96 protein-coding genes and 1 tRNA gene (2 of these 97 only partly in view) are annotated in these 115343 nt (G+C 36.2%); 47 read left to right on the forward strand and 50 right to left on the reverse strand.

The window, feature by feature from the left end:
* The 3 genes from OLM58_RS08425 to OLM58_RS08435 all read left to right on the forward strand — a co-directional run.
* On the forward strand, window positions 1–1446 hold the 3' portion of the coding sequence (locus OLM58_RS08425; RefSeq protein ID WP_264531928.1) for a TonB-dependent receptor. Its footprint begins 1194 nt before the window's first position; the window shows 1446 of its 2640 coding nt (coding positions 1195–2640); its start codon lies off the left edge, out of view; it ends in the stop codon at window positions 1444–1446.
* Window positions 1447–1593: 147 nt separating this feature from the next.
* Window positions 1594–2814, forward strand: a complete 1221-nt coding sequence (locus OLM58_RS08430; protein ID WP_264531929.1) for an MFS transporter — start codon at window positions 1594–1596, stop codon at window positions 2812–2814.
* Complete coding sequence (locus tag OLM58_RS08435; RefSeq protein WP_264531930.1) at window positions 2804–4669, forward strand: alpha,alpha-trehalase; 1866 nt, start codon at window positions 2804–2806, stop codon at window positions 4667–4669. Before OLM58_RS08430 ends, OLM58_RS08435 begins: the two co-directional genes overlap by 11 nt.
* Window positions 4670–4879: 210 nt before the next feature.
* On the opposite strand, the gene OLM58_RS08440 is transcribed toward OLM58_RS08435, so the two are convergent.
* Entirely contained in the window at window positions 4880–5854 is a 975-nt protein-coding gene (locus tag OLM58_RS08440; RefSeq protein ID WP_264532433.1) for a polyprenyl synthetase family protein, read from the reverse strand.
* Window positions 5855–6230: 376 nt separating this feature from the next.
* Here OLM58_RS08440 and OLM58_RS08445 point away from each other — a divergent pair, with 376 nt between their 5' ends.
* From OLM58_RS08445 to OLM58_RS08465, 5 genes are all read left to right on the forward strand, one after another.
* Entirely contained in the window at window positions 6231–6752 is a 522-nt protein-coding gene (locus OLM58_RS08445; protein ID WP_264531931.1) for a YceI family protein, read from the forward strand.
* Between the two features lie 108 nt (window positions 6753–6860).
* Window positions 6861–7460 (forward strand): TetR/AcrR family transcriptional regulator, encoded by a 600-nt coding sequence (locus tag OLM58_RS08450; RefSeq protein ID WP_264531932.1) that lies wholly within the window; start codon window positions 6861–6863, stop codon window positions 7458–7460.
* 62 nt (window positions 7461–7522) lie between these two features.
* Window positions 7523–8857: a TolC family protein gene (locus OLM58_RS08455; protein ID WP_017494631.1), complete on the forward strand. Its 1335-nt coding sequence runs from the start codon at window positions 7523–7525 to the stop codon at window positions 8855–8857.
* An 11-nt stretch (window positions 8858–8868) separates the two neighbouring features.
* Entirely contained in the window at window positions 8869–9936 is a 1068-nt protein-coding gene (locus OLM58_RS08460) for an efflux RND transporter periplasmic adaptor subunit (protein WP_017494632.1), read from the forward strand.
* 92 nt (window positions 9937–10028) lie between these two features.
* Window positions 10029–13205 (forward strand): efflux RND transporter permease subunit, encoded by a 3177-nt coding sequence (locus OLM58_RS08465; protein WP_264531933.1) that lies wholly within the window; start codon window positions 10029–10031, stop codon window positions 13203–13205.
* Window positions 13206–13326: 121 nt separating this feature from the next.
* Here the strand turns inward: OLM58_RS08465 and OLM58_RS08470 are convergent, their stop codons facing one another.
* Window positions 13327–14163 carry a hypothetical protein gene (locus OLM58_RS08470; protein WP_264531934.1) on the reverse strand — a complete coding sequence of 279 codons (837 nt, stop codon included), beginning with the start codon at window positions 14161–14163 and terminating at the stop codon, window positions 13327–13329.
* A gap of 198 nt (window positions 14164–14361) precedes the next feature.
* Between OLM58_RS08470 and OLM58_RS08475 the strand changes: the two genes are divergently transcribed.
* Complete coding sequence (locus OLM58_RS08475) at window positions 14362–15330, forward strand: C1 family peptidase (RefSeq protein WP_264531935.1); 969 nt, start codon at window positions 14362–14364, stop codon at window positions 15328–15330.
* An 89-nt stretch (window positions 15331–15419) separates the two neighbouring features.
* Here the strand turns inward: OLM58_RS08475 and OLM58_RS08480 are convergent, their stop codons facing one another.
* From OLM58_RS08480 to OLM58_RS08505, 6 genes are all read right to left on the reverse strand, one after another.
* Window positions 15420–20408 (reverse strand): T9SS type A sorting domain-containing protein, encoded by a 4989-nt coding sequence (locus OLM58_RS08480; protein WP_264531936.1) that lies wholly within the window; start codon window positions 20406–20408, stop codon window positions 15420–15422.
* Window positions 20409–20489: 81 nt separating this feature from the next.
* Complete coding sequence (locus tag OLM58_RS08485; protein ID WP_264531937.1) at window positions 20490–20927, reverse strand: retropepsin-like aspartic protease; 438 nt, start codon at window positions 20925–20927, stop codon at window positions 20490–20492.
* Window positions 20879–23536: a CHAT domain-containing protein gene (locus OLM58_RS08490; protein WP_264531938.1), complete on the reverse strand. Its 2658-nt coding sequence runs from the start codon at window positions 23534–23536 to the stop codon at window positions 20879–20881. Before OLM58_RS08490 ends, OLM58_RS08485 begins: the two co-directional genes overlap by 49 nt.
* Window positions 23537–23684: 148 nt before the next feature.
* Window positions 23685–25637: a PKD domain-containing protein gene (locus OLM58_RS08495; RefSeq protein WP_264531939.1), complete on the reverse strand. Its 1953-nt coding sequence runs from the start codon at window positions 25635–25637 to the stop codon at window positions 23685–23687.
* 180 nt (window positions 25638–25817) lie between these two features.
* Entirely contained in the window at window positions 25818–26801 is a 984-nt protein-coding gene (locus tag OLM58_RS08500; protein ID WP_264531940.1) for a hypothetical protein, read from the reverse strand.
* A 121-nt stretch (window positions 26802–26922) separates the two neighbouring features.
* Window positions 26923–27222, reverse strand: coding sequence for a hypothetical protein (locus tag OLM58_RS08505; protein WP_264531941.1), 300 nt, complete (start codon window positions 27220–27222; stop codon window positions 26923–26925).
* A gap of 148 nt (window positions 27223–27370) precedes the next feature.
* Here OLM58_RS08505 and OLM58_RS08510 point away from each other — a divergent pair, with 148 nt between their 5' ends.
* The 6 genes from OLM58_RS08510 to OLM58_RS08535 all read left to right on the forward strand — a co-directional run bounded on the left by OLM58_RS08510 (window position 27371) and on the right by OLM58_RS08535 (window position 33738).
* Window positions 27371–27955 (forward strand): RNA polymerase sigma factor, encoded by a 585-nt coding sequence (locus OLM58_RS08510; protein WP_264531942.1) that lies wholly within the window; start codon window positions 27371–27373, stop codon window positions 27953–27955.
* 2 nt (window positions 27956–27957) lie between these two features.
* Window positions 27958–28683, forward strand: a complete 726-nt coding sequence (locus tag OLM58_RS08515) for a tetratricopeptide repeat protein (RefSeq protein ID WP_264531943.1) — start codon at window positions 27958–27960, stop codon at window positions 28681–28683.
* 211 nt (window positions 28684–28894) lie between these two features.
* Entirely contained in the window at window positions 28895–30541 is a 1647-nt protein-coding gene (locus OLM58_RS08520) for a S41 family peptidase (protein WP_264531944.1), read from the forward strand.
* A gap of 195 nt (window positions 30542–30736) precedes the next feature.
* The gene (locus OLM58_RS08525; protein WP_264531945.1) at window positions 30737–31516 is read left to right on the forward strand and encodes a TatD family hydrolase; all 780 of its coding nucleotides are present in this window, start codon (window positions 30737–30739) and stop codon (window positions 31514–31516) included.
* Between the two features lie 64 nt (window positions 31517–31580).
* Window positions 31581–32717, forward strand: a complete 1137-nt coding sequence (locus tag OLM58_RS08530) for a 1-acyl-sn-glycerol-3-phosphate acyltransferase (protein ID WP_264531946.1) — start codon at window positions 31581–31583, stop codon at window positions 32715–32717.
* Entirely contained in the window at window positions 32707–33738 is a 1032-nt protein-coding gene (locus OLM58_RS08535; RefSeq protein WP_264531947.1) for an asparaginase, read from the forward strand. Before OLM58_RS08530 ends, OLM58_RS08535 begins: the two co-directional genes overlap by 11 nt.
* A 76-nt stretch (window positions 33739–33814) precedes the next feature.
* On the opposite strand, the gene OLM58_RS08540 is transcribed toward OLM58_RS08535, so the two are convergent.
* Window positions 33815–35047, reverse strand: coding sequence for an MFS transporter (locus OLM58_RS08540; protein WP_264531948.1), 1233 nt, complete (start codon window positions 35045–35047; stop codon window positions 33815–33817).
* A gap of 91 nt (window positions 35048–35138) precedes the next feature.
* On the opposite strand from OLM58_RS08540, the gene OLM58_RS08545 reads away from it, so the two are divergent.
* From OLM58_RS08545 to OLM58_RS08580, 8 genes are all read left to right on the forward strand, one after another.
* A complete protein-coding gene (locus OLM58_RS08545; protein WP_264531949.1) occupies window positions 35139–36008 on the forward strand; it encodes a LysR substrate-binding domain-containing protein in 870 nt (289 codons plus the stop codon).
* 60 nt (window positions 36009–36068) lie between these two features.
* Window positions 36069–36155, forward strand: a tRNA-Ser gene (locus tag OLM58_RS08550).
* Between the two features lie 141 nt (window positions 36156–36296).
* Window positions 36297–36659 (forward strand): S-adenosylmethionine decarboxylase family protein, encoded by a 363-nt coding sequence (locus OLM58_RS08555; protein ID WP_264531950.1) that lies wholly within the window; start codon window positions 36297–36299, stop codon window positions 36657–36659.
* Window positions 36660–36662: 3 nt separating this feature from the next.
* The gene (locus OLM58_RS08560) at window positions 36663–37895 is read left to right on the forward strand and encodes a DUF4178 domain-containing protein (RefSeq protein WP_264531951.1); all 1233 of its coding nucleotides are present in this window, start codon (window positions 36663–36665) and stop codon (window positions 37893–37895) included.
* A gap of 195 nt (window positions 37896–38090) precedes the next feature.
* A complete protein-coding gene (locus OLM58_RS08565; protein WP_264531952.1) occupies window positions 38091–38306 on the forward strand; it encodes a DUF350 domain-containing protein in 216 nt (71 codons plus the stop codon).
* Window positions 38299–39819, forward strand: a complete 1521-nt coding sequence (locus OLM58_RS08570; protein WP_264531953.1) for a polyamine aminopropyltransferase — start codon at window positions 38299–38301, stop codon at window positions 39817–39819. Before OLM58_RS08565 ends, OLM58_RS08570 begins: the two co-directional genes overlap by 8 nt.
* Window positions 39794–41422, forward strand: coding sequence for an NAD(P)/FAD-dependent oxidoreductase (locus OLM58_RS08575; RefSeq protein ID WP_264531954.1), 1629 nt, complete (start codon window positions 39794–39796; stop codon window positions 41420–41422). Before OLM58_RS08570 ends, OLM58_RS08575 begins: the two co-directional genes overlap by 26 nt.
* The gene (locus OLM58_RS08580; RefSeq protein ID WP_264531955.1) at window positions 41400–42422 is read left to right on the forward strand and encodes a hypothetical protein; all 1023 of its coding nucleotides are present in this window, start codon (window positions 41400–41402) and stop codon (window positions 42420–42422) included. The genes OLM58_RS08575 and OLM58_RS08580 overlap by 23 nt, the downstream gene beginning before the upstream one ends.
* Window positions 42423–42500: 78 nt before the next feature.
* Here the strand turns inward: OLM58_RS08580 and OLM58_RS08585 are convergent, their stop codons facing one another.
* The 6 genes from OLM58_RS08585 to OLM58_RS08610 all read right to left on the reverse strand — a co-directional run bounded on the left by OLM58_RS08585 (window position 42501) and on the right by OLM58_RS08610 (window position 47935).
* A complete protein-coding gene (locus OLM58_RS08585) occupies window positions 42501–43019 on the reverse strand; it encodes a GNAT family N-acetyltransferase (protein ID WP_264531956.1) in 519 nt (172 codons plus the stop codon).
* 80 nt (window positions 43020–43099) lie between these two features.
* The gene (locus OLM58_RS08590; protein WP_264531957.1) at window positions 43100–44059 is read right to left on the reverse strand and encodes a nitrilase family protein; all 960 of its coding nucleotides are present in this window, start codon (window positions 44057–44059) and stop codon (window positions 43100–43102) included.
* Between the two features lie 69 nt (window positions 44060–44128).
* Window positions 44129–44956, reverse strand: a complete 828-nt coding sequence (locus OLM58_RS08595) for a helix-turn-helix domain-containing protein (RefSeq protein WP_264531958.1) — start codon at window positions 44954–44956, stop codon at window positions 44129–44131.
* A gap of 131 nt (window positions 44957–45087) precedes the next feature.
* Entirely contained in the window at window positions 45088–45819 is a 732-nt protein-coding gene (locus OLM58_RS08600; RefSeq protein WP_264531959.1) for an SGNH/GDSL hydrolase family protein, read from the reverse strand.
* A 67-nt stretch (window positions 45820–45886) separates the two neighbouring features.
* Window positions 45887–46669, reverse strand: coding sequence for a DUF3050 domain-containing protein (locus tag OLM58_RS08605; protein ID WP_070906072.1), 783 nt, complete (start codon window positions 46667–46669; stop codon window positions 45887–45889).
* A gap of 87 nt (window positions 46670–46756) precedes the next feature.
* Complete coding sequence (locus OLM58_RS08610) at window positions 46757–47935, reverse strand: acyl-CoA dehydrogenase family protein (protein ID WP_070906071.1); 1179 nt, start codon at window positions 47933–47935, stop codon at window positions 46757–46759.
* A gap of 1647 nt (window positions 47936–49582) precedes the next feature.
* On the opposite strand from OLM58_RS08610, the gene OLM58_RS22125 reads away from it, so the two are divergent.
* A complete protein-coding gene (locus OLM58_RS22125; protein WP_369769999.1) occupies window positions 49583–49840 on the forward strand; it encodes a helix-turn-helix domain-containing protein in 258 nt (85 codons plus the stop codon).
* A 19-nt stretch (window positions 49841–49859) separates the two neighbouring features.
* Here the strand turns inward: OLM58_RS22125 and OLM58_RS08620 are convergent, their stop codons facing one another.
* From OLM58_RS08620 to OLM58_RS08635, 4 genes are all read right to left on the reverse strand, one after another.
* The gene (locus tag OLM58_RS08620) at window positions 49860–49994 is read right to left on the reverse strand and encodes an rSAM-modified peptide (protein ID WP_264531961.1); all 135 of its coding nucleotides are present in this window, start codon (window positions 49992–49994) and stop codon (window positions 49860–49862) included.
* Between the two features lie 160 nt (window positions 49995–50154).
* Window positions 50155–50310 carry a TIGR04149 family rSAM-modified RiPP gene (locus tag OLM58_RS08625; RefSeq protein ID WP_264531962.1) on the reverse strand — a complete coding sequence of 52 codons (156 nt, stop codon included), beginning with the start codon at window positions 50308–50310 and terminating at the stop codon, window positions 50155–50157.
* A 20-nt stretch (window positions 50311–50330) separates the two neighbouring features.
* Window positions 50331–50486: a TIGR04149 family rSAM-modified RiPP gene (locus OLM58_RS08630; protein ID WP_264531963.1), complete on the reverse strand. Its 156-nt coding sequence runs from the start codon at window positions 50484–50486 to the stop codon at window positions 50331–50333.
* A gap of 27 nt (window positions 50487–50513) precedes the next feature.
* Window positions 50514–50651, reverse strand: coding sequence for an rSAM-modified peptide (locus OLM58_RS08635; protein WP_264531964.1), 138 nt, complete (start codon window positions 50649–50651; stop codon window positions 50514–50516).
* Between the two features lie 260 nt (window positions 50652–50911).
* On the opposite strand from OLM58_RS08635, the gene OLM58_RS08640 reads away from it, so the two are divergent.
* From OLM58_RS08640 to OLM58_RS08655, 4 genes are all read left to right on the forward strand, one after another.
* Window positions 50912–52474, forward strand: a complete 1563-nt coding sequence (locus OLM58_RS08640) for a vitamin K epoxide reductase family protein (RefSeq protein WP_264531965.1) — start codon at window positions 50912–50914, stop codon at window positions 52472–52474.
* An 85-nt stretch (window positions 52475–52559) separates the two neighbouring features.
* On the forward strand, window positions 52560–52757 hold the full coding sequence (locus tag OLM58_RS08645; protein WP_264531966.1) for a hypothetical protein: 198 nt from the start codon (window positions 52560–52562) through the stop codon (window positions 52755–52757).
* A 675-nt stretch (window positions 52758–53432) separates the two neighbouring features.
* Window positions 53433–55625 carry a peptidase domain-containing ABC transporter gene (locus OLM58_RS08650; protein WP_264531967.1) on the forward strand — a complete coding sequence of 731 codons (2193 nt, stop codon included), beginning with the start codon at window positions 53433–53435 and terminating at the stop codon, window positions 55623–55625.
* A 3-nt stretch (window positions 55626–55628) separates the two neighbouring features.
* Window positions 55629–56921, forward strand: a complete 1293-nt coding sequence (locus OLM58_RS08655; RefSeq protein ID WP_264531968.1) for an HlyD family secretion protein — start codon at window positions 55629–55631, stop codon at window positions 56919–56921.
* Here OLM58_RS08655 and OLM58_RS08660 read toward each other — a convergent pair.
* The 3 genes from OLM58_RS08660 to OLM58_RS08670 all read right to left on the reverse strand — a co-directional run bounded on the left by OLM58_RS08660 (window position 56918) and on the right by OLM58_RS08670 (window position 58855).
* Window positions 56918–57625, reverse strand: coding sequence for a tRNA1(Val) (adenine(37)-N6)-methyltransferase (locus tag OLM58_RS08660; protein WP_264531969.1), 708 nt, complete (start codon window positions 57623–57625; stop codon window positions 56918–56920). The genes OLM58_RS08655 and OLM58_RS08660 overlap by 4 nt on opposite strands.
* A gap of 123 nt (window positions 57626–57748) precedes the next feature.
* Window positions 57749–58273 carry a ribosome maturation factor RimM gene (rimM, locus tag OLM58_RS08665; protein ID WP_264531970.1) on the reverse strand — a complete coding sequence of 175 codons (525 nt, stop codon included), beginning with the start codon at window positions 58271–58273 and terminating at the stop codon, window positions 57749–57751.
* A gap of 15 nt (window positions 58274–58288) precedes the next feature.
* The gene (locus OLM58_RS08670; RefSeq protein ID WP_017494669.1) at window positions 58289–58855 is read right to left on the reverse strand and encodes a 30S ribosomal protein S16; all 567 of its coding nucleotides are present in this window, start codon (window positions 58853–58855) and stop codon (window positions 58289–58291) included.
* A gap of 197 nt (window positions 58856–59052) precedes the next feature.
* Here OLM58_RS08670 and OLM58_RS08675 point away from each other — a divergent pair, with 197 nt between their 5' ends.
* Window positions 59053–59535: a membrane lipoprotein lipid attachment site-containing protein gene (locus OLM58_RS08675; protein WP_264531971.1), complete on the forward strand. Its 483-nt coding sequence runs from the start codon at window positions 59053–59055 to the stop codon at window positions 59533–59535.
* 134 nt (window positions 59536–59669) lie between these two features.
* Window positions 59670–60020 carry an RNA recognition motif domain-containing protein gene (locus OLM58_RS08680; protein ID WP_017494671.1) on the forward strand — a complete coding sequence of 117 codons (351 nt, stop codon included), beginning with the start codon at window positions 59670–59672 and terminating at the stop codon, window positions 60018–60020.
* Between the two features lie 109 nt (window positions 60021–60129).
* Here OLM58_RS08680 and leuB read toward each other — a convergent pair whose 3' ends face one another.
* The 4 genes from leuB to leuC all read right to left on the reverse strand — a co-directional run bounded on the left by leuB (window position 60130) and on the right by leuC (window position 65103).
* A complete protein-coding gene (gene leuB / locus OLM58_RS08685; RefSeq protein WP_264531972.1) occupies window positions 60130–61191 on the reverse strand; it encodes a 3-isopropylmalate dehydrogenase in 1062 nt (353 codons plus the stop codon).
* Window positions 61192–61309: 118 nt separating this feature from the next.
* The gene (locus OLM58_RS08690) at window positions 61310–62830 is read right to left on the reverse strand and encodes an alpha-isopropylmalate synthase regulatory domain-containing protein (RefSeq protein WP_264531973.1); all 1521 of its coding nucleotides are present in this window, start codon (window positions 62828–62830) and stop codon (window positions 61310–61312) included.
* A 122-nt stretch (window positions 62831–62952) separates the two neighbouring features.
* Window positions 62953–63549 carry a 3-isopropylmalate dehydratase small subunit gene (gene leuD, locus OLM58_RS08695; protein WP_264531974.1) on the reverse strand — a complete coding sequence of 199 codons (597 nt, stop codon included), beginning with the start codon at window positions 63547–63549 and terminating at the stop codon, window positions 62953–62955.
* 159 nt (window positions 63550–63708) lie between these two features.
* On the reverse strand, window positions 63709–65103 hold the full coding sequence (gene leuC, locus OLM58_RS08700; RefSeq protein ID WP_264531975.1) for a 3-isopropylmalate dehydratase large subunit: 1395 nt from the start codon (window positions 65101–65103) through the stop codon (window positions 63709–63711).
* Between the two features lie 604 nt (window positions 65104–65707).
* Here leuC and OLM58_RS08705 point away from each other — a divergent pair.
* Window positions 65708–66127 (forward strand): YkgB family protein, encoded by a 420-nt coding sequence (locus tag OLM58_RS08705; protein WP_264531976.1) that lies wholly within the window; start codon window positions 65708–65710, stop codon window positions 66125–66127.
* Window positions 66128–66246: 119 nt separating this feature from the next.
* On the opposite strand, the gene OLM58_RS08710 is transcribed toward OLM58_RS08705, so the two are convergent.
* Window positions 66247–67623, reverse strand: coding sequence for a PKD domain-containing protein (locus OLM58_RS08710; RefSeq protein WP_264531977.1), 1377 nt, complete (start codon window positions 67621–67623; stop codon window positions 66247–66249).
* A 237-nt stretch (window positions 67624–67860) separates the two neighbouring features.
* Here OLM58_RS08710 and dnaE point away from each other — a divergent pair, with 237 nt between their 5' ends.
* Window positions 67861–72390, forward strand: a complete 4530-nt coding sequence (gene dnaE / locus OLM58_RS08715) for a DNA polymerase III subunit alpha (RefSeq protein ID WP_264531978.1) — start codon at window positions 67861–67863, stop codon at window positions 72388–72390.
* Window positions 72391–72567: 177 nt separating this feature from the next.
* Entirely contained in the window at window positions 72568–73536 is a 969-nt protein-coding gene (locus OLM58_RS08720; protein ID WP_264531979.1) for an outer membrane beta-barrel protein, read from the forward strand.
* Between the two features lie 257 nt (window positions 73537–73793).
* Here OLM58_RS08720 and OLM58_RS08725 read toward each other — a convergent pair whose 3' ends face one another.
* The 4 genes from OLM58_RS08725 to OLM58_RS08740 all read right to left on the reverse strand — a co-directional run bounded on the left by OLM58_RS08725 (window position 73794) and on the right by OLM58_RS08740 (window position 80447).
* Window positions 73794–74786, reverse strand: a complete 993-nt coding sequence (locus tag OLM58_RS08725) for a Gfo/Idh/MocA family protein (protein WP_264531980.1) — start codon at window positions 74784–74786, stop codon at window positions 73794–73796.
* Window positions 74787–75475: 689 nt separating this feature from the next.
* A complete protein-coding gene (locus tag OLM58_RS08730) occupies window positions 75476–77584 on the reverse strand; it encodes a prolyl oligopeptidase family serine peptidase (protein WP_264531981.1) in 2109 nt (702 codons plus the stop codon).
* 143 nt (window positions 77585–77727) lie between these two features.
* Complete coding sequence (locus OLM58_RS08735) at window positions 77728–79935, reverse strand: TonB-dependent receptor (protein ID WP_264531982.1); 2208 nt, start codon at window positions 79933–79935, stop codon at window positions 77728–77730.
* A 158-nt stretch (window positions 79936–80093) separates the two neighbouring features.
* Window positions 80094–80447, reverse strand: coding sequence for a hypothetical protein (locus OLM58_RS08740; protein ID WP_264531983.1), 354 nt, complete (start codon window positions 80445–80447; stop codon window positions 80094–80096).
* Window positions 80448–80638: 191 nt separating this feature from the next.
* Between OLM58_RS08740 and OLM58_RS08745 the strand changes: the two genes are divergently transcribed.
* On the forward strand, window positions 80639–81382 hold the full coding sequence (locus tag OLM58_RS08745; RefSeq protein ID WP_319802365.1) for a porin family protein: 744 nt from the start codon (window positions 80639–80641) through the stop codon (window positions 81380–81382).
* Here the strand turns inward: OLM58_RS08745 and OLM58_RS08750 are convergent.
* Window positions 81377–81982 carry a hypothetical protein gene (locus OLM58_RS08750; protein WP_264531984.1) on the reverse strand — a complete coding sequence of 202 codons (606 nt, stop codon included), beginning with the start codon at window positions 81980–81982 and terminating at the stop codon, window positions 81377–81379. The genes OLM58_RS08745 and OLM58_RS08750 overlap by 6 nt on opposite strands.
* Window positions 81983–82185: 203 nt before the next feature.
* Here OLM58_RS08750 and OLM58_RS08755 point away from each other — a divergent pair, with 203 nt between their 5' ends.
* The 5 genes from OLM58_RS08755 to OLM58_RS08775 all read left to right on the forward strand — a co-directional run bounded on the left by OLM58_RS08755 (window position 82186) and on the right by OLM58_RS08775 (window position 87492).
* A complete protein-coding gene (locus tag OLM58_RS08755) occupies window positions 82186–84657 on the forward strand; it encodes a bifunctional UDP-N-acetylmuramoyl-tripeptide:D-alanyl-D-alanine ligase/alanine racemase (RefSeq protein ID WP_264531985.1) in 2472 nt (823 codons plus the stop codon).
* 69 nt (window positions 84658–84726) lie between these two features.
* Window positions 84727–85143: a large conductance mechanosensitive channel protein MscL gene (gene mscL / locus OLM58_RS08760; RefSeq protein WP_264531986.1), complete on the forward strand. Its 417-nt coding sequence runs from the start codon at window positions 84727–84729 to the stop codon at window positions 85141–85143.
* Window positions 85144–85309: 166 nt separating this feature from the next.
* Window positions 85310–86299 (forward strand): aspartate-semialdehyde dehydrogenase, encoded by a 990-nt coding sequence (locus OLM58_RS08765; protein WP_017494688.1) that lies wholly within the window; start codon window positions 85310–85312, stop codon window positions 86297–86299.
* A 116-nt stretch (window positions 86300–86415) separates the two neighbouring features.
* Window positions 86416–86919 carry an SMI1/KNR4 family protein gene (locus OLM58_RS08770; RefSeq protein ID WP_264531987.1) on the forward strand — a complete coding sequence of 168 codons (504 nt, stop codon included), beginning with the start codon at window positions 86416–86418 and terminating at the stop codon, window positions 86917–86919.
* A gap of 24 nt (window positions 86920–86943) precedes the next feature.
* Entirely contained in the window at window positions 86944–87492 is a 549-nt protein-coding gene (locus tag OLM58_RS08775) for a CbrC family protein (RefSeq protein ID WP_264531988.1), read from the forward strand.
* Between the two features lie 70 nt (window positions 87493–87562).
* Here OLM58_RS08775 and OLM58_RS08780 read toward each other — a convergent pair whose 3' ends face one another.
* The 4 genes from OLM58_RS08780 to OLM58_RS08795 form a co-directional block, all read right to left on the reverse strand.
* Complete coding sequence (locus OLM58_RS08780) at window positions 87563–87880, reverse strand: 2Fe-2S iron-sulfur cluster-binding protein (protein ID WP_012023404.1); 318 nt, start codon at window positions 87878–87880, stop codon at window positions 87563–87565.
* Window positions 87881–87940: 60 nt separating this feature from the next.
* A complete protein-coding gene (locus OLM58_RS08785; protein WP_264531989.1) occupies window positions 87941–88423 on the reverse strand; it encodes a hypothetical protein in 483 nt (160 codons plus the stop codon).
* A 217-nt stretch (window positions 88424–88640) separates the two neighbouring features.
* Window positions 88641–88880, reverse strand: coding sequence for a NifU family protein (locus OLM58_RS08790; protein WP_017494691.1), 240 nt, complete (start codon window positions 88878–88880; stop codon window positions 88641–88643).
* Window positions 88881–88977: 97 nt separating this feature from the next.
* Window positions 88978–90108 carry an Mrp/NBP35 family ATP-binding protein gene (locus tag OLM58_RS08795; RefSeq protein ID WP_264531990.1) on the reverse strand — a complete coding sequence of 377 codons (1131 nt, stop codon included), beginning with the start codon at window positions 90106–90108 and terminating at the stop codon, window positions 88978–88980.
* Window positions 90109–90526: 418 nt separating this feature from the next.
* Between OLM58_RS08795 and OLM58_RS08800 the strand changes: the two genes are divergently transcribed.
* On the forward strand, window positions 90527–92146 hold the full coding sequence (locus OLM58_RS08800; RefSeq protein ID WP_264531991.1) for a L,D-transpeptidase family protein: 1620 nt from the start codon (window positions 90527–90529) through the stop codon (window positions 92144–92146).
* Window positions 92147–92314: 168 nt separating this feature from the next.
* On the opposite strand, the gene OLM58_RS08805 is transcribed toward OLM58_RS08800, so the two are convergent.
* From OLM58_RS08805 to OLM58_RS08830, 6 genes are all read right to left on the reverse strand, one after another.
* Window positions 92315–94744, reverse strand: a complete 2430-nt coding sequence (locus tag OLM58_RS08805) for an ABC transporter permease (protein ID WP_264531992.1) — start codon at window positions 94742–94744, stop codon at window positions 92315–92317.
* A 147-nt stretch (window positions 94745–94891) separates the two neighbouring features.
* Window positions 94892–95599: an ABC transporter ATP-binding protein gene (locus OLM58_RS08810; protein WP_264531993.1), complete on the reverse strand. Its 708-nt coding sequence runs from the start codon at window positions 95597–95599 to the stop codon at window positions 94892–94894.
* Window positions 95600–95709: 110 nt separating this feature from the next.
* Entirely contained in the window at window positions 95710–98139 is a 2430-nt protein-coding gene (locus OLM58_RS08815) for an ABC transporter permease (protein WP_264531994.1), read from the reverse strand.
* Window positions 98140–98142: 3 nt separating this feature from the next.
* Window positions 98143–98265 carry a hypothetical protein gene (locus OLM58_RS08820; protein WP_264531995.1) on the reverse strand — a complete coding sequence of 41 codons (123 nt, stop codon included), beginning with the start codon at window positions 98263–98265 and terminating at the stop codon, window positions 98143–98145.
* A gap of 8 nt (window positions 98266–98273) precedes the next feature.
* Window positions 98274–98981, reverse strand: coding sequence for an ABC transporter ATP-binding protein (locus tag OLM58_RS08825; RefSeq protein ID WP_264531996.1), 708 nt, complete (start codon window positions 98979–98981; stop codon window positions 98274–98276).
* Between the two features lie 146 nt (window positions 98982–99127).
* Complete coding sequence (locus OLM58_RS08830) at window positions 99128–100372, reverse strand: efflux RND transporter periplasmic adaptor subunit (protein WP_264531997.1); 1245 nt, start codon at window positions 100370–100372, stop codon at window positions 99128–99130.
* Window positions 100373–100529: 157 nt separating this feature from the next.
* On the opposite strand from OLM58_RS08830, the gene OLM58_RS08835 reads away from it, so the two are divergent.
* Both OLM58_RS08835 and OLM58_RS08840 read left to right on the forward strand, forming a co-directional pair.
* Window positions 100530–101876, forward strand: coding sequence for a sigma-54-dependent transcriptional regulator (locus tag OLM58_RS08835; RefSeq protein ID WP_264531998.1), 1347 nt, complete (start codon window positions 100530–100532; stop codon window positions 101874–101876).
* A gap of 82 nt (window positions 101877–101958) precedes the next feature.
* A complete protein-coding gene (locus OLM58_RS08840; protein ID WP_264531999.1) occupies window positions 101959–103284 on the forward strand; it encodes a sensor histidine kinase in 1326 nt (441 codons plus the stop codon).
* A 124-nt stretch (window positions 103285–103408) separates the two neighbouring features.
* Here OLM58_RS08840 and OLM58_RS08845 read toward each other — a convergent pair whose 3' ends face one another.
* The 3 genes from OLM58_RS08845 to trmB all read right to left on the reverse strand — a co-directional run bounded on the left by OLM58_RS08845 (window position 103409) and on the right by trmB (window position 105276).
* Window positions 103409–103735: an MGMT family protein gene (locus OLM58_RS08845; RefSeq protein ID WP_264532000.1), complete on the reverse strand. Its 327-nt coding sequence runs from the start codon at window positions 103733–103735 to the stop codon at window positions 103409–103411.
* Window positions 103736–103919: 184 nt separating this feature from the next.
* The gene (locus tag OLM58_RS08850) at window positions 103920–104555 is read right to left on the reverse strand and encodes a LysE family transporter (RefSeq protein WP_070906045.1); all 636 of its coding nucleotides are present in this window, start codon (window positions 104553–104555) and stop codon (window positions 103920–103922) included.
* 43 nt (window positions 104556–104598) lie between these two features.
* Entirely contained in the window at window positions 104599–105276 is a 678-nt protein-coding gene (gene trmB, locus OLM58_RS08855) for a tRNA (guanosine(46)-N7)-methyltransferase TrmB (protein ID WP_026109789.1), read from the reverse strand.
* 40 nt (window positions 105277–105316) lie between these two features.
* Here trmB and OLM58_RS08860 point away from each other — a divergent pair, with 40 nt between their 5' ends.
* Window positions 105317–105469: a hypothetical protein gene (locus OLM58_RS08860; protein ID WP_264532001.1), complete on the forward strand. Its 153-nt coding sequence runs from the start codon at window positions 105317–105319 to the stop codon at window positions 105467–105469.
* 187 nt (window positions 105470–105656) lie between these two features.
* Here OLM58_RS08860 and OLM58_RS08865 read toward each other — a convergent pair whose 3' ends face one another.
* Window positions 105657–107039, reverse strand: coding sequence for an ammonium transporter (locus OLM58_RS08865; protein ID WP_264532002.1), 1383 nt, complete (start codon window positions 107037–107039; stop codon window positions 105657–105659).
* Window positions 107040–107300: 261 nt separating this feature from the next.
* Window positions 107301–107792 (reverse strand): nuclear transport factor 2 family protein, encoded by a 492-nt coding sequence (locus OLM58_RS08870; RefSeq protein ID WP_264532003.1) that lies wholly within the window; start codon window positions 107790–107792, stop codon window positions 107301–107303.
* A gap of 311 nt (window positions 107793–108103) precedes the next feature.
* Between OLM58_RS08870 and OLM58_RS08875 the strand changes: the two genes are divergently transcribed.
* The gene (locus tag OLM58_RS08875) at window positions 108104–108769 is read left to right on the forward strand and encodes a hypothetical protein (protein ID WP_264532004.1); all 666 of its coding nucleotides are present in this window, start codon (window positions 108104–108106) and stop codon (window positions 108767–108769) included.
* A gap of 226 nt (window positions 108770–108995) precedes the next feature.
* On the opposite strand, the gene wrbA is transcribed toward OLM58_RS08875, so the two are convergent.
* Window positions 108996–110156 (reverse strand): NAD(P)H:quinone oxidoreductase, encoded by a 1161-nt coding sequence (gene wrbA / locus OLM58_RS08880; RefSeq protein WP_264532005.1) that lies wholly within the window; start codon window positions 110154–110156, stop codon window positions 108996–108998.
* A 387-nt stretch (window positions 110157–110543) separates the two neighbouring features.
* On the opposite strand from wrbA, the gene OLM58_RS08885 reads away from it, so the two are divergent.
* Window positions 110544–111200 (forward strand): oxidoreductase, encoded by a 657-nt coding sequence (locus OLM58_RS08885; protein ID WP_264532006.1) that lies wholly within the window; start codon window positions 110544–110546, stop codon window positions 111198–111200.
* Window positions 111201–111254: 54 nt separating this feature from the next.
* Here OLM58_RS08885 and OLM58_RS08890 read toward each other — a convergent pair whose 3' ends face one another.
* Complete coding sequence (locus OLM58_RS08890) at window positions 111255–111569, reverse strand: HPF/RaiA family ribosome-associated protein (protein WP_070906039.1); 315 nt, start codon at window positions 111567–111569, stop codon at window positions 111255–111257.
* Between the two features lie 298 nt (window positions 111570–111867).
* Window positions 111868–114330, reverse strand: a complete 2463-nt coding sequence (locus OLM58_RS08895; protein WP_264532007.1) for an AsmA-like C-terminal region-containing protein — start codon at window positions 114328–114330, stop codon at window positions 111868–111870.
* A gap of 244 nt (window positions 114331–114574) precedes the next feature.
* Here OLM58_RS08895 and trxA point away from each other — a divergent pair, with 244 nt between their 5' ends.
* Together trxA and OLM58_RS08905 are read left to right on the forward strand one after the other, a co-directional pair.
* Window positions 114575–114892 (forward strand): thioredoxin, encoded by a 318-nt coding sequence (gene trxA, locus OLM58_RS08900; protein WP_012023423.1) that lies wholly within the window; start codon window positions 114575–114577, stop codon window positions 114890–114892.
* Window positions 114893–115197: 305 nt separating this feature from the next.
* A protein-coding gene (locus OLM58_RS08905) for a M1 family metallopeptidase (RefSeq protein WP_264532008.1) crosses the window boundary here: on the forward strand, window positions 115198–115343 show its beginning. 2431 nt of this gene lie beyond the right edge of the window; 146 of the gene's 2577 nt are visible here — the first part of the coding sequence; its start codon is at window positions 115198–115200; the stop codon falls past the right edge of the window.

Here is a 115343-nt window from a genome sequence, read left to right on the forward strand (position 1 = left end):
AAGAAGATATCTGAGAAAGTGACGTTCAAGAATGCCTTTAAGCAAACCAATATCAATTTGAATTACAATGCTATTTTTCCAAATGGCGGTCCATGGACACAAGATGCTTATGCAACAGGAGTTCAGAATACAACGGCTAGTAACCTGACTTATTCTTATGTGGATAATGGAGCAACACTTGATCCGAATGCCTTAATTATGAGAGCAGATCTTTGGCACATCGAAAAAAAGATGAACAATTTTGCGAACAATTTCTCTTTTGCGTTTGATTTAGATCCTGTAAAACTGACTGCAGGTTACTATTATTCCAACTGGAAATCGAATCAATACTGGAACTGGAATTCGTATTTAGTGGGAGTTTCAGACAATCCGAGGCTCTTGAATGTAAAAGACAATACATCAGGCGTAAATCATACCTGGAATGGGATTGAAAGAATTACATGGCTGGAAAGAGATGCGCAAACTAAAGGAGTTTTGAATGATGTTTATGCTGATGCCGAAATTAAAGCGACAGACAAGCTGACTTTCAATGCTGGTTTACGATATAACAAAGACAAATATTCAGGGTACCGAGACAATGCGAGATTTTTTGCAGAGAATTTGGGAGTTTTAAACAATAATACGGCGGATGATAAGGTAACAACGGTGAAAGGAAATCCGTATACGTATTGGAGATATGATGTGAGTGAATGGTCGTATACCGCTGCCGGAAACTACAAATTCAATGACAATATGGCTTCGTATGTACGTTACAGCCACGGTTTCAGATCGCCTATTGAAGAGTCTTTTTATGATAATGCAGCCGATTTGAGCAAGCTGGAAAACACCGAAGTAAATCAGTTTGAGTTGGGGTATAAATATTCTAATTCTTTCTTCAATATAAATGCCAACCTGTTTCATATGAATTTGAAAAATGTTGCTTTTACTGATATTTTATCAGATGGATCTTCTGAGAATAAATTCGCCGACGTAAACAATATTGGTCTTGAAGTAGAAACCAATGCCAGATACAAAATGGTAAAAATGAACTTTACGTTCACCGTTCAAAAACCGGAGTACGATAATTTTACGGGTACCAACGCTGACGGATCTACTTTTAATTTTAACGGAAACACAGCTAGGAGAATACCTAAGTTTTTCTGTAACTTAAGACCGGAAGTTGATATTACAAAAGATATTACAGCTTATGTGCAGTTCTCTTATTATGATAAAAAATTCACGAATCAGGACAATAAACAAGTTTTGCCGGCTTATAAAGAAGTAGGGGCAGGATTAAATTATACCTATCATAATCTTCGTTTTGCGGTTGATGCTTCAAACTTGTTCAATGAAATTGGTTTAACTGAAGGTGACCCAAGACAGACTACTTCTGCAGCAAGTGATGTTTTTATGGCAAGACCAATTTTAGGACGCGCCTTTAGATTTTCGGTAGCGATTAATTTTTAAGAGATGTAAGATGTGAAATGTGAAATGTAAGATGTGAGGTGTAGAGTATGTTCGAAACTTGAAACTTGAAACTTGAAACCTGAAACCTGAAACTTGAAACCGGAAACTTGAAACATTTCGCCAACTAAAAGACAAACCAATAAGTACATGAAAAATATAGGAATCAAAATTTCACTTTACCTCAATTATTTTGTCTTCGCTATTCTATTGAATAGCGTGGGCATTGTGATTTTGAAATCGCAGAAAAATTATGGAGTAGATGAAGTTCAGGCGAGTATTTTAGAAGCGTTTAAGGACATGCCTATTGCGATTGTTTCCTTTTTTATAGCCTCTTTTTTACCCAGAATCGGATATCGAAAATCCATGCTGATTGGTTTGGGGTTAGTTACTCTGGCTTGTATTTCTATGTATTTTGGGAATTCATTCGACAATGCTAAAATTCTCTTTGCAACCGTTGGAGTGTCATTTGCTTTGATTAAAGTTTCGGTTTATTCCTTAATAGGTACCGTGACCGAAACCAAAAAAGAGCACAATGCTTTGATGAGCAGTATTGAAGGTTTTTTTATGGTTGGAATCGCACTGGCTTATTTTCTGTTTCCGGCTTTTAATAAGGAAGAAGATCCCAATTCGTGGCTAAATGTGTATTGGTTTCTGGCCGGATTGTCGTTGCTGTCGTTTCTGTTTTTGTTATTTGTGAAGTTCGAAGAAACTGAAGTTACAGCAGGAGCAGATCTCAGAGACGATTTCATGCAAATGTTCCGTTTAATGGCAAAGTTGTTAACGGTTATTTTTGTCATCAGTGTCTTTTTGTTTGTAATGATTGAACAGGGAATTCTTTCCTGGCTGCCTACATTCAATACCAAAGTGCTGCATTTGCCTGAAAATATAAGTATTATGATGGCTAGTATTTTGGCCATTTCACTGGCAGCCGGAAGGATGATTGCCGGAATTGTAACTAAAAAAGTGGGCTGGCTCTGGGTGTTGAGTTTCTGTATTCTTTCAGCCATGCTGATTGTGGTTTTTGTACTTCCAAAAACCGTCGGATTAGAAGTGAAAAGTATCAATGCTTTGGCAGATATACCTTTAATTGGTTTCGCATTTCCTTTAATCGGACTGTTTATTGCGCCTATTTATCCGTTGTTAAATTCCATTGTATTAAGTGCGCTGCCTAAAAACCTTCAAAGTTCAATGACGGGATTAATCGTGATTTTCTCGGCTCTTGGCGGAACATTAGGCTCCAGAATAACAGGCTGGCTGTTTAAAAATGAAGGACCGGAAAAGGCATTTTATTTTACTTTGATTCCAATGTCTTTATTATTAGTATCCTTTTTTATTCTTAAAAAAATAACTGCAAAAGATGAAATTTAAACTACATATATCCCAAACTATCGAAAAACTATTGGCTCAGGAAGATACTGACGGTGATAAAAAAATAACGATTGATGATCATGGTCCGAAGCGATTTTTGCTGAACGGTGAAGAGGGAAATTCAATCCTTATTGAAGGAACCTATCAGCTTTCAAACTTATTGCAGGAATTGGCTTTGGCTAAAAAAGAAAATATTGAATTTGCCGAAATCAGTCTGGATCAAATCATTGAAGATCCTGTAAAAAGAATCTCCGGAAAAATAAAAAACCTGTACTGGAAAGGGCTAACACGTACGATCGATGCCAATGGGGTGAAAAAAATACTGGAAGACAATAAAATAGAAAATGCTATTTCGTATTTGTACGTGCCTTTTGGAGATGAAATCGTTTTTGATTATTTCAAAAAACTGGAAGCTGTAACACCAAAGTTAAAAGTGGTACAAATGCCGAAACATATTTCACCGGAGTATGTATTGTCGCTCAATCAAAAACCGGGTATACTGGCTTTGGCGCTTCAAATTAAAAACAATGAAATTTCGGGAGTTCCTTTTGTAGTTCCCGGTGGGAGGTTTAATGAAATGTACGGCTGGGACAGTTATTTTATTGCTAAAGGACTTTTGATAGATGATAAAATAGAGTTGGCTCTGGGAATTGCAGAGAATTTTAAATACCAGATTGATCATTACGGAAAAATACTAAATGCCAACCGGAGTTATTATTTAACCCGTACGCAGCCTCCGCTTTATACGTCCTTGATCAGAGATGTTTTGGAAAAATCGAATCCGGATATTTTCTGGATTGAAAGACATTTAAAAACGGCCATTAAAGAATATCTGACGGTTTGGATGGAGGAAGGCAAAAGACTAACCGCTAATGGGTTGAATCGGTACAAAGCTGAAGGAATCGGACTTCCGTTTGAAGTGGAAGAGGGGCATTTTGATGATATTCTGGAGCAATACGCACCAAAATACAATTTGTCTACCCGCGAATTCGAAAAAAAATATCTGGAAAGGGAAGTGGTCGATGCTGAACTGGATAAGTATTTTATTCACGACCGAAGCATGCGCGAAAGCGGTCATGACACGACCAACAGACTGGTTGGAATTTGTGCCAATTTGAATACCGTTGCGATCAACAGTCTGCTTTACAAATATGAAACGGATATTGCGTTTTTGATTAGGAAGTATTTTAAAAACGAATTTCAATATTTTGAGGACCAGTCTTTTTCAACCGAATATTGGCTTGCGAAAGCAGCTTCGAGAAAAGAAAAAATCAATCAATTGTGCTGGAATTCAGAATACGGATGTTATCTGGATTATAATTTTGTAAATGAGGAGCAGCATTTTTTTGAGGCTGCAACTACTTTTTACCCGCTTTGGGCCAAAATAAGCACGCCCGAACAAGCAGATATTCTGGTAAAAAAGACCCTTCCAAAATTTAAAATGAAAGGTGGAATTGCTGGAAGTACCAAAGAATCCATTGCAGCTATAGACGAAAACGCGCCTGTGCGTCAATGGGATTATCCGTTTGGATGGGCACCGCATCAAATGCTTTTGTGGGAAGGTTTGCTGAATTATAATTTTAATGAAGAAGCACAGGAAATGGTATACCGCTGGCTTTGGCTGATTACCAGAAATGCAGTGGATTATAACGGAACCATTCCGGAAAAGTTTGATTTATCGATCAGTTCGCATAAAATCTTTGCAGAATATGGAAACGTCGGAACCGAATTTGACTTTATCCCCGAAGAAGGTTTTGGATGGATGAATGCTTCGTACCAGTATGGTTTAACCATTTTGGAAGAAGATTTAAAACAAAAATTATCGGAGTTGGTTGATCCGGATGTACTTTTTTAGTTAAAAGGGGGCTTCGACTTCGCTCAGCCGGACACAATAATTTAAATGATAACGTTGTGTCCGGCTGAGCGAAGTCTATTATCAAGCCGAGATTCGAATGTCAGGCTGCGCTAAGTCAAATGTCCGGCTGAGTGAAGTCGACTGTCAGGCTGCGCGAAGTCAAATCTCAGGCTGAGCGAAGTCAATTGTCAGGCTGAGCGAAGTCGAAGCCTAGACCTTTCTCCCCATTAAGTTCTCCCCGAAAGTACGCAGTATGTTTTTCTTTTCAGCGTTAAGATCCATTTTATCCAGCGTTTCAAAAGCTCTAAAAGTATACATTTCTATAGCATCCTGCGTTGCTTTTGAAGCACCGGATTCATTAAAAATGGCTTTTGCAGTAGCTATTTTAGTTGTATTTTCTTCTAATTGTAAGCTGAATAATTGCTCTAATTCTGAAGCTTTTTCAGGTGAAGAAAATTCTCTTGCTTTGAGGTATAAATACGTTTTTTTGTTTTCGATAATGTCTCCTCCAACTTGTTTTCCGAAAGTTTCCGGATCTCCAAAAGCGTCCAGATAATCATCCTGAAGCTGGAAAGCAAGCCCTAAATTCAATCCGAAATCATAGATTAAATCACCTTCTTTTTCAGATGTTTTGGCTACGATGGCTCCCATTTTCATGGCAGCAGCAACCAGAACAGCCGTTTTATATTCGATCATTTTTAGGTATTCCGGAATCGTAACATCATTTCTTTGCTCAAAGTCAACATCCCATTGTTGCCCTTCACAAACTTCAAGAGCCGTTTTGCTGAATAGTTTTGCTAAGTTCCTGAAAACAATCGGTTCGTATTGTTCAAAATACTGATACGCCAGAATAAGCATTGCATCACCGGACAAAATTCCGGTGTTGAGGTCCCATTTTTCATGAACAGTTTCCTGCCCTCTTCTCAAAGGCGCATCATCCATAATATCGTCATGTACAAGCGAGAAATTATGAAAAACTTCCACAGCCATTGCAGCCGGAAGTGCTGTTGTATAAGGAGTATTAAAAACTTCTGCAGCCATCAAAGTAAGTACGGGACGAATTCGTTTTCCGCCGAGGCCCAGAATGTATTCAATAGGTGCGTAAAGATTTTTGGGTTCTTTTTGTATGCTTTGGTTTTTTAAATAATGAATAAAAAAATCCTGGTACTGACTAATATCGTGCATAAAATGAAATTCTGATTTGCGAGGCCCAAAGATACGATTCATTATGAATTATTGCGTTTTTAAAATTTTAAAAGATGGTGGAGGAATTAGATAATGGTGGTAATTTGATAATTTGATAGTGGGTTTTGGGTGTAAGTGCGGGAGGTTTCAACTTCGTTCAGCCTGACATTCACGTCATGATTGTGTTTGTTAGCCTGAGCGGAGTCGAAGGCGGTTTGGGGCTTGTTTTAAAATTATTTTCAAAAAAAACTTGGAAACTTTTTTGGTATTCAGAGTTTCCTGTCTATATTTGCACCGTTGAACAGGAAACTTGAAACACTAAAATAGTTTCCTTGTGGAATTGAGAAATTTATAACCTCAGTAAAAACAGTAATTTATGAAAACAACATGGACCTTAGATTCTAGCCAATCAGATGTTTTGATCAAAATGAGACATTCGATTATTGCTTACATGGGAGGAACTACAAATAAATTTGGTGGTTATGTGAATATTGAAGACAATGAAGTAGAGGATGCATCGGTTGAGTTTTCGCTTGACATTAACAACAAGATTGATAATTTTCAACAAATTGATACTTATTTACAACTTCAGGATTTGTTTGATGTAAACGAACATCCGATTATTAGTTTTAAATCGACTTCGTTTCAAAAAATAAACAACAATATTAATTTTTTCAAAGGTGATTTAACGATTAAAGATGTTACCAAAGTAGTGGAACTTGATGCCGAGTTTATAGGGGTTAATACGTACAATGGTGAGAAGAAAGTTGCTTTTGAAATCAAAGGAGATATTAAGCGTCAGGATTTTGGTTTAGATTACAATTCGTTCAGTCATAATGGAGGTTTGGCTTTAGGGAAAGACATTAAGCTTATTGCAAATTTAGAGTTTAGCATATAAATCTTACAGAATGAAGTAAATTAATGTAAAATTATTACAAATATTACGGAAACTATTTTCGTGAATTTAGTTTCCTCAGTATATTTGTAATACAATTTGAAAATTAAAATGAAAGAGAAAATCATATCAAAAGCAAGCGAGTTGTTTTTAAAACTTGGTTTTAAAAGTGTTACAATGGATGACATAGCAGGAGAAATGTGTATTTCGAAAAAAACGATCTACAAATATTTCTGTAATAAAGAAGTCCTGATTGAAGAAAGTACATCATTGGTTCATAAACAGGTACACGAAATAATTGACACTATTGTAGCGAAAAATTACAATTCTATTCATGAAAATTTTGAAATCAGAGAAATGTTCAGAGACATGTTTAAAAACAACATCGATACTTCGCCCATTTATCAGCTGAAAAAGCATTATCCGGATATTTATCAAAATATATTGAGCCAGGAGATTGATTTGTGCAGCCACTGGTTCAGAAAGAATATTGAGAAAGGGATTCGTGAGGGGCTTTATCGTGAAGACCTGAATGTAGACGTTTATGTGAAATTTTATTATACACTAATTTTTCACATCAACGAAACTACCGTTTCGGAAAGCGAAGCACAAAAAATAGAACTGGAGGCACTGGAATATCATACCAGAGCTATGGCGACAGAAAAAGGAATAGTGGAATTAGAAAAGCAACTTAAGAAAATCAGAGTATAATCATCAATCAATAATAAGTATGATTTTTTAAATCATCAACACAAACAAATATCTAACAGCATATGAAACGAATAGTTCTCATTTTTTTGTGTACAATTGGTCTGTCAGCCAGTGCACAAGTCACACGTTTAACCTTAAAAGACGCGCTTACTTATGCGCTTCAAAATAAAGCCGATGCTAAAAAGGCGAAACTTCAGGTTGAAAACAGTGAATACAAAATACAGGAAATACGCTCAAGAGCTTTGCCTCAAATTTCGGCAAATGGAAATTTAACACACAATCCGATCATTCAGACAACTGTAATTGATGGTGCAGGATTTGGTGCACCGGGAACTACGATTCAGGCAGCATTTGGTCAGAAATGGGTTTCAACTGCCGGAGTTTCTTTAACACAGGCCATTTTTGATCAGTCCGTTTTTACCGGATTAAGAGCGGCAAGATCTACTCGTGAGTTCTATCAGATAAACAATCAGTTGACAGAAGAACAAGTAATTGAAAGAGTTGCTAATAATTACTACTCTGTTTACGTACAAAAAGAAAGACTGACGTTGTTAGACAGTAATTATGTTAATACGACTAAAGTTCGTGATATCGTAAAAGGACAGTTTGACAATGGTCTGGCTAAAAAGATTGACTTAGATCGTATCATCGTAAAAATGTCAAACATTGATACAGAACGTCAACAAATTAAGAATCAGATTACCCTGGAGGAAAATGCTTTGAAGTTTTATATGGGAATGCCAATAGAAACTCAAATTGATATGCCAAAAGAAGAATTTGAAGTGGTTCCTGCTGCCTTAACGGAACAGCCAAATACGGCAAACAGAACAGAGTATTTGCTTTTGAAAAAACAACAAGAACTTTTAGTATTCAATAAAAAAGCAGTTGAAGCAGGATATTATCCAACACTTTCTCTGACTGCTGGGTATAACTACATCGGACAGGGGCCTCAAATGCCTTGGTTTGCAAAACCTTCTCAGGGAGTTTATTGGTCTGATTTCTCCGCAATTGCCTTAAACCTTCACGTACCAATCTTTACCGGATTCGGAACTCGTGCAAAAGTAAGACAGGCAGATGTTGAGTTAAGATCACTAGAGGAAGATATCAAGGATACCAAACTTTCGCTTGATCTGGACTATAAAAATGCAATGGCACAAATCGATAACAACCTTGTTACGATCACCAATCAAAAAGAAAATATGCGCTTAGCGACAGAAATCTTAAGCAATACAAAAAACAATTACCTTCAGGGATTGGCCTCTTTAACAGACTTGTTAGATGCAGAAAATGCCTCTCTGGAAGCACAAAATAATTATACCAGAGCCATTTTAAATTATAAAATTGCCGAAGTAGCATTAATCAAATCAAAAGGCGAACTTAAAACTCTTATTAAATAACTAGAAGTACAATGAAGAAAACTATTATAACAATCGTAATCATAATCGCATCTCTGGGCGTGATTGGATATATCTTAAATAAAAATAAGAAAGAGAACAAAGAGAAAACAGATATTGTTGCAGAAAAAAATGCTGCAGTTTCCGTAAAAGTATCTCCGGTTAAAACAGAAGAAGTTTCACTTGATTTCGTAGCAAACGGAAACTTCCAACCAACCCAGCAATTGACATTTTCTGCTGAGAAATCAGGAAAAGTAATCAGTGTTCTGGCTAAAGAAGGAGACTACGTAAGAGTTGGTCAAACTTTATTAACAATGAGAGGAGATGTTATTAATGTTGATGCTCAGACTGCAGAAGCGGCTTATCAAAATGCAAAATCAGATTACATGAGATATGAGAATGCTTATAAAACCGGAGGGGTTACTAAGCAGCAGGTAGACCAGGCAAAACTGGCTTTAACCAATGCACAGTCGCATTTGACACAAGCAAAAATTAATGTTGGTGATACCAGAGTAAAAGCTCCAATTAGCGGTTTTATCAATAAAAAATATATCGAGCCGGGATCTATCTTAACCGGAATGCCTGCAACAGCTTTGTTTGATATTGTAAACGTTTCTAAATTAAAATTAGTAGTTACCGTAAACGAAAATCAGGTAGCAAGTTTAAAAACAGGAGATCACATTAACGTAACAGCAAGTGTTTATCCGGATAAAAACTTCTCTGGAAAAATTACTTTCATTGCTGCAAAAGCGGATGAATCTTTGAACTTCCCGGTTGAAATCGAAATTACAAATAACGTAAACAACGACCTGAAAGCAGGTATGTACGGAACGGCAAACTTTGCATCGAAACAACAAAAACAAAACCTTATGGTTGTACCTAGAAATGCATTCGTAGGAAGTGTGAGCAGTAACCAAATTTTCGTAGTAGAAAAAGGTATTGCAAAATTAAGAAAAGTAACTGCCGGAAGAATTTTGGGTGATAAAGTAGAAATCATCAACGGATTAACTGATGGAGAAACTGTAATTGTAACGGGTCAAATCAACCTGCAAGACGGTAACACAGTAGAAATTATTAAATAATTGTACCGCTTTAAGCCTTACGCCGTAAGCTTTAAGCCTTTAATAAGAGCCTAAAGCCTATAGCGTATAGCCTACAGCCTAAAATAACATATATGAAATTAGCCGAAATATCCATCACACGTCCGTCGTTGGTAATTGTACTCTTTACAATTCTAACATTAGGTGGACTGTTCAGCTACAGCCAGTTAGGTTATGAGCTGATCCCGAAATTTGAACAAAACGTTATTACTATTTCTACCATATACCCGGGAGCTTCTCCAAGTGAGGTAGAAAACACAGTAACCAAGAAAATTGAAGATGCGATCGCATCTTTAGAGAATGTTAAGAAAATTGACTCGAAATCGTATGAGAGTTTATCTATCGTTTCGATTACATTAACATCTGAAGCAAAAGTCGATTTCTCTCTGAATGATGCACAGCGAAAAATAAACGCGATTATTAGTGATTTACCGGAAGACGTAAAAACACCGGCACTAACCAAATTCTCGCTAAGTGATTTACCAATCATGACGCTTGGTGCCAACGGAAAAATGGATGAAGCAGAATTTTATGACTTAATTGACAAAAAAATTGCTCCTATCTTATCCCGTGTACAAGGTGTGGCTCAGGTAAATATTATTGGTGGTTCAGAGCGTGAAATTCAGGTAAACCTTGATGCCTTAAAAATGCAAGGATATGGATTATCTGTTCCACAGGTACAACAAAACATTTTGACTTCGAATCTGGATTTCCCAACAGGGAACATCCAGACTCGTGATCAGAAAATATTAATTCGTTTAGCAGGTAAATACAAAAGTGTTGAAGAATTAAGAAACCTGGTAGTTTCTTCTCAAAACGGAATTCAGGTTCGTTTAAAAGATATTGCCGATGTACAGGATACTCAAAAGATCGCTGAAAAAATATCACGTGTAGATCAGAAAAGTGCGATCGTTTTGCAAATTGTAAAGCAATCAGATGCAAATGCGGTTGCGGTAAGTGAGCATTTATTAAAGACAATTGCGACTCTTGAAAAAGATTATAAAGTAAACCAGTTAAAACTGGAAGTAGCAAAGGATAGTACCGTTTTTACTTTAGAGGCGGCAGACTCTGTAGTACACGATTTATTAATTGCGGTAGTTCTGGTAGCTTTCGTAATGTTGTTCTTCCTTCATAGTATCAGAAACTCGCTGATCGTAATGGTGTCGATTCCGGCCTCTTTGATTGCTACTTTTATCGGTATTTATTTAATGGGATATACCCTGAACTTAATGAGTTTATTAGGATTATCTCTTGTAGTTGGTATTCTGGTGGATGATGCGATTGTGGTACTGGAGAACATCTACAGACACATGGAAATGGGTAAAAGCCGAATTCGTGCTTCGTATGACGGAACAGCAGAAATTGGTGGAACTGTAACTTCGATTACTTTGGTAATTGTGGTGGTATTCCTTCCAATTGCGATGAGCTCTGGATTAGTTTCTAATATTATTACACAATTCTGTGTGACGGTAATTATTTCAACGATGTTGTCGCTTTTAGCTTCTTTTACCATCATTCCTTGGTTGTCTTCTCGTTATGGTAAATTAGAGCATATTGAAGGAAAGAATTTATTTGGAAGAATTATTCTTGGTTTCGAAAGTTATTTAACACGTTTTACGGACTGGGTTTCTCATTTATTAACCTGGTGTCTGGATCATTATATTAAAACATTTGCAGTAGTAATTGTATTGTTCTTTGCTTCAACAATTGGTTTAATGGCAGGAGGTTTCATCGGAGGAGAGTTCTTTGCTTCTTCTGATAGTGGGGAGTTCTTAGTTCAAATCGAAATGCCGAAAGACGCTTCGTTAGAGCAAACCAACTTCATGACCCAGAAAGCAGAAGCGTATTTGAAAGCACAGGAATATGTGCACAGTCAGATTACAACGGTAGGACAAACCAGTGAGGGTTTTGGAGCATCGCAGGCAACAGCTTACAAAGCGGAGATCGACGTAAAAATGATCGAACAAAAAGACCGTACGGATGATGCTAACGTTTACGCAGCAAAAATCAAACGAAAGTTAGAAAAAGTATTAGTTGGTGCTAAAGTAAAAACCGTTCCGGTAGGTATCTTAGGAACAGCCGAAGATGCTACATTAGGATTGATCGTAACAGGTCCGTCAACAGAAAGTGCTATGGCATTTGCTAAATTGGCAGAAGCAGAATTACGTACGATTCCGGGAACAACAGAGATCAAATTAACGGTTGAGGACGGAAATCCGGAGATCAATGTTAAAGTAGATCGTGATAAAATGGCGGCGTTAGGGTTAACACTTCAAACCGTTGGTTTAACCATGCAGACTGCTTTTAGTGGAAATACAGACGGTAAATACAGAGCTGGTGAATACGAATACGATATCAACATCAGATACAATGCATTCGACAGAAAAAGTATTACTGACGTTAGCAACCTGATTTTTATTAATGCAGCAGGTCAACAAATTAAATTGTCTCAATTTGCAGACATTACAGAAGGTTCAGGACCTAGCCAGTTAGAGCGAAGAGATAAATCGGCTTCGGTAACGGTAAAAGGACAAAACGTTGGGGTACCATCAGGAACAATTGTTCAGCAATGGCAAGTGAAATTAGACAAACTTAAAAAACCAGCCGGTGTAAACTACATCTGGGGTGGTGACCAGGAGAACCAATCAGAAGGATTTGGTACTTTAGGGATCGCTTTATTGGCCGCTATTATCTTGGTTTACCTGGTAATGGTTGGACTTTATGACAGTTTCGTTCACCCGTTTGTCGTATTGTTTGCTATCCCGCTTTCGTTTATCGGTGCGATGTTAGCCCTGGCTTTGACCAACAATTCATTGAATATCTTTACGATTTTGGGGATCATCATGTTGATCGGTCTGGTGTGTAAGAATGCGATCATGTTGGTCGATTACACCAACCAGAGAAGAGCGGCAGGGGAGTCCATTCGTACAGCATTAATTCAGGCCAACCACGCTCGTTTACGTCCAATTTTGATGACAACTATTGCGATGGTATTCGGTATGTTCCCAATTGCATTAGCATCAGGAGCAGGAGCTGAGTGGAAAAACGGTTTGGCATGGGTAATTATCGGAGGATTAATTTCGTCTTTATTCCTTACCTTAATTGTGGTTCCGGTTATCTATAATATCATGGAGAAAATCATTCATAAATTCTCTAAAGGAGAAAAAATCAACTACGAAGCTGAAATGTTCGCTGATTATACGCCAACAGAATTAAGCGAAGATGGTTTTAATCCTAAACATACCCATTAATAGTTTTGATTTTTAATAGCGAAATTCTATAGCCCGAACTTGGAATTTCAATGAAAGATCCCAAATTCCTTTACTAAAATTGGAATTTGGGATTTTTTGTTTTTTTAAGTCCGAATATTTATTAAATAAGAACTTTTTTGATGTGCTGGTTTTCTATAGCCGAGTGTATTTTTGTAGACAATTCGTTATAGTCGGGGTTGTAGTTGTCCCATATTTTCCAGACATCGTCTTTTCTTTTGATGAAATAAGTTTGTCTGTTTACTTTATTCAGTACAATCGTAGTAACGTCATTTTCGTTTTTCCACTCCAGATTCCAAAACTCCTTTACCGTAAGAATAGCGATATTTTCTTCGATACTTGAAATCTTAAAATCATAAAGTTCAAAATTAGACCGGTTATCTTCACAGTTTAAATGATATTTTAAAGTCGAATAATTCTCAAAAAGATCCTTTATCCTTTTTGCAAAAGGTCCTTCTTTGAACACAAAATCGCATAATCCATCCATACTAACGACAGGTAATTTTTGTAAAGAATTAAATTCTTCCTGACAATAATCACTAATCAGTTTTTCAAAAAAGGCACCCGATTCCATTTTATTTTCAGACTCTAAAGTTTTTACAGCGTCTGTCGCTTCATCATTCAGAAAATGGTTTAAAGAAGGATAGCCAATAAAAATGGCCAGTTTGTCCAGACTCTTTAAAAACCGCAAATCAGACTTTTTGGTCTTAGAAGAGTCATTGGTGAAAATCCTTTGCAAGGTCATGCTCGAGATAGAACATCCAAGTTCATTTCTTTTGGAGCCCTGCATAAATTCCGATTTCTCTAAAACATCAGAGATGATTTCCGAAAGGATGATGTAGTGCGCTCTTTTCCATTCTGTAACACCGGAGAGCGTACTGTTTTGTAGGATTGGATGCGATTGTATGCCTTTTATTAATTTTTCTATAATGATTTCCATAGGTGAATTTTTTAATAATTGACGTTCGTTTTGACGATAATTAAATACAATTCCTGTTAATTAAATCCTGATTATAGATTTGTGTGTAAGATAAGTTATTGTTGTGATCTTTTTAGTGTTAATGTTCTGCTAAAATTAATAATAAATTCGTTAAATAATTTAACAAATTAAAAATTAACAACAAAACCCAAAAGAATTATGAAAAACCCATTTACCAAATTCCCGATTAAAAAACTGGCACTTGTACTGCTTGCCTTGCTTGCCTTGTACTCTTGTGAAAAAGGAAATGACCAGCCTGAAGCCGTTGCTCAGGACAAATTAATGGACGGTAATGTCGATCTTTTAGACAAAGGAAGATACGGACTTGCTCAGATGCCGGATGCTTATCTAAAAAGTATTGAGTTTTTAACACCGGTTGATTATCGTGCGAGAATTGCTGAGTTACGACCAGACTTAGTGACAAGCACCCAAAAAATGTCTTTGACTGCTAAAGTTGCGGCCGCAAAAAACTTACCGACTCCACCGGTTGGAGATCAGGGAAGCGAAGGTTCCTGCGTAGGCTGGGGAGTGGGTTATGCGGCACACAGTATTGCCAGATATCTTAATAATTCAGTACACCAGAGTAATTGGAGCGGGGCTTCAAGAAGTGCTGCCTATATTTACAATCAGATAAAACTGGGGAATTGCGGAGCAGGTTCTTATCCGAATGATGCCATGAATCTGATCAAAAATCAGGGGGAATGTTCAGAGGCTCAAATGCCTTACATTGCAGGTGGCTGTTTTACACAACCATCAGCACAGCAAAAAACATGGGCTGCTGGCAGAAAAACGGGAGGTTGGTTTAATGTGAATCCAAGAAGTACAGCTGATATCAAGTACTATCTGAATCAAAATTATGCCGTTGCAGTGTGTTTCGATGTCAATCAGAGTTTTTATGATATTCGTAATAACAACCATGTTTGGTCCAGTCTTTACGGCAGCAGACAAGGAGGTCACTGTGTTTGTATCATAGGATATGACGATGCTACCGGACTTTTTAAAGTACAAAATTCCTGGGGAGCAGGTTGGGGACGCAGCGGTTTCTTTTATGTAACGTACAACAATATTGCTAATGGTGCTTTCAATTGGGCAGGATGTATTATTCCAAATCCGGGAGCAAATTCTTAGTCATACAATTAACTCAATTAAAAAAGGAGACGGTCTAAAATCAGACAGTCTCCTTTTGTTTTATTGAAAGTTATGAGCTTTTAGTGGCTTTATTTCTTCACTATTTTAACAGTTTTGATTTGTCCTTCAGCTTTTACTTTAAGGAAATAAAATCCTGCCGCTACATTCGATAAATCAATTTCAGATTGCGTATGGTTTATTCTCTTACTTAAAATAGTCTTTCCGGAAACCGATAGTAATTCAATCTCATCAATAGCCGAACTGTTCTGTATGGATAAGTTGTGCTGAACAGGATTTGGATAAAATCTGAAATCCGGTAGCGCAAAATCAGATGTTGAAAGCGATCCGTTTACTTTTGCTGTAACGGCAAGACGTTCTGTACTTTCGATTCCGTCTATGGTTTGAGTGGCATAATACGTAACTCCGTCAACTAAAACAGTGGTCAATGGCAAAGTAGTTTCAGAAGTTTTACTCGTTTTACCTGTTGAAAGACCTTTAGTGCTGTACCATTTTATGTTCTGACCTTCGATAACAAGATCTCCTAAAGTCTGGCCTGATTTAAAATCGACTGTTAATGTATTTTTACCGCCTATTAAAGGTGCAGGGGGATCTATTGTAATATGAATTAATGCAATACATCCCATAGCGTCTCTTGCAGCTACCTGATACATCCCATAGTTGAAAACTGTAAAAGTATTGCCTGACTGAAAAGTATTTAAATCTAATGAATATTGATACGGAGCAGTGCCACCGGTTGCTGTAACAGTTATATTTTTATTGTAAACAGTTGCTGAAACAGCTACAGGAATTGGCGCTTGCAACACTAAACTGGTTGTTTCTGTACAATTATTAGTATCTCTTACAGTTATGGTGTAAACACCGGCATTTAAATTCGCGAAGGTATTACTTGCCTGATAAGGACTTCCATTTATGGAATAAGTATACGGAGCCTGTCCTCCTATAGCATTTGCCATGATTACTCCGTTTGAAACGCAGGATACTGAGGAAATAACTACTGCAGTAAGATGTACTGGATTTGGAGCTACAATCGTTGTCACAAAAGTATATAGGGCATTGTTCAAATCACGCACTTTTATGCTATAGCTGCCCGGAGAAACCATAAAAGTATTGGAATGATTATAAGTTACACCATTATCCATTGAATATTGATAAAAAGGGGTACCTCCCGATGCCGTTACGGTTATTGTTCCCATTGGATTATTACAATCTGGCTGAACAATAGCAGCTGTTGCTAAAAGCGGACTAGGGGCCAGAATCGTTAGTTGTGTTTGTATTGAAGAACAGCCTCTGGCATCTTTAACAATCACACTATAGGTTCCGGGAGCCAGATTATAAAAGCTATTTGCGCTCTGTGCCGGAACTATAATTGTGTTATTGCTGTTCAAAAGGGTGTAAGTGTAAGGAGCTGTTCCTCTGGTCGCATTTACGATTAGAGCTCCGTCGTTACTGGTTGCAGTTGTTGCATTTGTAATGATTAATGTACTTTCAGGAGTAGTACGGGGGGCTATAGTAGCGATTACGACTGCGATACAGCCATTGCTGTCTTTGGCTTTTAAGGTATAGGTTCCGGGAGCTAAAGTGAAGGTATTCGCTGCTGAAAATGTGTTAGATTCATTAAAAGAATAGGTGTAAGGCGGTTGTCCTCCGATTGCTGTAATGGTTGCTATATCAAAATCGTTACAATTTTGAGCCTGATTAATGGCTACAGTTGCCACGAAAGAAACCGGTGTTTCTATAGTAAATACTGTACTGAAGCTGCAGCCGTTTGCATCTCTGACTTCCAGAATATAATTTCCTGGATTTATACCCGTATAGAAAGAACTAGATTGAAAAGGAAGACCGTTTAAGGAATATTGATATGGAACTGTACCGCCAACGGCATTAATAACTACATCACTTACAGGGGAAGAGCAATTTGTAATAGGGGTATGAGCGACTGTCGCTGTTAAAGGAATAGGCTGTTCTAAAATGATACTATTGGTAATTACAGTACAATTTAGAGCATCTTTTACCAAAACAGAATAAGTCCCTGCAATTAAATTGGTAAAAACACGATTGGAAGTATAGGTAACTCCATTGTCTATCGAATATTGATAAGATCCGTTACCTCCTGAAACGATAACATCTATAGTGCCATTACTAAGGCAGTCTATCGTTTTGGTGATGAAAGCTGTCGCAGTTAAAGGGTTTGGAGGACTTATAACAGCAGTTATGGCAGCTGTAGTAGTTTGAGAATCTCTAACTTTTATCAGGTAATTTCCTGCGGTAAGATTACTAAAAACATTTGAGGAAGTATAACTATTTCCGTTGTCTATGGAATACTCATAAGGAGCTGTTCCTCCGGTTGCAGTAACAATAATTCTTCCGTTAGAAGTATTACAGTCCATAGGAAAAACAGTAAAGCTTACAGACAATGCAACGGAGTCAGAGATTGTATTTCCGGTTTTTAGTATAGAGCACTCGTTACTGTCTTTAACCTGCACACTGTACATTCCTGCAGGTAAATTATCAAAAACATTCGAAACTTGATAATTTCTTATGGTTGCTCCCGTGTAATGATCCTGAAGGGTATAGAGATAAGGAGGTGTTCCGCCAGTTGTATTGGTCGTAATAGTTTTATCATTCACAACTACAGTTGCGTTAAGGATCGTCGGTTCCGGAACGGCTATGTTTATATTAGAGGTACAGTTGTTTTTATCGGTTACCCGTATGATATAGTTTCCTGCAGGAAGGTTGTTAAAAGTTTGTTCTGTTGTAGTGCCGGTAACGACATCATTATTTATAGAATAAACATAAGGTCCCTGACCATCGGTAACCGTTGTTCTTATCGAACCGTTATTGGCACCATTACAGCTTACGGCAGTCATTAATGTTACGTTGAGTGCTATTTGTTTTACAGTTATAGCAACCACAAACGTTTTGGTTGTATTTTCACTATCCTTAACCGTAATAGTGTAATTTCCGGGAGCCAGATTAGGAAACACATTAGAGCTGACCGCGGTTCCGTTATTTATCGAATAACTATAAGGTTGAATTCCTCCGGTGGCCGTAACAGTTATTTTCCCCAAAGTACCGCATGTCGCAGGTATAACTTCAGCGGTAGCAGCAAGAGGTGGTGACGGAATAACAGTTACGCCTCCCCGCATATAACCGCAGCCATAAGCATCTGTAACCTGTGCGGTATAAACACCAAGCGGTAATTTGGTGAAAACCCCATTGTCTTTAGGGCCTGCAATTACAACTCCTAAATTGTTTTGTAAAGAATACAAATAAGGAGCAGTTCCTCCTTTTGCATTAACAATGATACCCTGATCGTTTATCGCAAATGCTGTTGCAGATAATTCCTCTGTTGGTTCTGAAAGATAAATTGAGGTTAATGCCGTACAGTCATTGGCATCTTGTACAGTAATGTTATAAGCTCCGGTACGCAGATTCGTAAAAGTGGGAGCGGGACGGAATGTAACTCCATCGATGGCATACCTATAAGGAGCTTTTCCACCAGCTGCAGTTACAGTTACAGAACCAGTGTTGTCCCCTTTACAATATACATTTGAAAAAGTAGTTACGCTAACGGAAGGATTACTTCCAGGAGAAATTTCGACAATTAGCTGAACTTCGGCGTTTTCGGTGTCGCGTACTTTTACTGTATAAACTCCTGCTGTCAGTCCGCTAAAAGTATTCGAAGTAACAAACGTATTTCCATTGTCCACCGAATACTTGTAAGGCGCTTTACCTCCCGTTGCAACCACTGTTATTGTTCCGGTCGCACTAAAACAGGTTATTGGCAATACATTTGCGATCGCAGTTAATGCGGCAGTTTTTTTAAGAATAGAAATATTGGTTTGCGATGCAATACAATTAGTGGCATCGTTCACCAGGACACCATAAGTTCCTGATTTCAAACCTTGGAAAACATTAGATGCTTGTTGAGTTCTAATAGGATTATTTGCATTATCGGTTAGGGTATACGTATAAGGTTTAAGCGCTCCATTGGCCGTTACAGTTATAGTACCGTCATTATCATCGTTGGTTGTAGCATCTGTTTTTGTTGTTGTTATGGAAAGAGGTACAAGTTCGGCTATCGTGACATTAGCATATCGTACCACATTTTGGACATCCTTTACTTCAAATACATAATCTCCTGCAGCAAGGTTCGAAAAAACATTTATAGGTTGATATGGACCTTTATTGACTGCGTAAACGTACGGAGCACTTCCTCCGGCTGCAAAAACACTAACTCTAGCCTTCTCAATACAGTCAATAGGTTTTAATATCTGAGTTCCTACAGCCAGTGGATAATAAACATTCACCGATTCTGATGCTACACAACCCTGAGCATCTTTTACCCTAAAAGTGTATGATCCGACAGGCATATTTGAAAAAACATAGCTCGTTTGATAATTGATTCCGTCCGAAGAATATTGATAAGGAGATGTTCCTCCTGAGGCACTAACCACTACCGTTTGATTTTCAGTAAATAGTTTTACTGTCAAAGCAGAAGGTTCGGTTATCTGAAAAGTCTGAAGCATCGATTGACAGCCTATGGCATCTTTTACAGCAATGGTATGCGTCCCAGCTGACAAGTTCCTAAAAGTACCTATGGGATTACCAATATAAACAGTAAAAGGTCCTCCATCCAGACTATAAGCATAAGGTGTTTTGCCTCCCGACGGAGCTACAGTTAAAATACCATTATTTTGTCCTTTACAGCTTACAGGTGTTGTAAGAGGTATAAAATTGATCTGATCGTATATTTTTAGATTGAAATAGTTTGTTGTAACCGTTCCTTTATTGTCTATTCTGGCATAAATAGTCGTAGACGGTGCCGTACTATTGAAGGAGGTCGGCTGTGCAATTGCATTTGTATTAGTCGCAGCATCCTGAGCACTAAGATGATAACTAAGCGTAGTTTTTACCGGATTTAAGTTAACAAGTAAAGCAGATTGATTGAGCGTTAAGTTAAACCGGGTATCCCCGTAACAATGCTCCATATCACTGACCTGAGCGTAAAAATAATTGGAAAACAGTAAAATAAAAAAAAGTAGAGTTTTTTTCATACGTATCGGTTTGTTAAAATAGGCAAACAAATATATACAAAAAAACGGACTAAAAAATCCGGTATTTGAGTTTATAATCTATTATTTTAAGTACAGATAGTGATTGTAATAATCGATAATTGCCTTTCCTTCAAGCAGAACGTCGGCACCGATAATACCATGAACCGGTTTTGCTTTGTAAGACTCCAGAGCCTCATTGACATGGGAGAGATCAAAAATAACCAGACTAAAATCGTGGTTTTTCCAACTTCCAAGCTGCAGGCGATTGTGCTTTGAAATTTGGGTTAACATTCCCGTTCCTCCGGCACCCGAAGCTTTGGTTTTAGACTTTTTTGCCGTCAGATCAAAACGTTCAATACTTTCAAATCCAACGCAGGAATTAGAAGCCCCGGTATCTAAAATAAAATTTCCCGAAACACCGTTGATTTTTGCCTTAATCGATAAATGCTGCGTTTTAGTAACCTTGAATTTTATTTTTCTGTATTTCTCTTTTTTGAGAACCTCGTGAAGATTTTCCATTTTCGATTATGATTGAAAACCAAAAATAAACCAATTACCCCCAATAAACTAATGATATAAAAGATATAATTTGTCGATTGTTTCTCTGTTTGGATAGCACCATAGTACACAAAAGAACTCCAGTAATAAGGAGATTTTTTAGCATTCGAAATGGACTTGTCCTGTAAAAAAGCACGTTTTGCATTTGTATTGGCCTCCGTATAGGATTGCCCTTTTTTGATGTTTTCATAAAAATCGGTCATAAAAACAGAGGTCGTATAATCATTGACCTTCCATAGCGAAAACAATAAATTCTGGGCCCCTGCAAATTGAAATCCTCTGGCCACACTCATGGCACCTTCGCCTTTGTACAATTTACCGATTCCGGTTTCGCAGGCACTCAAAACTACTAAATCAGGATTGACGTTCAGATTGTATAATTCAGAATATAAAATTTCCTGATCGTAAAATTTAATACTCGCAGGAGTTTCAATATCACCTGAAGAAGCGTGAGTGCTCAAATGTAAAATCGAATAATGGTTTGCATCATTCTTGAAATTAGAGAAAGTAGCTTCTGAATTTTCTAAAAATTTTCCCTTAAAATTACTTCTGATGGCCTCTAGTTCCTTTTTAGAATAACGCAATTCGAAAGAAGTATTTTCGAAAACCGGAAAAACACCCAAAATAGTATTTTCTGAATTTGAAACCGGGTTAGGGTTAAGATACAGGCTTGCTGAAGTAGCATAAGTAATCCTGAAATCATTCAGTAAATAATGCATCTTGGCAAAATTGGTGGTTTTTGAGTCCTTTGTAATCAAAGCCTCAAAAGGTAAGAAGTTTAAAATGCCATCGGGAACAATGATGAGGTTTTGGTAAATAGTATTTCGCGGCATTTGCAATAAATCATATACTTTGTTACCATAGTAGCCGTATCCCGAAATATCGTTTGTAATAGCCGCTGAGGCATTAAAATAGTTTATAAATTTTACAATATTCAGCATGGCTGTATGTGCCGTGTAGAGACGATTGAGACTGATTCGGTTGTTCTGCAAGGTGAAATAATACAAATTTTCAGCTCCCACAAAGTAGTACACCATAACCGCTTTGTCTTTTTCCAATTTCGAAAATAAGGTTTTTAGATCGCTGATTTCAGGAAGTAAATCCGGGCTTTTAGATTGAATTTGCTTTAGGGAGAGCATAATTTCGTTCTGTTTTTTGATTGCTCTGTTGATGTTTGCAATAGTGGCCAGACTGCCCTTTTGCTGTTCTTTTACAATAACATTGTTTAAATTTTGAAGCTGCTGTAAAAGTGATTTCTCCTCTGTTGTTGCCTTTTTGATATTCGATTGATAACTTTTTAAAACCCCGGATTTTGTTTTTTCGGCCAATTGAAAAGCCTTTTCCAGATATTCCGTTTTGTTTTCCTTTTGAAACAAACGATCATAAATCAAAAGGCATTTTTCGGTACGATTTCGGGAACGAATCTGGTTGATTATCCTGGAGTTTTCGTAAAGAGTAGTATTCATTAATACCTCTTCGATATGAAGTGAAAGTTCGTAAGATTCCAATGCTTTTTTAAGCCGATTTTGATTCAGGAAAAGCTGAGCCTGTAAATCGAGTGCATCAATTAAAACCGTTTCGGCATACAATTGATTTTGATTTGGCAGAAGATCCTGTGGCGCATAATTTGCGATTAAAAGTTTAAAAACGGCTTTAAGCTGTTTTGTGCTTTCAGCATATTTTCCTTCATCAAAAAGTAACAAGGCTTTCTCATAATACAGCTTTGCTATTTTTCGGGTTTGTATATGAGGTGTTTGCAGTAGAAGCTTTTCTGCTTTCGCTAAATAAGAATTGGATGCTTCAAATTGCTGTCTTTGCCGATTTAGCATCGCCAGATTCCGGTAAGAATTAGACAAAGTCTCGGATTGATTCTTCTCGCTTTTCAGATAATTTACAGACGATTCAAAAGTGTTTTCAATTTTTTGATACGTCTCAGGACGCATTAAATCTCCAGTGGAACTTAGCAGGTAATTGTTGCCCAGATTATTTAGTGCGATTCCTTTCTGAGTATTAGACAGTTTCTCCGTTTTCAGGATTTGTTCCAATAAATCAATAGCCAGGTTGAATTTACCTGAACTCTGATAGACATTGGATAAATTTAGAATTGCAGCAAATTTTTGCTTTTGAGCATCCGGATAATTAGGAGTAGTGTTGACAATAAAGAAATACTGCTTTATGGTATTTTCCGCACTGTCGTAGTCGCCCAAAACGGTATATAAATTGCCTAAGGGTTTCAGGCAGTATTCGATAATATCGTAATCAACAAGTTTGTTTTTCTGATAAATTCGCCAGGCTTTTTCATAACTCGCAATGGCCTTTTCAGTTTTCCCAAATTGATTTTCATAATACGCTTTATTGCAGTTTAAAACTACAATCGCCAGTAATTCGTCTTTGGTTTTTGACTTGGGATTTTTCCAGAAAACAGATTCTGTATTAGTGAGATCTTGTAGCGTTTTGGCTGAAGGATGGGCGATAAAAGAGTCAATTGCGGTATATATTTGATCTTCCTGATTCTGTCCAAACAGAAAAAGAGTTGAGAAGAAAAATATATAGCAGTGTCGTTTTATCATAAATTTTTTGTCTCACAAAGATTCACAAAGTTTCCACATAGATTCGCAAAGATTTACAGAGAGTTTGTTTTAAACTAAGAGCAAGAAACACTAAAAAATCTTCGTGTGTCTCTGTGAAAATTCTCCGTGCATCTCCGTGGTATAACTTCTAAAACCTCCAAATCCCATAAAACTGAAAATAGTTGAAATTCTGCTCAAAATTAATCACATAACGCGCCCCAAAACTCGGTCCGATTCTGGCAAAACCAACAGTTAAATCAAACAAAACTCCCGTTTTTAAATTCCCAAAACCGTTCTTTACCGAATTGGACTGCGTTCGGGTACTGATTAGAAACTGATCTGTCCCACCTTCAAAGTTTTCAATTTTTTGGATTTGATTTTGTTCTGATGAGATATCAAAATTGGCCTGAATTCCGGCTCCGACTCCTATATAATTGTTAAGGTTATAGCGAATCAGGACCGGGATTTCCCAGTTTACATTTTTGTTTTCGGTTGTCGTGGTGGTACGTTGCAGTTGCTTCACGCCATTGGCACCTGCCACAGTCTGATCAATCACTGTTAGACCGCTTTCGTATTTGTTCAGAGCATTAATCCATTCTGCCTGCCAGTAAAAACGATACGATTTAAAAGGCGAAATAGTGGCACCCACAAAATAACTCGTTGATTTTTCCAGATCAGGATACAAATTATAACCGGCTTTCGCTCCAATTGAAATTCCGGGAAGGAATCGGGTTGTGGCGTAGTTGGTAATGATGGGCTCGTTTTTATCAAAAATAATAGCAGTTCGGCTTCGGGTTTTTACTTTATGAAAGTCCTCACCAAACTTCATTGAATACTTTACAAAACCCTTTATACTGTCTTTTTCGTGTACATTTTTTTGTTCGCTTCCAGGTAAGTAAATGTTTTTGAAGGTAAAAAAGATTTGATTCTTTTTGATAATGGTATCCAGACAGCTTGTCGTTGGAATTTCATCTTTTGGACAGATGGGACATTTGGGGTACATGTCTTCAATCTGGAAGGTTTTCTTGTCGAACATATCCGGAATATCAGTTTCAAGTCTAATCATTCGGGCAGGGCCTTCACCGTTGTTCTGAAAACGTGTTTTAAAATTTACTCTTTTAAAACGAACCAGTCTGTAATTCATAAAACGCCCGTTGGATCCCATTTTGTTAGGATCGTGAGACGTTACGATTTCCATTTCCAGATTCTTGATTTTGTGGTTTTTATAACTTCGGTTCGGAACAAAAATACCGCGCATGGTAACCGTTGCACTAGTATCTTTGATCATTTCGGGAGTCGTTTTAAAAGTATAAAAAACATTTCGCGTTTCATTAGGATTGGCATCGTCAAATTCTAAAACCGAAACATTATGATAGGTTTTATGGGCGTCGAGTAAGGAAGCGTCCAGGTCTTCTTCGCTGGTTGTATTTCTGTATTTTTTGGCTTTAAAAGTGTTTTCAGCCGAAGCAACATAGTTTTTAGAATCGTCCAGATCGTCCACAGAGGCAACGGTTTTTTCCTTCACTTCACGCTCACTGGCGTGGGTTCTGTAATCAACCAGTTCGAAATTATTATTCTTAAATTGCTTCTCGTTATAAAACAAATACAGTTTTCCGCTGGAGACATAATTCTCCAGATTCTGATAACTCACTACGACTACCATTTCCTGTTCCGGAATCGGGTCACAGTTTTTTAAAATAGCAAATCCGTTTTGATCGGCTATAGAAGCAATGTCTTTATAATTGGTGTCAGTAAGGTCATTTACGGCTACTTTTTTCGGGCGTGTTGCCGGAGGTTTTCCATTGTCGTAATTGTTGGTTACGGCAAGTCTGGTGGTGTAGGTTCCTTTGTTTTTGTAGACATGTTTTGGTTCGGCTTCCTTGCTGTAATGTCCGTCACCGAGTTCCCACAAATAAGAATAACTGGGTTTTGGAGCACCGGCAATGGGAATTAAAGGAGGCGTTTCGGGTTTATAAGTAACCGCATTTCCGTTCTGAATGAAAACAATATTGGCCCTTCGGGTTATGGTGTCTTTTACCTTCGTTTGTCCCATTGCAAGAATAGAAAATAGCATCAATAAAATAGACGATAGTGGTTTCATAACTAGAGGTTTTTAGCCCTGATGGGAGCGGCATCCTTTTGTCACGGGGTTCGGGACAAAAGATACAGCGGACAGCAGGATTAGCTTCTGAAAAGTATCAGAATTGATTTGAAAACTGGATTAAATGTAAAAAAAAGTGATGAGCAAATCATCACTTTTTCTTAAAAAGTATTTTGTAACTTACTGAATAGCATTGATTGCGGCTACCAATTGTGCTTCAGATCCCACTGTTGTTTCCCCCAGTGTAAAGGTGTACACATCATTTGCTGCAACAGTTACTGCTTTAATTGCATATCGCCATTGACCATTGTCTTCGGTTACAAAAATCACATGACATTTTAAGCCAATTGGAATTTGTCCGTAGTGCTCGCTAAACAATCCGGCAGGAGTATAAGTATCTAATTTTGCAAGCGCATTAGTGCCTTCACCATCATAAGACAAATAAACTGCGCTATTGTTATTATCGTAACCGTCAGGAGCATCAACCAAAAGAGTAGTTTTAGGTCTTGGGTCACTGTAAAAACGGTCAACGTTTGTCCATCCAAAATTGCCAAAAGTCACAAAGTAATTGGTTCCTTCGCCCTGAACGCCACCTTTACCACCGGTTCCGTCAGCATTTGGTTTAGGCTGTTCCCATGCAAGTTCTCCTTTTTCATCAATTGCACCAATCCATAAAGTCATGGCATTGTCGACACCATCTGTTAAAGCGGCAGGAACAATTAAATTCATAGAACAGGAACTTTTAAGTTCAACGCCACCCTGAGTAGCTCTGATGAAAAATTCTCCACCGGAAATCAATAAGTTTTTCTTTCCGTCAGGCATAACCCCCATAGTAGGTTTGTTGGTAACCAACATAGTTCCTTTGTCAAAAAGTTCGATGTACTCAATTGCAACTGCCCCCGTTACCGCAACCCCATTTTTGGTAAGACAATCCCCGTTGATGCTTAATTTTACTCCTTTAGCCGAAGTTAAAGTTATCACACCGGTTCCGGCAGTAATGGTAAAGTTTTGTGTAGCTGATTTTACCCCTTTGCTGCTGATGCTTTTAAAAGCAGTAGCCGAGGGTGGAAAAATAAGAGTATCGTCGCTGTCGCTATTGTCGCAGCTTAGAAAACTCATTGCCAGTAAAAATAAAAGTCCGATTTTTTTAAAATGTGTGTTCATGATTTCTAGTTTTTATAAATCTGTCCTGATGATCAGGTGGTTTTCAGATTTCGGTTGTTAATTATATTGGTATATCAATTTGGGTTTGATATTGTTACCCCTGTTTTTGTTTTTTCTGAATTTATTCTGAAAGACATTTGTCTTCAAATAAATTGCCGTCTTCATCTACAGCAACAAGAATGCTTGTCTTTCGTGAAAGCGTTATTGCAAAATAGATCCATACTGTAATCCAGAGCCCGAATGTGATACAGGTCAGAAAGAGGTGCAACGGATGGTTGATTGCTTTTGGTTTTTTGGATAAAACCACATACGGGAGCTTTTCATTATGCTCCACAACCACAAATCCATTTCGTGTTTTGGCAGAAATCATCTGATGAAATTGATCCAAACTCTTTTGGTTTACAAATTGATAGGTTTCCATTTTCCTGATTTTTGATAGTTTTTAGATTCTTCTCTGAGACTGTTTTAGGAGCTCTTTACTATTACATCAACTTGATTTGTTAATTGTTACCCTATGACATGAAATTTATTTCTAATTGTTTTTTAAATTAGCTACAAAATGATTCTTTATGGTTAAGAATAAAATTCATCCCGATCAAATGTATATTGATGGCATTGCTGCAAATAACTCTGCAGTCATTCAGAGCATTTACAAGAAATTCGTTCCCAAAGTAGTGATGTTCGTTATGAACAATTCCGGAGATAAGGAACATGCTCAGGATGTGGTCCAGGAAGTCATGATTTTACTTTTTAATCAGGCCAAAGCGAAGACACTGCAATTGACTTGTCCTTTTGATGCTTACTTTTTTTTATTGTGCAAAAGGAAATGGCTTAACGAACTTAAAAAAACATCCAATAAAGGGGTAACAATTAATGAGGATGCAGTATCTATGAATGAATCTGCACTGGAATTAATTGGTCAGACCGAAGAATTTGATGAAAAACAGCAGCTCTTTGATGCCATGTTTCAGAAATTGGGAGACAAATGTCAGGAGTTGTTAAAACTAAGTTTCACCACCAAAACGATGGAAGAGGTTGCAGCGAAACTCAACGTGACTTATGGGTATGTTCGTAAGAAAAAATCGTTGTGCGTACGGCAATTGACACAATGGATTCAGGAAGCCGGGAATTTTAAATCGTTAAAAAATAATTAGTCATGAACGAAGAGCGTTACATATTATTCGATCAATATCTTCAGGGAGAAATGACTGTTGAGGAAAAAAATAGTTTTGAGAAACAATTGTCTGAGGATCATGAACTGGCTTCAGCCTTTGAAACTTTCAAAGAAGTGCAGTTGCAGCTCAAAAGTAAATTTGAACAGGAAGGAGAGCGAGAAGCTTTTACGGCAAATCTGACAGAGATTTCAGAAAAACATTTTAATGCCAACAAGCCTAAAGTGGTCCAAATGCGACCTTGGTATTTCGCAGCTGCGGCATCGATTGTTATTTTATTCGGACTGTTCTTTTTTGATTACAATCAGAATCCTGATTTTGAAGATTTTAATCATCCCGAAACCGCTTCTTTTGTCGAACGTGGGGATGCGGATGAAACTTTAAAACAAGCAGAAAAAGCATTCAACGAAAAGAATTATGAACTGGCAATTCCGTTTTTTGAGGAAATTTTAAAAGAGAATAAAACACCTGAAATACAATATTTTTATGGAGTTTCTTTACTGGAAGAAAGTGATTATAAAGAAGCAGAAGCAGTGTTTAATGAACTAAAATCAGGTACTTCAGCTTACAAAGAAAAAGCCAAATGGAATCTGGCACTGTCCAAATTAAAACAGAAAGATTACAATGCCTGCAGAGAAATCCTGCAGACCATTTCTCAGGATTATGAGGATTACGATGATGTTCAGGAGTTGCTGGACGAGTTGGATTAATTGCTTGCTAAAGCCGAAAATCGTTAAAGGTTTTATATTTATTCAAACCCGACAGGTTTTTAAAACCAGTCGGGTTTGTTTGGTAAATTTTAGTATTAGAAAAAAGGTTTTTATGTAAAGCCGTAAACGAATCCGGATTTTTAGTTTTACATTCGGCTGATTTTTTTACAAGAATTTACCAAAAACAATTTCAACCTAACCAGTTATTTACATGAACAAAATTACTTTAGTTTTTCTTATTGTATGCACTCAAACGATCTTTGGCTATGCCAAAATTACAGAAACCGAAAAACTTGCTGCGACCTGCAAAGTTTGGGGATTCTTAAAATATTATCATCCAAAAATTGGCAGTGGACAAGTGAATTGGGACAGTCAGCTTTTAGAAAAATTACCATTAATAGAAAAAGCGCAAACCAAAGAAGAGTTTTCTTTAATTCTCGAAAATTGGATTAATGATTTAGGAGAAGTTAAAATGGTTGCGCCAATTGTAATCCCAAAAGAGGTTGAATTCTTCGATAAAAATTTTGACTTAAGCTGGTTTAATAGTAAGCTGTTTTCTAAAAAACTTTCCAAAAAATTGAAGTTTATCGAAAATAACAGATTTCAAAGCAATGAGGAATTTGATTATAGTTTTGATAGTTTTAAGTATCTGAAAAACTATTTCGATCTGGATTATACCAATAAAAGTTCTCGAATACTAATGTTGTTTGCCTATTGGAATGTGATAGAATATTATTTTCCGTATAAATATGTAATGGATCAAAAGTGGGATCTGAGTTTAGAACAGGTATTGCCACTTGTGCTTGAGGCTAAAAAGGGAAATGAATTTTACATAGCACTTAAAAAACTGACAGCCAGGCTCAATGATAGTCATGTCGAAACAACAACGTACGGACCGGAAGTTGCCGGGAAAAGACCGGTTTACTTTCCTGCAACGGGTAGAATAATCGAAGAAAAGCTGGTTGTTACAGAGATATTAGGGGATAGTCTGGCTCAGGCAGACAATATAAAAATCGGAGATGTAATTACAAAAATAAAGGGTAAAACGATAAAAGAGCTAATTCAGGAGAATCAGGACTTAATCAGTGCTTCCAACGAGGCTAAGTTTTTAGATAAAGTTACGTTGCCTATTTTGAAAAGTTACGACGAAAATGTTGAGGTAGAATTTTTAAAAGACGGCAAGTACGAAACAAAATCAATGATTTGGTTTAATTACCATGATTCTCATCGAAATGAATTTAAAAAGGGAGCTATTAAAAAGAAGGAGAAATTTAAACTTTTAGACAATAATATTGGTTATGTAGATATGGGGGTCATAAAGAATAGACATATTCCGGATATGATTGAAGCTCTGAAATCTACACAGGCAATTGTTTTTGATATGCGAAATTATCCCAATGAAACGTATGAATTAATCGCCAATTTTTTGAATCCTACGGAAAAAAAATTCTGCGATTACACCATGCCCTATTTAAATTATCCGGGACGTTATACATGGAAAGAAGGGATAAAGTGCGGATTTGAAAACAAAGATAATTATAAAGGGAAAGTTGTAGTGTTGCTTAATGAGCAATCTATGAGTCAATCTGAATGGACAGCAATGTGTTTTCAAGCCGCAGGGAATACCACCATAATCGGAAGCCAGACCGCAGGGACAGACGGGAATGTATTTGAGCTTGAATTTAAAGGATTTCATACCCGATATACCGGAATTGGAGTTTATTATACGGATCGACGTGAAACCCAGAGAATTGGGATTGTTCCGGACATTGAAATCAAACCAACCATAAAAGGAATTCAGGAAGGTAAAGACGAAGTTCTGGATCGCGCTTTACTGTTTGTTAAAACAGGGAAATAACAAATTATTTCGTACTGATTCAAACCCAACAGGTTTTTAAAAACCTGTTGGGTTTACTTTTAGAAAAAATCCGTTTTTATCCGCGTTTTCGCGAAGTGAATCCGTAAAAATCCGCGTGCCATTTTTTCTCATTTCATTCAAATTGGGAAAGTTTTTAATATTATCGTAATTTTGGGCCATTAAAAATTACAACAATTGAATTTGAAACCCATAATTACCGATACACATACACATTTATATTCTGAAGAATTTGATCAGGACCGCGACGAGATGATGCAAAGAGCGATAAATGCCGGAGTAACCCGTTTTTTTATTCCTGCAATTGATGCCGCTGCCACACCGTCGATGTACGATCTGGAGCAAAATTATCCCGATTATGTATACTTGATGATGGGGTTGCATCCGACCTATGTGAAAGACAATTACGAAGAAGAATTAAAACATGTAGAAACGGAACTGGCCAAACGAAAGTTCTACGCTGTGGGGGAAATCGGAATCGATTTGTATTGGGATAAAACGCATCTCAAAGAGCAGCAAATTGCTTTTAAAAGACAAATTCAACTGGCAAAACAATACAAATTACCTATTGTGATTCATTGTCGTGAGGCTTTTGACGAAATCTTTGAAGTACTGGAAGAGGAAAAATCAGCTGATTTATTTGGAATTTTCCATTGCTTTTCTGGGACATACGAGCAGGCACTTCAGGCGCTGTCTTACAATATGAAGCTGGGAATTGGTGGAGTGGTAACTTTCAAGAACGGAAAAATCGATCAGTTTCTAAATCAAATAGATTTGAAACATATCGTTCTGGAAACCGATTCTCCTTATTTAGCACCAATTCCGTATCGCGGAAAGCGAAATGAAAGCAGTTATCTGGTAAATGTTATCGCCAAATTAGCTGATATATACGACGTCTCTGAGGAAGAAATTGCAGAACGAAGCACTCAGAATTCTAAAGACGTTTTTGGGATTTAACCCGTACCTTACAATAGTTTAATTTTTTTTTTGTTCTTTTGCCCACTTAATACCAATATAAATAATGCAGAGATTTGATGCCATTCGACCGTTTTATGATTCTGAAATAAATGAAGCACTTCATGATGTGGTCAATCATCCGATGATGAAAACCATGATGAACTTTACTTTTCCGGAAGTAGCAGATGAGGTTTGGAAAGAGCAACTAAAAAAGACACATTCTATTCGTGATTTTCAATGCAATTTTATTTATAACACCATACAAAAAGTTTTAGAGAAAAGTTCTGAAGGTCTTACTACTTCAGGATTTGAAAAACTGGAAAAAAACACCTCCTATTTATTTATCTCTAATCACAGAGATATATTATTAGATACCACTTTATTAAATGTTTGTCTTTTTGAGCATGGATTAGTGATGACAGCATCTGCTATTGGAGACAATCTGGTTAAAAAAGCATTCTTAAGTACTTTGGCAAAATTAAACAGAAACTTTTTGGTTCTGAGAGGTTTATCGCCAAGAGAAATGCTGCAGAGTTCTAAATTATTGTCAGAATATATAGGGCAATTATTGCTTCGTGAGAATCGTTCGGTTTGGATTGCACAAAGAGAAGGCCGTACCAAAGACGGAAACGATGAAACCAATCCGGGAGTTTTAAAAATGATCGGAATGGGATCTGATGAGCCTAATCTAATGGATTATTTTAAGAAATTAAAAATTGTTCCCGTGTCCATTTCATACGAATACGATCCAACAGATGTTCTGAAGATGCCACAGTTAATGGCAGAAGCCAATAATGAGGTTTATGTTAAAGACAAAAACGAAGATTTCATGAATATCTTGAGTGGTATCATGGGAACTAAAAAAAGAATACACATTTCGGTAGGAGATGTTTTAGATACAGAAATCGATCAGATTGTAGCCGAAAATGACAATGTCAACAAACAAGTACAGGCTTTGGCTCAGGTTATTGACGATTCGGTTTTGAAAAATTATCAATTATGGCCAACTAATTTTATTGCTTACGATATTTTAAACGAGACCAATAGGTTTGCGCACTTGTACAAAGAAAGCGAAAAATCGTTGTTCGAGCGTCGTTTAGAAATGCGTATCGGAAGTGATAACCCAGTAACAAGACAAGGATTTCTGGCCATGTACGCTAATCCGGTTGTTAATAAATTAAAATATCAGGATGTCATCTAAACCAAAAATACTACTAATCTATACCGGTGGAACTATCGGTATGAGTAAAGATTTTGAGACAGGCGCGCTCAAAGCGTTCAACTTTGGTAAATTATTACAAAAGATACCTGAAATCAAACAATTAGATTGCGATATTGAAACGGTTTCATTTGAAGAGCCGATTGATTCCTCGAATATGAATCCTCAAGAGTGGACGAAAATTGCCACTATTATCGAAGAAAATTATATTGCTTACGACGGGTTTGTGGTGTTGCACGGATCGGATACCATGTCGTATTCTGCTTCGGCATTGAGTTTTATGTTAGAGAATTTGGCAAAACCGGTAGTATTTACAGGTTCCCAGCTTCCGATAGGAGACTTGCGTACCGATGCTAAAGAAAACCTGATTACAGCTATTCAGATTGCTTCACTTCAGGAAAACGGAAAACCGGTAATCACTGAGGTTTGTTTGTATTTTGAATATAAACTGTACCGCGGTAACCGAACTTCAAAAGTAAATGCAGAACATTTCAGAGCATTTACAGCACCAAATTACCCGGAATTAGTAGAGTCAGGAGTTCATTTAAAGTTGAACACACATTTATTTCTTCCTGTAAAGACAGCTGCGAAACTAATCGTTCATAAAGAAATGGACAATCATGTTGCAATCATCAAAATGTTCCCTGGAATGAGTGAAGTGGTTTTAGCTTCAATTCTGGCTATTAAAGATCTAAAAGGAATCGTTTTGGAAACCTACGGTTCTGGTAATGCACCAACAGAAGACTGGTTTTTGGATTTGATTGAGAAAGCAATTCAGTCCGGATTACACATTGTTAACGTGACCCAATGTTCAGGCGGAAGCGTCAATATGGGGCAATACGAAACCAGTACCGCTTTAAAATCGCTTGGAGTTATCTCCGGAAAAGACATTACCACGGAAGCAGCCATTACAAAACTAATGTACCTGCTGGGGCAAAATATTCCTCAAACTGAATTTAAAGCAATTTTCGAAACAGCTTTACGCGGGGAGATTTCGCTATAAAATAAAATTCCAAATTCCAATCGTTTGCTGATTATATCTTCATTTTGGAATTTGGAATTTCTAAAATTGGAGCTTATCAATTTTTATAACGAACCTCACAAGTTCCAAACTCTTCTTCAGAACTCTGTTTTTTGTAGTACACATAAACAATTACAGAAAGGATACAAATAATACCCTGAATGGCGACAGTTTCTCGGGTTCCGATAATGTGTGAAACATATCCGATTATCAAACTTCCCACAGGAATCATTCCCTGATACGCCATCAGATAGTAACTAATACTTCTCGAACGCAGGTGCACAGGACTTTGTGTCTGAACGTAAATGTTTATAGACGAGGTTTGTGCCATCATTCCCAGACCGCTCAGAGCCATACAAATAAGCGCCACAGTCAGACTATTGGAATAGGCCAGTATGATTATGCTAAAACCTAATAATAAGCTCGCAGCGATCATTATTTTGCCCATATTGTCTGCTTTTTTAAGATTAGCCAGATAAATAGCGGACAGTATCGAACCAATTCCGGCAGCACTTTCAAACCAACTGAAAGTCTGCGCATTTCCGCTAAAAATATCCTTGGCAAAAACAGGCATTAAAGTATTGAACGAAATCACAAACAAGCTGCTGCACATTAACATCAGAAGCATTTTGGCCATCTCGCTTTCTTTTTTAATATAATCCAGACCTTCAAGAAAGTCGTCTACCATTTTCATTTTTTCGGTGGCTTTAATATGCGGGGTGATTTTCATCATCAATAAAGAAATCAGAACCGGAATATAGCTTAAGAAGTTTCCAATAAAACAAATGTCCTCACCATAATTGTGCAGAATAATTCCGGCTAAGGCAGGTCCGGCAATTCGGGCGAAATTATTCAGTGTAGAGTTTAAGGCCACTGCATTGGGTAGGTCCTCTTTATTGTCAACAATATCAATCATCATCGTTTGTCGGCAAGTCATGTCAAAAGAATTGATGATTCCCTGAATTAAACTTAAGGCCAGAATAAAGTTGATGTTGTATATTTTCAGATAAATTAACAGTGCCAAAGCTCCGGCCTGAAGCATCGCCAAAGATTGCAATAGAATCATAGTGCGGTGTCTGTCGTAACGGCCAATAATACTTCCGGCCAGGGGAGCCAGAAACAAGGACGGGATCATGCTTAAAAATGTCGCTAATCCCAGTAAGAAAACCGAACCCGTAACGCTGTAAATCATCCAGCTTACAGCTGTTTTTTGAAGCCAGGTTCCAATTACAGAAACAGATTGTCCGTAAAAGAACAACTTGAAATTTTTTGATTTTAACGCTTTAAACATGATGCCTGATATTTTTTTACAAAGTTCGGAATTATGATTTCATTAGAAAAATTAATAATTTTACTTATAATAAGTATTTAAACTTATCGATATGGAAATTTATCAATTGGAATATTTTATAAAAACCGCTGAGGTACTTCATTTTACCAAAGCGGCCGAGTTGTGTTTTGTAACACAATCGGGCTTATCACAGCAAATAAAAAAACTCGAAGAAGAACTCGAGATGCCTTTATTTAAACGGATTGGAAAAAAAGTACAGCTTACTGAAGCCGGTGCTGTTTTCCTGATTCACGCCAAAAAAGTTATCGAAAATGTAGAAAACGGAAAACAGGCTATTGAAGATTTAAACGAGATGATTGGCGGTGAACTGCGAATTGGCGTAACCTATATCTTCGGACTTTTAATTTTGCCGGTTATCAATACGTTCGCAAAACAGTATCCCAATCTGAAAATTGTCGTCGAATACGGCACGACAGAAGCTTTAGAACAAAAATTATTGACGAACGAATTGGACCTAGTTTTGGTGATTTCGTCACATGAAATAAATATTCCCGTTGAGAAAGTTCCTTTGTTTACTTCGCAAATGGTATTGGTGGTTTCAAAAACACATTCTTTGGCAGCTTTAGATAAAATCGCTTTCAAGAAAATAGAGGAAATTCCGCTTGTTTTGCCCGGAAAAGGGTCGAATTCGAGAGAATTTGTGGAAGAGCTATTTGCTAAAAACAAAATGAGACCCAAGATTTCCATCGAATTAAACTCGATTCATGCCTTACTGCAAATGGTTCAGGACAGTGACTGGGCCACCATAGTGGCAGAGAAAGCCCTAAAAGGCTGGGGCGACCTGAAAGCCATTCAGATTACGGGAGTTCCCACAAAAAGAGAATCGTTTATGCTGACCCTTGGAGGCTACCAAAAAAAGGCTGTAAAACTGTTTATGGAAGAATTTAGAAAAAGTATGTAAACTAATATCCGATTTTGTTTTTCTAAGTCATTTTTTTTTATGTTATTTGCAGACCAATTTAGAGAGGTGTCCGAGTGGTTGAAGGAGCTAGCCTGGAAAGCTAGTATATGGGTAACTGTATCGAGGGTTCGAATCCCTTCCTCTCTGCAAAATTAAGAAAGCCGCAATTTCATATAAAAATGAAGTTGCGGCTTTCTCCTTAGAAAGGATATATCGGAGTGTTTTTTAGATTATTTTATTAAAGAAATTATTATATATTTGGCCTTTTTTGTTCCCTAAAAAACTAGAATGGATTTACCTCCTTACTCACCAGGATTGCATAAACTGGTTACTTTACATGTCGATGAAACTCAGAAACTAACCAATAGTCAGGGCTTTGTTGATGTGACCAATATGATTTTAGAAAAGTATGTTTTGGAGAAGGTAGGTGTAATTGTGCATAATTTTGATAACAATAGTTTCACCATTTCATTCTGCTTAAAAGAATCTCATATCTGTATACACACTTGGCCGGAATACCATCAGTTAACGTTGGATGTTTATTTGTGTAATTATCTGCAGGATAATTCAAAGAAAGTTAGAGATGTTATGGCTGATTATATTAGCTATTTTGAAGGAAAAATTATTAAAGATTTTGAAATCAACCGATAGGATATGAAAATTGCTTGTTACGATTGTAATACAGAAACTGAATTAAGAGTTGGTTTTGAGGTTGTGAATTTTGTATGTCCCAATTGTCAGAGTTTGTATACTCGTGATAGTGAAGGGATGTTTCGCAGAAGATCTAAGTATAAAACCACACTCAATGATTTCCCATTGGCGATTGGTGATGTTGGCTTTTTAAAAGGAAGCGAATACAAAGTCACTGGGATCCTGGTTAAAAAAGTTCATCCTGATTACAGATGGACCGAGTTTATATTGGAGAATCACGAAAACGAGTGTATTTATCTTTCGGTTTCTAACGGACATTGGATTCTACTAACTGAAATGGAAGAGGTTTTTGATGTAAAAAAGCATCCTTTGATTCTGGAGCACAATAACAAAGACTATAATATTTTCGAATATTCAGATGCTGCAATTATAAACGCTCAGGGGTTTTTCGATTTCGAATTGCCTCAGAATAAAAACATACATTTAGTAGAGTACATAAGACCGCCGTATATGATTTCTGTGGAAAGAATGAATGGTGTTGAAACTGCTTTTTACGGAGAATATATTAAAAAAGGAGAAATAAAAAAGGCTTTTAAGAAGATTACTTTACCGTATCAGTCTGGTGTAAATATGGTGCAGCCATCCCGGTTTGACCTTAATAATACAGCAATTATTTTTTGCTGTATTGCTGCATTGCTGATAGCAACCAACTGGTTTATCTATAAGGATCAATTTAAACAAAAGGTGTTTTCCAAAACCATAAAATTTACTGAATTTAATAATAAAGAAATCACGAGTGATGCTTTTATTCTAAACGGCGGTTCGGCACCGCTGAGTATTACAGTTGCTACAGATGTTGATAATTCTTGGGCGAATCTTAATGTCGCTTTAGTAAATGAAGTGACCAATGATGAAATTTATGCCAATAAAGACATAGAATTTTATCACGGCTATTCTGATGGAGAATCATGGACAGAAGGAGACAATATGGAGAAGTTCAATATTTGTGGTGTTAAAGCAGGAAGATATCATCTCTTGATAACCCCAATGAAAGCACCGGAAGATGTCAATAATAGTGAAATGCGTGTAAATGTAGTTTGGAACGAACCATCAAACAGAAATGTCTGGATGGTCGTTATAGCTATGATTTTCATTTACTTAATAATATGGTTTTTTACGTATAATTTTGAAAAAGAGAGATGGGCTGATAGTTCTTATTCTCGTTACGATGAATAAATAGTCATGAAAAAAATTTCGGATTTTATCTTTAATAATGCCGCTTCATTAGCAATAGGATTTTTTTGCTTTGGAGTTTATCTTTATTTTGCAATTGCGGGAAACCGAATTTGCGATTGCGAAACCACAGAAAATTACAAGTCAACGGGAAGCCGGACTTCTTATAACCGTTTTTATCACAAATAATATTTTACTATGGATTTAATACATCTTCAACCAGTAGTTAATTCAGTTATTTTTTCTTTTTTAGGAATTATCATTTTATTGGCAGCTTATCTAATTATCGAAAAACTTACACCGGAAAATACCTGGAAAGAGGTAGGGGAGAAAAATAATGTTGCCGTTGCGATTGTTTTGGCCGCATTCATCATCGGGATTTCGATGATCATTAGTGCAGCGATTCATGGGTAAAAAGTTTCTTAGGTTTGAATTTCTTTTGCTGTTTGCCGTATTTATTATTGCGACCTGCGGGCTTATCTATGAGCTAGTTGCAGGAACGTTAGCAAGTTATTTATTAGGCGATTCTGTAAAACAATTTTCATTTATTATTGGAGTGTACCTATTTTCGATGGGTATTGGCTCCTTTTTTTCAAAGTTTTTCCACAAAAATCTGCTCAATACATTTGTCGAAATCGAGATTTTGGTGGGTTTGATAGGAGGCCTGAGTTCGGTAGTTTTATTTCTATTGTTCGAAAGTGTTGAATCCTTTCAATTCATATTGTACCTGTTCGTTTTTGTAACGGGCTTTTTGGTCGGATTAGAGATTCCGCTTTTAATGAATATTTTAAAAGACAAAGTCGAATTTAAGGACTTGGTTTCTAATGTATTTACGTTTGATTATATTGGGGCCCTGCTGGCTTCGATACTTTTTCCTTTGGTTTTAGTTCCAAAACTAGGAATAATGGGAACCTCACTTTTCTTTGGAATGATCAATGTAAGCATAGCCATTGTGTTGTGTTTTTTGCTTACCAAAGAACTAAAAAAGCCTTATTTCTTAAAAGTAAAAGCTATTTTTTCATTTATCGTTTTACTTACGGTTTTTATTTTTTCGGATGCAATTTTATCTTATTCAGAAGGAAAACTATATGGCGAAAATATAATTTATACCAATACAACACCTTATCAGCGAATTGTTTTAACGCACAACAAAAGCGATTACAGATTGTATTTAAACAACAATCTTCAGTTTAGTTCTGCAGATGAATACCGGTATCATGAAGCCTTAGTTCATCCGGCAATGTCAATGGCAAAAGCGGTAAAAAATGTTCTGGTTTTAGGAGGAGGTGATGGATTGGCAGTTCGGGAAATCCTGAAATACAAAGAGGTTCAAAAAGTAACTTTAGTCGATCTGGACGAAGGGATGACCAGACTTTTTAAAACTAATAAAGTATTGACGAAATTCAATCAAAATTCACTAAACAATCCGAAAGTTACAGTTATAAATACGGATGCTTATATCTGGGCAAAAAGTTGTCAGGAGAAGTTTGACGTTGCGATTATAGATTTCCCCGATCCGTCAAATTATAGCTTAGGAAAGTTATATTCTTTGAATTTTTATCAAACTATCAAAGGAATTTTAAAACCTAATGCGGCAGTTGTCATTCAGACGACTTCACCCTATTTTGCGCCTAAGTCATTTTGGTGTATTAATAAAACAGTAATGCAGGTTTTTCCTCAGGTCGATGCTTATCATGCCTATGTTCCTTCGTTTGGAGAATGGGGATATACCATTGCAATCAATGGTTTTGGATCCGGTTTTAACGAAGTGAATAGAAAAAGTCCCGGATTGAAATTCTACAATTACCAGTTTGACAGATTTAATTATTTTACCAACGATATGATTTCAAATGAAATAGAAATTAATCGTTTGGATAACCAGATTTTAGTACGCTATTTTGATGAAGAATGGGGAAAATTGCAATAAAGGAAGGCGGAATTTCGTAAAAGGAATCACAGCATCTTTGCTCTTAATTCCTTTTATACAGTTTTGTTCTGATAAAATAGCAGTCCTGATGATTCGGTTATCAGGAACAAATCATCTTTTAGGACATCGCTTGTGGATAAAAGATTTTCCGAAACCGAAAGAACAAATAAAAATACCTTATTTGATTATTGGTGGCGGAATATCAGGTTTGAGTGCCGCACGACAGTTTCATAAAAAGGGAGTCTCTGATTTTTTATTGATTGAAATGGCAGATCATTTAGGAGGAAACTCTTCAAATGGTCAAAATAAATATTCTAAGTACCCTCTGGGAGCACATTATTTGCCGCTTCCAAATTTTGAAGATAAAGAACTTCTTGGTTTTCTTGAAGAAGAAAAGATTATTTTGAGTTATGATAAAAAAGGACTTCCGGTTTTTGATGAATTGCAGCTGACTTTTGCGCCGGATGAAAGGTTGTTTTATAAAAACAATTGGCAGGAAGGAGTTGTTCCAAAGGAAGGAAATTCAGAAGAAGAACATAAAGAATTTCAACGATTTTTCAGAGAAATGGACGCTTTTAGAAGCGCAAAAGGAGAAGATCAAAAATACTTATTTGATATTCCAATACATCTTTCTTCTAAAGATCAAGAAACAAGAGCATTGGATAAAATTACTATGCAGCAATGGTTTGAGAAGAATAATTTTAAATCAAAACCCCTGTTTAATTATATTGATTATTGCTGTAAAGATGATTTTGGATTAGGAATTACTTTTGTCTCAGCTTGGGCGGGAATTCATTATTTTGCAGGACGAAAACAAGATGCAGCTGCAGAAAAATCCGATAGCGTTTTAACCTGGCCGGAAGGAAATGCCAGATTAGCACATCATCTTAAAAAATACACAGCGCAAAAAACACTCAAAAATCATTTGGTTTATGAGGTGAAAATCGAAAAAGACAAGGTTGTTGTTCAGGCATTTGATGATGTTAATAAGTCTTCGATAGAAATAATAGCGGATAGCGTTATCATGGCAACGCCGCAATTTGTAAATCAATACCTCATTAAAGATCGTAAACAATTTACAAAACAGTTTCACTACACACCATGGCTTTTGGCGACTTTAGTGGTAAACAATTTGGCTGATAATTTAAGTTTTCCTCTTTCGTGGGATAATGTGATTTATGAGGCAAAAGGTCTCGGTTACGTTTATGCACAGCACCAAACACTAAATCAGATTCAGGACAAAAAAGTAATTACGTATTATTACAGTTTCTCATCTGCAGATCTAAAGAAAACACGTAAAGAAATTTATAAAAAAGACAAAGAATATTGGAAACAGGTCGTTTTTAATGACTTGAAAATTGCCCATCCGGATATTGAAAATGATACTGAAGAAATGGAAATTTTCTTATTAGGGCATGGAATGATTTCGCCGGTGCCTGATTTTATTTTTGGAGAAGCAAAGAATAAAGCTTCACAAAGTATTGAAAATCAAATCTACTTTGCTCATTCTGATTTGTCGGGGATTTCAATTTTTGAAGAAGCTTTTCACCAAGGAATTAATGCCGTAAATAAACTTTTAGATGGAACAGCCCTGGATTCATAAAGCAAAAACAGATTCATTGTTAATCATTGGACCGTCATTTTTTGTGCTGGCCGTTGTTTTGGTTTTTCAGGATTATATCACTTCAATTGAAGATAATTATTCGTTTTATACCTGGCTTTTTCTAATTGTATTTATTGACGTGGCACATGTTTATGCAACTTTATTTAAAACCTATTTTGTAAAAGAAGAATTTCTGAAAGACAAGAAGAGATTGATTCTTTTACCTGTTATTTGCTTCGTTACAGGAATGGTTTTATTTTCTTTTGGGAGTTTGATTTTTTGGTCTTTTTTGGCCTATATAGCTGTTTTTCATTTTATTCGACAGCAATATGGGTTTATGCGATTATATGCTCGTAATGAAGTCAAAACAAAGACCTCCGTCTGGATTGATAATCTGGCAATTTATGCTTCTACGATTTACCCAATGCTGTTTTGGTTTTTTTCACCCGAAAGAAAATTTAATTGGTTTGTTGAAAATGAATTCTTTCGATTTGAAAGCGAAGTGATTTTAGAAATTTTGTTTTGGGCTTATATTGCCATTCTGTCTCTTTACGTTATTCGCACGATAATCGTTTCGGTCAAAACTAAATTCTTTAACATCCCTAAAAACAGCATTATTTTGGGAACTGTACTTTCATGGTATTTTGGGATTGTTTACTTCAATGACGACCTTATTTTTACGCTGTTAAATGTAGTTTCACACGGAATTCCTTATATGGCTCTGGTTTACTTTAAAGAAATTGATGGAAAGGGGGGAAAAGAAATAGGTGTTCTGACTTATTTAAAGAGATACAATGGCGTTTTAATTTACATTGGGATATTAGTAGTAATTGCTTTTTCAGAAGAGTTTCTTTGGGAGTTTTTTGTTTGGAATGAAAATATTGCAGTAAGCACCAACTTCGATTTCTCAGGATGGCAATTTCTATTAGTGCCGCTTCTGAGTGTACCTCAATTTACACATTACATTTTAGATGGTTTTATCTGGAAGACTAAAAAATAAATTAAATCTGAATATCAAATAAATTAAAAAACGGCTTGTGAATAAAGTTTCACAAGCCGTTTTTGAATATAAGTCTATCTATATTGTGTGTTGCAGCTTAATCTCAAACAAACTAAAAGAGCCTTCTTTATAATGTTCCGGTAATTCGCTTGTCCATTCGATGGAGCTAATGCCTTTGTAGTCGAAACCACAACTAGTATAATATTTATTTATCCTTTCGTTACCGCTATGTGTATCAAGCCTGATGTATGATTTGTTATTCTCGCGAGCATATATTTTTGCCCATTCGATGATTTTTTTAACATACGACTGTCCTCTGAATTTCGGGTTCGTAGCAATGCGATGAAGATAAATGGCAGGGTCTGCACTGGCTTCTTTCCAGATAATCAAATCGTTAAATGTAAGCACAAAGGTACAGGCAATCTCGTCTCCTTCTTTGATGATGAAATGGCGATTTTCGGCAATTTCATTTTCTATAAGTGTTCTCTCAAAGCCTCTCCAGCTTTTATTATTGACCGTTTTTTGATAGGAGGTAGCGGCATTGTAAAGATCAAAAACGGCATCGATATCTTCGTTTGTAGTTTTAAAAAATTCCATTATTGGGTGGTATACTGTAGATTAATGAATTCCTCAAAGGTAAATCTTTAAGAAGCGTAAAGTCCCATGAAACATCAGTTTTAACTTTTTTCAGGAGTATTCAGCCACACCACATTTTGTTCGGATTGATGCTCCTGACCAATAATATCGCGATATAATTCTGGTCTCCTTGCTTTTATGTAACGGTTTCCGCCAGCCTGAATGCACTTTTCAGGAGTTAATAGTGCAGTTACAAAAGAGTCTTCAAAAGAGCTGCATTCGGAAAGAATATCGCCAAAAGGATCAATAATCATCGAACAGCCATTTTTCAGTTGATCATCGTCCATTCCAATTGGGTTCGAGAATACGGCATAAATAGCATTGTCATAGGCTCTTGCAGGAAGCCATTTCATGAGCCAGTCCCTGCCCTTCATTCCTTCAAATTCCAGTCGGAGAGAAGTAGGATCAGACTCACGATTTTCCCATAGCTGTGGAGCAACAAATCCGGCACCCGGTCGGGTAGAAGGGGTACACATCGTAACGTGAGGCATAAAAATAATCTGGGCACCTAAAAGAGTGGTAGCGCGAACATTCTCAATAATATTGTTGTCGTAACAAATTAGAATACCACATTTCCATCCTTTAATCTCAAAGATACAGTATTGGTCGCCCGGACTAAGGTGCGGATTGATAAACGGATGAAGTTTTCGGTATTTGGCGACCAAACCATTTTTGTCTACACACACATAAGCTTTAAATAAGTTATCGTCTTCGTCTTTCTCAAAGAGCCCCGCCAGAATCACGATATTGTGGTTTCGGGCAATTTCCGTTAATTTCAGAATACTTTCTCCACTCGGAATTAATTCTGCCAGGTTCAGCATTTGTTCTTTTGACAGATGTCGGGCAAAAGTATAGCCTGTTACAGAACACTCGTGAAAGGAGATAACATCGCAGCCCTGACTTGCTGCCTGTTGTGAAAGTTTTTCAATTACGGATAAGTTATAGCTTTTGTCGCCACTTTTGTTCTCGAACTGAGCCGTGGCTATTTTTAAATTTTTCATAATGCTTACTATTGATTAGAGACAAAGGTAGCATTGGTACTATTTTGAAAATTGTACAAAACCGACATTCTAAAGCAGAATAGGCGGAACAGTTTTGATGAGATTATTGGCTAATTTCCCGGTATTGTTTAAGTATTCTTTTGGAGTGATTCCGGTGTGTTTTTTGAATTCCTTTATCAGATGAGATTGATCCGAAAAACCGGCATTGTAGCTGATGTTTGTGAGATTTGTATCGACAGACTTATCTTTTAATAGTTTTAAGAAATAATGCAGCTTGATAATATTTCCAAATTTCTTCGGATTTAATCCGATGCACTCTTTGAACTTTCTTTCCAGATGACGTTCCGTATAACCTGTAAATTTAGCCAGTTGGTTTACATTAAAACTCCCTTTATGTACAGTAATAAAACGAAGCGAACTTTCAATAATTAATTGGTAAGAAGCTGTTTTGTCGGAAATATAAGTGCCGAAAAAATGATTGAGAAGATCAACTTTCTTTGAGATCGTATAATTTTCGCATAGCTGCTCCTGAAGAATTAAACCGTCTCTGTTAAAAATAGTATCAATAGAAACAATAGAGTCGAGAAATTCATAAGCCGGAATGCCCAACAATTGATGAATCCCGTTAGGCTGAAAAACAACAATTATAAGAGTGATTTCCTGGTTGGAATAAATGTCTTTAAATCCCGTAAGTTGCCCATACAAAAAAGAATCCGGTAAGAAGCTCTGAACTTCTTGATGGTTTAGATCAGAGGTAAGGTTGCCTTTTAAAGAAAACACAATACCGGTATTACCATCCGAAAACAGACGAAGCTTTTGTTCGGATACTTCTTTGGTATCTAAAAAAAGATAATGTTTAATGTAAGGTGCTAATTCTACTGATGGTGAAATCTGCATTGCTTAAAAGATTATGGACTGCAGTCAATTGTTGTTACTTCTTCAAAAGTCAATTGTATGAGATCATTTTGATTTGTGAAGAATAACTTTTGATAAAATTAAGGATATTTTTCCAATTAAGATTTTAAATGTTAGTTCTGTAAAGCTACTCTCACCACTGGTAAAATACGTTCTGTAAATAAAGTATAAGCTTTTGCAGAAGGATGTAAGCCATCTGCGGCCACCAAATCAGGATTGTCAAGACCTTTGCGGGAAATATCGGTTATCGAAACAAAAACAACATCATTGAGTTTGCAGTAGCTTTCAGCAAAGGAATTGTATTGATTGATTTCGCCTGAAATTCTTTCACCTTCTCCCTCCATTTGTATTTTGCCAAAAGGAGTATAAGCATAATCCGGAATCGAGATAACAATTACCCTTTTTTTATTCCCTTTTGCTAAAACAATTGCCTTGTTTACGAGCTCCGGAAACTCTTTCTCATAGATCGAAAAGCTTTTTCCCTGATACTGATTGTTTACCCCGATAAGAAGTGTGACTAAATCATAGTTAGGATCCGGATTTTGGGTGTTTATTGCCGAAATTAAATTAGTGGTAGTCCATCCGGTGGTCGCAATAATCTTTAAAGAAAAGCTGGCTTGCGGGTAAATTGCCGTTAAACTCGATTTTAACTGTTCAGGAAATCCGCACGTTTCGCATACGCTTTGTCCGATGGTGTAGCTGTCTCCTAAAGCCAAATATTTTATGGAACCGAAAAGAGGAGTAATTGGAAAAGTAGATATTTCCGAAGAGGTTTCGTCAGAACTACAGCTTAGCAGGAATATAGAGAGGATAACAATAACTATTTGTTTGAAATGCAGTTTCATAATTTTGACAAATTAAGTTTCGATTCATTTTAAACAAATAGTTACGTTAAATAACTTGTTTCGGTTTTTAGACCATTTCAGTCTTCATCAGAATTTCTTCTTCGATAGCATTCCAAAGTCCGATACGTTTTTCTAATGCCAAAATCGAAATTTCTTCCACTTCTTTCCATTTTTGAGCATCATCTTCACACAAATCAGTGATCATTTGCATCGCCATTGGTCCGTGTTCATCGGCATCCAATTCGATATGTCTTTCAAAATAGTATAAAAGTTTGCTTAGATCCGTTTCAGGAAGATTCTTCTGGAAGTTTTTCAGGATTGCGGTAAACATACTCGGAATCAAATCTTCTCTTCCAAAAGTAAATGCTGCAGCAATTTGATGAGGCTTTCCTTCTTCAATTACTCTAAAAGTAAAGTCTAAGAAAGCTTTTGTATCAGGATGTAGGGAACTTTGTTTTATGGCAACAAAAATATTATGCAAGGAGTTTACTTCGGCTAAAAAGTTGTTGATTCCGCTTGTATCGGCACCACAATCTTCCATGGCTTCAATATACATTTCATAGTGACTTTGTCTTTTCCCATCAATACTTAAATCGGTTTCTTCTGCCAGAACGATTTCATTGATTAAGTATCTTGTTTCAGGATTTTTTGTCGCGAACCAAGGAGTAGAAGTACAGGTAAGCTTAGATTGTAATGCTTTTAATAAGGACATAAAATCCCAAACAGCGAAAACATGAGTTTCTAAAAAACGATGTAAGTCATCGATATTTTGGATTTTATTGTATAATGAATGTTGTAGAAGTTGATCTTTTTGGGGTTGAATGCTATTGTTTATAGTTTCAATATTCATTTTCGAATTTTTTATGCAAATATAAAAAGCTTCCCGTTAAGAAGAAGCTTTTTGTATTGGTTTTGTATATATTTTAATAATTATTCATTATTTAAATGCTGGAATTCCAGTTACATCCATACCCGTTATTAGTAAATGAATGTCGTGAGTTCCTTCATAAGTAATAACGCTTTCGAGATTCATCATATGGCGCATGATCGAATATTCTCCTGTAATACCCATTCCGCCCAGCATTTGTCTGGCTTCACGTGCGATATGTATGGCCATATCGACATTGTTGCGTTTCGCCATCGAAATTTGTGAGGTTGTCGCTTTTCCTTCGTTGCGTAAAACACCCAGACGCCAGGTTAATAACTGTGCTTTTGTGATTTCAGTAATCATTTCGGCTAATTTTTTCTGTTGCAATTGTGTTCCTCCAATAGGCTTCCCAAATTGAATTCTTTCTTTAGCATAACGCAAAGCAGTATCGTAGCAATCCATTGCAGCTCCAATAGCTCCCCAGGCAATCCCGTATCGTGCCGAATCTAAGCATCCAAGAGGTGCGCCAAGACCGGATTTGTTAGGTAATAAGTTTTCCTTAGGAACCTTTACATTATCGAAGATTAATTCTCCGGTTGAAGAAGCGCGCAAGGACCATTTATTATGTGTCTCAGGAGTTGTAAAGCCTTCCATTCCACGTTCAACGATCAGGCCGTGAATTCTCCCTTCCTCATTTTTTGCCCAAACGATTGCGATATCGGCAAAAGGAGCGTTAGAAATCCACATTTTAGCACCATTTAAAAGATAATGATCTCCCATATCTTTAAAATTAGTGATCATGCTACCCGGATCAGAACCGTGATCAGGTTCAGTCAAACCAAAGCATCCCATGAATTCTCCTGTAGCCAGTTTTGGTAAATATTTCATTCGCTGTTCTTCGTTTCCATATTTCCAGATAGGATACATTACCAAGGAAGACTGAACGGATGAAGTCGATCGAACACCAGAATCCCCACGTTCTATCTCCTGCATAATTAAACCGTAAGAAATCTGATCCAGACCTGCACCTCCGTATTCTACCGGAATATACGGTCCGAAACCACCGATTTCGCCGAGTCCTTTTATAATCTGTGTAGGGAATGCTGCTTTTTGAGCATATTCTTCTATAATTGGGGAAACTTCTCTCTTGACCCAGGCTCGCGCCGATTCACGAACTAATTTGTGTTCGTCTGTCAATAAGTCATCTAAGTTATAGTAATCTGGTGCTTGAAATAGGTCTGGTTTCATTTTTGATAGTTTTATAATACAAATCTACGCAATAAAAATATAACAAAATACTGTTAAATTGTTATATTTTTATAAATGGTCTAGAAGGAAAATAGTATAAACACGAATTAATTTTAGTTTATTGTGAATTTATAAGCTATTTTTGAGATTCAAAAAACGAATTGAATGAGGCTGATCATCTCTTTTATACTCTTTTTTGTTGTAAATGTCGCTGTTTCTCAGGAGAAAAAGGTTTTTACGGAACAAGAGTACTTAATATTACAAGACAAAATTCGACTAACGGCAAATGCTAATGTTGACAGCTCGATCGTATATGCTAATCAGCTGGCGAGATCGGCTAATAATAAGCATTTAGCCTTTGCAAATGCTGCATTGTCTTATTTGATTCAGTTAAAAGGAAATGCAGTAAAATCTAAGGAAAAATACCAGTTAGCCTTAAATTACTTAGATAAAATGCCGGATGATAGGGAAAAAACTCAACTTCGGTCGTATTTGTATAATTATGCCGGATTATCAGAATGGAAAAGAGAGAATTACAGTGATGCGATCGAAAATTACCAACAAGGAATAAAACTCTCCATAAAGATTGGGGATATTATTCAAATTGTTAAGTTTAAGAGTAATATCGCGGCTATAAATGTTGCTGTAGGTAATTATCGATTAGCGATTAAGGATTTGCGGAGCCTCAATGATTTTGTGGATAAAAACCAGAGCGTTTATACCAAACAGCAGTATCTTAACAATAAAAGTAACATCAATCTCAGTCTGGCGGGATCATATGAAAGCTTTTATATGAAAGACCCTAAAAAGAAGGTTTTACTTGACTCGGCGGAGTATTTTTACCAAAAAACGATTAGTTTTTCTCAAAATTTTCCGGACAATAAGATTGTGGCGAAATTAAGTTTAGGGAATATTTACGGTGAGCTGAAAGAATACAAAAATGCCGAAAAAACGTATTACGACATCATCTTTCTGGCCAATCAAAATAGTATGCAGGAAATCTTATGTACTACTAATTATAATTTAGGCGACTTGTATTATAATACCAAGAAGTATGATAAGGCATTGGTGTTTTTTAAAAAATCAGATTCTATTGGTGAGATAACTAAAACCAACCAGGTAGACCATCTGAAATCAAATTATTATCAGGCAAAGATTTATAACATTCGAAAAGAGCCTGAACTGGCTTATAAACATTCAAAAATTTATCTTGATAATTACGAAAAATCAGAATCAAAATTAAATGATGAGGTTCTGGAAGTAAATTATAAACTTGGAGTAGGAGATTTGACCAGTGAGATGATTACCATTCAGGAAAAGTATAAATACGATGTTTTTCTGAACAAAGCTCTGAAAGTATTTTATGTTGTTTTATTTATAGGTATTGTATTTTTATTGATAAAAAACATACGGGATAAAAATAAAGCCCACAAAAAAATGAATGCTTTAATAGAAGAGTTTAAAGCTAATTTAGAGAAGAAAAATGAACCTGAACAAGAGATTGTGCCGGAGTTTGAGGAGCTACAACTTAAGAAAGAGAATGTCAATTTAAGTATTGATGAGGCAAAAGAGAATAAAATAGTAGAAAAATTGCTGGCTTTAGAAAGTAAACAGGAATTTTTGCATGCTGATTTTACTTTGCCTTACGTGGCTAAGAAAATAAAAACAAATACGACCTATTTGTCTTACGTAGTAAACAAACGATTTGGTAAGTCTTTTGGGGAATATTCAAATGAATTGAAAATTAACTATGTTATTAATGAGATGATTACGAACCACATGTATCGTAAATATTCAACTCAGGCCATTGCAGAAAGTGTAGGATTTAAGAATGCAGTGTCTTTTGCTAAATCATTTCGCAAAAGAACTGGAGTGTCTCCAGCTCAGTTTGCGAATAATATTTAAAAGTTTTCTTGGGGTTTTATTAAGGATTATCATCATTGCTTCCTTTTCCATTTCCTCTGTTGGGGTCACCGTCACCTCCAAAAATGGTTTGTTGCTCTTTTTTTGATAATTTTTCGTTTCCAAAATCTTCGAATTTTATTTTTTTAGTTTTCATTGTTGTAGGTTTATTAGTTGTGTAGATCCGTTGCCATTTCCTCTATTACTATCGTTGTCACCTCCATGAACTGTTTTTTGTTCTTTTTTTGAAAGTGTATGGCTTGTAAAATCTTCGAAATTTAATTTTTTATTTTCCATTTTTAGTAGATCCTTAAGGATTAATTAGATCCTTTTCCATTTCCTCTACTTGGATCACCAGCAATTGTGTTGTCGATGGGAGTATTGGAATCGTCACCTCCGTGAACTGATTTTTGTTCTTTTTTTGAAAGTGTATTGCTTTTGAAATTTTCGAAGTTTAATTTTTTATTTTTCATGATTTGATTTTTTTTATTGATTAATTAGATCCTTTTCCATTTCCTCTATTTGGATCACCAGCAATTGTGTTGTCGATGGGAGTACTAGAATCGTCACCTCCGTGAATTGATTTTTGCTCTTTTTTTGAAAGTGTATTGCTTTTGAAATTTTCGAAGTTTAATTTTTTATTTTTCATGATTTTATTTTTTTTATTACTGATTAATTAATTAGATCCTTTTCCGTTTCCTCTGATTGGGTCGCCTGGAATATTATTTTCGTCACCACCCTGAACAGTTTTTTGCTCTTTTTTTGACAGTTTTTCAGATTGAAAATCTTCGAATTTTTGTGCTCGATTTGCCATGTTTGTTTGTATTAGGATTATTGATATATCAAAACTATACAAAAAGGAAAACGCTTAATCGAGAATAGGGTTTTTTGGGGTTTTGATAAATTATTTTTAAGCTAATTTATTGGTAATCAATTAATTGAATTAAATATTCGGACTGATATAATTTATAAATTGTATGTAGTATAATTAATAAAATGTGTACTACTAGCGTTTTTTTCTCAATAAAAACAACAATATTTGCAGTGTAATTGTGATTCTAAAGACTCGAAAAGATGTTAAAACTTGTCCAAAAATTTCTACAAATAAACAAGTACTCGGAGATTAAAAATGAGTTTAAAGATTTGTTTCTTTCTCATCCAAATTATCCTAGTTTGTTTGCGATAACAGATTCTCTGGATTTACTGTCTGTAGAGAATGCTGCGATAAGAGTTCCGAAAGAGCAAATAGTAGATTTGCCTTCAAATTTTTTGGCTTATTTCAAAGAAGAGTTAATATTAGTGGAAAAGGCAAAGAATTTTGTTCGAATCAATACGATGAAAAAAGGAAGTCAGAAAATGGCTTATGAAAAGTTTTTGTTAGACTGGAATGGGGTTATAGTTGCAATTGAACCTAACAATGTAATTGCAAGAGAGAATTTAAAAGTTGAATTCAGCTGGTTGAAATATGGTTTGCCACTTTTATTGGTAGTTGGATTATCTTTTTTTTATAATACGTACAGTTTATTCAGTTTCGTTTTTTTAACGACATCAATTTTAGGATTCATTGTGAGTGTTTTTATTGTTCAGGAAAAAATGGGATTTAAGAATAGTATTGTTTCAAAACTTTGCAATCTTAGTTCAAACTCTTCCTGTAGTTCTGTAATCAATAACAAAGAGGGTAATGAGAGTAAGTGGATTAGCTTTCCTGACTTGCCATTAATGTTTTTTGGAGCCAGTTTGATTGCAATTTTGGTAAAACCACTGGAGTCTTCAATTTTCATAGGTTTTTTAAGCTTATTGGCGATACCGGTTATTGTGTCTTCAATTTGGATCCAAAAATTTGAAATTCAAAGATGGTGTGTAATGTGTTTGGTGGTGTCTTCTTTGATTTTTGCACAGAGTGCTATATGGTTTGCATCCGATTTGTTTACATTGAGTTTCAATTTTTCCGAAATTTTTCCATTCTTGTTCTCACTGGCACTCCTTGTTCCTATTTGGGCAGTTTTGAAAACAATTATAAAAAACATCTTAGGTACCGAAAATTCGCTTAAAGAGATGAAAAAGTTTAAAAGAAATTATTCTTTATTAAACTTCCTATCGAAAAAAGTACCTCATATAAATGGACTTGATGATTTAAGAGGATTGAATTTCGGGAATAGAAATGCAGCTGTAAAGTTATCAGTAATCATCAGCCCTAGCTGTGGACATTGTCATAAAACATTTCAGGAAGCATTTGATTTAGTTTTAAGGTTCCCGGATAGAGTACATTTAAATGTATTATTCAACGTAAATCCTGAGAATGTGGAAAATCCATATAAAGCAGTAGTTGAGAGACTTTTGACCATAAACAGATCCGCACCAGGAAAAACGGTTGAGGCTATTTCAGACTGGCACATTAAAAGTATGAGCCTTAAAAAATGGTTGAAAAAATGGCCTGTTGATTCTGTAAATATGATGGTAACTCAGGAAATAAATAAACAATATGAATGGTGTTCTAAAAATGATTTTAATTATACACCGGTTAAAATTGTAAATGATAAAGTTTTTCCGGCTGAGTATGAATTAGGAGAACTAAAATACTTTTTAAACGATTATATCGAGGAGAAAGAAGAAGTTGTTTTGGAAAAAACAGCATAATAGCTAAAAATAGTTTCAGCAGACAGAAGCTTCAGCTGTCTTAAAATGATTGAAGTATGAATTCAAAAAACAAAAACCTTTAGTTATGTTAAAAATCATTTTAAACTTAGAAGGTGCTCAGGAGCTAAGTGCATTCGAGCAAAAAAGCATGATAGGAGGGCAACCGATTAATCCGCCAAAAAGATGTTGTGTTTGTCCGGGTAAAGGTTCGTCTACTCTTGTAGCTTGTGATTCGATTTGTTCGAATGGTACAATACCGGCAATGCTTGAGGATTGTTTGTAACCTTACTGCGTTGGAAAGCATTTAATAAGTAGGAAGCTAAGCACTTCATATTTATATAATGTTTCAGAATTGAAGTGTAAGACAGGTAAAATGACTTTAGTCGTTTTTGATATTAATTTTTTAGCGTTTTAATAGAAGTACAAAATAGCCTTTTTTAGAATTTAGTCATGTTTTTTTTAATTTGTAGGCGCTCGATCGTGGAACATTGAGCAAATTTCCCCACATTGATGATTGGTGTAGGGATTCTTAGGAAATTGGTCACTGAGTTGATTTTAATTGGTTAGGGTTAACCAGTGCCATGTCCTAAAGAAGTTGTATTTCTAATAGATATGTTTCTAAATACTCTAACAGAGAAGATTTGTGTCTTCTCTGTTTTTTTTTGGATTAATCCATCGTTTCGTGATAAAGTTAAAGAACCGTATAAATTGTGCTAGATAGTATTAGCTAAAGAAAACAGGAATAAGAGGCTTTAAATGGGGTATTATGGGCATTAATAGTCTTAAGTTCGGTATATGAGATTCCTGTAAAATCCTTTTTTTAAGATGATTGTCGTTTTTTAACTATAAATCAGAAGGAAAAACAATTAATTGCGATTTTTTGGCGGATAAATATTATATTTTTGTAAGGCAGATAAAGATATAGCTGTTCACGCATAAATGATAACTTTAAATTAAATTGAAAAAATTCACCAATTATAAACAGGCCGATTATAAAGATTGTGGGCCGACGTGTTTAAAAATAATAGCAAAACATTACGGTAAAACAATCAACATTCAGGAGTTGAGAGACATCAGTGAAACAACTCGTGAAGGTAGTAATTTGCTTTTTTTGAGTGATGCGGCCGAGAAAATCGGTTTTAGAACTTTAGGTGTAAAATTAAATCTGGAAAGACTAGAAGAGGCTCCGCTTCCGTGCATCTTGCACTGGAACAAAAATCATTATGTAGTACTTTACAAAATTAAAAAACACACCTACTATATTTCGGATCCTGCCTTTGGTTTGATTGAATACAACAAAGCGGATTTTATTAAATTCTGGATCGGAAACAATGCAGACGAATCTACTCAGGAAGGAATAGCATTATTGATTGAAGCGACTCCTAAATTCTTTCAATCTGATTTTGATAAAGAAGACAATCGCGGACTCGGATTTGGGTTGTTGGCACAATACGTGCTTCGGTACAGGTCGTTTCTATTGCAGTTAAGTATAGGGTTACTGGCCAGTAGTTTATTGCAACTTATTTTTCCGTTTTTAACCCAAAGTATCGTAGATGTCGGGATTCAAAATCAGAACATTCATTTTATTTATCTGATTCTTTTTGCTCAATTGTTTCTTTTTGCCGGAAGGACAGGTCTGGAACTTATCAGAAGCTGGATTTTATTACATCTTTCTACCCGAATAAACATTTCTCTTATTTCGGATTTCTTTATTAAACTAATGAATCTGCCCATTTCGTTTTTCGATGTGCGAATGACTGGTGACATCATGCAGCGTATTAATGACCATCGCAGAATTGAGCGAATTTTGACAACATCATCTTTGAATGTCTTATTTTCTGTGATCAATATGTTTGTGATGGGAGGTGTTCTGGCTTATTTTAATCTGAAGATCTTTCTGGTGTTTTTTGCAGGCAGCCTGCTTTATTTTGGATGGATTACTTTATTTTTAAAAAGAAGAGAAGTACTGGATTACAAACGTTTTGCAGAGGTTTCCAGTGAGCAAAACAAAGTGATGGAGCTGATCAACGGAATGCAGGAAATAAAGCTGCACAACGCCGAAAAACAAAAGCGCTGGGGATGGGAATATATACAGGCCAGACTTTTTAGAGTTTCAATAAAAGGGCTTGTTTTAGAGCAGACACAAACTATAGGTTCTTCTGTAATCAATGAATTAAAAAATATCTTTATTATATTCCTATCGGCAAAACTGGTAATCGACGGTTCCATTACACTTGGGATGATGCTGGCAATTAGCTCGATAGTAGGAAGTTTAAATGGACCAATTACGCAGCTTATAGAATTCGTCAGGGAGCTTCAGGATGCCAAAATATCATTGGCCAGATTGTCTGAAATTCATGAGAAAGAAGACGAAACACAGCAAGAAGCCTATCAGACGAGTGATGTCCCTTTTGATTCGGATATTGATATTAATAACCTTTCCTATCGATATTTGGGTTCTGATATTCCCGTTCTGGAGGATTTAACGCTGAAAATTCCCGCTAACAAAGTAACGGCAATAGTAGGAGTCAGCGGAAGTGGAAAAACAACTTTAATGAAGCTCTTGTTGAAATTCTATGAGCCTGAAAAAGGGGAGATAAACATTGGAAATGCGCAATTGAAAAATATTTCGCAAAAAGCATGGAGATCCAATATCGGCGCTGTTATGCAGGAAGGGTTTATTTTTAGTGATACCATTGCTAACAATATCGCAATCGGAGTTGATAAAGTGGATAAAGAACGTTTGGTCTATGCTGCTGACGTAGCCAATATAAAAGAATACATTTCAGGTTTACCGTTAGGATACAATACCAAAATTGGTGCTGAAGGACTTGGGATGAGTACCGGACAAAAACAGCGTTTGTTAATTGCAAGGGCGGTGTATAAAAACCCGGAAGTTTTGTTTTTTGACGAAGCGACATCGGCATTGGACGCGAATAATGAAAAAGAAATCATGCAAAAACTGGATGTTTTCTTTAAAGATAAAACAGTTGTGGTGATCGCCCATCGTTTAAGTACTGTGATGAATGCAGATCAAATTGTGGTTTTAGACAAAGGAAAAATCATCGAAATTGGCAGTCATTCTGTATTGGTAGAGCAAAAAGGGAATTATTTTGAACTGGTTAAGAATCAATTACAATTAGGAAATTAAAACATGGCAGAAGATACTACATTTGAACTAAGAAGTGAAGAAGTTCAGGATATTCTAACCAAAGTACCACATTGGATGATTCGTTGGGGAACCGTTTTGATATTTGTCATTATTGTGATGCTTTTTTTCGTGTCCTGGTTTATCAAATATCCAGACGTTGTTACTACTCAAATTGTAATTACAACCAATATCCCTCCGGAGAAGATCGTTTCGAAATCATCGGGTCGTATTGAGGCAATTTTAGTAAAAGACAAATCGATCGTTTCCAAAAACAGCACACTTGCTGTTATTGAAAATACCGCTAATTACAAAGATGTTTTTTTGTTGAAAAAAATCGTTGACGAATACAATATCAATGATCCCCGGAGAGCCTTTCCTTTCGAACGGTTGAAAAATACTCAGTTAGGAGAGATTGAAAGTGCTTTTGCTGTTTTTCAGAAAGACTACCAGGCAGAACAGCTAAATAAAAATTTACAGCCTTTTGAAGTAGAAAATCGGGCACAGGTTTCCGAAAAAGTTCAGATCAAAGACAGATTGGAGATTTTGCAGCAGCAAAAAGTGATTAATGAAAGTGAATTGCAGCTTCAGAAAAATGAAATGGCGAGATTTGAAACCTTATTCAATAAAGGAATCATCTCTGCTCAGGAAATGGAAGCTAAAAAACTGGGATATCTCCAGGCGCAAAAAAATTATAGAACCCTTTTGTCTTCCATTTCTCAGTTAAAGTCGGCTTTAATTACCAATACTAAATTGAGTCAAAACTCACAAATCAGCGGTACTAAAGAAGAAGTTACTTTAGGAAGAAATATGGCGCAGTCTTTTTATCAGCTTAAAAAAGTAATAAAAGACTGGGAGCTGGCGTATGCTTTAAAATCATCGGTGAGTGGGGTGGTTACTTTTTTGCAGGTTTGGACAGAGAATCAAACTATTAATATTGGGGATAACGTCTTCTCGATTATTCCGGATACCAAAAATGGTTTTGTAGGTAAGGTAAAGGCACCGGCATTGAATTCAGGGAAAATAAAAGTTGGTCAGATGGTGAACATCAGATTAGCGAATTTTCCCGACAGAGAATTTGGAGTGTTAAAAGGAAGAATTCGAAATATTTCTCTGGTTCCGGATAAAGATGGAAATTTGCTATTGGATGTAGCACTTCCAAACGGATTGGAAACGTCCTATAAAAAGCAAATTGTTTTTCAGCAGGAAATGAAAGGAAGCGCCGAGATTGTGACCGAAGATTTACGTTTAATCGAGAGAATTCTATATCAGTTTAAGAGTCTTTTTGAGCAGGTTTAAAATTTTAAATAAAAATCTTTAGTAAGCTCGATATACTCAGGAGTATAAACGTGTCGGTCAATTTCTATTGTTAATTCATCAACTTCAGGTTGTGGAGTTTCGTTACGGCTAAAAGCCAAAAGACTACGCTTTACAACAGCTGTAGGAGTGCCTTTTACCCGTGTAATTTTGACAGGGTATAATTCGGATTCTTTGGCTAAGGCAATAAATTTTTCTTCTTCTTTAAAAGGAAGAATTATGGCAAGTATTCCATTTTCAGATAAAAGTAAATCCGCTGCTTCAACTAATTCTTCAAAAGGCATTGCGTCCTGAAAGCGCGCTAAATCACGTTGTTCGTTTTCGCTTTTATAATCTTCAGCATAAAAGGGTGGATTCGAAACAATCAGATCATATTCGTCTTCCGGTTCTTCTATAAATTCATCTAAACCTGCATGAAAACAAAATAGACGGTCTCCCCAGGGCGAGTTTTCAAAATTTTCTACGGCTTGTTCATAAGCATCCTCGTCAATTTCAAGCGCGTCAATTTGTTCTGCATTTGTTCTTTGTGCCAGCATTAAAGCAATAATGCCGGTTCCGGCGCCAATGTCTAAAACACTAAATGGATTATGATTTATAGGTGCCCAAGCGCCCAGTAAAACACCATCAGTGCCAACTTTCATAGCGGTTTTGTCTTGTAGAACTGAAAATTGTTTGAATTGAAACATCTTGATTTGTGAGTGAAGATTAACGATTTTTAATTTCAGATTGAATAGGTGATAATGATGACAAGATTTTTAATTGTAAGAATAATAAAATCAGTCTAAATCTAAGTTAGTCTAACGATCTAATTAAAGGTACATCTCTACCAAACCTTCGGGAAGATTCATGATAACCTTTTTATTTTCACGGTCTATTTTTACAAGGAATTGGTCGATCATTGGAATTAACATTTCGACTTCACCATTTAAAACTTCAAAAAGAGGTTGTGCTGTTGTATCGTTTACAGCAGCTATTTTTCCAAAAACACCTAAACGCTGGTCTTCGATTTCAAAACCGATTACTTCGTGGAAATAAAATTTGTTGCCGGAAAGTTTTGGCAACATCGTTAAAGGAAGATAAATGGCATTGCCAATAAGGGCATCAGCATCTTCTTCTGTGTTTACATCTTCAAAACGAATTCTAAGAAAATCGTTTTTGTGTAAAGAACTTGTTTCAATAAAAAAAGGAACCAAGTGTTTGTTGCATTCAACAAACACTGATTCCAGATTTTCGTATAACTCAGGTTCGTCCGTGTCTAAATAAGCCAGAACTTCACCTTTGAAACTAAATTTTTTAGCGATTTTACCTAAATAAAAACATTCTTCTTTACGCATTCTCGCCAGCTAAAATTATGCTTCAGTTGTTTCGTTATTCTCTTCAGTAGCAGTTTCTTCAGTTGAAGCTTCAACTTCAGCAACTTCTTCTGTAGCCTCAGCAGCAGTAGCAGCAGCAATTGCGTCAGCTTCAGCTTGAGCAGCAGCAGCTAAACGTTTAGCATTAACTTCTTGTTCTGCTTTTAAAGCTTTAGCTTTAACATCAGCTTGCGCTTTTGATAAACCATCTTTTTTAGCATCAACTTTTCCAGCTTTAGCTTCTAACCATGCAGCTAATTTAGCATCAGCTTGCTCTTGAGTTAAAGCTCCTTTACGGATACCTCCATCAAGGTGGTGTTTCAATAAAGCTCCTTTGTAAGAAAGAATTGCTCTAGCAGTATCAGTTGGTTGTGCACCATTGTGTAACCATTTAACTGCACTATCAAGGTTTAAGTCGATAGTTGCCGGGTTTGTGTTTGGATTGTAAGTACCGATTTTCTCTAAGTATTTACCATCTCTTTTTGAGCGTGCATCTGCAGCTACAACCCAGTAAAAAGGTTTTCCTTTTTTACCGTGTCTTTGTAATCTAATTTTTACTGACATAATCGTATGATTAAATTTTGAGGTACTCGACCCCTGTTAATTAAGGGCGCAAAGATATAATTTTTTTATGAATTATACGTTCAAAATCATATTAAATGCGTTTAAGGTGTATTTCTGTAGCATTTATATCCTTTTTAACTTCATTTTTTAAATAATTATCTTAATTGAGGTTATTTTTGCCTCAAATTTACTGTGATATGAAAAAAATAATTTCTTTAGTATTACTGCTTTTTATTGTTTCTGCCTGTTCTGAAGATATAAAATTTAATAATCCGGCCTTCCAAAGTTTAAAAGAAAACGTGTTTTGGCGCGCTACAACCTATAAGGCTTATAGCTCTGTGAGCGGCGGTATTGTTATTGAAGGTGATTTGGGATTTGAGAAAGTAGTTTTAAAAGTTCCGAATACGGGAGTGCAGACTTATGCTCTTGGTCGTGATAATATCACGACAGCAAATTACACTAATACACAGTCGTCGCAATCCTACCGTTTTTCTACCGGTACAGATAGAGGGGATGGGCAAATCGTGATTACTGAGTTTAATGCAGAGAATAAAACAATTTCAGGAACCTTTAAGTTTAACGCTCTGAACGAGGATCAAAAGGATACTGAAAAGCCAAAAATTAGTTTTACCGAGGGTGTTTTTTACAAAATTCCAATTTCGGCAACATTTGAGAATTAGAAATTTAATTTGCCATAGTTTGGTTTTATTGGTATCTATTTTTTTAAATCAAAATAAAAACATAAATAAACTAATATATAGTAGATTACAGAAAAATAAAGTTACATTTGCTACATTATTATAAATAAGTACATATGAACATTTTTGTTGGAAGCCTTCCATTCAGTATTGAGGAAGCAGATTTAAGAGAGTCTTTCGAGGCTTACGGAGCAGTAGATTCAGTTAAAATTATTACTGATAAATTTACTGGAAGAAGCAAAGGATTTGGTTTCGTTGAGATGCCAAATGACAGCGAGGCTCAAAAAGCAATTGATGAATTGAACGGAGCTACTGTTCAAGGTCGTACAATTGTGGTTAATAAATCTGAACCAAAACCTGAAGGTGAAAGAAGAAGCTTCAATAACAACCGTGGAGGTGATTCTCGCGGAGGTTACGGAAACAACCGTGGTGGAAATGACCGTGGTGGTAACAGAGGAGGATATTAATATTTTTTTCTAAATATATAAAAGGGATCAACTTGCGTTGATCCCTTTTTTTTTGTTTCAGGTTTCAAGTTTCATGTTCCAAAAGCCTGAAACCTGAAACTAAAATAAACTATAAGTTAGCGACAAGCCAGTCTCCAACTTCACTGGTTTTATAAGCTTTAGTGCCTTTTGGAGCCAGATCCTCGGTAACAATTCCCTGTTCTAAGGATTGGTTTACCACTGCTCTAATTGCTTCGGCTTCGCCTTTTAATCCAAAAGCATCTTCAAACATCATGGCAGCTGATAAAATAGTAGCCAGCGGATTTGCGATATTCAATCCTGTAGCCTGTGGGTAAGATCCATGAATTGGTTCGTAAAGAGAAGTGTGTTCTCCAACAGAAGCAGATGGCATTAATCCCATCGAGCCTGAGATTACAGAAGCTTCATCAGTTAAAATATCTCCAAATAAATTCTCGGTAATCAGAACGTCGTAAGAATTAGGCCATTGAACCAATCTCATGGCAACGGCATCCACAAACTCGTAAGATACAGTAACTTCCGGATAGTCTTTTTCCATAGCTTGTACCGTTTCTCTCCATAAACGCGAAGTCTCCAGAACGTTCGCCTTGTCAACACAGCATAATTTTTTGCTGCGGGTCATTGCCAATTCAAAGCCTTTTTTTGCCAGTCGCTGTACTTCAGCTCTGGTGTAAACACAATTGTCGAATGCTGTGTCGCCATTATCTTTTCTTCCTTTTTCCCCAAAGTAAATCCCTCCTGTCAATTCTCTTAAAAAAACCAGATCAGTACCTTCAATTCTTTCTCTTTTTAAAGGAGAGTTGTCAATTAAGGATGGAAAAGTGAAGGTCGGACGTACATTCGCAAACAATCCTAATTTTTTACGCATGAGTAATAAACCCTGTTCCGGACGTACCGGTGCACTTGGATCATTATCATATTTTGGATGACCGATTGCTCCAAATAAAACAGCATCGGCTTTCATGCATATTTCGTGAGTTTCATCAGGATAAGGAACTCCAACAGCGTCAATTGCGCATGCTCCGGTTAAAGCTGGTGTCCATGTTATTTCGTGATTGAATTTTTTTGCAATAGCATCAGATACTTTTACCGCTTCGTTTATTACCTCAGGGCCAATTCCGTCTCCTGCTAAAAGGGCTATGTTTAATTTCATTCTATGTGTGTTATTTAAGGTTCAGAGGCTCAGAGAGGCAAAGGTTCAGAGGTATTGGGGTGGAAACTCTATTTTTTAGTCTTTGTACCTTTGCCTCTCTGAACCTTTGTCTTTTATGTTAAGTAACTATATTAAGCATTTTTTGAGTTGCAATAATCGCAGCAACAGTTTGGTCAGAATCTAATCCTCTTGTTTTAAATTCTTTTCCGTTGTTGACCCAGGTGATGATGGTTTCGCACAAGGCATCAGAGCTGCTTCCGGGAGGGATTCTTACGGCATAGTCAATTAATTTGGGAAGTGTTAGTTTTTTGCTTTTATAAATTTTGGATAAAGCATTCATAAAAGCATCAAACTGACCGTCACCCTGCGCATTTTCTTCGATAACTTCATCGCCGAATTTTAGGCATAAAGTCGTTGACGGGCGCATTCCTTTTGAGTGAACTAATATATAGGATTCAATTTTTATTCTTTCTTCGTAAGTATGGCTGTCCAGAACATCAGAAATGATGTACGGGAGATCTTCCTTGGTTACCGTCTCTTTTTTGTCTCCCAATTCGATGATTCTTTGTGTGACCAATTTCAAATCTTCCGGATTCAATTTTAAACCTAATTCCTGAAGATTCTTTTCAATATTGGCTTTTCCTGAAGTTTTCCCCAAAGCATATTTTCGTTTTCTTCCAAAGCGTTCCGGAAGCAAATCATTAAAATACAGATTGTTTTTATTGTCCCCGTCGGCATGAATTCCGGCAGTTTGTGTAAAAACATTGTCTCCAACAATTGGTTTGTTGGCAGGAATTCTGTAACCGGTAAAAGTTTCTACCAGTTTACTCACGGTGTACAAAGAAGTTTCCTTAATGTTGATGCTCACTTCAGGCAGGTAATCGTTTATTACGGCTACGGTACTTTCGAGTGGTGCATTTCCGGCACGTTCTCCCATTCCGTTTACGGTCACATGAAGTCCATTGATACCGGCTTTTATAGCTTCCATAACATTGGCAACGCTTAAGTCGTAGTCGTTATGAGCGTGGAAATCGAAATGAATTTTAGGATATCGGGCTCTGATTTTCGAGATAAACTCAAAAGTCAGCGACGGAATTAACACGCCTAAAGTATCCGGAAGTAAAATTCGTTTAACGGGCTGAGTGGATAGAAAATCCAGAAATTGAAAAACATAGTCAGGAGAATTTCGCATTCCGTTGCTCCAGTCTTCCAGATAAACATTGGTTTCAATATCATTCTCCTGGGCTAAACTGATGATGTGTGCGATTTCAGAAAAGTGCTGTTCAGGTGTTTTTTTTAATTGATGAGTGAGGTGATTTAGGGAGCCTTTGGTTAATAAATTCTGAACTCTTGCACCAGCTTTTTTCATCCATTCTATCGAAACACCACCGTCTACAAAGGCAAGAACTTCAATACGATTAATGTATTCTTTTTCGGTTGCCCAGGTAGTGATGCCTTTTACGGCCTGAAATTCTCCTTCACTTACACGTGCAGAAGCAATTTCGATTCGGTCAATATTTAATTCCTCCAACAGTAATTGTGCAATGGTCAGTTTTTCTGCAGCAGAAAATGAGACTCCCGAGGTTTGTTCGCCATCACGGAGTGTCGTATCCATTATTTCAATTTTTCTTTTTTTCATATTGATTTTCCAAATTCCTTTATACAAATAGATTGTTGTTGTGTTGTCTGGTTTTGTTTAAGTTATAAGACCCGACAGATTAAAAAAAAACTGTCGGGTCTCATAGGACTGAAACTGATTTTTTAATAAGGAAGTTTGTCGGCAAAAGCCACAATGTCTTCTTTGATATTTTGTAAATAATCAATGTCATCAAAGCCATTAATCATGTTGTTTTTTTTGTATCCGTTAATAGCAAATGATTCTTGCTGGCCTGTTGCCAATAAAGTAATCGTTTGATTCGGTAAATTGATTTCCAATTCTGTTTTAGGGTCAGCTTCGATGGCTTTAAAAATGGTTTCGGCAAATTCAGGGCTTACCTGAACTGGAAGAACTCCGATGTTCAGACAATTTCCTTTGAAAATGTCAGCAAAGAAACTTGAAACTACAGCTCTGAAACCGTAATCGTAAACCGCCCAGGCAGCATGTTCTCTCGAAGATCCTGAGCCGAAGTTTTTTCCTCCAACGAGAATTTTTCCACTATAAGTTGAATCGTTTAAAACGAAATCAGTTTTTGGAGTGTCATCTCCGTTATATCTCCAGTCTCTAAACAGATTGTCTCCAAAACCTTCACGTTTAGTTGCTTTCAGAAAACGAGCCGGAATGATTTGATCGGTGTCTACGTTTTCAATTGGCAGCGGCACTGCACTGCTGGTAAGTATATTAAATTTATCGTATGCCATTTTTGTTTTTGCTTTAGGCTGTTTTTCTGCTTTAGGCTATAAGTTGTATGCTTTAAGCTTTTTGCACAGCGTTTGTTTTTTTATTTGCTTCAGGCAGTAAGCCTTTTTTAATAATCTGATTATAGCTTAAAGTCTATTGCTTAAAGCTTACAGCAAGAATTAAAATAATTCTCTTGGGTCTGTTAGTTTTCCGGTAACAGCAGCTGCAGCAGCCATAATCGGACTTGCTAATAATGTTCTGGAACCGGGTCCTTGACGGCCTTCAAAATTTCTGTTGGAGGTACTTACCGCATATTTTCCGGCAGGAACTTTGTCGTCGTTCATCGCTAAGCAGGCAGAGCATCCCGGCTGACGTAATACGAAACCGGCATCCGTAAGAATATCTAAAATACCTTCTTCTTTAATTTGAGCTTCAACAACATGAGAGCCGGGAACTAGCCAAGCCGTTACATTGTCCGCTTTTTTTCTTCCTTTAACAATTTCGGCAAAAGCCCTGAAATCTTCAATACGTCCATTGGTACAGCTTCCTAAGAAAACATAGTCAATTGGCTTTCCAATCATTACATCGTCTTCTTTAAAGCCCATGTAGGCAAGAGATTTTTTATAAGTTTCCTCACCGCCTTCAACCTGGTTGGCGTTCGGGATATGTTTTGAGATACCAATTCCCATTCCCGGGTTAGTACCATAAGTAATCATTGGTTCGATATCGGAAGCGTTGATGTTCAATTCGGCATCAAAAACAGCATCAGGATCCGTTTTTAGGGTTTTCCAATAGGCAACCGCTTTTTCCCATGCTTCTCCTTTTGGCGTGAATAATCTTCCTTCAAGGAAATCAAAAGTAGTCTGATCCGGAGCGATCATCCCGCCTCGGGCACCCATTTCAATACTTAGGTTGCAAACCGTCATACGGCCCTCCATGGTCATATTTTCGAAAACATCTCCGGCATATTCAACAAAATAACCGGTTCCGCCCGAAGTAGTTAATTGAGCAATGATGTAAAGTGCAACGTCTTTTGGGCCAACTCCTTTGCTTAACTGACCGTTTACGTTGATACGCATTTTCTTTGGTTTTGGCTGCATGATACATTGCGTAGAAAGAACCATCTCAACCTCGGAAGTTCCGATACCAAAAGCAATGGCTCCAAAAGCACCATGTGTAGACGTGTGTGAATCACCGCAAACAATAGTAGCACCAGGCAAAGTAATTCCGTTTTCAGGACCTACTACGTGTACAATTCCATTTTTAATGTGCCCTAGTCCCCAGTGCGAAATTCCATATTCATTGGCATTGTCCTCAAGAGCTTTCAGCTGATTAGCAGATAAGGCATCTTGTACTGGCAGGTGTTGGTTAATAGTCGGAGTATTGTGGTCTGCAGTTGCAAAAGTACGCTCCGGATATAGAACGGAAACGCCTCTGGCTTTTAATCCTAGAAAAGCAACGGGACTTGTAACTTCGTGAATAAAATGGCGGTCAATAAAAAACACATCTGGTCCATCTTCAATTTTACGCACTACATGTGAATCCCATACTTTGTCAAATAATGTCTTACTCATTGTTTTGTTTTTTTAATTGTAATTTCTATAACCACAGCAATTTCTGCTTATATATAATAGGAAAGCAAAATTAAAAAAAGCTAAAAAGTGGTCAATTTCAATATTTCATTATATACGATACCCAAACTAAAAATACGAATTGCGATTGGCTTTTGAAAAATCTGTTTTTGGCCGAAAAAAGAATAGCAGATAAGTATTGTTTTTCTTCTCAAAGTTAATTTCCAGAGAACAGCTTTGAAATTTGTTGATTGATGGATTTGCTTTAAAATCGCTATAAAATACAGGTTTTAGGTTTGAAAAATGTAACAAAATCAGTAAAAAAGATATTTTTTGTTGATTTTGAATTTCTTTTTAGGTTTCTGGAATCTCAGATAAAAACACTTTTTAAGCGTACTTTGACACCTTGAGGAGGAATGTGTATTTGTGTTTTTTTAATGGAAATAATACGACATCCAAGAAGCGTATTTTTTTCTTTTTTAGAATGAAATTAAATGAAGAAGCAGAGGATTGCTTGTGGAAAAATTAACGGATAATGACGGGTATCCGACATTTGCTTTTAAAAGCTAGTGCTAATTTTGAACATTCTAATTTTAAAAATAATGTTATGAATTTAAATGAATTTGCTTACAAACTGGGAGTTTTGGGAACTGTAATTATTTTGCTTTGGGTAGGATTTTTTAAGTTTACAGCAGTGGAAGCCGGAGCTATAAAAGAATTGGTCGAAAATCATTTTGCCATGGGCTGGATGTACAAAGTAATGTCGGTTCAGCAGGTTTCAAATCTTATTGGAATTTTTGAAGTGTTAACAGGGATTGGTTTACTGGCTTCTTTGTTTTTAAGGAGAATTGGTTTTTATGCGGGCTTTGCATCAGCGGTTATATTTGTGACAACATTGAGTTTTCTGGTGACCACTCCGGGTGTTTTTAAAATGGTTGAAGGATTTCCTGTAACCGATTTTTTTATTTTAAAAGACATTCCGTATTTAGCAATTTCGCTGATGGTTTTTGTGAATGGAAAAGAATAAAAATAGTAACGGGTGTGGATAAAACCTGCGTTATTTAGGATGCCTTTCTTATAAAGAAAAAAGAAAGAGGAAATCTCATTGTTTTGAGACTTCCTCTTTTATTTTTTAATTCATGAAGTTTATAGTTTGTGGTAAGTAAGGTTGGAATCTATGGCTCCAAGTCTCACTTTGTAAAGAGAGTAATTCTGATAAAGGTCCGGCCTCGCAATTGCAAAATAAATTACATTTCCTTTTTTGACAAAATCAGAATGATTTGTTCCTTCGGATGAAATAGATTTTGTTACGTTTCCTAGGTTGTCATATTTTTCTATTTTTCGGGCACTGGAAACAATAAAACCATTATCAACTCCTATAAGTCCCTGTAAGTTTCCGCTGCCATTAAATCTAATTAATTTAAGCTCTTCCCCTTGAGGTGTTGTAACTCTTAGTTCATTGTGGCTGTATAGGGCTAAATTTCCATTTGTAAGGTTTATTACTTTAAAGAAGCCATTTAGGTTATTCCACTCTTTTAAGGAAGTATTTAAGCTGCCTGTCTCGTATGTTTTTTGATTGGTTATCTCGAGATTTTCATTAAGAAATAGTATTATGGGTTTGTAATTCATAAACGCATCTGTCGTTGATGGGTCATATTTACCTCCAAAAGCAACGTATGTATTTCCTGTTTTAATTAAATGCCCGATAAATGCATTTTTAAGTGTGTTTTCGTAAGTTTTTCGACTTATAACCTGACCGGTATTATTTCTAATTTCGATGGAAGGATTTTCGTTATAAGATCCATAAAAATAATATTGGTTATTATTTTGAATTGAACCATAAGTGATTTGGCCTGAGCTGCCGGATTGAACGAATTCCCAATTGGAGTTTAATTCTACTTCTCGGCCTCCTATATAATTAAGAGACTCAACCATTGTCACAATTTTATTTCCGTTGTTTAGAAAAGTAGTGTATGAATGTCCTGAATTAGCAAACTTTTGAGCAACCATTTTCGTGGTAAAAGTTTTGGTTGTTTCATCATATGCTACATGTCGGTATAATTGGGGAGATGATGTTAATATGGTTCTGTAGCCTTCAGTATAGAATACTTTATTTTCGTAAACACCTATTTCTATAGGGAATACATCAGAGTCGTTGTTAGTTGTAATTGGATTTTGAGTTGGAAAAGAATATAGATCATTCACTGTAACTCCAATTGTATTGGTGGTGCTAAGTCCATTCGCATCTTTAACAACTAATGAAACACTATATTTTCCGGGTTTAGAATAATAGAATGTAGGTTCTTTCTCGGTAGAGGTAATATCGTTTCCAAAATTAAAAGTATAGGATACAATTTCTGCACCTGCTGTGGCGGTATTGGTTACTTTAATTTCATCCCCAACATTAACTACTGTTGCTGATAGAGTAAAGGAAGCAATGGGTTTGACTGTATCGGAATTGTCGCTGCTGCAGGAATTAAGAAGATTTAAAAGGATAAATGAAATAAGTAAAATTTTTCTCATAAAATTAAATGCGTTTTTGATTAGATTTTAAAGCTCAAAGGTATCTTTTTTATAAGAAAATGAGTCGTTTTTTTCTAAGAATGATATTCATGATTCTTTATTTTTTCAAGCGGAAAAAAAGCGTAAATTTGAACTTCCACCATTTTTATTTTTTGAATTTTTATCGGTCACTAAATCAGTAATTTATGATCTGTTAATTTTCGAAATTTAGAATTTTAAATTTGTCTTTTTATACCTATGTACTTAATATTCGATACCGAAACCACCGGATTACCAAAACGATGGGATGCTCCGATAACCGATTCTGACAACTGGCCTCGCTGTATTCAGATCGCATGGCAGCTGCATGACGAAATGGGACAGCTCATAGAGCATCAGGATTATCTGGTTAAACCCGATGGATTTAATATTCCGTACGACGCTGAACGTATTCACGGAATTTCGACAGAATTGGCCGATGCCGATGGAATCACTCTGGCCGAAGTTTTGGAGAAATTCAATATTGCTTTAAGTAAAACCAAGTTTATCGTTGGTCAGAATTTAGGTTTCGATGTTAATATTATGGGAGCAGAATTCCATAGAATGGGAGTAGACTCTCCTATGGGGTCGATGCCTGTTTTGGATACTTGTACTGAGGTGACTGCTTCATTATTACAGCTTCCGGGAGGACGTGGAGGTAAATTTAAATTGCCAACCTTAACGGAGTTACATAGTTACCTTTTCAACAAGCCTTTTGCAGAAGCGCACAACGCAACTGCCGACGTTGAGGCAACTACGCGTTGTTTTCTGGAGTTAATCAGAAGAGAGGTTTTTACGAAAGAAGAGCTGGATGTTCCAAAGGATTATTTTAAAGAATTCCAAAATAGAAATCCACAGGAATTTCCGTTAATCGGATTAAAACACATTAACTTAAAAGCTGCTTCCGACAAAATCAGAGAGCAGTTAAAGGCTTTAGAATCTAATGACGAACGAACTACAATTTCAGAGTCAGACAGAGAAGATTTTAAAGTAGCAAAATATGCGCATTTGCACAATCATACACAGTTTTCGGTACTGCAATCTACTATAGGGGTTGGAAATATCGTTGCGGCTACCGCTAAAAACGGAATGCCGGCTGTTGCCATGACCGATACCGGGAATATGATGGGGGCTTTTCACTTTGTGAGCGCCGTTATGAACCACAATAAAGGGGCATCTGCCAAAAATAAAGCCCTGGTCGAAGCAGGGGAAGAACCTACAGAGACAGAGATAAAACCAATTGTAGGCTGCGAATTTAATGTTTGCGAGAATCACCTGGATAAAAGCAAAAAAGACAATGGAAACCAGATTGTATTATTAGCCAAAAATAAAAACGGTTATCACAACCTGGCCAAAATGTCGTCGATCGCTTTTACAAACGGATTTTATTATGTTCCGAGGATTGACCGTGGTATTATTGAAAAATACAAAGAAGACATCATGGTCTTGTCCGGAAATTTATACGGAGAGATTCCAAGTAAAATTCTGAACATTGGTGAAACTCAGGCCGAAGAAGCTCTAATTTGGTGGAAAGAACAATTTGGAGACGATTTTTATCTGGAAGTGATGCGTCACAATCAGGAAGATGAAAACCGTGTGAATAAAACCCTGATTGAATTTTCTAAGAAACATGATGTTAAATTAATTGCGACCAATAATACCTACTATTTAAATAAAGAAGACGCCAACGCACACGACATTTTGCTGTGTGTAAAAGATGGTGAGAAACAAGCCACACCTATTGGTCGCGGCCGTGGATATCGTTACGGATTACCTAATCAGGAATATTACTATAAGTCAGGTGAGGAGATGAAAAAACTCTTCGCGGATTTGCCTGATGCCATTATTAACATTCAGGAAATTGTAGACAAAGTTGAAGGATATTCGCTTTATCGCGATGTATTGCTTCCTAAATTTGATATTCCCGACGAGTTTGTCGTTGTCGAAGATGAGGCTGATGGCGGGGTTAGAGGAGAAAATAAATATTTGCGTCATCTTACCATGGTGGGAGCAAAAAAACGATATGGCGAAATTACAGAGTCGATTCAGGAGCGTTTGGATTTTGAGCTGTTGACCATTTCGAATTCAGGATATCCGGGGTACTTTTTGATCGTTCAGGATTTCATCGCCGAAGCCAGAAATATGGACGTTTCGGTAGGTCCCGGTCGTGGATCTGCAGCCGGTTCTGCGGTAGCGTATTGCTTAGGAATTACGAATATCGACCCGATTAAGTACGATTTACTTTTTGAGCGTTTTCTTAATCCTGACCGTGTATCGATGCCCGATATTGATATTGACTTTGATGATGAGGGGCGTGGACGTGTTATGGATTATGTAATTAATAAGTACGGTCAGAATCAGGTAGCGCAAATTATTACGTACGGTAAAATGGCAACCAAATCTGCGATTCGTGATACGGCTCGTGTACTGGATTTACCGTTGTTTGAAGCCGATAGAATTGCAAAACTGATTCCGGCAATGATGCCATCCAAATGGAATTTAGCGCGTTTTATTTCAGAAAGTGAGGATGAGGTTAAAAAAGCACTTCGTTCTGATGAATATGATAATGTAAAAGAGCTGATTTCGATTGCCAATGAAGATGATTTGGCAGGAGAAACCATTCAGCAGGCAAAGATTCTCGAAGGATCAATGCGAAATACCGGAATTCATGCCTGTGGTGTAATCATTACGCCATCGGATATTACGAATTTCGTTCCCGTTACCACCGCAAAAGATTCTGATTTGTATGTGACCCAGTTTGATAACTCGGTAGCAGAAAGTGCAGGATTACTAAAGATGGACTTTTTGGGTCTGAAGACCCTTACACTTATAAAAGATACCGTTAAACTGGTAAAATACAGAAACGGAATTGATCTGGATCCGGATACATTTCCGATTGATGATGTCGAGACTTATGCACTTTTCCAAAGAGGTGAAACGGTTGGAATCTTCCAATATGAGTCACCCGGAATGCAGAAATACATGAAGGATCTGAAGCCTACGGTTTTTGGAGATTTAATTGCAATGAACGCCCTGTACCGTCCGGGACCTTTGGAGTATATTCCATCTTTCGTTCGAAGAAAAAACGGAGAAGAGGAAATCAAATACGACTTAGATGCCTGTGAAGAATATTTGGGAGAAACCTACGGAATTACAGTTTACCAGGAGCAGGTAATGCTTTTGTCGCAATTGCTGGCTGACTTTACAAAAGGTGAAGCCGACGTTTTGCGTAAGGCGATGGGTAAGAAACAAAAGGACGTACTGGACAAAATGAAGCCTAAATTCGTGGAACAGGCCGCGAAAAAAGGGCATGATGCAAAAGTTCTGGAGAAAATCTGGAAAGACTGGGAAGCCTTTGCGAGTTACGCCTTCAACAAATCACACTCGACTTGTTATGCCTGGATTGCTTATCAAACAGCCTACCTAAAAGCACATTATCCGGCAGAATATATGGCGGCGGTTCTTTCAAACAACATGAACGATATCAAACAAGTATCGTTTTTTATGGAAGAATGTAAACGAATGGGCTTGCAGGTTTTAGGACCAGATGTGAACGAATCTTTTTATAAATTCACTGTAAACGATGAGTATGCAGTTCGTTTTGGAATGGGAGCGATTAAAGGAGTGGGTTCAGGAGCTGTTGCAACTATCGTAGAAAACAGAAAAGACGGAAGATATAAATCGATTTTTGATTTGGCAAAACGTATTGATTTGCGTGCCGCTAATAAAAAAGCAATCGAAAACCTGGCGTTGGCGGGTGGTTTCGATTCCTTTGAAGGAACAACAAGAGCACAGTATTTTCATGATGATGGTGACGGAATTACGTTTTATGAAAAAGCGATGCGTTACGGATCTAAGTTTCAGGAAAACGAAAACTCCTCACAAGTAAGTTTGTTTGGAGAAGCGAGTGAAGTACAGATTGCTGAACCTGTCGTGCCTCCTTGTGAAGACTGGAGTACCATGGAAAAACTGGCGAAGGAAAAAGAAGTTGTCGGAATCTATATTTCAGGACATCCATTGGACGATTTCAGATTTGAGATGAAATACTTCTGCAATAACAAATTGGAATCCTTGAAAAGTATGAACGAGTTTGTGGGTAAAAATCTGAATTTTGCCGGAATCATAAACAATGTTCAGCACCGTGTGGCTAAAAATGGAAAAGGCTGGGCAGTTTTTAACTTAGAGGGGTATGACGAAAGTTATGAGTTCAAGATTTTTGGGGAAGAGTATTTAAAATTCCGCCATTTCTTAATTCAGAATAATTTTGCTTTCATCAAAATATTAATAAAAGACGGTTGGGTAAATCATGACACCGGTAAGAAATCAGATCCAAGAATGCAATTTGTTGAAATAAGACAATTGCAGGACATTTTGGAAGCTTTTGCCAAAAAGCTGATTTTACTGTTAAACATAAAAGACCTGCAGACAGATTTTATCCACAGGTTAAGTCATTTGTTTAGCGAGAATAAAGGCGACAATTCAGTGACTTTTGAGATCATGGAATTGGAAAAAGTAAAGAGATTGGTTGAGGTCGAAACGCCAAAAGATTTTGAAGAAACTACTTTTGAAGAAGAAAATGACAGGGAAGATGATGGAATGGAAGAAACAAAGATTCAGGAAGTGAATGAAGTTGAGGAGATTAAGGTTGTAAACAAATTAACGATGCCAAGCCGCAGGTTAAAAGTAAAAATCTCAACAGAGCTATTGATAGAATTGGAAAAAATGCAGGTGAATTTTAAGTTAAATTAGATTTTAACAGTTAAAATTTAAAAGAATGCATTTTTTTTAAGTTAAAATTATGCATGCATAATAGTTTTTTAGTAATATTGCTCAAAATTACAACGATTTCGTTCCAAGTCTAACAACGCAAACCAGAAGATTATGTTAAAATAATCTATGTTTGTAAAAATTAATTAAATCAAAATTATGAAAAAGAACCTATTTTTATTAGGGTTATTAGTTTGCTCTATGGCCACAATGGCGCAAACAGAAAAAGCAGATAAACCGGAAAGCTGGTATTTTAAATTGGGTGCATCTTACTTCAATCAAACTGCTTCTACAGAATTTCCTGTCGTTGGAGGTCAATTGCCAAACAGAGATGTTTATGCAGGTACTTTAGCAAATAATAAATTGGCATCTAGAGAAAGTGTTACTGGGTCTTTTGGACAAGGTTTCAGAAGTGGAATTACTGCAGGTTATAGATTCTCAGCACGTTTAGGAGTTGAGATGTCAGCTAACTACTATGTAAGTAATGAAAAAACCATGTCACAAACGACTAACAGACTTATTTCATATAATCCAGCTACTAGTCCGGCAGCTACTTATGTAAGTTTTACAGCGAATGGAGAAATTAAAGCTTTTGATTTAGCACCAGCAATCGTGATGTTTTTAGGAGAAGCTCATGGTTTTGAGCCATATACCAAAGTAGGAGTTATTGTTCCTATTCATGGTACATTGGATATTAAAACGGATAGACAATATAATACTTTTGTAGGAGCAAATCAAGTTGCCTCAACAAATGCTTTCTCAAAAGATGTAGTTAAGCCAAATCCAACAATCGGATTTATGGCATCTTTAGGTACCTCTTATAAATTAGGGAAACATATTTCTGCTTTCGCAGAATTGGAATACCGTAACTTTACAGTACACGGAAAGACTAAAGAAACTACAATATATACTGAAAATGGTGTAGATAAATTAAATGAAACAACTGCTTTCAGAACTGCTTCATATTCTGCAACTCATACTAAATATGTAGATCGTTTAGACGGAAACTCTAATAATAAGGAGTATAATCCGTCAGGATACGATTCTTCTAAACCAATGAACGAATTAAGTTCTTATGTTGGAATTTCAGGTTTAGGATTGACTTTAGGTCTTAAATACAGCTTATAATTTTATATAGTTTTAGTTTTTAGAAAAAGAGGATATTCATTTCGAATATCCTCTTTTTTTGTGCCCTGTCATTTCGACTGAAAGGAGAAATCGCACAAACAATTCCGCAAAGAAACTACGCGTTGAAAGTCGCCAATCTTAGTCGATCTGCTAATTTGATTTGCTTCGCCTGTTCGCTATCGCTCGAGCCTCTTTTTAGTCGAAATGACAAGATTGTGGTTAAGGCTAATGATAGCAGAGAAAAAACTGCCAGTCCTTTATTTTGAATTTCTAAACTCCTTCAATACTTCATCAATCACCCAGGTTGTTCTGGCAGCAGAGGTTCCTTTTGATGGTGAGAAACCGTCTTTGCCTAAAATTTCAGCAACAACCGTTTCAACAAGTGGTAATTGAATGTGAAGTGGATTTTCGATCGTGATGCTTTCTTTTTCACCGTTTGTATATTGAATATGAATAGGATCATTCCCGAAAGTAGAGAACGAAATTTTCCCTTTATCGCCTACAATATCGGTATTGTCGTAACGTTCAAAACTGGCAAAATTCCATAAACCGGTTCCGTGGATTCCATTTTCGAACAAAAATGACATCGAAACCGAATCTTCTGCCGGATAAGCTTTGAGCTGTGAACTCGCATGTCCGCGGACTGATTTAATCGGACCAAATACAAAATCAAGAAAATCTAAGGTATGACAAGCCAAATCGACAAATATTCCGCCACCGGAAATGTGTGGTAAAACCGTCCATGGTAAATTGATTTCGTCGTCGTAGCGTTTCTCAAACGGATGGTATAAAACACAATTTACATGTCTGACAGTTCCTATTTTACCTTGTTCTATTAATTCTTTGATTTTTAGGAATCTTGGAAGACTTCTTCTGTAATAGGCAACAAACAGCGGAACGTTGTGTTCTTTGCAAACGCTGATCATTTCGTTGCATTCTTCAAAATTTAAAGCCATTGGTTTCTCTACGTAGACAGGTTTCCCGGCCTTGGCACATAAAATAGTGTATTCTTTATGAGAAGATGGAGGTGTAGCAATATAAACGGCATCAACTTCAGGATCATTAATTAAATCGATGGCGTTGGAGTACCATTTAGGAACATTATGACGTTTAGCGTAATCTTCGGCAAGAGCTGCATCTCTGCGCATAACAGCAACTAAAGCTGAATTTGAAGTTTTCTGGAAAGCAGGACCGCTTTTAACTTCCGTTACATTTCCGCAACCTATAATTCCCCATTTTACAATTTTCATTTTTTTGATTTTAGTTTCTCAAATTTAAAAAGTTTACCATGAATTCACGAATTATTTTCAAGGGGATTCCGCAGATTTAATTTTACCGCAAAGCACGCAAAGTTTTTGTATTAGCCGGGTTTGGTAAAAAGATAAAGTTCGCAAAGCTGGTTCAACACAACGCTTTGCGCACTTTGCATCTTCTGAATATACTTTTGTATAAAAAATATTTGCGTGCTTTGCGGTAAATTCTCAAGCCCAAACAAAACGTTCTTGTGAAATTCAGAGCAAAAAAAAGCCACGAATTCACGAATTATTTTCACGGGGATTCCGCAGATTTAATTTTACTGCAAAGTATGCAAAGTTTTTGTATCGGCCGGGTTTTGTAAAAACATAAAGTTCGCAAAGCTGGTTCAACACAACGCTTTGCGCACTTTGCATCTTCTGAATATACTTTTGTATAAAAAATCTTCGCGTGCTTTGCGGTAAATTCTCAAGCTCAAACAAAACGTTCTTGCGAAATTCAGAGTAAAAAAAGCCACAAATTCACGAATTATTTTTCATGCAGATTTATAAAAGTTAGCCACAGATTAATATGGTTCTCACAGATTAAAAATCATATTAATCTTTTTAATCTGTGGCAAAAAAATAAAGCCACGAACTCACAGAATAATTCGTGAATTCGTGGCTAAAAAATTTAGCTTAAAGGTTTACTTTTTGGGTAAAGCTTTAATTCCCATATTGTAAAGTGTAAACGCCTGAACATCTACATTTTCCTGAATAGTTGCGGCAACAGATTTTCCTGCACCGTGACCTGCTTTTACATCAATACGAATTAATACCGGATTTTCACCTGTTTGTTTCTCTTGCAGTTCAGCAGCAAATTTAAAACTGTGTGCAGGAACCACACGGTCATCATGATCACCGGTAGTTACCATAGTTGCAGGGTACTGAACACCTTTTTTTACGTTTTGTACTGGTGAGTATCCTTTTAGGTATTCAAACATTTCTTTGTTATCCTGTGCTGTTCCGTAATCGTAAGCCCAACCTGCACCGGCAGTAAAAGTATGGTAACGTAACATGTCCATTACACCAACAGCCGGTAAAGCAACTTTCATTAAATCAGGACGCTGTGTCATAGTCGCTCCCACTAATAAACCTCCGTTAGAACCTCCGCGAATAGCAAGGAAGTCTGAAGAAGTATATTTTTGTGCAATTAAATATTCGCCAGCCGCAATAAAATCGTCAAATACATTTTGTTTTTGCAATTTAGTTCCGGCATCGTGCCATTTTTTACCGTATTCACCACCACCTCTTAAATTGGCAACAGCATAAACGCCTCCGTTTTCTAACCAAACGGCATTTGCAATACTGAAACTAGGAGTTAAGCTAACGTTGAATCCGCCGTATCCATAAAGAATAGTTGGGTTTTTACCGTCTAATTTTAATCCTTTTTTATAAGTGATGATCATCGGAATTTTTGTTCCGTCTTTTGAGGTGTAGAACACTTGTTTTGATTCGTAATCTTCGCTTTTAAAATCAACTTTTGGTTTTTGATAGATTTCAGATTTACCTGATTTTGGTTCAAATGAATAGATTGTTCCGGGAGTCGTATAATTGGTAAAGCTGTAATATAATGTTTTGTCCTCTTTTTTGGCTCCAAATCCACCGGCACTACCTACTGCAGGAAGTTTGATTTCACGGATTAGTTTTCCATTGTAATCGTATTGTTGTATAAATGAAACTGCATCTTTGGTATAATTGGCAAAGAAGAATCCACCACCAGTTGTAGGGGATAGGATGTCCTTAGTTTCTTTGATAAAATCTTTCCAGTTTTCCGGTTTTGGATTGCTGATATCAACAGTAACTACACGTGAGTTTGGTGCATTTAAGTCTGTATCTATAAATAATTTAGTTCCTTCATTCTCGATAACCTGATTGCTGCTGTTGAAATTGTCTACAATCGTTACAATCGGACTATTAGGTTTCGTTAAATCTTTGATGAACAATTCATTTCCGTAAGTAGAATTGGCGGCAGTAATCACCAGGTATTTGTCATCTTCAGTAACATAACCTCCTACATATCGGCGTTTTTGATCGGCTCCATAGATAACTTTGTCTTCTTTTTGAGAAGTTCCCAATTTGTGGAAATACAGTTTATGCTGATCGGTTTTTGCAGATAGTTCACTTCCTTTTGGTTTGTCGTAACTAGAGTAATAAAAACCGTTGTTACCATGCCATGAAACCCCGCTGAATTTTACATCAACGATGGTGTCTTCCAGAACTTTTTTAGTGATAGCATCAATAATGATTACTTTTCTCCAGTCGCTTCCTCCTTCAGAAATAGCATAAGCTGCTTTTGATCCGTCTTTCGAGAAGTTTAATCCTCCAAGAGAAGTGGTACCGTCTTTCGAAAAAGTATTCGGATCTAAGAAAACCTCTTCTTTACCGTCTTTTCCTTTTCTATAAACTACAGATTGATTCTGAAGTCCATTGTTTTTAGAATAGTAAGTAAATTTTCCTTCTACAAATGGAGCACTGATCTTTTCATAGTTCCATAGTTTTTCCATGCGCTTTTTTAGTTCATTGCGGAATGGAATTTTGTCTAAATAACCATAAGTTACCTCATTTTGAGCCTTTACCCAGGCTCCAGTTTCAGCCGACTTATCGTCTTCAAGCCAACGATACGGGTCGTTTACTTTAGTGTCAAAATACACATCAACCGTTTCGCCTTTTTTAGTTTGGGGATACTGAATTTTGCCTTGCCCGAACGAAATTCCTGCAGTTGTGATTGCCATTAGAAGAAATGTTTTTTTCATAATTTTTGTTTAACGATTGTAGCAAAAATAGCATTTTTGTTGTGAAATAATAATGATAAAAAGTTAAACCATATAAGGCATACAAGCTTGCTTAGTCAGGTATTAACTAATCTTAGCTATATGTCGTATATGGTTTAAAAATGTTACAGATTGAAGTTAATTCCAAGGACAATATTTCGTCCTATGTTTGGTATACCGTCCGTTTTTAATCTTGACAGGTGAGCAATATATTTTTTATCCAATAAATTGTTTCCGTTTAGGTTAACATCGAAAGCATGTTTGCCTAGTTTTACTGTTCCGCCAAAACCTAAATTCACTAAAGTGTATCCTTTCGAAGCAGTTTCGAAACCACTTACATTATTTTGGCTAAAAGTAGAAGAAACATTTAAAGAAGCATAGCCTTCTTGAAGCCAGTCTTTGATCTTAAATTCAGTTCTTAAAGTGTTATTCCAGTTATTAGCAGGAATTAAAGGCAGGTAATCATTGTTTTGTTTTTTACCGGTTACCGTTTCAAAACTGGTTTCAAAATGCAGCCAGTCCAGCGGATGTGGGTGAAAGTGTAAACCTGCTTCACCTCCGTATAATTTGGCGTCATTCTGAACATAAGCAAAAACATCGTTGTTATCAAGTACTTCGCCTGTTGGTGAAGTGTAAATGTAGTTGTTCACATGATTGTAAAATCCGTTGATGAAAAACTCAAAGTGCGTGTTTTTATATTCTAAGTTTAAATCGGTTTGAACATTTTGCTCGTTTTTTAAAGCAGCATTTCCAACTTCATAACGGTTTGTTCCTTCATGAACTCCGTTTGACGTAAGTTCAGCTAAGTTTGGCGCTCTGAAACCTGTAGCCACATTCAATCGAAGTGTCAATGGTTCTGCAAGTTTTGTTTTATATCCTAATGAAGCATTAAAACTGTCAAAGGAACGGTCTAAAGGCAGAAAATAACCTTCTTCACCTTCCGTGCCGTGAGCTTCAGAAGTTACTTTTCGATTGTCAAAACGTAATCCGGCTTGTAAAACATTATTATTCCATTCGTAATTTGCAGTTCCAAAAGCACCAAAGTCATTTGTAGTCGCATCCGGAATTAAATATTCTTCCCCTGAATTTTTATTAGTCTGATGCATTCCCTGAACACCTACAATCGTTTCAATTTTACCGAATTTTGGAAAATGATATTTGGTATTGTAATTAAAAGTATTCAGTTTCATATGAAGAGAAGCGTTGTTGCTGTCTTCAAATTCACTTCTGTCATTGGCAATATAACCTAAATCAACGTCCAGTTTAGAGTTTTGAAAAAAGATCACATTGTTCAAACTCAATAAATGGTTGAAGATTCCTTGTCTTGGGAACATGGTATTTTTGCTTGATGACTGTTCTGCGATTCCTTCTTCGGGAATACCAATGTCCAGCTTGTTGTAATTGTAACGTAAAACACTGGAGAAACTAGAGTTGCTGTATCCAACTCCGGTTTTAAAATCGGTTTCATTGTAGCGGGTATTGGTTACACGGTCACCGTCGGCAATTTTGTAATCAGAATGAGTATTGAAGCTTCCTCGGGCTAAGAATTTCCAGTTGTCTGTTGAAGTTTTTAAGCCAATAGAAGAATTACTTCCTTGTGTATTGGTGAAATATTTTTGACTAAAATTAGCTTTGAAGGTATTCGCATCGGCAAATTTTTCAGGATTAAAATACAAAACACCGCCTAAAGCATCAGATCCGTATAATAAAGAAGCAGGCCCTTTGATTACTTCGACACTTTCTATTCCGGCATCATTAAGTCCCAGACCATGTTCGTCTCCAAATTGTTGATTTTCGATACGAACTCCTTGCGAGTATACTAAAACACGATTTCCGCTTAAACCTCTAATAACCGGTTTTCCAATAGAAGTTCCCGTAGAAATTTGAGAAACTCCCGGAATAGTTGCCAGACCTTCGATTAAAGTTGAAGTTCCTTTTTGTTGTAATGTTTTAATGCTTTCATGTTCTACTTTCATTACGTTTTGCGATTGCAATTTGTTGAAAGGAGTTGAAACCACAACTTCATCCATTTCAAAAACAGATTCCGTAAGGGTAATGTCTAAAGTGTTTTCTTTTAAGAGTTTGGAAATGGTCTTGCTTTGCGTAGTATAACCGATAAGAGTAAAAGAAAGTCGGAAACTTCCGTTTGGAAGATTCTTAAAATCGTATTTTCCGTTTTCATCTGTTGTTGTTCCTTTGTGTAGTTCAGCTGCATAAACAGATACGCCGGCTAAGGGTTTGTTTTGAAGATCGATAACAGTTCCCGATACCGAATTTTGAGCAGAAAGAATGCCCGTAAACCCTAAAATAAGGGCCAATATTAGTTTTTTCATTTGAAAATGATGCTATAGTTAATTGAATTTGTCTTCCAATCTGAAACTAAAATCAACGGTACAACTTGCCGAACCTGAAAGTTTCAGGATGGGGGAATTGACCAATTTTTTAGAATTAGATTAGAAAGAGTTTAAATTTATTTCGTGTATTTCGAAATTTAGGCAACTATAGCCTGCGGAGGCCCCCTTAGTAAATAGGCACTCTCTGAAAACGAAAATAATCTTTCTGAAAGAGTAAAGAAGTACGGAATTTCGTTATCGAAATGGTGAAACTGAAGCGCAATCTCTTCCGGAACAATATAACTACCAAAAGCAAAATGACAAACATAACATAAGTCATAATTATGGTGCTGGTGCGTTATTTCACCACTTGGATCATTGTAATCGTGGTGGCATTGTTTTTCTGAAAGCTGCTTTACAATATGCTCATAACTGTGTATGGACTGAAAGAATATTGAGAACAATATCATCAGAACCAAAGAAACACTTAATATGAACTGTTTTCTTTTCATGACACACAAAGGTATAAAAGATAGAAGAAAAATAGATTTATTTTTTAGATTCTGTTAACGATTCATTGAAAAAAGTTTAGAAAAGGTGTTTTTTTTGGATCGAAAAGCGAATAATTACATTCAAATGGTATCCTGAACTGGCATTATATTATATTTGTAATTGAAATAAAACTACCCTAAAAAACGTTTACTTGAAAAACTCTTTAAAACCAAAATACGATATGCGACTACTATTTAGCTGTTTGTTTTTAGTATCGTTTTTTAATTCTTTTGCCCAGGAAGTAAAGCCGGAGGTCAAACCGGAAGTGAAGCCTGTTGTTAGAATAGATTCACTATATCGGGAAGATCAGTTTTATTTTTCGGTTACCTATAATCTTCTGACCCAGATTCCACAAGGGCTTAAACAAAATAAATTCTCTGTCGGGCTTTCTACCGGTTTTCTGCGTGATATGCCAATCAATAAAAGCAGAACGGTTGCCATTGCAACGGGTTTGGGTTTGAGTTATCAAAATTATAACCAGAACCTGACTATTGCTAAAGGTGCAGATGGTAAGTTGACTTATGAAGTAACCGATTACAATGATATTAAATCAAACCGATACAAACAGTATATGGTTGATCTTCCGATAGAATTTCGTTGGAGAAATTCGACCTACGAAAGTTATAGATTCTGGAGAATTTATGGAGGATTTAAACTAAGCTATGTTTTTTCTAATAAGTCTCTTTTAGACACCGGAGAAGAGTCTCATAAAATTTCGAACAATCCTGATATAAACAGACTTCAGTACAGCGTATACATGGCCGTTGGTTATAACACCTGGAATCTTTACCTCAATTATGGACTAAACCCCTTGTTTAAAAATGTAACAACGGTTTCAGGGCAAAACATTAATGTAAGAACGCTGAATGCGGGATTAATTTTCTACATTTTATAGCCATAAATACAGAAATAATAACTGCGGTAAAATTCCAATAAAAGTTCCGATTACTAACTCATTAGGAGAATGAGCTTCCATTTCTAAGCGTGATGAAGCGACAATTCCCGTCATTAAAATCAGAAAAGCACTCCAATAAGGATTTTGCAATTGAAGATGTGTGTTCAGCCCAATTACAAAAATGGTGAATCCGCTAAGGGCCATCATGTGTAAGCTTGCTTTTATTTTAAAAAGGGAGCAAATCAAGGCCAAAATGGTACTAAACAAAGCGCCCAGAAAAAAGAAATGTAATTCAGGGTAACGGCTAATGACGATGCTTCGTTTTACCAGTAAAATATACAAAAAGCACTGTAAAATCAGAGGGATTTTGCGTTGTGAAGTTTCATGAATCATAATAGAATTCACATGCCCCGTCGAACGTAGTAAAAGGTAAAACAGTATGGGTACTAAAATGGTGATGATCAGAATTTGAAGCAGCACATAATATTTTTCCTGAGTACTAAAGAGATCATGCTTGAAGAAAAGATAAAACAAGGTGGCGTACATCGATATAAAAATCGGATGAAAGATATAGGAGAATAGAGGCAGGATTCTTTTCAAAACGTTGTATTTAGTGGTGTTAAGCAAATATAAACAAATAATGTTTTTTTGCTACGAATCGTGCGAATTAGCAGGAGTTAAAATTCGTGTAATTCGCAACAAACTTTTTATTAATCTGTGGCAAAAGATGTCACAAAGAATTAGTGAAAATTTGTGAAATTCATGGTAAACCTTTTTTTAAATTTGACAAAAAGAAAATCTTAATGAGCATAAATGTAAAAAGCCTTATCCCGGTTCTCAATGCCGAATGGACAGGTTCAGATTCTGATGTTTTTGTTGACCATATTTCGATCGACAGCCGTTCTCTACAAAACGGTTCCAAAACTTTGTTTATTGCCCTGTCAGGGATTAATAATGATGCTCATTTGTATATTGCAGAATTGATAGAAAAAGGAGTTCAGAATTTTGTAGTACAGCATATTCCTGAGAATGTAAAAGGAAAAGCTCATTTTTTGGTGGTCAAAAATACACTACAAGCTTTACAGGAATTTGCGGGCTATTATAGAGATTTGTTTCATTTTCCAATTATCGGATTGACCGGAAGTAATGGTAAAACGATAGTAAAGGAATGGCTTAATTTCTTGTTGAGCCCGGACTATAATATTATCCGAAGCCCTAAAAGTTATAACTCTCAGGTTGGCGTTCCGTTATCTGTAATTGCCATTAATGAAAAACATAATCTGGGAATTTTCGAAGCCGGAATATCTACGGTTAATGAAATGGTGAAACTCGAAAGAATCATCAAACCTAATATTGGAGTTTTAACCAGTATCGGTTCGGCACATGATGAAGGATTTAAAAATCTGGAAGAGAAAATAGACGAAAAGTTATTGCTTTTTAAAAATTCAACAGTCATTATTTATCAGAACAACAAGCTTGTAGACGTATGTCTTGCAAAGTTAAGTCTGAACTATTTTTTATCGGAACGAGTACTTTTTTCATGGAGTTTCACTGATGAATCGGCAGATGTTTTTGTCGTGAAGCATATTAATGAGGATGAAACGACCAGTATTCAGGCCCGTTATAAAAATGAAATTTTTGACTTGGAAATTCCATTCAGTGATTCCGCTTCCATAGAAAATGCGATCTCCTGTCTGTCGGTTTTACTGTATATGAAGTACGATGCAGAAACCATTCAGAATCGATTTCAGAATTTGTACCCCGTGCAAATGCGTCTGGAGGTAAAAAATGGAATCAACAATTGCAGCATCATTGACGATAGTTACAGTTCAGACTTTCAGTCACTCAAGATAGCATTGGATTTTTTAGAAAGCCAGCAGAAAAAGAACGCATCAAAAACAGTTATTTTGTCGGATATTTTTCAAAGCGGATTTTCAAATGAAGAATTGTATACCAAAGTAGCACAGTTAATTGAGGATAATAAAATAAACCGTGTCATTGGGATAGGAGAAACGATTTCTTCCTTTGCCGCTAAATTCTCAAACTGTATTACTTTTCCAAATACAGCTGAATTTATTACGCAAATGGAGAGTCTGAATTTCGAAAATGAAGCCATTTTAATCAAAGGAGCGAGATCGTTTCAGTTTGAAGAAATTGTGTCATTACTCGAAGAAAAAACGCATGAAACGATTCTGGAGATCAATCTGAATTCGATTAGCCACAATCTGAATTACTATAAATCGAAATTAGCGACTAACGTTAAGCTAATGGTGATGGTTAAAGCATTTGGTTATGGAAACGGTGGACTTGAAATTGCGAAACTGCTTGAACATCACAAAGTAGATTATTTGGGTGTGGCTTTTGCCGATGAAGGAATCTCTCTAAAAAATGGTGGAATAAAACTACCAATTATGGTTCTGAATCCGGAATCGACCAGTTTTCCTTCGATTATACTGTATCATTTAGAACCCGAAATTTATAGTATTAAAGGATTAAAAGCATTTTTAAAAATTGCAAGAGAAAAGAATCTTAAAGATTTTCCAATTCACATCAAGCTGGATACCGGAATGCATCGTTTGGGTTTTGAAGAAAATACACTGGAGGAACTGATTGAAACTCTCAGAGGAAATTCGACCGTAAAAGTAAAAAGTGTGCTGTCGCATTTGGCAACAAGCGACGAAGTGAAGCATTTTGATTTTGTGAGATCCCAGATTCGTCTGTTTGAAAATCTGTCCTTAAAATTGATTACGGCTCTGGATATTAATCCGATTCGTCATATTCTCAATACTTCCGGAATAAGTAATTTTCCGGACGCACAATACAACATGGTACGTTTAGGAATTGGTTTATATGGAGTTTCAAACGATCCTGCTGAGCAAAAATATCTGGAAAATGTAGGTACTCTGAAATCAATTATCTCTCAGGTACGAACAATTCCGGAGGGAGACAGTGTTGGTTACGGACGTCGTTTTATGGCAGATAAAGAAACCAGAGTTGCCACCATACCTATTGGATATGCAGATGGAATTTCGCGCTTATGGGGAAATAAAGTTGGGTATGTGGTGATTAAGGACCAAAAAGCGTTCATTTTAGGGAGTGTTTGTATGGACATGCTCATGGTCGATGTCACCGATATCGATTGTAAAGAAGGTGACTCGGTAATTGTTTTTGGAGAAAGTCCAACGGTTATAGAAATGGCAACTGCTTTAAAAACAATACCGTATGAAATTATGACCAGCATATCACAGCGGGTAAAAAGAGTGTTTTTTAGATAATTTTAACAAATTGTCAATAAAATTACGTATTTTCGAAAATCAATTAAGTATAAACTAAAATAATCGATTATGGGATTTTTTGCAGATTTTAAAGCTTCTTTGCTGAAAGGTGATGTGTTGAGTTTAGCAACAGCAGTTGTTATTGGTGGTGCATTTGGAAAAATAGTGGGTTCTGCTGTGGACGATATTATTATGCCAGTTGTTGGTTTACTTACAGGAGGAATTGATTTTACTCAAAAGTTTGTTACACTCGATGGTAATAGTTATCCAAATTTAGCCGCTGCTAAAGCCGCCGGAGCCGCAGTAATTACCTATGGAAATTTGGTTCAGGCAATCATTAATTTTGTAATTATATCGTTTTTTGTATTTGTGGTATTAAGAGCTGCAGATAAAGCAAAGAAAAAAGAAACAGTAGTCGAGGCAGCACCTGTCGGACCAACTCAAGAAGAGCTACTTACGCAAATTAGAGATTTGCTTAAAAAATAATTCCGCTACACTAAGTCTAACTAAACCGTTCCTTAACTGGGGCGGTTTTTTTACTTTTTGTTTGTTTTGTAACATTTTGTTATTTTTTGTGAAGGGCGTTGTTTTGACTTTTATTATGTATACTTTTGCATAACAAAATAAATTAATTCATACTAAACATATAAAAATGAGAATAGCAGTCGTAGGTGCCACTGGTATGGTTGGCGAAGTAATGCTTAAAGTTTTAGCAGAAAGAAATTTTCCCGTTACAGAGTTAATTCCGGTAGCTTCTGAGAAATCAGTAGGAAAAGAAATTGAATATAAAGGAACAAAATACAAAGTGGTAGGACTGCAGACAGCAGTGGATATGAAAGCTGATATTGCTGTTTTTTCGGCAGGAGGTGAAACTTCGCTGGAATGGGCTCCAAAATTTGCTGCAGCCGGTACAACTGTTATTGACAATTCATCAGCATGGAGAATGGATCCGACTAAGAAATTAGTGGTTCCTGAAATCAACGCTTCGACTTTAACCAAAGAAGATAAAATTATCGCAAACCCAAACTGTTCCACTATTCAAATGGTGTTGACTTTGGCTCCATTGCACAGAAAATACAACATTAAGAGAATTATAGTTTCTACGTATCAATCGATCACCGGAACGGGTGTAAAAGCGGTAAGACAGTTAGAAAATGAGTACGCCGGAGTTCAGGGTGAATTGGCTTATAAATATCCAATTCACAGAAATGCCATTCCACATTGCGACAGTTTTGAAGAAAACGGATACACTAAAGAAGAAATGAAATTAGTTCGTGAGACTCAAAAGATTCTGGGTGATAATACGATTAGAGTAACGGCTACAGCAGTTCGTGTACCGGTTGTTGGCGGACACAGTGAGGCAGTAAACGTTGAGTTTACGAATGATTTTGATGTAAATGAAGTACGTGAAATTTTACACCATACAGATGGAGTAGTAGTTCAGGATAACTTAGATACCTTTACTTATCCAATGCCATTGTTTGCAGAAGGTAAAAATGACGTTTTTGTAGGTAGAATTCGTCGTGACGAAAGCCAGCCAAATACTTTAAACCTATGGATTGTTGCCGATAACCTGAGAAAAGGAGCTGCAACAAATACCATTCAAATCGCTGAGTATTTAATCGCGGCAGGTTTGGTATAAACAGAGATTAAATTAAATTGTTATAGAGAGAAAGCCGTAATTGCAGCAATGCAGTTGCGGTTTTTTTGATGCATAAACTTAAAAATCATAAATTAGCTGTTGTAAAAATCAATGATATGAATTTCGATAATTATAAAATAATAGCCAATTACAATACTCATAAAACGGATTTGTTTGTAGCAGATGAAGAAGAGATCCTGGCTTGTGAGAAAACGCTAAACATTCTTTTTGATGAAGACTACAAAGCCTATGTTTCAGAATTCGGAAGTGGAATCCTTGGAGGAACCTACGTACGGATTTATCTTCCTGAAACCATAATGCTGACGCTCGATGAGTGGAGGAATCGCATAACGGAATATTGGTTTTGGGATGAAGGAAAGGATGTGCTTACGAAAGAGGAAGTTTTGAATTCAGTAAGAATAGGGGATACGTACGACGGCGATGAGATTGTTCTTTTAAAAAACGAATACTTTGTTCTGCCAAGATATAGTGAAATGATCTATAAAGCAGGGACTACACTTGAAGAAGCGATAACCTGGCTGTGTTCGTCGGGAATCCTGACAGAAGCATTTTCTGAAAGAAATTTTGAACCATTTAATCCAGGAGAAATTACGGAATAATTAATAAAAAAAGCTTTTATAATTATGGAATTACCTAGGTTTAAATATAGTCCTAATGCATACGAAATAGATGTTTTTACTGAAGAAGAAGGAATTTGTTCAATTTGTAGTGTAAAAAGAAACTTAAAATATACAGGTTCTTTTTATAGCATTGAAGAACCAGAATATATTTGTCCATGGTGTATTAATGATGGGAGTGTATCAAAAAAGTATAATGGAGAGTTTAATGATTATAGCGGTATTGAGAATGTATCTCCAGATCCTTCAATTCAAAGTAAAATCAATATTTCTGAGAAGCACTTATTGGAAGTATGCGAAAGAACGCCCAGCTACGTAAGCTGGCAACAAGAAGTATGGCTAACGCATTGTAATGAGCCGTGTGCTTTTATTGGTTATGCAAACAATAAAATTATCGAACCGTTTTTAGATGAGCTTAAAGAAGATATTGAGGTAAATATTGGTTATGATCCAGAGCTTATTCGTAAGTACTTAACAACTGACGGAAGCCTGGTCGGTTACTTATTTCAATGTGTAAACTGTGGACAGCATAGACTACATGCAGACTCTGATTAAGTAAGCCTGTCGATTAGTTTGTATGACAACCAAAAAAAGCGAGAATTTTTTAGTTCTCGCTTTTTTGTATTTAATATTCCGGGGCCAGTTCTAATTCCAGGCCTTCTAATTCTTCTGTAATAGGGATCTGACAACCTAAACGGCTATTAGATTTAACATAAAACGCTTCCGAAAGCATAGCCTCTTCTTCATCTCCCATTTCCGGTAATGCAACATCATTTAGAACGTAACACTGGCAAGAGGCACACATCGCCATTCCTCCGCAAGTTCCTTCAACAGGAAGTTCGTATGCTTTGCATAACTCCATTATGTTCATTGCCATATCAGTCGGAGCTTGTAATTCGTGTATAACTCCTTCTCGATCTTTAATCTTTATTAATACATCCATTTTAATTAGTGGAATTTTACTGGTTCGGATTTTATAACGTGAAAAAATCCTTAAATTATATTAACTGTTTTTGATACTAAATGCGTATTCTTTTTTGTTACCTTCTTTTAGGTGCATTTTTACACCAAGAGTATTTCCGTTTTTCTCTAATATTGTTACTATAGCAATTACAGAATAATAATCTTTATCAGATTGAAAAACCAAAGTCCCTTCATAAGTTGAATTCACCACTCCCTGTTTGTCTGTGGAAACGGATACTTTTCTTGGGTGAGAGAATTGTGCAACACTATAAGTCGCTTTATTGGCAAACTTTGCTTTCCCGCCACAAATGTCGAATAGAAAATCATAGTTTCCAATTCTCAGGCTTCCTTCTTCTTCGTTGGCATTAGTTGAGAATACAATCTGACCGGAGTATTTAAAATCTGACCATTCTTCTGATTCATTTAACCAAGCCTTGTCAACGACTAACGTTTGAGTGGTTTGTTGCGCATAATTTACAGCAACACAAAATAATAATAAAAACAGAGTGTAAAGCTTCTTCATAAAATTTAAGATTTAAGGGTTATGTGACAAATTTAATTAAATAAGTGACAATTCCTTAACTAAAACTCTTAAATATTTGTATTATATTTTGCTAAAAACGCAACAACTCATTTATTTAGTACTGTTTTTTTGCGAAATTACAAATCAAACAATATAAAGAGCTAATATTCTTGTTAAATCGATAAAATCGAATTGCTGAGAAAAATAGCCTTTTTTATTACATGATATTAACCACCGTTTCTATTTGTGGCGCATATTTTTTTATAGTGGTCTCAACTCCTGCTTTTAGCGTCATTTGATTTACACTACAGCTAATACATGCTCCTTCAAGACGCACTTTAACGTGTTTGTCGTCTTCTATAGAAATAAGCGTGATGTCTCCTCCATCAGAATTTAAAAAAGGTCTGATTTCGTCAAGAGCTAATAATACGTTGCTTGTTAATTCTTCTGTTGTCATAATTTTATCAATTAGAAAATTAGTCAATTAGAAAATGAGATAATTATCAAAATCATTCATTATCTCATTTTCAAATTATCTCATTATCTTATTTATATTAATTTTTTTTAACTGCTGAACATCCCGCCATAGTCGTAATTTTTATGGCTTCAGTTGCAGGTAAACTATGGTTTCTGTTTACAGTTTCCTGTACAACATTGCGTGTAATTTCTTCAAAAACGGTTTCGATTACCGAAGCAGTTTGTAAAGCAGCCGGACGACCGTAATCACCAGCTTCACGAATAGATTGTACAATTGGAACTTCTCCTAAAAAAGGAACGTTTAAGTCTTCGGCAAGATTTTTTGCTCCTTCTTGTCCAAAGATATAATATTTATTGTCAGGTAATTCTTCGGGTGTAAAATAAGCCATATTTTCTATAATTCCCAAAACAGGTACGTTAATGTTGTCCTGCATGAACATCGCCACTCCTTTTTTAGCATCAGCCAAAGCTACAGCCTGAGGAGTACTTACTACTACAGCTCCTGTAATTGGCAGCGATTGCATGATCGAAAGATGAATATCTCCTGTTCCCGGAGGTAAGTCGATTAACATAAAATCTAATTCTCCCCAATCAGCATCAAAAATCATTTGATTCAGTGCTTTTGCAGCCATTGGACCTCTCCAAATTACAGCCTGACTTGGCGCTGTAAAGAAACCGATAGAAAGTATTTTAATTTCATAGCTTTCGATAGGTTTCATTTTTGATTTTCCGTCAACAGTAATCGAAACCGGTTTTTCGTTTTCAACGTCAAACATAATTGGCATCGATGGTCCGTAGATATCGGCATCAAGAACACCAACTGAAAAGCCCATTTTAGCAAGCGTTACAGCAAGATTTGCAGTAACAGTCGATTTTCCAACTCCTCCCTTACCGGAAGCAACAGCAATAATATTTTTGATTCCAGGAATAGCGCGACCTTTAATTTCGTTTTTCTCCGGAGTTTCTACTTTAATATTTACTTTAATTTTTGCTTCTGGAGATACCAATTCATGGATTGTTTTTTTGATATCGTCTTCCGCTCTTTTTTTGATGTGCATTGCTGGTGTATGCAACACTAAGTCTACCACAACTTCATCACCAAAAGTAATGACATTGGCAACAGCGCCGCTTTCAACCATATTTTTTCCTTCTCCCGCTATAGTAATTGTTTCTAGAGCTTTAAGAATTTCTTTTCTGTCTAATTTCATTTTAATGGGCTATTTTCGATTGATCGAAATCGATTTAAAGTATTGTATTTATTTAAACTGATTTCAGACTGCAAAGATAACAGATTATGTTCGGATTCAAACCCTTTTTAAATTGTATTTATTGATATTGAGATTGCTCAAAATGATTCTTATACCTTGTTTTTGATTACGGAATCTAAAAAACGAGAGATCGCGTTTTATTTAGAAATAAAAAAACGGGGAAAACATAACAGGTAAACAGATAAAATTTAAGAATATGATCGTTAAAATATCAATAATCTTAGCTATATTTGAGTACCCTAAATTTGCGATTTCCAAATATTCTGAAAAATATACGAGAATTTGTCTTTGGGGGACAATTATAGGTTTTCGGTATTTTCTGAATAGAATTTAATCTTAAAATTTAAATCTGAAAAATATGCGAAATTTTACTTCTTCATCTGTAATTATTGCTGTTAGTTTTTTGCTGCTTTCTTTCGGATCTTCCGCTAAAGAGAGCGATGTAAGATACAAATTCAAAGCGTTTGACAATGTTTCTGCATCAAATAGATATCTTTTTAGAATGGCTGTTGATGCGGCAGCAATCAGTCAGTTTTACAAAAAATATCCCAATTTAAAAAAATACCAAAATGACGTTTTAGACCTGTATAAAAAAAAGGAGTATAAAATGATTTGGTACGATGAGAAAAGCGTGAGCGAATTTGGTGCACTGCTGTATCAGAAAGTACGCTTGCTCAATGAGCAGGGAATAAAGGCTACAATGCCTTATATGAATCTGGTAGATGATGTTTTTAACGAGAACGTAACAAACGATCTTCCTCAAATTGACACAGAACTGTTGTTGTCTAATATGTATGTGTTTTACGCAAGCAACGTTTACTCAGGAGTTGATCCGGCAACATTAAAGAAAATAGGATGGTTTCTTCCTGCAAAAACTATTTCGTATTCTAAAATATTAGATTCGCTTATGGTTGATCCTGACCGATTGAATAAAGATGAGAATCTTTTGTTTGGTCAGTACTACAAACTTAAATCGGTATTGAAAAGATACAGAAACATCGAGAAAAACAAGCAATGGACAAAAATTGATATTGACAGCATAAATTATAAAGACCTAAAGCCTTTTGATAGTGGTGTTGCCATCAAACAAATCAGACAGCGATTGTTTGTGGTGGGAGACTTGGCGCAAGATTCTAAAAGAGATGTATATGATGAGGAGATGATGGCCGGAGTTTTAAAGTATAAAAAAAGGTACGGACTGAAACTGAACTATACCTTAACCCGTGATCATATCAATCAGATGAATGAACCCATTGGTAATCGTATCAAAACGATCATGCTGAATATGGAACGCTGTCGATGGATACCCGCCTCATTAGCAAAGGCCAGCGAATACATAATGGTTAACATTCCGTCCTTCAGGCTGATTTATGTTAAAGATGGGAAATATGAACTTGTTTCGGATGTCTTTGTGGGAACCCGTATGACCGAGACTGTAATTTTTAGTGGTAATATGGATCGAATTGTATTTAGTCCGTATTGGTATGTTCCGCAGAGTATCATCAAAAATGAGCTGAAACTGAAAATGGCAGAAGATAAAAACTATCTGGCCGATCATAATATGGAATGGAACGGAGGGAATGTAAGACAAAAACCGGGACCTAAAAATTCTTTAGGATTAGTTAAATTCATGTTTCCAAATCCAAATGACATTTACCTGCACGATACGCCTGCAAAAAGTTTGTTTGATTTTGAAAAACGTATTTTCAGCCATGGCTGTATTAATGTTAAAGAGGCAAAACCATTGGCTTTGGCTATTTTGAAAGACAATCCCGACTGGCCGGTAGATAAAATCGATAAAGCGATGAGTGGCGAAAAAGAAACGACTTGTATGCTGAAAACCAAAATTCCAATTTATATCGGATATTTTACCGCCTGGGTAACTGATGACGGGGAGATTGGTTTTTACCCTGATGTTTACGACAGAGATAAACAGCTGGATAAGTTATTGTATTCCTATTCAGTTGTTTCGAAATAAAAAAGGAAACCCGCCAGATCAATATGATTTGGCGGGTTTCTTAAAAAAAATGGTCTACAAGTTTATATCAAATTTACTTACATTTTAGTCTAATGTTTTCTGATATAATGCCGATGTAATATGAAAATAGTACAATGCAATTGGACTATATTGAATATACAATCGGTATTATTCGTATTTTAAATATTTTAAGATATCAATCTTCGTTACCTGATAAGCTTTTGCTAAAACGATGATAAGCGTTAAACCTAACAGGGAAGCCAGAGCAATACTGAATGGAATTACCGAAACTCCAATTCGGAAGGCAAAGTTTTCCAGCCATTTTTGTAGCAAAATGTATGCCGGAATAATACCAATCACAAATCCAAGTAAACAGAAACCAACATATTGCTTGGATAGTTCTTTTAATAAAGCATCTGTTTCAGCGCCCAATGTTTTTCTAATGGCAATTTCTTTCAGTCTTCGTTCCATTGAAAAAGAAGCCAAAGCAAACAATCCAAAAATAGCGATGATGATGACCACAAGATTTAGAATGAAAAACAATTTTTTCTGTTTTACCTGTTCCTCATACGTTTTAGCAAAGCCTTTATTGACAAATTCATATTCAAAAGGATAATCCTGATTGATATTCTTTGTCCAGAATTTGTCCAGTTTTGCTAAGGTTTCTGATAAATTATTGGGAGAAACTTTTACATAAATTTCTTCAAAATTATTCCACTTTAAAGTTTTAAGGTTAATAAAAATCAGTGGAGGAACTTTATCCTTTAATCCTGTGATGTGGAAATCTTTTACTACACCAACGATTTTAAATTTCATATTTCCTTTTTCATTTTGCCACCCAGATGTTATAACCGTATTAAGTGGTTTTTTAAGGCCTAATGTTTTAACAAGAGTTTCGTTTACCAGCCAGTTGTCAATGGTGTCCGAAGCAAATTTTGGAGATAAATCACGTCCTTGAACAATTTTGATTTTCATCATATCCAGAAAACCAAAATCCATTTCGACATTTCCGGATTGTAGAGAAATACCGTTGTGCGTAAGTCCTGAACTGGAATAAGTGCTATTTCCAAAAGAACCGGCAAAGGTGGATACGTCTACAACACCGGACATTTTTAAAAGTTCTTGTTTTGTGGTTTGATATTTGGATAATTTCGTTTTGTATTCCTGATAATTAAAAGGAATTTTGATAACCTGATCTCCACTAAAACCGAGGTCTTTGTTCATCATATAACTCACCTGAGAATTCACTATTAAAGCACCTATGATGAAAAAAGTAGCGATACCAAACTGGAAGATAAGCATCGAATTTCGAATCCAGATGCCGCTTTTACTTCTCGAGAAGTTTCCTTTCAAAACTTTTAGCGTTTCAAAATTCGAGATATAAATGGCAGGAAAAATGCCTGCAAGAACGATTACTAATCCGAACATAAAAATAAGCTGCAGGTAAAATTCGCTGCCATTCATAGTCAAAGATTTTTTCAGGAAAGTATTATAGTAGGGTAGTGAAAGCTCTACAATTGCCAGAGCAAAAAGAATAGCCAGAACCACTATTATAGCTGTCTCGAAAATAAACTGAAGAATAATTTGCTTTTTAGTAGCTCCCACAATTTTGCGAACACCCACTTCTTTAGCACGTTTTATTGCCGATGCTGTTGCTAAATTAATGTAATTGACTAAAGAAAGAATCAGAATCAGAATAGACAGACCTACCATAATATAAAGCAATTGCAGATCTCCCTTTCCCTCAGGAAAACTGGCGCCTTGTGCAGATTTTATGCCGTGTAGACGAGCACCACTTAATTTGTCCAACATCACTATGATCTCGCCATTTTCTTTAATATACTGTTCCGGAGTCAGTCCGTTGGCTTTGGCATCTTTCAAAGTCCGGTTAACGTAATTTATGTTTTGCATTTTCTTTACAACAGCAGCGATATCGGCTCCTTTTTTTACTTTAATCATTAATGCATAATTAAAGTTACCCCAACTTTGTTCGTCGTTTTCACGGGCAATTCCACTGAAAACGTAGTTAGGTTCAAAAGCGGAAGGGGCTATGTTTTTATAAACAGATTTTACAGTGTAATCTTTATAATTATAAGTAATGGATTTGCCAATTGGATCCTGATTCTTAAAAAGCAGTTTTGCTGTTTCTTCTGATATTGCAACACTGTTTTTCTCTTTCAGGATATTGATTTTGGCTCCTTTTACGATCGGCAGCGGAAACATGTCAAAAAAACCATTGTCGGAAATCGCAATCTTTTTGTGAAAGAATTTTTGTCCTTGGTATTTGATCATATCATTATTATACCAGGAATTAAAAAAACAGATTGATTCGATTTCCGGAATGGTGGCTTTACAGGTTCTTCCAAAAGGAATATTGTTGTAGGACCAAATATCCCCATTCTCTCCAATTCTATTGAAAACCTGATAGACATTATCTTTTTTAGGATTCCATTGGTCGTAGGCATTTTCGTTATTCCAATATAGAATGGCGAAAATCATTCCCGCGATTCCAATACTTAATCCCAGGATATTTAAAAACGAAAACAGCTTGTTTTGTTTCAAATGATATATAAAAATCTTAAACCAGTTAAAAATCATGTTTTATTTTTTATAGTTGTTACAGTTGGTTTTGGAATAGTTTTACAGGTTTTATAATCTGCAAGGCATTATAGGCCGGATAGTATTTTACAAACAAACCCCATCAGGATTATGATTGCACTTACGATGAATTTGATCATTTTACTTTTATTTAGCGTCCATAAAAACATCAACATTTCGTTGATTGAATTTTTCAGAGAATACTACACCATCTTTCATATGGATCGTTCTTTGCGAAAACGAAGCGTCATAATCAGAGTGGGTAACCATCAAAATGGTAGCTCCTTTAGCATGTAAATCGGTTAAGAGTTCCATTACTTCATTACCATTTTTACTATCTAAATTTCCGGTTGGCTCATCAGCCAGAATAATTTTAGGATCGTTTACCAAAGCTCTTGCAACGGCAACTCTTTGCTGTTGTCCTCCCGAAAGTTGTTGTGGGAAATGTTTAAGGCGGTGAGAGATATTCAGTTTCTCAGCAATAGCTTCGATTTTTTGTTTTCTTTCAGATGCCTTTACATTGTTGTAGATCAAAGGCAATTCGATATTGTCATAAACCGAAAGTTCGTCGATCAGGTTAAAATTCTGAAAAATAAAACCAATGTTTTCTTTGCGTACATTTGCTCTTCCTTTCTCTTTTAAGCCAATCATTTCCTGATCTAATAATTTATAACTTCCCTTAGAGGCACTGTCCAGCAATCCTACTATATTTAATAAAGTCGACTTTCCGCAGCCCGAAGGTCCCATAATAGTTAAAAAATCTCCTTTTTTAATGGTTAAATTAATTCCGCTTAAAGCCGCTGTTTCTACTTCTTCTGTTCTAAAAACTTTGGTTAAATTTTCAATAGTTATCATATTTTTAAGGAGCAAGTTGTTGGTGAAGAAATGTTTTTTGATTGGTTGTTGATGATTGGGGTGTGTTTTGTGAAATGTGAAATGTAACTGAGACCTGAAAACTAAAAAAACTATTCGTATTTTAAATATTTCAAAACATCTATTTTAGTCACCTGATAGGCTTTGGTTAGAACAATCAGCAGGGTTAGAAACAATAAAGAGAGTAAAGCAACACAAAACGGGATAAATGAAATTTCGATGCGGAAAGCAAAATCTTCAAGCCATTTTTGTAATAAAAAGTACGCTGGAACAATTCCGATCACAAATCCCGTTAGGCAGAAGATCACATACTGTTTTGACAGTTCTTTCAGTAAGAGATTTGTTTCTGCTCCTAATGTTTTTCTAATTGCAATTTCTTTTAGTCTTCGCTCCATTGAAAAAGAAGCCAAAGCAAACAATCCGAAAATGGCGATAATGATTACCACAAGATTTAGAATGAAAAACAGATTTTTCTGTTTTACCTGTTCCTGATACGTTTTGGCAAAACCTTTATTGACAAATTCATATTCAAAAGGATAATCCTGATTGATGTTTTTTGTCCAGAATTTGTCTAGTTTTGATAATGTTTCGGTTAAGTTATTTGGGGAAACTTTTACATAAATATTGTCAAAATTATTCCACTTTAGAGTTTTAAGATTGATAAAAACCATTGGGGGTACTTTGTCCTGTAAACCTGTGATATGAAAATCTTTTACAACACCAACAATTTTAAATTTTATATTGCCCTTTTCATTTCCCCAACCTGATGTTACTACTGTATTGATAGGTTTTTTAAGGCCTAATGTTTTAACGAGAGTTTCGTTGACCAGCCAGTTGTCTATGGTATCTGAAGCAAATTTCGGAGATAAGTCTCTTCCCTGAACAATTTTGATTTTCATCATATCCAGAAAACCAAAATCCATTTCGACATTTCGGGGCTGTACAAAAATACTGTTGTGGGTAAATCCTGAACTGGAATTAGTACTATTTCCAAAAGAACCCGCAAAGGTGGATACATCTACAATACCTGACATTTTTAAAAGTTCCTGTCTGGTGGTTTGATACTTGAGTAATTTTTTGTCACGTTCCTGATAATTAAAAGGAATTTTAATAACCTGATCTCCGCTAAAACCAAGGTCTTTATTCATCATATAACTCACCTGAGAATTTACAATTAAAGCACCTATGATGAAAAAAGCAGCAATACCAAATTGAAAAATAAGCATTGAATTTCGAATCCAGGTGCCGCTTTTACTTCTCGAGAAGTTTCCTTTCAAAACTTTTAGCGTTTCAAAATTCGAGATATAAATGGCAGGAAAAATGCCTGCAAGAACGATTACTAATCCGAACATAAAAATAAGCTGCAGGTAAAATTCGCTGCCATTCATAGTCAAAGATTTTTTCAGGAAAGTATTATAGTAGGGTAGTGAAAGCTCTACAATTGCAAGGGCAAAAAGAATTGCCAAAACTACTATTATAGCTGTCTCGAAAATAAACTGAAGAATAATTTGCTTTTTAGTAGCTCCTACAATTTTACGAACGCCAACTTCTTTAGCACGTTTTATTGCCGAAGCCGTTGCTAAATTGATGTAGTTTACCAGTGAAAGAATCAGAATCAAAATAGAAAGACCAACCATGATATAAAGCAATTGCAAATTACCTTTTCCCTCCGGAAGATTTGATCCTTGTGACGATTTTGTACCGTGCAGACGGGTATCGCTTAATTTATCTAATATTACAGTTGTCTGTCCATTTTCTTTTAAATACTGTTCCGGAGTTTGTCCGCTCTCTTTTGCATCTTTCAAAGTTCGGTTAACGTAATCTACATTTTGCATTTTCTTTAAAACAGTTGCAATATCAGTTCCTTTTTTAACTTTAATCATTAAACCGTAATTAAAGTTACCCCAACTTTGCTCGTCGCCTCCACGGGTAACTCCGCTAAAAACATAATTAGGTTCAAAAGCGGAAGGGCTTATGATTTTGTAGACCGATTTTACGGTATAATTTATATCATAATAAGTGATGGATTTACCAATAGGATCTGCATTCTTAAAAAGTAACTTTGCAGTTTCCTCTGATATCGCCACACTATTTTTTTCTTTCAGGATATTGGTTTTAGCTCCCTTTATGATAGGCAGCGGAAACATGTCAAAAAAACCATTATCCGAAACAGTAATCTTTTTATGGAAGAATTTTTGTCCCTGATATTTGATCATATCATTGCCATACCAGGAATTGAAAAAACAGATTGATTCGATTTCCGGAATGGTAGCGCTGCAGGTTCTTCCGAAAGGGATACTGCTCGAGGCCCAAATGTCTCCCGTTGCTCCAATTTTATTAAAAACCTGATAAACGTTCTCTTTTTCGGGATTCCATTGATCGTAGGCATTTTCGTTATTCCAATATAGAATGGCGAAAATCACTCCCGCGATCCCAATGCTTAATCCCAGGATATTTAAAAACGAAAACAATTTGTTTTGTTTCAAATGATAGATAAATATTTTAAACCAGTTAGAAATCATTGTTTATCTTTTTAGAATTAGCTCAGTTAAGGCCGAAGCCGAAACCGTATTTTTAATTTCTATAATCATTACTTTGCAGATAAATCCGATTAGGATTAGGATTACGGTTACAACAAATTTGATCATTTTGATATTTATTTAGCGTCCATAAAAACATCAACATTTCGTTGATTGAATTTTTCAGAGAATACCACACCATCCTTCATATGGATCGTTCTTTGCGAGAACGAAGCATCATAATCAGAGTGGGTAACCATTAAAATGGTAGCTCCTTTAGCATGTAAATCGGTTAAGAGTTCCATTACCTCATTACCGTTTTTACTATCTAAATTTCCGGTCGGTTCATCGGCCAGAATAATTTTAGGATCGTTTACCAAAGCTCTTGCAACGGCAACCCTTTGCTGTTGTCCCCCCGAAAGTTGTTGTGGGAAATGTTTAAGGCGGTGAGAGATATTCAGTTTCTCAGCAATAGCTTCGATTTTTTGTTTTCTCTCAGATGCTTTTACATTGTTGTAGATCAAAGGCAATTCAATATTGTCGTAAACCGAAAGTTCGTCGATCAGGTTAAAGTTCTGGAAAATAAAGCCAATGTTTTCTTTGCGTACATTTGCTCTCCCTTTCTCTTTTAAACCAATCATTTCCTGATCCAATAACTTGTAACTTCCGCCTGAAGCGCTGTCCAGAAGACCTATGATATTAAGTAAAGTCGATTTTCCACAGCCTGAAGGTCCCATAATGGTTAAAAAATCCCCTTTTTTAATCGCTAAAGAAATCCCGCTTAAAGCTGCTGTTTCTACTTCTTCCGTTCTGAAAACTTTGGTTAGGTTTTGAATTGTTATCATAAGTTTTGAAATTTTAGTGGTTGTTAATTCTATTTTTTGATTGATGATTGATGATTGAAACTTTGTGAATTGTGAATTGTAAAATTTAAACTGAAAACTGAAAACTGCGACTGTGTACTGTGACTGAAAACTGCGACCAGAAACTGCTACTGAGAACTAATCGATAATTCTTCAATGTCTTTATAATCGGTGTAGGATGAAGTAATGACCGATTCTCCTTCTTTTAAACCTTCGAGAACTTCATAGTACGATGGGTTTTCTCTGCCTAGTTTTATATTTCTTCTTTCTGCTTTATTTCCCTTTACTACGAAAATCCATTTTCCTGCTGCCTCCTGATTGAAACTTCCTTTTGAAACCACAAGTGTCTTGTTCTTTTCGGAGAGAATCAGTTTTACACCAAAACCAAGACCGTCTTGTAAAGTGATATTTTCTTTGGATATAAAAGCCAGCTCCACTCTAAAGTGTCCGTTTTTTACCTCCGGAATTACTTTTGTAACCAAAACTTCCAGATTTTTTCCTTGAAATTCTACCTGGCCCTTCAAACCTTCGCGTATTTTTTCCAAATAAAATTCATCTACATCGGCTGCTAATTTGTAGCCTTGCTTAGAATCTATTTTTCCGATACTTTCACCTGCCTGAAACGTTTTTCCCAACACAGGTTGAAAAGAAGTTAATCTCCCCGATTCCGGTGCTGTAATTAAGAAGTTCTTTTTATTGTTTCTTAAAATATCCAGACTTTTCTCCATAGTCTGAATCGAACGGTTGATTTGAGAAATTTGAACCTGATTGGTTTGTTTTTCTTTTTGAATACTTTGTTGGATCGTTCTTTTACGCTCGTCCTGAAAACGCAGACTTTCTTTAAAATTATTCCAGTCATTTCTCGAAATCACATCTTTTTCAAACAATTTCGCGTTCACGTCATACAACCTTTTGGCGTCATTATAATCGTGTTCGATTAAAACCAGATCTTTGGTTAAGTTCAGCTCCTGATTTCTGATGTTCAGTTTTCCGGTGTTCAAATTATTGATTTGCTCGATAATAGCGGTTTCCTGAGTCAGATAATTCAGTTCTGTGTTCGGATTGAACAAACGCGCTAAGGGCTGACCTTTGGTAACCATTGCGCCATTTTCAACAAAAATCTCTTTTACAGATCCGCCTTCGGTAACATTCACAAGCATTACGTTAAGAGGTTCCACTTTGGCCTGAAAAACAACAAAATCTTCAAAGAAAGCTTTTTCTACTTTCTGAACACTTAGTTCATCTGCTTTTACATTAAAACTTCTTTTGGTGTTAAACGAGAAAAATACAATTGTTGCCAAAACTAAAAAAACTCCAATTGCTATTGTGAGATATCTAAATTTTCTATTTTTACGAGGAATTATCTTGTCCATTTCTTTAATAATTTACTGATTACCAATAGGTAAATACTGTGCCATAAAAAGCATAATCTGTAAAGTATTGATTTTAAAGAAGCTTTAAAAACCACTTAAAAAAGAAGTGTTCGGAAATGAACAGTTGACCGTTCAAAATCGGACAAAAAAAGACAGCATGCGAAAGAAACAAGCTCATATTTTAATCGTCGACGATCAGGAAGAAATTCTTTTTTCGGCAAAAATGATTCTCAAAAAACATTTTGAAACCATTTTTACGACCAACAGCCCTAAAAAAATCATCTCTATTTTAAACGAAAATGAAATAAATGTGGTTTTGTTGGACATGAACTATCGAATTGGTTTTGAAGATGGGCGTGAAGGAATTCATTGGTTGAAGGAAATTAAAACACTTTCGCCACAAACAATTGTGATTTTAATGACTGCTTTTGGTAAGATTGACACTGCGGTTGAAGGAATCAAAATCGGAGCATTTGATTATATTTTGAAACCCTGGAACAACGAAAAACTACTGGAAATTATTGATAAAGCTGTATTAGAGAGCCGAAAGAATGGTAAGAAAGAAATAGTAGAAAAACCAGTCAAAAGTTATTTTACAGGAACTTCTCCTAAAATTAAGCAGGCTTACGGTATTGCCGAAAGAGTTGCCAAAACAGCTGCTAACGTTTTGATTTTAGGTGAAAATGGAACCGGAAAATATGTTTTTGCCGAGTTCATCCATCTGAATTCAGAGCGAAAAGAGCAGCCTTTTGTACATGTCGATCTGGGGTCGCTGAGTGATAATTTGTTTGAAAGTGAACTTTTTGGATATGCCAAGGGGGCTTTTACAGATGCTAAAACAGATACTGCGGGAAGATTTGAAGCGGCTTCGGGTGGTACGATCTTTCTGGATGAAATAGGGAATATTCCGTTACATCTGCAATCCAAACTGTTACATGTTTTACAAACCAAAACCGTAACCCGCTTGGGCGAAAGCAAAGCAAGACCGCTGAATGTAAGGATCATTGCGGCTACCAATGCCGATATAAAAGCAGAAGTAAAAAATAAAACTTTTAGGGAAGATTTACTGTACCGAATCAACACTATGGAGATTCATTTGCCTTCTTTGCGTGAGCGAAAAGACGATATTATCCCGATGGCTAATTTTATTTTGGATAAAATTGCTGAAAAATACAATCAGGAAAATTGGTGTTTTGACGACAATGTCGGACCCTATTTAGAAAAATATCCATGGAAAGGAAATATTCGGGAATTGGAAAATAAGATTGAGCGGGCTCTAATTTTAGCCGATGATCGTACTATTTCTTTAACCAATCTGGATATTTTGGATTTCGAAGAATTTCACGAAAACGACGAAAATCCACTGTCTGAAATGGAAAAAAGTGCCATCGAGAAAACATTGTTTAAGAATAATGGAAATATCAGCAAAACAGCCGAAGAACTTGGGCTTTCAAGGGCAGCTTTGTACAGAAGAATTGAAAAATACGATTTGAGAAACATCTAAACCTAAAAATAGTTTCGAACGGCTTTGAAAGATTATAATTAGATACTAAACTTTTGAATCTTTCGGAATAAAAAATAAAACAATGAAGAACTGGAAATTTTATAACGCTTTGTTTGCAAGGATTCTGCTCCTGATGATTCCCTTTTTCTTTTGTGTCTTTTTGATTTACAAAGAACTGTATTACAATGCGATTCTGGTTGGTTTTGTCGTTTTTCTATTGTTGTCTGAAATGTATTTTTTTGTTAAAGGGCAAGCCTTGTTTTACGATAAAATGCTTTTATCGATTCTGCAGGATGATTTTTCGAATAATTTTCCGGAAGAAAGCAAAAAGGAGAATTTCAGGAACTTGTTTTTGCTTTATGATAAGTTAAAGGTTCAACGACAGGAACAGACGTCAAAAGAGCGCATCTATCAGTCTATTTTAAATAATATTGACACTGCTACTTTAATTCTGGAGAAAGAAGGTGAGGACTGGAATCTTTTTTTGATGAACGATTGCTTCTCAAACTTATTCAAAGTGCCAAAAGTAAGCCAGTGGAAGTATCTTAAAAACTATTTGCCCTCTCTTTGTGAGGAAATCGAAAAGACCAATTTTACAGAATTAAAAACAGCTATTTCGATCAAGATCGAAGATCAGGACTTACAGACTTTTGTGCTTCAGACTTCGCATACGAAAATGTATGACAAAGAATATTTTATTATTCTGCTGGACAGCATTCAGCGTGTTATCGAGAAAAAAGAAAAGGAAGCCTGGATCAATCTGATGAAAATTATTTCGCACGAGTTAATGAATTCACTAACGCCAATCCGTGCACTTTCGCAAAATTTACTGCAAATAGTTGATCAGGAAGAATTAGAAGAGGATGATTTTGAAGATATTAAAAGCAGTATTTCGACCATTATCAATCGAAGCGATCATTTGCAGGTTTTTGTAGAAAATTATCGAAAACTGGCCATGCTGCCGACTCCGACTAAAAAAATGACTCCTATAAAGGTTCTTTTTGAAGACTGTCTTCGGGTAATGAGTCCAATTTTAAAGGCGGAAGATATCGAACTGGTAAACGAAATTAATAGTTCAAGATCGATTTTAATTGATAAAAGTCAGATAGAACAGGTAATTATCAATTTGATTACCAATAGTATTTATGCTTTGAAAGAAAAGCGCGAAAAGAAGATGTTCTTGTCATCATATACTGAAAACAATCGCTTTTTTATTACCATTTCGGATAACGGAAAAGGAATTGATACCGAGATCAGAGATAAAGTTTTTCTGCCGTTTTTCACTACCAGAAAAGATGGTGCCGGAATTGGACTAACGCTTTCTAAAAATATCATCGAAGCACACGGAGGGTATTTGAGTTACCAAACCGATGAGGACAAAACCAGCTTTGTAATTTGCCTGATTTGATTAAAGCGTCAAAAAGTAAAATAACAATCGAAATAAAACTACTGTGGAACTTTAAAAGACAGGATAAAGAGAAAAGTGTAAGGTTATTTTAAATTATGCGACCCTTGCGCCTAAACAAAAAATTTTAAAGCTCGATTTCAGGCTGCCAAAAATGTTTTTCAAAATCTATAATCTGATTGTCTATGACTTTAATGCCTTCGCTTTCGAGTAACTGTTGCATTAAATTGGTTCCGTCAAAATGGTGTTTTCCGGTGAGAAGCCCTTTTCTGTTTACCACACGGTGTGCGGGAACATCATCCATGTTGTGACAGGCATTCATGGCCCAGCCTACCATTCGGGCAGAGCGGGCTGTTCCTAAAGCTTTGGCAATTGCGCCATAAGAAGTTACTTTTCCGTACGGAATTTGTCGGGCGATTGCATAAACTCTTTCAAAAAAATTATCTTCAGCCATAATTTGTAGCACAGGTTAAAAGGTGAGAAATGATTTTACTAACGAAATTTTCACGCAGATTTTATGCATTAAAATGAAGCCCAAAAAATTTTTAATTTAGGAAGGAAAAAGGATTTGCTTAATCTGCAAAATCTGCGTGAAACTAAAATTTTACAAATAAATAATAATCTGATCTTATATTTTATTAACTGAAATAGTAAGTCAAGATATTAAAAAGCGTGAGTACGGCAATTAATCCAGTGATGCTTCCAATAATGGTATTCATGTTTTTCATCAGATAATCTGTTTTCTTCTCGATTCTTCCAAAGAAACCAATGTAGCTGTATAAAGCGGCAAATGAGCCTAAAACAGATCCGAATACAAAAGTAAAAATAATGTTGTTTTCAAATGCAAAAAGGTGGTAAGAGGCCAAAGTAACACTTACAACCACATAATACGGAATAGGGAAGAAGTTAAGTCCGGAAAGCAGCATTCCCAGAAAGAAACGACTTTTTTTACTGGTCTTTTTTATTTTCGATTTTTTGGCTTTAGGTTCTTTGGCTATAAACAAAAAATAAACAGTTAAAACAGAGAAAATAACAAATCCTACTTCGCGTAACAATGTCACTACATCCGGCCGATTGTCGATGACCCGTGCAAAAAAAACGGCTAAGGAAACCTGAAAAAAGATTACCAAGACAGCTCCCGCAACAAACCATAAAGCATTTTTTTTCCCCTCTTTCAAATTTACTTTGGCTGCTGTCATGTTGATTAAACCTGGTGGAATAATCCCAATGAAAGCGGCAAGAAAACCTGAAAGTAATGGGGTAAGTAATGCCATTCAGTTGATTGATGGGTTATGAAAAAAAGTTTTTAAAATTAAATTAGTCTTTAATTTTAAAACGAATATACGTAATTGCCTTGTTAATCTCTAAATATTGTTTTTCATAAAAAGTCTGGAATGCAGTAACTTCTTCAGGACTTCCTTCATTTTTATATACATTATGATTGGCGTATAAAACCTCGTGACCTTCACCGTGAAGTAATCCCAACGTGTAACCGTGCATGAATTCGCTGTCGGTTTTTAAGTTTACGACACCGTCTTTTTTAAGGATTCTTTTATACAATTTCAAGAACTCCGAATTGGTCATACGGTGTTTGGTTCTCTTGTATTTGATTTGCGGATCCGGAAAAGTAATCCAGATTTCGTCCACTTCATTGTCGGCAAAAATATGATTGATCAGTTCGATTTGAGTTCGAACAAATGCAACGTTGTGTAATCCGTTTTCGACAGCGGTTTTGGCACCTCTCCAGAAACGAGCTCCTTTAATATCAATTCCGATAAAATTTTTGTTCGGATATCTTTCTGCTAATCCCACAGAATATTCTCCTTTTCCACATCCCAATTCTAAAACTAATGGATTGTCATTTTTAAAGAAATCAGAATTCCATTTTCCTTTCAAAGGCATTAAATCGCCTACAACTTCTTCTCTGGTTGGTTGAAAAACGTTTTGAAATGTTTCGTTTTCTCTGAATCTTTTTAGTTTATTTTTACTTCCCACTTTTACAAAAATTTTCAGCAAAATTAAGGAATATAAACGAATGAAAATAGCACAATTAGCTTTAAAAGTTTTCCGCCGCGAATTTTCATCAAGGATATTTTTTTTCGCCACGAATTCACTAATTAATTTAAGCGGTTTGGCTGAGGAAAAATTGGTAAAAATTAGTGGCAACCCTTTTTTTGCAACAGATTAACACAGATAAAAAATCGGTTAAATTCTTTTAATTTGTGGTAAAAGAAATAGTAAGAATATAAACGAATGCAAATAGCGTAATTACGTTCTAGAAGTTTTTCACCACGAATTCACGAATTAATTTAAGCGGTATGGATGGAAAAAAATTAGTGTAGATTAGTGGAATTCGTGGCGGAAGAAAAGATTTTTTAACTGTAATGAACTTCTGTAATTGGTTTTAATTTAGGGTCAAGTGTTTCATCGTGTTGAGATAAATCCAATCCGATATGTTCGTTCTCCTCAGAAACACGTAACGGAATAATGAAATTGGTTACCTTAAATAAGAAGTACGCTCCGAAAAAAGTAAATACAGAAACCAATACCAACGCCATCATGTGATGTGCAAATACATTCCAGCCTCCGTGTAACAAACTCGCATCTTCACCATGAGCAAAAATAGCAGTTAGAATCATTCCCATAATGCCGCCTACACCATGACAGGCAAAAACGTCAAGGGTATCATCGAATTTTTTTGATAAGCGACAATTTACAACCGAATTCGAAACCAAAGCCGTTATAAATCCAAAAAACATACTTTCAGGAACTGAAACATAACCTGCAGCCGGAGTAATGGCAACCAAGCCTACCACAGCTCCAATACAAGCACCAAGAGCCGAAACTTTTCGACCGTTCATTCGGTCAAAGAAAACCCAGGTTAACATGGCTGCGGCCGATGAGGTTGTCGTAGTTGCAAAAGCCATTGCGGCAGTTCCATTGGCTGCAAGAGCCGAACCGGCATTGAAGCCGAACCATCCGAACCATAACATTCCGGTTCCTAATAATACAAATGGAATATTGGTTGGAATGTGCTGATTGTTTTTTCTTTTTCCTAAAACCAGTACTCCTGCCAAAGCCGCAAATCCTGAACTCATGTGCACAACGGTTCCTCCGGCGAAATCTTTTACGCCAAAATAACTGCCTAAAATACCGGTTGGATACCAAACAGAATGGCACAATGGTGCATAAATAAACAAAGTAAACAAACTGATAAAAAGTAAATACGATATAAAACGAACACGCTCAGCAAAAGAACCAGTAATAATGGCCGGAGCAATAATCGCAAATTTCATCTGAAACAATGCAAAAAGCATAAACGGAATCGTGCTGGCCAATTGTTTATGAGGAAGAACTCCCACATAATCCATAAAAGCAAAAGTAGTTGGATCACCAAAGAAACTATAAAAATGACCTCCTAAATTTAACCCTACAGGATCGCCAAAAGCCAGACTAAAGGCCACTACAACCCATAAAAGCGTGACAACCCCTAAACAGATAAAGCTCTGCAACATGGTCGAAATTACATTTTTCTTACCGACCATTCCGCCGTAAAAAAAGGACAGTCCCGGAGTCATGATTAAAACCAGACAGCAGGACGTTAACATCCAGGCGACATCGGCAGGAACGATATGATCGGTTGTGCCAAATTCAGCCAATACATAACTATTTTCGGTTATAGTTGGCCAAAAAGCACCAGTAACGCAAACAATACTGATGATAATAAAGGAAATGATCCAGCGTTTTTCTATTTTCATTTTTCAAATACTTTATGTGTCCCTATTTTTTTAGGGTTAAAGTTATGAAAAAATGAATATTATGGTTTTTAGGGGTGCAAAAATAGAGGTGTTGTTTTTATTTTAGTAGATTTTATAAAATACACCCTGTTTTTTTGAGGGTATTTTATTTTGCACTTCTAAAAAAGAGACAAAATTGCCAATTGTATTATCATAAAATTGGCAAAGTGTTGTGTAAAGGGCGTAAAAAGTTAGGATTGTAAAAAGAAAGTCCAAAAATGTTTATTTTTTTTGAAGCTTTGCAATCAAAACGTCTTCGATAGGAGCCTTAATTTTGATCGCTGCATTTACTTCCTCATTAGGAACCGTCATAGATAAAACATAGTGCTGAATTTTCCATTCTTTCCCTACTTTAATCAAAACCCCCGATCCGCGGCAAATTTTCATTTGTGTGTTTAACAGTTCGTCAAACCACGCAATTTTTCCGGTTTTGTCGAAAAAGATGTGACGTTCTAAAGCTGTAAAATTCCAGGCCGTTCCTTTGTCAAAATAGGGTTTGGCCCAAACTTTAAAATCTTTTTTGATCCAGTTTTCGGTGGCATCAGTTCCGATGAAAATAGCGTCTTCGGCCATTAAATCAAAATAAGCATCAAATTTTACTTCGCCGGCTGCTTTGTGCCAGGCATCAATAGTTTGGTTGACTTTGTCTTTTTCAGAAGTCTGTGCGTTTGCAAAAAAGGTAACAAATAATAAAAGTAAGATTGGTTTTTTCATAAGTGGTTTGTTTTGGATTTAAAGTTAGCAAAAAATTATAGTTTAATCTCGCAAAGGCGCAGAGTCGCAAAGTTTTTTATTTAAAGAGAAAACTTAAAAAAGGATTAAACGGATTTTTGTTTCACCCAGATTCGGCAGATTTAAGCAGATTAGATTTGCGTATATCTGCTTAAATCTTTTTTAAATCTGCGTGAAATGATAACCCTGCGTTATTACGAGCCTAAATCACCAGGCAAAACTTAAATTATCTTACATCACTTATATGGTATAATAGGATTTAGTATATTTGATAGCTTTAAAATCGATACATCATGAATCCAAAAATACTCATCACCTCATTAGTACTTTCCTCTATCTTTTTAATTTCCTGTAAAAAGGAATTAGAGCCTCAGGAAAACACCCCAAATTCTGAATTGGTAAAACTGGGATTGGCAAAAGATACGACAAAAGCAGCCCCTGTTGTTCAGGCTCCTGCTGCAGCAAATCCAAATACAGTTTTGAGTGCGAATGGCGGAATGAATCCTGCACACGGACAACCCGGACATCGTTGCGATATTGCTGTTGGGGCGCCTTTAAATTCGGCTCCTACACAGGGACAAACTGCAACGGCACAGCCTGCACAAACCGTTCAGGTAAAACCGGGTCAGCAAAATGTAGTGACTACAACAACTGTTACGCCGACAAAAGTGGCTAAAGGCATGAACCCTGCCCACGGACAACCCGGACACCGCTGCGATATTCCGGTGGGAGCTCCTTTAAATTCTCCGGCTGCTGCCAAACAACCTGTTGCCGCCAATACAGCACAAAGCGGAACTACTTCGCAAACCTTTACTGTAACACCTCCGGCGACAGACAATGCTGTTCCGGCTTTGTTAAGTACCGAAACAGCAACTGTAGCCGACGGAAAAAATCCCGCACACGGAAAACCCGGACATCGCTGCGATATTGCAGTTGGGGCGCCATTACCAAAATCATAAGGAAGTCGAGAATTGTGTAAATAATAATCTGGGCGTGCCACCAATATAAAAAGGGGCTGACTATTGCAATCGCTTAGTCGCCCCTTTTTATATTGCTGTCGGGCTTTCGCTGCTACTTCGGTAGCTTAGCTCTATCCCTCACGCGAGACAATTTTCAGTCTCAGTTTCCGGTCTAATTTTGTCGTCCTGAGCGTAGTCGAAGGACGACAATGTCTAAAAGATTGTTTTATTCAATTTCAAAAATCGCCTGAATTTCTACAGCCGAATTTATCGGTAACGAAGCCGCTCCAATAGTCGCTCTGGCATGTTTTCCTTTTTCTCCAAAAACCAACGCGGTAAGGTTTGAAGCCGAATTCATAAGGGCTGCATGTTGCGTATATTCCAGTGTAGTGTTGAAATACCCTGTTAACTGTACGCATTGTTTTACTTTGTTCAAATCTCCTCCGCAGGCTTCTTTCAAAACTGCAATTACATTTAACATCGTTTGATACGTTGCTTCTTTAGCCTGTTCTTCGGTAACTGTTGCGCCAACTTTTCCGGGATTTAGAATTTTTCCGTCTTTTAAAGCCACCTGATTAATGTATACTTTATGATCTGAAATCGTAAAAGGAACATAATTCCCAACCGGTTTAGGAGCTTCAGGAAGAACAATATTATTGTCTTTTAAGGTTTTGTTGATATCGCTTTTAACTTCAATAGCAGTTGTTTTTACTCCTTTACTATTTTCAGTATTTTTCAATCCCGAAGCCACTCTTGCCAACGCTTTTCCTTGTTCTTTAGCCAAATTCAATTCGCTTTGTGACGGACGTGTTCCCACAGATCCCGCCAAAGAAGTAGCGCCAAACGGAGTGTTTCCTTGTGGAACTGTTTTGTCTAAAGTGGCTGCTCCCATAATCCCCGTTGGAACGATTACCATTCCGTGAGACGCAAGAATATTCCAGAACGATAAAATCGCAGCTTCTTTTCCGGCTCCCGATCCTGCTGACATAAACACAGTAGCCGGTTTTCCTTCCAGAGTTCTTGAAGTCCAAAGCGGAATACTCTGGCTGAAGAAGGAACTCATATCTGCACTAATATTTGCAAAATGAACAGGACTTCCAAAAGCAATTCCGTCATAATCGGCCAATTCTTCGATGGTTGCAATTGGTAATTTTTCTACATCAGCATTCAGTTTTTCTTTCGGATTGATCGAAGGAATACGTTTTATGATTGCTTTTGCATTGGGATATTCCTGAATTCCGTCGGCAATAGACTTGGCCATTTTATAAGTTCCGCCGTTTTGAGAATAAATCAAAACCAGCACATTTATTTCAGATGATTTTACTTGCGCATTTACGCCAAAGCCTATAAATACTGCGATTAATAATACGAGTAGTTGCTTTTTCATGAGGGTAATTTTTAATAATTTATAGTAAATAATCCCAGTTATGCGCTTGTTTCAAAGCTTCATTTTTGGGATTGCAAAATTACTTCTTACAATTCCAAAAAGCGTTATTATTATGTTAATCGTGTTTTTTTAGAAACAGATATGAACATAGATTATTGGGCGTAGAGTTGTTTTTCGCCACGAATTCACGAATTATTGCTTTATAATAATTCGTGAATTCGTGGCGGAATTTTTTCTTCACCAACTATTTGTAAAATGATGGATCATTTATTTTTATCTTTTGCACAGAAAAAAATCTGCTCAATCCGCGAGAAAAAAAGTAATCATTCTAATCTGTGAAATCTGTGGCAAAAAAAATTAACTTCGAGCAAACAAATCGCCTTACTTATGAAAAAAGCAATTCTGTACGGAGCAAGCGGGCTAGTTGGCTCTTATATTCTCGAAAATTTGTTGAACAACGCTACTTATGAGCAAGTAATAATTGTAGTAAGAAAAGATTTAAACATCCAGCATCCCAAACTAAAAATACTGATAGGTGATTTTAACACCCTATCCAAAGTAATAAAAGACATTCAGGTTGATGAAGTATTTATTGCTCTTGGTACCACACAGAAGAAAACACCGGACAAAAAGTTATATTATCAAATAGATCACGATTACCCGATTTTGGCAACAAAACTGGCGAAAGAAAATGGAGCAAAAGCTGTTTTTCTGGTTTCGGCACTTGGTGCAAATGCGAAATCGTCGATATTTTATACCAAATTAAAAGGAGAAACAGAACAGGGTATTATCAGTCTGAATTTAGAGCATACTTATATCTTTCGTCCGTCGATGATTTTAGGAGACCGAAAAGAAAGCCGACCGATGGAAAAAGTATTCATTGGAATATTCAAATTAATCAACCCGTTGTTTGTGGGAAGCTTAAGTAAATACAAAGGAATAGAGGCCGAAGATATCGCCAAAGCAATGGTAAAAAGCGCAGAACAATTAGATCAGAAAGTAAAAATACTGCATTGGGAAGAAATGACGGCTTTGTTAAAATAAAAAAGGACCTTATCCGGATTAGAGATAAGGCCATTTTTATAGATGGGATATAAATTAATACGCTTTCATTTTTTCGAAAGTAGTAGTAAGAGATTTTTTTGCCTTTGCCAATGCCCCAATAAAAGCTTTTTCAAGCGTATCGGCATGGTCTGTAACGGTTACTGGTTGTAATTTTGCAGTACGAACTTCAATCACACATTTTTTGTCGTGCAGACTAAATTTCTCCCCGTTTTCGTCTCCAAAATGAACTTCAACGCGGGTAATTTTATCTTCAAAACGCTTCAAGCCTTTTTCTAATTCACCAGAGAAATAAGCTTCTAATCTTTCGTGTCCTTCGATGTTCTTGTCGGTATTGATCTGAATTTTCATAATTGGTTTGTATTTAATGATTGTCTCTCAAAGCTATCTTTTTTAAAACAAAAACACAAGCAGGTTAATAAAACATTAAGAAATTAATTGCAGTTTTTTTGCGTCTGGTTTGTCATTCCTAGGAACGAGGAATCACGCCAGAAATTCCACAAAGTTTTTCATTCCAAAAAATAAACATCAGCAGAAATCCCGTCTAGTTTATCACAGAATGCTTAGAGTGATAAATCTTTGGCGAGTTATGTGTGTGATTCCTCGTTCCTCGGAATGACAAGATTGTATTGAAAGGATAGATAAAAAACTACTTATCCCTCTTCCCCCACTTAATTTTCATTTTTCCGTTATCGTCAACAGCAAGTAGATGCAGGACGATCCCGCGTTCACGGACGGCATCGCGTTCGGCTTGGGTGGCGAGTTTGGCGTCGTTTTTGGAGTTTCGAAGGGGAACGGTGAGGGCGAGATTGGTGCCTTGGCCAAAAGAGTAAATTCCGTTGACATCGATGTTTAATACGTTGGAACTTATAGTGAGATTGTTGATGTCGATCTGCTCTCCACGCATATTGAGCTGACCGGACAAATCGCTAAAGATGATGTTCTCGACATCGCGAAACGGAAAGGCAAACTTGCCGATTTTCACAATAGGCTCAAAGTTAACCAAAGCGCCCTGATTGACTTTAAACCCCAGTTTTCCGCGCATCGAGTTGCTAATCAATTCGCCACGGCTATTGATAAAACCGTTTACGCTGGCTGTACTCGTTAGTTTTCCTTTGATGTTGTTGGGGCTAAAAGACTGAATCCCGAAATTGTTAAACGATTTAAGAAAGCTTGCAATTTCGACCTTGTTTACCTGAGCATTCGAACTGAAAGCATAGTTTTTTCCGTTGGGCACCACTTCACTGTCAAAAGTAATAGTGCCTCCGGACGTTTGCAGCGAACCGTTTTTGATGACCAGTTTCGAGTCCAGCATCTGAATTCGGGCTATGGTATTGGTGGCAACGAGTTTGTTGTAATTGATTTTGTCGGCTTTGATATCGATCACCACCGAGCATTTGTCGATTACACTTCTGAGATGATTCGAAATCGTGGGGCTTTTGGAAGTCTTGGCCGGGCCTTTTACTTTTTGTGAACTGGCCAGAACGCCCAGAAATTGTTTGAGATCGATATTAGGACAATAGATTTTCCAGTTGACAATCATTTTTTCGGGAGCATTATAATAGAGGTTCAGGAAATTGTCAATTTCTCCTTCGATGAAAATCGTATTCTTATTGTGTTTGTAGGCAATTTGTTTGATGAGTAAAGCTTTCTCGGTAAAGTCAAGATGAATGTTGGTTTTTACAGCACGAACATTTTTCGGAATATAATGAAACGAGGCGTCGTCAACATCTATTTTACCAATAAAACGCGGTTTGGTAATGTACAGGTCAACAATGTCAAACTGAAATGCCAGGTTGGCTTTGGCATGACCGCTTGTAAACTGAATCCACTTGTCGTTGCTTATTTGGTTGAGTCTTTCAATGTCGAAATCAGAACTTAGATTTCCGGTGGCAAGTGGTTTCTCGAGATTATTGATCGACAATTGCGGAATGGTAAGCGGAATGTTTTCGTATTCCCCCGTAAATTTCGTTAAAATAATAGCCGAATTGGCATCGTTATAACCGGCCGTTGGTTTGAAATTATTGGTGAAAATGCCTTTAAAGTGGCAGTCTTTAATCAATCCGTCTGGTATAGAAAGTTCGTTGTTTTTGGCAATCGCCTGAACGACAATTCTGGGATCACCTTCGGCATTAAAATCACCTTTGATGTCGCAATTTACCTCAATCTCTTTTTTCAGATTAAATCGGTTAAGTTTAGAACTGATGTTTGCCGATAATAAGTTCGACGCATTTTGCCACAAAATAGACGTACTGATATTGATTCCGAAAAGTGCATTTCCTTTAGCCAGATTAAAAAAAGCGATGATATCAAAAGAGTCTGTTCCAATTTTTAGGTCCTTAGTCACCACGTCAATTCTTTCTTTTGGAGCGGAATAAGCTACTGCAAAAGTACCTTTGAGTTCTTTTTGTTTTGCAAAACTTCCGTGTACCGTATTAAAGGCAAGACTTTTAATTTGGGTGTTTAGATAAACATCGGTTTGCCAGTTGTCGCCGTCATGCTTTACTTTCGATTGTAAGCGATCGACATCAAAATCAAACAATTTATGCCCAAGCAGATTGTTTAAAGTAAAGTGAACTCCGTTTAGTTCAATCTGGTCAATTGTAGTTTCGGTATCTGATTTGTTTTCCGGTGCTTTTTTCTTTTTCGGCTTAAAAATATTGGCATTCGAATAACCGTTTGGCGCTTTATACACATAGATCGCCGCGTCGTTGATGAGGATTTTGTGAATATTGATTTCGTTTTGAATTAAACTCCAAACGTTCAGCCGCACTTCAATTTCTTTGGCTTTCAATAAAGTGTGTTGGTGCGTGGCCCATTGATTGTCTTTGACTTCAACTTCTTTTAAAGCCAAAGTAAAGTTAGGGAAACCAGTCAGAAACTTATAATGAAAATCTCCAATATGAAATTTCCCGTTGATGTTTTCATTGATTTTAGTGTTGATCTTGGTAATGATTTCGGCTTTATTCCGATTAAAATAAATTGACAATCCGCCACAAGTAAGAAGGAGTAAAGCAATAAGTCCCAGAATGAAAAAGCCAAAACGTCTGGCATATTTTCTAAAATGAAGCGATTGAAAAAAGTTTTTTATGCGTAGTAAAGTGGCTTTCATCTGGAAGAATTTTCAGGATCACTAAAGATAAGGTAAAAAACTTACGTTTCTTTAAAAAGATGAATTTCGACCTTACGTAGGTTAAAACTTATGATTTTTGCTTTTTGAATGAATATAATTAATGACAATACATTTATAATGAAAACTAATTTGGTTATGGTGTTTCATTTGTATTTAATTTTTAAATTTGTGGTCTAGTTTGAAACGAAATAATTCAGACAATAATTTTAAAAGACAAAAAATTATGGCATTAGCAATTACAGATGCTACTTTTGATGAAGTAGTTTTGAAGTCAGATAAACCGGTAATGGTAGATTTTTGGGCAGCATGGTGCGGTCCTTGTAGAATGGTTGGTCCAATCATTGACCAATTAAGCGACGAATACGCAGGTAAAGTAGTTGTTGGTAAAGTAGATGTAGATGCTAACCAGGAATTTGCTGCAAAATATGGTGTTCGTAATATACCAACTGTTTTGGTTTTTCATAACGGTGAAGTAGTAGGAAAACAAGTAGGAGTTGCTCCTAAACAAACCTACGCAGATAGTTTAGACGCTTTGTTGTAATCGAAAGATTATATTTATATAAAAAAGGTTCGGCGAAAGTCGGACCTTTTTTATGTTTGAAGGTTTTTTACAGATTGAAAAATCTTTTTATATCAATTTTACTTATATTTTAGTCCAGTGCTTTCTGATATAATGCCGATGTAATATGAAAATAGTACAATGCAATTGGACTATATTGAATATACAATCGGTATTAATCCTTTCAATCTGTGACAAAAGAAACAGATTGAATTTTAATTCGTGAAAATTTAGGCATTACCTGCTAAACTTTTTTTATTTTTAGAGCATCTTAATTTCCTTTAAAAATGAAAATTTCCTATAGCTTACTCTGTTTTTTTGTGTTTACTACAATTGGTTTTTCCCAGTCGAAACAAAAAGAAAAATTAATTTTAGAGGACGGTGTTTCAGAACAGTTAGCACATTTTCGAAAAAAGCAAATTTCTAAACTCAC

The sequence above is a fragment of the Flavobacterium sp. N502540 genome (genome assembly GCF_025947365.1).
GTDB lineage: Bacteria > Bacteroidota > Bacteroidia > Flavobacteriales > Flavobacteriaceae > Flavobacterium.

Bases quoted from the DNA above. Each gene is read 5' to 3' on its own strand.
- wrbA (WP_264532005.1), bottom strand. From the start codon at position 110,156: ATGAAAAAGCAACTACTCGTATTATTAATCGCAGTATTTATAGGCTTT.
- OLM58_RS08830 (WP_264531997.1), bottom strand. From the start codon at position 100,372: ATGGACAAGATAATTCCTCGTAAAAATAGAAAATTTAGATATCTCACA.
- OLM58_RS08480 (WP_264531936.1), bottom strand. From the start codon at position 20,408: ATGAAAAAAACTCTACTTTTTTTTATTTTACTGTTTTCCAATTATTTT.
- OLM58_RS08445 (WP_264531931.1), top strand. From the start codon at position 6,231: ATGAAAACAACATGGACCTTAGATTCTAGCCAATCAGATGTTTTGATC.
- OLM58_RS08440 (WP_264532433.1), bottom strand. From the start codon at position 5,854: ATGCACGATATTAGTCAGTACCAGGATTTTTTTATTCATTATTTAAAA.
- rimM (WP_264531970.1), bottom strand. From the start codon at position 58,273: ATGCGTAAAGAAGAATGTTTTTATTTAGGTAAAATCGCTAAAAAATTT.
- OLM58_RS08775 (WP_264531988.1), top strand. From the start codon at position 86,944: ATGGAATTACCTAGGTTTAAATATAGTCCTAATGCATACGAAATAGAT.
- OLM58_RS08885 (WP_264532006.1), top strand. From the start codon at position 110,544: ATGAAAAAAGCAATTCTGTACGGAGCAAGCGGGCTAGTTGGCTCTTAT.
- OLM58_RS08585 (WP_264531956.1), bottom strand. From the start codon at position 43,019: ATGGAATTTTTTAAAACTACAAACGAAGATATCGATGCCGTTTTTGAT.
- OLM58_RS08430 (WP_264531929.1), top strand. From the start codon at position 1,594: ATGAAAAATATAGGAATCAAAATTTCACTTTACCTCAATTATTTTGTC.
- OLM58_RS08810 (WP_264531993.1), bottom strand. From the start codon at position 95,599: ATGATAACTATTGAAAATTTAACCAAAGTTTTTAGAACAGAAGAAGTA.
- OLM58_RS08515 (WP_264531943.1), top strand. From the start codon at position 27,958: ATGAACGAAGAGCGTTACATATTATTCGATCAATATCTTCAGGGAGAA.
- OLM58_RS08640 (WP_264531965.1), top strand. From the start codon at position 50,912: ATGTTAAAACTTGTCCAAAAATTTCTACAAATAAACAAGTACTCGGAG.
- OLM58_RS08570 (WP_264531953.1), top strand. From the start codon at position 38,299: ATGGGTAAAAAGTTTCTTAGGTTTGAATTTCTTTTGCTGTTTGCCGTA.
- OLM58_RS08580 (WP_264531955.1), top strand. From the start codon at position 41,400: ATGGAACAGCCCTGGATTCATAAAGCAAAAACAGATTCATTGTTAATC.
- leuB (WP_264531972.1), bottom strand. From the start codon at position 61,191: ATGAAATTAAACATAGCCCTTTTAGCAGGAGACGGAATTGGCCCTGAG.
- OLM58_RS08735 (WP_264531982.1), bottom strand. From the start codon at position 79,935: ATGAAAAAACTAATATTGGCCCTTATTTTAGGGTTTACGGGCATTCTT.
- OLM58_RS08535 (WP_264531947.1), top strand. From the start codon at position 32,707: ATGTCATCTAAACCAAAAATACTACTAATCTATACCGGTGGAACTATC.
- OLM58_RS08660 (WP_264531969.1), bottom strand. From the start codon at position 57,625: ATGTTTCAATTCAAACAATTTTCAGTTCTACAAGACAAAACCGCTATG.
- OLM58_RS08820 (WP_264531995.1), bottom strand. From the start codon at position 98,265: ATGATCAAATTTGTTGTAACCGTAATCCTAATCCTAATCGGATTTATC.
- OLM58_RS08680 (WP_017494671.1), top strand. From the start codon at position 59,670: ATGAACATTTTTGTTGGAAGCCTTCCATTCAGTATTGAGGAAGCAGAT.
- OLM58_RS08675 (WP_264531971.1), top strand. From the start codon at position 59,053: ATGAAAAAAATAATTTCTTTAGTATTACTGCTTTTTATTGTTTCTGCC.
- OLM58_RS08520 (WP_264531944.1), top strand. From the start codon at position 28,895: ATGAACAAAATTACTTTAGTTTTTCTTATTGTATGCACTCAAACGATC.
- mscL (WP_264531986.1), top strand. From the start codon at position 84,727: ATGGGATTTTTTGCAGATTTTAAAGCTTCTTTGCTGAAAGGTGATGTG.
- leuD (WP_264531974.1), bottom strand. From the start codon at position 63,549: ATGGCATACGATAAATTTAATATACTTACCAGCAGTGCAGTGCCGCTG.
- OLM58_RS08605 (WP_070906072.1), bottom strand. From the start codon at position 46,669: ATGAATATTGAAACTATAAACAATAGCATTCAACCCCAAAAAGATCAA.
- OLM58_RS08790 (WP_017494691.1), bottom strand. From the start codon at position 88,880: ATGACAACAGAAGAATTAACAAGCAACGTATTATTAGCTCTTGACGAA.
- OLM58_RS08815 (WP_264531994.1), bottom strand. From the start codon at position 98,139: ATGATTTCTAACTGGTTTAAAATATTTATCTATCATTTGAAACAAAAC.
- trxA (WP_012023423.1), top strand. From the start codon at position 114,575: ATGGCATTAGCAATTACAGATGCTACTTTTGATGAAGTAGTTTTGAAG.
- OLM58_RS08435 (WP_264531930.1), top strand. From the start codon at position 2,804: ATGAAATTTAAACTACATATATCCCAAACTATCGAAAAACTATTGGCT.
- OLM58_RS08850 (WP_070906045.1), bottom strand. From the start codon at position 104,555: ATGGCATTACTTACCCCATTACTTTCAGGTTTTCTTGCCGCTTTCATT.
- OLM58_RS08600 (WP_264531959.1), bottom strand. From the start codon at position 45,819: ATGAAACTGCATTTCAAACAAATAGTTATTGTTATCCTCTCTATATTC.
- OLM58_RS08795 (WP_264531990.1), bottom strand. From the start codon at position 90,108: ATGAAATTAGACAGAAAAGAAATTCTTAAAGCTCTAGAAACAATTACT.
- OLM58_RS08465 (WP_264531933.1), top strand. From the start codon at position 10,029: ATGAAATTAGCCGAAATATCCATCACACGTCCGTCGTTGGTAATTGTA.
- OLM58_RS08895 (WP_264532007.1), bottom strand. From the start codon at position 114,330: ATGAAAGCCACTTTACTACGCATAAAAAACTTTTTTCAATCGCTTCAT.
- OLM58_RS08840 (WP_264531999.1), top strand. From the start codon at position 101,959: ATGAAGAACTGGAAATTTTATAACGCTTTGTTTGCAAGGATTCTGCTC.
- OLM58_RS08800 (WP_264531991.1), top strand. From the start codon at position 90,527: ATGCGAAATTTTACTTCTTCATCTGTAATTATTGCTGTTAGTTTTTTG.
- OLM58_RS08865 (WP_264532002.1), bottom strand. From the start codon at position 107,039: ATGAAAATAGAAAAACGCTGGATCATTTCCTTTATTATCATCAGTATT.
- OLM58_RS08540 (WP_264531948.1), bottom strand. From the start codon at position 35,047: ATGTTTAAAGCGTTAAAATCAAAAAATTTCAAGTTGTTCTTTTACGGA.
- OLM58_RS08485 (WP_264531937.1), bottom strand. From the start codon at position 20,927: ATGGAAAATCTTCACGAGGTTCTCAAAAAAGAGAAATACAGAAAAATA.
- OLM58_RS08755 (WP_264531985.1), top strand. From the start codon at position 82,186: ATGAGCATAAATGTAAAAAGCCTTATCCCGGTTCTCAATGCCGAATGG.
- OLM58_RS08785 (WP_264531989.1), bottom strand. From the start codon at position 88,423: ATGAAGAAGCTTTACACTCTGTTTTTATTATTATTTTGTGTTGCTGTA.
- OLM58_RS08590 (WP_264531957.1), bottom strand. From the start codon at position 44,059: ATGAAAAATTTAAAAATAGCCACGGCTCAGTTCGAGAACAAAAGTGGC.
- OLM58_RS08565 (WP_264531952.1), top strand. From the start codon at position 38,091: ATGGATTTAATACATCTTCAACCAGTAGTTAATTCAGTTATTTTTTCT.
- dnaE (WP_264531978.1), top strand. From the start codon at position 67,861: ATGTACTTAATATTCGATACCGAAACCACCGGATTACCAAAACGATGG.
- OLM58_RS08720 (WP_264531979.1), top strand. From the start codon at position 72,568: ATGAAAAAGAACCTATTTTTATTAGGGTTATTAGTTTGCTCTATGGCC.
- OLM58_RS08560 (WP_264531951.1), top strand. From the start codon at position 36,663: ATGAAAATTGCTTGTTACGATTGTAATACAGAAACTGAATTAAGAGTT.
- OLM58_RS08625 (WP_264531962.1), bottom strand. From the start codon at position 50,310: ATGAAAAATAAAAAATTAAACTTCGAAAATTTCAAAAGCAATACACTT.
- OLM58_RS08530 (WP_264531946.1), top strand. From the start codon at position 31,581: ATGCAGAGATTTGATGCCATTCGACCGTTTTATGATTCTGAAATAAAT.
- OLM58_RS08710 (WP_264531977.1), bottom strand. From the start codon at position 67,623: ATGAGAAAAATTTTACTTATTTCATTTATCCTTTTAAATCTTCTTAAT.
- OLM58_RS08635 (WP_264531964.1), bottom strand. From the start codon at position 50,651: ATGGCAAATCGAGCACAAAAATTCGAAGATTTTCAATCTGAAAAACTG.
- OLM58_RS08505 (WP_264531941.1), bottom strand. From the start codon at position 27,222: ATGGAAACCTATCAATTTGTAAACCAAAAGAGTTTGGATCAATTTCAT.
- OLM58_RS08475 (WP_264531935.1), top strand. From the start codon at position 14,362: ATGAAAAACCCATTTACCAAATTCCCGATTAAAAAACTGGCACTTGTA.
- OLM58_RS08470 (WP_264531934.1), bottom strand. From the start codon at position 14,163: ATGGAAATCATTATAGAAAAATTAATAAAAGGCATACAATCGCATCCA.
- OLM58_RS08595 (WP_264531958.1), bottom strand. From the start codon at position 44,956: ATGCAGATTTCACCATCAGTAGAATTAGCACCTTACATTAAACATTAT.
- leuC (WP_264531975.1), bottom strand. From the start codon at position 65,103: ATGAGTAAGACATTATTTGACAAAGTATGGGATTCACATGTAGTGCGT.
- OLM58_RS08490 (WP_264531938.1), bottom strand. From the start codon at position 23,536: ATGATAAAACGACACTGCTATATATTTTTCTTCTCAACTCTTTTTCTG.
- OLM58_RS08510 (WP_264531942.1), top strand. From the start codon at position 27,371: ATGGTTAAGAATAAAATTCATCCCGATCAAATGTATATTGATGGCATT.
- OLM58_RS08825 (WP_264531996.1), bottom strand. From the start codon at position 98,981: ATGATAACAATTCAAAACCTAACCAAAGTTTTCAGAACGGAAGAAGTA.
- OLM58_RS08890 (WP_070906039.1), bottom strand. From the start codon at position 111,569: ATGAAAATTCAGATCAATACCGACAAGAACATCGAAGGACACGAAAGA.
- OLM58_RS08545 (WP_264531949.1), top strand. From the start codon at position 35,139: ATGGAAATTTATCAATTGGAATATTTTATAAAAACCGCTGAGGTACTT.
- OLM58_RS08780 (WP_012023404.1), bottom strand. From the start codon at position 87,880: ATGGATGTATTAATAAAGATTAAAGATCGAGAAGGAGTTATACACGAA.
- OLM58_RS08690 (WP_264531973.1), bottom strand. From the start codon at position 62,830: ATGAAAAAAAGAAAAATTGAAATAATGGATACGACACTCCGTGATGGC.
- OLM58_RS08875 (WP_264532004.1), top strand. From the start codon at position 108,104: ATGAATCCAAAAATACTCATCACCTCATTAGTACTTTCCTCTATCTTT.
- OLM58_RS08765 (WP_017494688.1), top strand. From the start codon at position 85,310: ATGAGAATAGCAGTCGTAGGTGCCACTGGTATGGTTGGCGAAGTAATG.
- OLM58_RS08730 (WP_264531981.1), bottom strand. From the start codon at position 77,584: ATGAAAAAAACATTTCTTCTAATGGCAATCACAACTGCAGGAATTTCG.
- OLM58_RS08455 (WP_017494631.1), top strand. From the start codon at position 7,523: ATGAAACGAATAGTTCTCATTTTTTTGTGTACAATTGGTCTGTCAGCC.
- OLM58_RS08450 (WP_264531932.1), top strand. From the start codon at position 6,861: ATGAAAGAGAAAATCATATCAAAAGCAAGCGAGTTGTTTTTAAAACTT.
- OLM58_RS08670 (WP_017494669.1), bottom strand. From the start codon at position 58,855: ATGTCAGTAAAAATTAGATTACAAAGACACGGTAAAAAAGGAAAACCT.
- OLM58_RS08630 (WP_264531963.1), bottom strand. From the start codon at position 50,486: ATGAAAAATAAAAAATTAAACTTCGAAAATTTCAAAAGCAATACACTT.
- OLM58_RS08740 (WP_264531983.1), bottom strand. From the start codon at position 80,447: ATGAAAAGAAAACAGTTCATATTAAGTGTTTCTTTGGTTCTGATGATA.
- OLM58_RS08460 (WP_017494632.1), top strand. From the start codon at position 8,869: ATGAAGAAAACTATTATAACAATCGTAATCATAATCGCATCTCTGGGC.
- OLM58_RS08835 (WP_264531998.1), top strand. From the start codon at position 100,530: ATGCGAAAGAAACAAGCTCATATTTTAATCGTCGACGATCAGGAAGAA.
- OLM58_RS08805 (WP_264531992.1), bottom strand. From the start codon at position 94,744: ATGATTTTTAACTGGTTTAAGATTTTTATATATCATTTGAAACAAAAC.
- OLM58_RS08575 (WP_264531954.1), top strand. From the start codon at position 39,794: ATGAAGAATGGGGAAAATTGCAATAAAGGAAGGCGGAATTTCGTAAAA.
- OLM58_RS08860 (WP_264532001.1), top strand. From the start codon at position 105,317: ATGAAAATAGCACAATTAGCTTTAAAAGTTTTCCGCCGCGAATTTTCA.
- OLM58_RS08500 (WP_264531940.1), bottom strand. From the start codon at position 26,801: ATGAACACACATTTTAAAAAAATCGGACTTTTATTTTTACTGGCAATG.
- OLM58_RS08645 (WP_264531966.1), top strand. From the start codon at position 52,560: ATGTTAAAAATCATTTTAAACTTAGAAGGTGCTCAGGAGCTAAGTGCA.
- OLM58_RS08770 (WP_264531987.1), top strand. From the start codon at position 86,416: ATGAATTTCGATAATTATAAAATAATAGCCAATTACAATACTCATAAA.
- OLM58_RS08620 (WP_264531961.1), bottom strand. From the start codon at position 49,994: ATGAAAACTAAAAAAATAAAATTCGAAGATTTTGGAAACGAAAAATTA.
- OLM58_RS08725 (WP_264531980.1), bottom strand. From the start codon at position 74,786: ATGAAAATTGTAAAATGGGGAATTATAGGTTGCGGAAATGTAACGGAA.
- OLM58_RS08870 (WP_264532003.1), bottom strand. From the start codon at position 107,792: ATGAAAAAACCAATCTTACTTTTATTATTTGTTACCTTTTTTGCAAAC.
- OLM58_RS08495 (WP_264531939.1), bottom strand. From the start codon at position 25,637: ATGAAACCACTATCGTCTATTTTATTGATGCTATTTTCTATTCTTGCA.
- OLM58_RS08555 (WP_264531950.1), top strand. From the start codon at position 36,297: ATGGATTTACCTCCTTACTCACCAGGATTGCATAAACTGGTTACTTTA.
- OLM58_RS08610 (WP_070906071.1), bottom strand. From the start codon at position 47,935: ATGAAACCAGACCTATTTCAAGCACCAGATTACTATAACTTAGATGAC.
- OLM58_RS08705 (WP_264531976.1), top strand. From the start codon at position 65,708: ATGAATTTAAATGAATTTGCTTACAAACTGGGAGTTTTGGGAACTGTA.
- OLM58_RS08655 (WP_264531968.1), top strand. From the start codon at position 55,629: ATGGCAGAAGATACTACATTTGAACTAAGAAGTGAAGAAGTTCAGGAT.
- OLM58_RS08845 (WP_264532000.1), bottom strand. From the start codon at position 103,735: ATGGCTGAAGATAATTTTTTTGAAAGAGTTTATGCAATCGCCCGACAA.